Below are 114911 nucleotides of genomic sequence, written 5' to 3'. Positions count from 1 at the left end.
AACGCCGCACCGAGCGCGATGGCGACCGCGACCGCGCCGAGCGCGAGGACGGGTAGACTCTCCTCGGCGAGCAGGCGGTCGAGCGACGGGTCGTCGCCGTCCGTCGACTCGGGTGCCGCGAGCGTCTCGTCGACCGGCAGGTCCGGCTCGGGTTCGTCGACGATGCCGACGGCCACCGACGACCCGGTCGCGCCGTAGCCCGCCGAGATATCGAGCGCGCCGCGGAGCGGCCGTGGGCCGTCCGGGACCTCGACCGCGACGACGCGCGTCGAGTCCGTCTCCACGTAGAGGTTCGACTCGTCGAGGCGAACGCCGCGAGCGAGCGCGTCGTCGGGATGCACGTGGACGTGACTGGCGCGCCCGTGATTGACGAGTTCCAGCTCGAACGTCCCGCCCGTCTCGAAGTCGGCGGTCGCTGGGGCGACCTCGTGGAGTTCCCCGCGACTCAGGTGGACGGTGAGCGTGTCAACCACGAATCTACCTCACGAGCGAGTGCAAAAAAGGTTCAGGCGGGGACGTCGTCGCGCATGTCCGGCGGGAGGAGGTTCGGGATGCCGTCCTCGATGGGGTAGTGCTCCCCGCACTCCGTGCAGACGAGCGTGCCGGCGAGGACCTCCTCGTCGTCCGCGCGCTCGTCGACCTCCAGTTCGAGTTCTGACTTGTCCATCGGGCAGCAGAGAACGTCCATCAGCGACTCCTTCATACCCGGAGCGTCGGGGACGGACAGCAAAAGGCTTCGGGAACGCGGCGACGACAGCGCCGTCCGCCGGGCGGCCGGAGTCGACGCGTGACGCCGGCACCCGAACGTGTTCTTTGACCAGATTCTTCCGAGGGCTGCGAGAACGGTCTCGACGTGACCGAAGACACGCTCTACGAGCGACTTGGCGAACGAGACGCTATCGCAGCCGTCGTCGACGAGTTCTACGACCGCGTGCTCGCGGACGACGCGCTCGAATCGTACTTCGAAGGCTCTGATCCCGCGGATCTCAGGCGACACCAGACGCAGTTCCTCTCGCACGCCACCGGCGGACCAGTGACGTGGGACGGCGACGACATGGCGACCGCGCACGAGCACCTCGGCGTGACGCCGGCGGACTTCGGACGGATCGCGGACCACCTCGACGATGCGCTCCAGGCGTTCGACGTCGCGGACGCGGACCGCGAGGCGGTGCTGGAGGCCGTCGGGTCCTACGAGGAAGCCATCGTCACCGCGGACGACTGACGGCGTTCTCCGCAGGTCGCGTCAGTTCTCGTCGAGTTCCTCGGCCTGCTTCTGGACGTCCGCGATGGCGGCCTCCTGTTCGCCGCGAGTCAGGCCACCGGACTCGGCGTGCCGGCCGGCGTACTGCGACCCCGGAATCGCGTCCCAGACGTCGTCCTCGTCGTCGGTACCGGGCCAGTACGACCGGACGAGCGCACGGAGCCACTGGAGCATACCCGACCCCACGCGCCGAAGACGTAAAAATATCGACCTGTGTCGAGGGTGGTCAGTCGTCGTACGGCGATTCGAGGACGACGGTCTGGTCGCGGTCCGGGCCGACCCCGACCGCGTAGATGTCCGTGTCCAGTTCCTCGCTGACGTACTCGAGGTACGTGCGAGCGTTCGCCGGGAGGTCCTCGTACTCGTCGACGGCGTCCCAGTCGACCTCGGGCCAGCCCTCGAACGTCTCGAAGTTCGCCTCGCACTCCGCCCACTTCTCGGTCGTCGACGGAATCGTCTCGACGACCTCACCGTCCAGCGTGTACGTGTCCCCGACCTTCACCTCGTCGAGGCCAGCGAGGACGTCCACGTGATTCACCGCGAGCCCCGTGAAGCCGTTCACGCGCGTCGAGTGCCGGAGCATCGGGAGGTCGAGCCAGCCGACGCGACGCGGCCGCCCGGTGACCGTCCCGTACTCGCCGCCCTCGTCGCGGATGTACGTCGCAAGCTCCTCCTCGGCGTCGCCCGCGTCCCCGTCGTACCCCGGCGTCTGGCCTTCGACGCCCGCGAGCTCCGTCGGGAGCGGACCACGACCGACGCGCGTGAGGTACGCCTTCACGATACCGACGATCTCGCCCTGGCCGACGACGGTCGGCGCCAGGCCTGACCCCGTCGCCGCACCTCCGGCGGTCGGGTTCGAGGACGTCACGTAGGGGTAGTTCCCGTGGTCGATGTCGATGATCGTCCCCTGCGCCCCCTCGAGCATCACGTTCTCGCCGGCCGCGCGCTTCTCCGCGAGGAACGTCCCGGCGTCGACCGTCATGTCCTCCTCGGCGAGGCGCTCGCCGTACTCGAGCGCGGTCTCGTACACCGCGTCCACGTCGAACGCGTCCGGGTTCTCGAGGTCCTCGACGTCGATGCCGTAGACGTCCTCGAGGAGCGCGCGCTTCTGCGGGACGACGTACTCGACGCGCTCGCGGAGCACGTCCTCGTCGAGCAGGTCGCCGACGCGGACCCCGCGCCGACCGGCCTTGTCCTCGTACGTCGGACCGATGCCGCGACCGGTGGTACCGACCGCGCTGTCGGTCTCGCTCTTGACCTCCTCCTCGATGCCGTCGAGCACGCGGTGGTAGGGAAGGATGACGTGCGCTCGCTCGGCGACGCGAACGTCCGGGTCGAGGCCGCGGTCCCGGAGCCCGTCCATCTCCTCGAAGAGCGTAGCGGGGTTGACGACGCAGCCGTTGCCGAGGACGCCGACCTTCCCGCGGACGGCGCCGCTCGGAACGAGCGAGAGCTTGTACTCGGTTCCGTCCTCGACGACGGTGTGTCCGGCGTTGTCCCCGCCCTGGTAGCGGACGACGACGTCCGCGGGGTCGCCGTAGAGGTCGACGACGCCGCCTTTCCCCTCGTCTCCGAGTTGGGAACCGACGATGGTAACAGTCATTTACACGGGAGATTTCACGAGGCCCCGATAAACAGATTTCGATACCGTCGGTCGTTGGCGAGTCCGCGCGTACCGACGACGTGACTGGGACGAGCTGGCACTGACCGACGGCTCGTCGAACCCACCGACGGGATTCCGGTACCGACCAGAAGACCTATGTGGCGCGCCTGTCAAATTCAGACACTGTTCTGCGAGACCATGCCAATGGGAGAGTAAGGTTTAAAACCCCGAACGACAAGTTAACAAATGCCATGATAGACCGACTTGAGAAGGAAGTCGACATGCTGGAGCGGCATCTGCAGGTCCTGAAGATGGTCATCGAGAACGAACCCATCGGGATCGTCAAGATGTCCAACGAGACGGGCTACCCCCATCACAAGGTTCGCTACTCGCTGCGCGTCCTCGAGGAGGAGAACCTCATCGAGCCCTCGAGCCAGGGCGCCATCACCACCGACCACACCGGCGAGTTCGTCGACGACCTCGACGGCAAGATCGACGAGATCGTCGACAAGATGGACAACATGAAGATCGACAGCGCGGCGGAAGTCGAGAACTAGAGCTCTCGTTCTCCTCTCGCTCGACGCACACCCCCAGCGACGGCTTCGTGCTCGACGACTCCTCATTCAGCCGCGAGTCGAGGGGCCCCGCGTTCGAACCGACTCGCACGGAGACCGCCGCTCACAGGGAGGCCGTCACTCGCACGGAGAACGAACCGGGTTCGACGATTCCAGTGCTCGCTCAGAGTTCCGGGACGTTCACGTGGAACTCGCCGTTCCGCGTCTCCACGAGACACAGGTGGTAGCCGCGCTTCCGGGAGAGCTTCACGTAGGACTTCTTCGAGTCGCGGCTCAGGATGCCGCCGCTGGTCGCCTCGTTCGCTATCTCGAGCGCCTCCGGTGCGAAGAAGCTCGCGGTCACCATGAACGCGCCGGCGAGCGCCTCGCTCGTCCGTTTGACGCGCGTGGCGCGCTCCTGCAGGTCGACCATCATCTTCTCCGTCGCGGGGTCCCGCGAGGCGTTGACGTTCGCGACCGCGAGCGGGTTCCCCATCCGGTCGCGGACGACGACGTCGAACGTCGTCTGCTCGCGGTGCTCCTCGCCGTCCTCCTCGTATCGCAGCGAGACGTCGCCGTAGAGCTCGATGCGGTCGACCTTCGGGAACGCCTCGTAGAGGTCGCCGAGGTCGCTCTCGTTGCCGGTGTCTCGGATCTCGAACACGAGGTCGTACACGAACCACTCGACGAACTGGTACGGCGTGGAGTCGTAGAGGAACTCGTCGTAGGCCTTCCCGTCGACCACGGCGTTCTCGGCGTCGAAGCTCGTGTGGTACTCGAGGCGGAGGTTCGCCTCCAGGTCCGCGATGCCGACGTCGCTGTCGTGAACGTCCTCGAGCGTCGTCGCGCTCTTGGAGCCGTACCGGACGAAGAGGTTCGTCCCTTCGAGCGCCTCGCGAGGGGCGAGTTCGACGACGTCGTCCGCCGGCGTCTCCGCTTCGAGTCGTTCGCGCGCCGACGCGAGCTCGCGTTCGAGCGCCGCGACCTCGTCCTCGAGTTCCGCCACGCGCTCCCGGAGGTCGTCGTTCCGCTCTGCGAGCCGGTCGCGTTCGGCCTCGAGGTCGTCGCGTTCGGTCGCGATTCGGTCGCGGTCCTCGCGCACGCTCTCGAGTTCGTCCGCGAGTTCGGTGACGCGCTCCGGGTCCGCACCGCCACCTGCTGGGGCGTTCGTCGACGCCGTCCGGTTCGCGTCCGCTCGCGACCGACCGGTGGCGTGCTCGTCGGCGGGCGACGCCCGCGAGGTCGACGACGTCCGGCGGGTGTCGCGCTCGGTCGTCGACCGGTTCTCCGAGTTCGTCCCGGCCGTCTCGCTCGTCCCGCCGGCGCCCGACGCGAGCGGGTCCGACTCGTCGTCGTCGGTCGTCCGGTCCGGGTTGATCGAGGGGATGGTCGTGGTCTCGCGCCACGCGACCTCGTCCTCGACCTCGCTCCCCCGTGCCTCGTCCTCGACCTCGGCCATGACCTCGTCGGGGACCTCCGCCATCGCGCTCCCGCTCCCGTCGTCACGCGGCGCTGGCGTCGGCTCGGACCCGGTCGTCGAGTTCGACGGCTCGCCCGTCGTTCGTGTCGACGTGGGCGCCGTCGCGTTCCGACCGCTCGCGGCGTCGGTCTCGGTCCGCGCGCGCCGGCCGGACGTCTCCCGGGCGTGCTCGCGCTCCGTCGACGCGTCACCTCCGGTACTCGCGGCGTCGTCCGTGGGTCGGTCCACTTCCCGTCTGTCGTCGGGGTCGTCGCTCCGCGACGGCGGGTTCGACGTCGGTTCGGCCTCGCCGACGACCGGTTCGTCGCCGACCGCCGGGTCGGCGTCCTCGACCGTCGCTCCCGCTTCGTCGACCGGTGGTGCCGCGACCGCGTCGTCCGCACCATTGCCGGTCGGGTCGCGGCCAGCGGCCTCGTCGTCCACGTCCGACGCGGTCGACGCGGCGACGTCGGTAGCGTCGTCCGGTGTGACGTCCACCTCCGAGTGCGCGGACGTCGCATCGCCCGAACCGGCCCGTCCGCCGTTCGCGCCCGTCGAACCGGCTCGACCACCGTTCGTGCCCGTCGAATCGGCTCGCTCGCCGGTCGCGTCGCTCGAACCGACACCGCCAGCGCCAGCGCTTGCCCCGCCTGCTGCTGCCCCGCCAGTACTCGTCGCGGCGTCGTCGTCCGGGTCCTCGTCCGCCGGAATCTCCTGGACCTCGATGTCGACGTCCCAGACCGTGTAGATACCGACCTCGTCGTCGGCGCGGTCGAACGCCTCGTCGTCCGTTATCAGGTTCTCCTGGTTCCCGACGAACGCGCAACTCATCGAGCGCCCGCCGTAGTAGACCACGTAGTAATCGCCCGACAGGACGTTCTCCGAGAGCTCCACGTAGCCCGTGAACGACCCGGAGGACAACGTCCCGTCGGCCTCCGAGATCGGGGTGTCGTTCGTGTAGTACTTCGCGCGCTCCTCGCCGCCCTGCTCGCGCATCGCGAACAGGAGCGGGAGGCTCGGGTGGGGTGCCTCGTAGATCGTGCCCGACGCGCCGTCGAACGACTCGACGTCGCCGCCGACCACGCCGACGACCTTCCCGTTCAACACGAACGCCGTCGTCGACCCGGTCTCGACCGCCCCCGAGAACGCCGCGTCCGCGAGCTCTCGCAGGTCATCGTAGCCGTCAGAGAACGGACGCGAGTCCCAGTCCTTGACGCGCGCTTCCGTTCGGGAGTCCATGTACTGCCTTTCGCCCCACACGGACCAAATAGGTTCCGCCGTCGTGACTCTCCACGACGTCGCCACTCGGTGACAAGGCGACGACAGGAGCGGTGGCGTTCAGATCTTCGACTCGGCGTCCTCGGCGAGCTCCTTCATGCGTTTGCCGATGCGGCCCGCGCTCGAGAACTCGTCCTCGCTCATCGCGTTCGCGAGCGAGTTCCCGAGGACGAACACCGCGTGCTTGTGCTCGCTCTTCGACTTGTGGACGTCCGAGGGGTCGATGTCGAGTTCGCGGTACGTCGAGAACAGCCCGTCGGGGACCTCGTCCTGGTCGTCGAAGTTCTCCATTATCGTGACCATGTGCTCGTGGAGCTCGAGGAGTTCGTCCTTGTGCATACCCATTCGTATGCGTTAGCCGAGATTTAAGGGTTTGGCCCGGTCGTGCGAACGTTCTCCACGGCGAGGGCTCGGTGTCTTGCGCAACGATTTATATTGGGGACGGGCGTAGCCATCGGTGATGCCCGAGATACGCCTCGAGCTGTCCGCCGAGGACGCCCGGAAGCTCGACACCGAGGTCGACCTCCTGGGGTTCGAGGACCGCGGCGAGTACCTGCGCTGGATAATCGGGAATCGCGCCGCGATCGAGCAGGGCACCGAACGCGACCAGTTGCTCACGGAGTACCAGGCGCGGGTCGACGAGCTGGAGGCCGAGCTCTCGTCGCGCGACGTCGGAGACGACGCTCGGGATGCGACCGCGGACCGAGACACAGCGGCAGACCGGGACGGAGCCGTAGACCGAGAGGCGACCGCGGCGGCGGACGATGGGCGTGCACGAGCGACCGACGGGAGTGGTTCGAGGACGACGCGTTCGACGGCGTCGGCCGCGTTCACGCCCGCGTCGACCGATTCCCGGCCCGCGAGCGACGGGCACGAGAACGACGGCCGCGGCCTGGAGCGTCCGCGCCAGGACGGCGACGACGGGGCGAGCGACCGTGGGGACCCGCTCGACGTCGGCGGGAACTTTGCGCCCGAGCGCGTCGAACGCTTCGAGGACGAGTCCCTCGGGTCGCACGCGAACCAACTGAAGGGCGTGGAGGGCGAGCGTCTCGACGAGTTCGCGCGACGAGCGGTCGCGAAGACCCGCGAACGCCTCGGCCGAGAGCCCTCGACCGGGCTCGACTACCGGTCGGGGACGCGCATCGCGCGCTCCAGTCCGGACGTCCGACCCGGCGAGGACCTCGTCGACCTGGACTCGCTCGACGTCCCCGGTCGCTCCGAGTCGACGTGCGCGCCGCGACGGGAGGCCGTCGGCGCGGCGCTCGCGTACCTCCGCGACGTCGACCGCGCGAAACGCGGGGACTTCGTCGAGGAGCTCTACGCGGAGTACCCCGCGGGGTACGACACCGACTCCGGGTGGTGGCGATGCATCAAACGCGGCCTCAAGGACGCGCCCGTGGTCGACGGCGGCGGCGAAGGGTCGCGCGTCTGGACGTACGTCCGGCCGGGGAGTCGCGAGGGCGAACTCGTCGGCTCCGGCCCGAAACGCGTCGTCGACCCGGAGTGACTACGCGAGCAGTTCCTTGAACCGGTTCGTTCCCGCGTCCGTTCCGGCGACGATGAGGGCGTCGTCCGCGCGGATCTCGGTGTCCGGCCCGAGGTCCGTGTAGAGTTCGCCGTCGCGTTCCAGTGCGACGACGGTACAGCCGGTCCGCGACCGGACGCGAGCGTCCGCGAGCGTCTGCCCCGCCAGTTCGGGGGCGTTCGTTCGCACGACCTCGATCTGCGTGTTCAGCGAGATGATGTCCTCGTCGAGGACCTCGGACGCGACCATGCGTCCGGTGACGGTCGCGAGCGACAGGACGTAGTCCGCGCCGGCGCGGTACATCTTCCTCGTGGATTCGACCTCCTCCGCGCGACAGAGGATCTCCACAGAGTCGCTCAGGTCGCGTGCGACGAGCGTCGCGAACTCGGCGGCGGTGTCGTCGGGGAGCGCGAGGATGAGCGACCGAGCGTCGTGGATGCCGGCGCGTTCGAGCGTCGACGCGTCCGTCGCGTCGCCGACGACGTCGACGCCCTCCTTCTCCTCGACGTCGAGGACGGTGTAGGAGAGGCCAGCGTCGTCGAACGTGGCCGCGATCTGTTGGCCGACCTCGCCGTAGCCCGCGACGATGGTCTCGCCACCCGCGACCCGCCGCGATTCGCTGAGCGTCAGTTCCTTCGCGCGTTCGAGCGCCGTCTCCTCTCCGGAGACGAGGAGGACCGTCCCGGACTCGATCCGTCGGCCGGGGTCCGGTGGGGACTGGAAGTCGCCGTCGAACCACGCGCCGATGACGTTCACGCCCGCTTGCTCGCGGAGGCCACTCTCCGCGAGCGTCCGCCCGACGATCTCGCTGCCGCGATGGATCGGGAACTCGACGATGTCGAACTGATCGCCGATCTCGATAGCGGCGCCGACGTCCGCGGTGAGCGCGGCAGCGACCTTGTTCGCGAGACTCCCGCCGAGTATCGACCGCGGCGACAGCACGACGTCGGCGCCCGCGAGCTCGTGGTAGCGGACGCTCTCGGGCTCCTCGACGATGCTGACGAGCGGGACGTCGTCGGAGATGGCGCGCGCGCCGAGGACGATGCTGGCGTCGACCTTGTCGGAGACGTCCGCGACGAGCGCTCGCGCTTCGGGGAGGTTCGCGCCGCGGAGGCCGCGTTCCGTGTCGGGGCTCTCCTGGATGACGTCGTAGCCGGCGTCGACGAGTTCGGTGGCGCGGTCGCGGTCCGGTTCGATGATGACGTAGGGGACGTCGACGGCGTCGAGTTCGGCGACGAGCGGGTCGACGCGCGTCGTGTACGTGCAGATGACGACGTGGTCGGTGACGTCCTCGGGGAGGGCCGTCGGGACGGTCGTCGAGATGGCTTCCTCGAACAGCGGGAACACGAGGACGGGGAGCGCGAGGAAGATGAGGACGACGCCGGTGAGGTCCATGACGATGACGAGGACGTTCATCTCCGGCGTCTGCCACGGCGAGTCGGACCCGAAGCCGGTCGTGGTGAACGTCTCGACGATGACCTGGAGCGCGTGGAGGAACGTCCGCGGTCGTCCCTCTATCGTGTTCATCCCGTAGTAGTAGAGCCCGGCGTACGCGAGCATCACGGCGGCCAGCCCGACGAGGTAGTACGCGGTTCGTCGACGCCAGGTGTCCATGAGTGACGTACCCGACGGCGTCGCCTAAACGGTTCCGGGACTAGCTGCGTGGCGTCCCCTGAACGATTCCGGGAACGGAAACCGCTCAGTGGTCGTCGTCAGACGTCGCGGAGTTTGCGGGTGGCGAGCCAGATCGCCCAGCCGCCGAGGGCGAGCGCGCCGACGAACTCGGGGACCGCGAAGTACGTCCACGTGTCGCCGTCGCCGGTGAACACGAACGCTTCGAGGATCATCCAGACGACCCACTGGACGGCGTAGACGTTCGCGAGCCACATCGTCAGGACGCCCGCTCGGGCGTCGTCGGCGAGCGCCATCCCGGAGCCGTGGATCCATGGGGCGATGGCGATGGAGAAGAACAGGAGGACGGCGAACAGGAAGTGGAACTGGTCGAACGGCGCGGCGGCGGCGTCGGATTCGAGGAACGCGACGCCGACGCCGGACATGCAGACGAGCGCGAACGCGAACCAGGCGGCGCCGACGCGCTCGAGGCGGTTCCGGGCGTCCATCCAGAGGAGCGCGACGAACGGCAGGCCGAGGATGCCGCCGGCGAACAGGCCGCCGTTGAACAGCAGCCACGCGAGCTGGTTCGAGGAGCCGACCGCGAGCAGTCCGAGCCCGGTCGATTCGCCCATGCTCGAGAGCGAGCGCGTCGCCCACGAGTACTTCGGGTCGACGAGCGTCGCGAGGAACACGAGACCGATAGATGCGGCAGGTGCCGCGAAGCCGAAGTACGCAAGCGTGCGACGAAGACGTGTCATCGACTCCCCGTTGAGACCGGACTGGGAAAAAGTTGATTGCCGGTAGGCGGTGAGATTTACTGTCCGGGAGCGTCGAACGCAGGAATCGAAACGCCGGTCTGCCGACGGTCGGGCATCGATGCTCGCTGGGGCCTCACTGTTTAGGACGGGCGTCGAAGGGCGTCTGCGGGCACGGTCCAGGTGTCATGGACGAAGCACTGGAGGTCGTCGAACTGGTCGCGGACTCGGGACTGGAAGAGGCGTTCGCCTGGGTGTTACGCATCATCGGCATCCTCTGCCTGCTCGCCGGACTCGGTCTCTGGCTCGGCGCCGGCATGAACCTCCTGTGGACGCCCGCACTCCTCATCGCCGTCGGCGCGTTCATGCTCGTCGCACCACAGGTCCTGCTGTTCCTCGCGGAACTCACCGGCTGACACGCCGATAGCGACTCCCGGCAGTCGATTCCGCCCGCTCACTTCCGGCAGTCGATTCCACTCGCGTGCTTCCGGCAGTCGAGTCCCGCAACGCGAAGTCATTTCATCGTGGCGCGTGCACCGCTGGATATGTCCGGAATCGTGTTCTTCAGCTGCGAGGACTACGAGTCGACCGCCGAGTTCTACGTCGAGGAGGTCGGTGCGGAGGTGTGGCTGGAGCAGTCGGCGTGCACCATCTGCAGGTACGACAACCTCCTGTTCGGGTTCTGTGCGAGCGACGAGACGGAGACCGACGGCGTCCTGACGTTCGTGACCGAGGACCGAGCGGGCGTCGACGAGTTCTACGAGCAGTTCGCGGGTCGTGCACGTGGCGAACCCGAGGTGAACGACGAGTTCGGCATCTACCAGTTCTTCGCGACGGACCCGGACGGGCGGACGATGGAGTTCCAGACGTTCCTCCACGACGTCGACCCCGTCTGAGGACCACGCCCAGAGTTTTGGCAAGCCTAAAGTCGGCGCGCTGGCTAGCCGAAGCCATGACAGACACCGACGACGGGTCCGTCGACGGGTCGGCGTTCACGTTCGACGACGTCGCCGTCGTGATGGGGACGTACAACGAGGCGGCCGCTATCGGGACGGTCCTCGACGACATCAACCGCGTGACCGACGGCCGCGCCGAGGTCGTCTGCGTCGACGGCTCGGACGACCACACGCCGGAGATCGCTCGCGAGAAGGGTGCGACGGTCATCGAGCAGGAACCCCAGGGGTACGGGGTCGCGGTCCGCGAGGCCGTCCTCACGCCGGACCGCCCTGTGGTCGTAACGACGGACTGCGACGACACGTACCCGATGGACGCCCTCCCGCGGTTCCTGGCGAAGGTGAACGAGGGGTACGACGTCGTGTCCGGCGACCGTCTCTATCACGGCGCGGACGCGATGCCGGCGTTCAACCGCTTCGGGAACCACGCGTTCGCGGTGCTCGCGAGCGCCCTGATGGGGACGCGCGTCCACGACACCACGACGGGGATGCGCGCCTACCGCCGGGACGTCCTCCAGGAGGTCGTCTGGACGACGAACACCGCGCTCTCCGCCGAACTGCTCATCCGCCCGGCGATGCGCGGGTACGACGTCATCGAGATTCCCATCACGTACGGCGAGCGCGCCGGCGAGACGAAGCTCGACCCCATCCAGGGCGGCTGGGAGATCGGCACCGGCATCCTCGAGGTCTGCCTGGCGGAGCACGCCCGGCGGCTGTTCGACTGACTGACCGCACGGAGAACGAGTGAGCGTTAGACAGTGCGTCGTTCGAGCGACGTGACGGCCGGAAGCCGTCACGATGGTATGGGGGAGCGTCGGAGCGTCCGTCGTAGTGGCATGGGGGAGCGGACGGGGCGTCCGTCCGATGTGCTCTGCGGTTCGGGGCGGTGACGGCAGTCGAGTCGGGCGTCAGCGTTCGAGGATGGTGCCGCCGGCGCCGACCGCGACCGCGGACTCGCCGCCACGCAGCACCACCGCCTTCAGGTTCTCGCCGCTGGGCGTCGCGTCCTGGCTCCACCTGGTGTTCTCGCGGTCGTAGACCTTCCCGCCGCCGCCGACCACGTAGCCGCTGTCCGCGCCCGCGACCTCGATGTCGCGCTGACCCGCGTCGCCCGTGTCCGAGCGGATCCACTCGCTGCCGTTCCAGTGGAAGATGGTGCCGCCGCCACCGCTGACCCAGACGTCGTCGAAGCCGTCCGAGTCGACGCCGTAGAAGTTGTTGTTCGCGTTCGCGATCCCCAGTCGGTCCCACGTCGCCCCGTCCCTGGTGTACAGGACCGTCTGGTTGCCGTCGACGATGTGGCCGCTCTTGACGTCGTGGAAGTCGACCGCGTTGATCGCCGCGCCGCTGGCGGGCGTTGAGTACTCCCAGGTCTGGCTCGCGCCGTTCTCGAAGGAGTAGTACAGCTTCCCGGAGTCCCCAGCGACGTACACGTTCACCTCGCCCGCGTCGCCGGTCACGGAGACGTCGTTGAAGTTGTTCGTCACGTCCATCGGCGCCGAGTGCGAGTCCAGGCTACCGGTCTCGACGTCGTACTCGCCGATCGCGCCGCTCGCGCCGACGAACCACAGGCGCTTCCCGTCGTCGGTGACGTCCGCGCCGTACAGCGAGTTCCCGTTCCCGGTCGGCCCGCCATCAAGCACCTTCACGTAGCCTTTCGCGGTGCGTTCGAGCACGACACCGCCCGCGCCGACCGCGTACACACCGCCAGCGGTCTCCTCCACGTCGTACAGCGTCCGTTCCGTCGGCGATTCTCGCGTCCTCCACCCGGACTCGGCGCTCGCGGTGGTTGCACCGACAGCTGCGAGTGCGGCGACGCTTCCTGCGCGCTTCATGAACGTACGGCGGTTCGTCGTCATCGTTGTCTCACCAATAGTAATTACTGTCCTGAGAACCGTTGGACGTGACGCCGAACAATTCGGTGATTTAAGTACTCAGGTCAGTCGAAGACCTGCCGACCGATCTTCTGCCGGGCCGCACGCACGTGCGCCGAGAGCGTGGACTTCGAGATGCCGAGGTCGTCGGCGATGGCGGCGGCGGTCGGTCCGTCCAGCGAGAAGTAGTCGTTCGCGACGGCGTAGGCGGCGACCTCGCGTTGCCGTTCGGTGAGCTCGTCGAGGTCGACGATGGCGATGGAGCCGTCGCCGGGCAGCGAGTCCGCGTGGAGCGCCCGCAGGGTCACGTCGAACCCGGCCTCCCGGAGTGCGCTCGCGCACTCCCGGACCTCGGCGTCGTCGTTCGCGGCGAGGTGACAGGACAGCTCGCCGTCCCGGAACCGCATGTGGAACGGCTCGACCGGCAGGAACCCGAGGCCCTCCCCGAGGCAGGGGTCGTGCGGGCACTCCGACGGGTCGAGCCGACAGATCGCGTCGGTCTCGACCTCGATGACGGGGTGGACGCCCTCGACGTCGCTCGCGTCCGCGGCGGGGTCGTCGCCGTCCTCGGGCGCGACGACGACCTGCGCCGGCCCGGTCGGCGACCCGGGGACGAACCGGCGGAGGTCGAGGTCCTCGGCGAGCGCGTCGAGCGGACAGGCGTCGGCCGGGTCGACGGCGAGTTCCGCGTGGACGCCGGCGACGTCCATCACCGCTCACCTCCGGGAGGCGGGCTCTCGCGGGCCATACAGGTCCGTTCCTCGATTCCGGCCACGTAAACGTCTTCTGGGTTCAATAGCCATTGGTAATACCACCGCGTTTCGACGTCTGGTCGCGTGATTCAACGGTTCGCGTCGGGTCCAGACCGCGGTTCAGCGCGCGGTCAGTCGATGGGCCACTGGCGCGTGGACGGAGACGCTCGCGACCGTGTCCGAGTCGAGACTCGGCCGCGGAGGGCCGGTAACAGAGATACGGTCGTCGACGTCTGGGGTGGTGGACTCGTTCCCGGTCGCGTTCGCCCAGACGTCGACGGTCACGCTGACGCCGGGGTCGCTCTCGTCGGGGAGGTACGCGGCCCCACCCCGACACGTCGTGAACTCGACGCAGGTCTCGACGTACGGCGTCATCACCGCGCTCGCGTTCGTCCCCGAGCCACCGCGGACCGGCGTCTCGACGCGGTAGGTCAGTCCCGCGGTCCCCTGGCCGCCGAGGAACGCGGTCACCGTGACGGTGTCCGCGCTCGCGACGCGCACGCTCCCGTTCCCGTCTCGCGGGTGGACGTCGCTTCCGTCGAGGCGGGCGCGACCGTCGGCGACGACGAGGCGCGCGTCCACGTCGTCGGTCGTATCGTTCACGTAGTACGCGACGGTGTCGTCGTCGGTCGTCAGTTCGACGGCGCCGCGGACCGTCCACGAGGGCGTCCCCAGCGACAGGTCGACGCCCGCGCGAGCGCCGCGAGCGACGTCGACGGGCTGGACGCGCGGTTCGACGGACTCGCCCTCGAACGGCAGCCAGCGGCCGCGGTACGTGTACCGGTAGTACGACCGGTTCGCGAACGCGTCGACGACCGCGAAGTTCCCCTCATCGCGGTCGAGCGCGTACACGGCGTCCCCGTCGAACCCGGCGTCGTTCCGGTACGCCTGCAGCGGGTGGTTCAGCCAGTCGCCGTATATCTGCGGGAGGAAGACGACGGCGTCGTCGTATTCGCGGTCGACGTCGTAGGCGTCCGCGAGGTGCTGGCCGGTGACGTAGTTCGCGCCGACCGGGTGTGCGAGCGCGCCGACGCCGACCGCGGCGACGACGAACGCGAGCGCGACGGCGACGGCGACGACCGCTCGACCGCGGGTGCCGTCGGTCGCGGCGGCGCGAGCGCGGAGTCGACCAGCGAGGTCGCGCGCACCGACGGCGCCGAAGACGGCGACGGGGACGAGGACGTCGAAGTGATAGTACGGGCCGAGCGTCCACACGAGGCCGTCGCCGAGGACGTCGAGGTCCCCGAGGAGGTTCAGGTTCCCCCAGAACGCGACGTTACCGAGGACGACGACGGGCGCGATGGCGAGCAGGAGCGCGCGCAGCGTCCGGTCGGAGAGCGCGTCGGGCGTCGTGGCTGCCGGGTCGGCGTCGCGGCTCGTGGCGGTCACGTCGGCGTCGGAACCGCCGGCGCTGGCATCGTCGCCGCTGGCGTCGTCGTCGAACGCGCGTCGCGCGCCCCAGACCGCGAGGGCGGTGCCGGCGATACCGAGTGGCACCCAGCGCGCGAGGAGTCTGGCGACGATCTCGGCGTTCGCGCGGACAGCGAGCGCCGGCGTGTACTCCCGCGAGTAGTCGAGAATCTCGCGGGTTCCGAACCCGAGGCCGTCCGCTGGCGCGAACGCCTGGTAGGGGAACGTCAGCGCGTCGCCCGTGACGAGGACGTTGTACGAGAGCGCGAGGGCGACGAACGCGACGCCGAGCGCGCCGGTGACGGCGTTCGCGGCGAGCGCACGTCGGGAGCGCACGACGAGGGTGCGGTAGGCGGCGTGCGCGACGAACGGCGTCGCGAACAGGACCGCGGTGTACGGCCGCGAGAAGAACGCCAGCCCGACCGCGACGCCGGCGACCGCCGCCCACGCGAGCGCGCGGCGACTCGCGTCGAGGCGGTCGCCGGAGTCGCCGGCGGAGGACCCGTCGTCGACCCGGGCGCTCCGGACGTACGCGTAGGCGAACGCGAGGTTGCAGAGCGTCGTCGGTGCGTACGAGAGGAACACCGACGAGGAGACGACGAACAGCGGCGAGACGACCAGGAGCGCGCCGGCGAGCAGCGCCGTCCGCCGGTTGAACGCCGCCTTCGCGAGCGCGACGACGAGCGCGACGTTCCCCGCGGCGACGACGCCGAGTGCGACGCGGTACGACCCCGCGAGCGCCTTCCCCGCGGCGAAGACGGCGGCGGTGACGGGCGTGTACTTCGAGTAGAGCGCGTCGCCGTCGCGAACGAAGAACCACGGGCGGACCGCGTCGGGAACCGGCGGCCGCATGAACACCTGGCCCTCCAGAAGGAGCGCGGCCTGCTGGAGGTACACCGCCTCGTCGTGGTTCGTCGAGTGATACGGGAAGACGACGACGGAGACGACGAACACGACGACGCCCGCGAGTGCGGCGAGCGCGAGCGCCTCGCGGCGGTCGCTCGCCCAGGCGCGGACGGACGCGAGGACGGAGTCGGCGTCGACCACGGAGCTACTGCGTCGGGTACCAGGCGATGGTGTGGTCCGCGACGAGTTCGACGTTCACGCGCTGCCCGAGCTCGAAGTCGGTGACGTGGTTGTGCTGGCAGTGCACGACGTCCCCGGAGTCGAGGCGGACGCGGTAGACGAACGACGGCCCCATGTACTGGCGGTAGATGATCTCGCCGTTCCCGCCCGCGTCGGACTCGACCGGCGTCGCACGCAGGTCGTCCGGGCGGACGAGCAGGTCGACCTCGGCGTTCTCGTACTCCGTCGTCAGCCCCTCGACCATCGACGCCGGGAAGTCACCGAGCGCGGTCTCGACCGCCCCTCGGGCGAAGTGCCCGGTGAGGAACGAGGCCTGCCCGAGGAACGACGCGACGAACCGCGACTCGGGGTGCTGGAACACCTTCTCGGGCGTCCCCGCCTGCTCGACGTCGCCGTCGTGCATCACCGCGACGCGGTCGGATATCGAGAGCGCCTCCTCCTGGTCGTGCGTGACCGACACCGCGGTCACGCCCGCCTCCTTGAGGATGGCGCGCACCTCCTCGCGCATCTGCTCGCGCAGCCGGACGTCGAGGTTCGAGAACGGCTCGTCGAGCAGGAGGACGCTCGGCTCGGGGGCGAGCGACCGTGCGAGCGCGACCCGCTGCTGTTGGCCGCCCGAGAGCTGCGCGGGCTTGGACTCCCGCTGGGCTTCGAGGCCGACGAGGTCCAGGAGCTCGTCGACGCGAGCGGCGGTCGCGGCGTCGTCGCGGTCCTGAAGGCCGAACGCGACGTTCTCCGCGACCGTCAGGTGCGGGAACAGCGCGAAGTTCTGGAAGACGATACCGACGTCGCGGTGCTCGGGCTTCCGGAACCGACCGTCGCCGTCCGCGATGACGCGGTCGTTCAGGCGGACCTCGCCGCCGTCCGGCCGCTCCAGGCCGGCGAGCATCCGGAGGGTCGTCGTCTTCCCGCAGCCGGACGGCCCGAGGAGCGTGAGGAGTTCCCCGTCCCTGACCGACAGCGAGAGCTCGTCGACCGCGCACTCCGGCCCGAACACCTTCGTCACGCCGTCGAGTTCGAGGACGACGTCGTTCGTCGTCGGGTCCGCGTCGTCGCTCGACGCGGCCTGCCCGTACGGGTCCTCGCGTTCCAGGGCTCGCCTGGGTTCGTTACGTGACATCGCTTCCACCGTCTCTGACGTCGCTTACACCTTCCTTACGTGACATCGTTTCCACCTCGCGAGAGCAACACCAGCATCGAGACCGCCGACACGCCGACGAGCACGAGCGCGGGGACGGCAGCGTTCCCGTAGTGGCGAGACTCCTGTACCATCCAGATGTAGGTGACGAGGGTTTCAAAACCTCCCGGTCTCAGCAAGAGCGTCGCCGGGAGTTCCTTCATCGTCGTGAGGAACACGAGTGCGGCGCCGGAGACGATACCGGGGGCGACGAGCGGGAGCGTGACCTTCCGGAACGTCGCACGCGGCGAGTGCCCGAGGGAGCGTGCGGCCTCCGTGAGTCGCCCGTCGACCTGGAGGACGGACGAGCGGACGCTCCCGACCGCCTGCGGGAGGAACCGGACGACGTACGCGAACACGAGCAGCGGAATCTGCCCGTAGAGGAACGGCGCGTACTTCGAGCCGAGGGCGACCAGCGCGACGCCGACGACGATACCGGGAACGGCGTACCCGACGTACGTCCCGCGTTCGAGGAGCCGCGACAGGCGGCCGTCGTCGGTGACGGAGTTGTACGCCACCGGGACCGCGAACAGGATGCTCCCAGCGGCGGCGAGGACGCTCACGGACAGCGAGTTCCAGCCGTACTCCCAGGAGAACGCGTACCCGAACCCGGTGCCGCCGGTGTCGCGGACGAGCCAGAGGACGAGCACGGCGATGGGGACCGCGAGCGCGGCGACGACGACGAGCGAGCAGAGCGCGAGCGCGGGGCCCTTCAGCCAGCCGAGTTCGAGTCGGGTCGCGGCGTCGGGGTTGCTCGACGCGTACCCGGAGGCGTCACCGGACTCGACCGCGGATTCGAGCGCGATGATGACCGCCGTCACCGCGAGCAGCTGCACGGACAGGAGCGCCGCGAGCTGGAAGTCGTAGTAGTTCACGAAGAGGATGCGCGTGAACACGTCGTACCCCATGATGGCGGGCGTCCCGAAGTCGCTGAGCGCGTACAGCGCGACGAGGAGACTGCCGGCGGCGATGCCGGGGAGGACCTGCGGGATGACGACGCGGACGAACGCCGACGTCCGCGAGTGATTCAGCGTTCGCGCCGCTTCGAGGAGCGTCCCGTCGAACGACGCGAGGCTCGCGCGGGTCGACAGGAACACGTACGGGAACGTGAACAGCGTGAGGACGACGGCGGTCCCGACGAGTCCCGTCATCGGCGGCAGCGAGACGGAGACGCCGGCGTCCGCGAGTGCCGCGGTGAGCGCGCCGTTCTCGCCGAACCCGGTGAAGTACGCGAACGCGCCGATGTAGCTCGGGACGACGAGCGGGAGCGAGATGGCGACCGTGAAGAACCGGCGGAACGGGAGGTCCGTCTGGCTCGTCAGGATGGCGAGCGGGACGCCGAGGACGACCGAGGCGCCCGTGACGAGGCCGACGAGCAGGAGGCTGTTCACGAGCACCTGCATCATCCGCGCCCCCGCCAGGAGGTTTACCGCTCGCGTGAGCCCGACGGTGCTGGCTTCGAGGACGATCCACGCGACCGGGGAGAGCACGAGCGCGGCGACCGCGGCGCTCAACAGGGTGAGCGCGAGCGTGCGTTCACCGCGTGCTTCGCGACGGAGCGCGTCGAAGAGACCCTCCTCGGCCGCCATCAGTCGTCCCCCCGTTCGGTCACCATCAGAGGATGCCCACCTCGCGCATCAGTTCCAGGGTCGGTTCGAGGTCGCTGAGCTTCGTGAGGTCGAGCTCCGGCGGGTTCAGCTCGTCGATGGTCGGGAGGTCACCGACCGGTTTGACCCCGGAGATCATCGGGTAGGCGTACGCTCGCGTCGCGAAGAACTCCTGGGCTTCCGCGGTGAGGAGGTGCTCGGCGAACAGTCCCGCGAGGTCGGAGCGCTCCGTTCCCTCGATGACCTCGATGCCGGAGACGTTCACGAGCGCGCCGGCGTCGTTCTCGGTGAACGCGAGGTCGATCGGGGGGTTCTCGCGCGCCGCCTTCACGCGGAGGGCGTAGTAGTGGTTCGCGAACCCGGCCGACACTGCGCCGGTGGCGACGCCGCGGGAGACGAAGTACTCGTCGCGGAACTCCTCGGTGCCCTGGTCGACCATCCCCTGGAGCCACTGCTTCGTGGCCTGGCGGCCGTCCATGATGCGCATCGCGGTGACGAAGGACTTGAAGGCGCCGTAGGTCGGCCCCCAGCCCATGGAGTTCGCGAACCGGTCCTGGTTCGCGAACGCGTCGACCGTGTTCGGGATGTCGCTCGCACTGAAGCGGTTCGTGTTGTAGGGGATGGCGCGGGCACGGCCGGCGACGCCGACCCAGCGGCCGTCCCCGTCCTGCAGTTCGCTCGGGACGGGGTCGGTGACGGCGCTCGGGAGCGACGTCGCGTACCCCTCGTTGGCGACGAGGCCGAGCGAGGACGCGTCGATGCTCCAGAAGACGTCGGCGCGGGACTGGCCGTTCTTGCTCTCCTCGATGATGGTGTTCGCGAGCTGCGTGGAGGGCGCGGACTTCAGGCTCGCGTCGAAGTCGGGGTACTTCTCTTGGAGGAGTTCGATGAGGCCGCGGTAGAGGCCGCCTTCGCCGCCGCCGATGTAGATAGAGAGGGTGCCGGAGAGGTCGTCGAGGTCGTCCATGGAGGTGCCGTCCGGGGCGGCGCGGCCGGAGACGAAGGGGCCGGAGCCGCGGAAGTCGCTGAGACTGACCGGCTGTCCCTCGTCGTCGCCGCCGAAGATGCCGCCGACGCAACCTGCTGTCGCCGTCGCGGTCGTGGCTGCCGTTGCCGCGAGGACCTCGCGGCGTCCGAGACGTCGTCGTGGTCCGTCGTCGTCGCTCATACTTTGATTTAGGCCGGCCTAAAACATATATACTTGCCGGTTCGCGCCTACACCGGTGGTCGGTCCCGGAGACCGAAAACCGCAACGGTTCCCCGACCCCGAGCCCCCGACGAAGGGGCCGTTCGGGACGAGCACGACGCTCCGCGGCGAGATTCGTTCGAGACGGACACGACGCTCTCCGGTGAGAACCGCACGAGAGCGAGAAGACGGTCGGTCAGTCGTCGGCGATGGCGGCGGCGCGAGTCCGCCCCGGGAGGCCGTCGAGCGCCGCGAGCGCGTCCAGCCAGTCGTGCATGTACTCGCCGACGTGGTTCAGGAAGTCCCCGTTCTCCCAGTCGTCGAAGTCGCCGTCCGCGAACGCGGACGCCATCGCGTCCATCACCGCCGCGTACGAGTCCGCGTCCGCACCGACGTCGTCGACGAGCTCCCACACGTGCTCGTTCAGTTCGAGCCCGGGGACCTCGTTCGCGAGGTCGCCGAACGTCGACCGCGCGGCCTTGTTATGTTCGCAGAGCGGGTCGCCGTTGTAGATCCGCTTCCCGAGGACGTCGCAGGCGCGCTTCAGGAAGAGGCCGCTCCAGATGTCGTCGAACCGGCCGACGTCCCACGCGTTGTCGTCCATCGGGCACTGATAGAACGCGGGGACGACCTCGCGGCGGAACGCGAGGTTCATCGAGCACACGGTGAGGTAGTTCTCGCGTGCGGCGACGAAGTCCTCGCCGAAGTCGTCAGTGCTCGTCCGCGTCTGGGCCTGCCCCTGGAGGTCGCCGTCCATGAGGATGCGGACCGCGTCGAGGTCGGGGACGTTCGTCCACAGGCCCTGCGAGGCGACGACGTCCTCGACGTGCGCGGTCCCGGTCTCGCGCTCCTCGTCCATCGCGGAGTAGGGGTAGCCGCGCGGGTAGAGGTCGTGTTCCTCGAAGTTCTGGTAGAGGACGTTCACCCACTGCTCGTCGGAGGCGACCTCGGTGAGCTCGCCCTCGTACTGGAGGTTCGCCATGTGCGTGCCGAAGAAGTCGACGTCCTCGTGGGGGAGGGTGTCGTCGTCGATGAACATGCAGTAGGGATGGTCCTGCGCCCAGAGGTACAGCAGGCCGAAGGACGTCTGTGCGTGGCTCGCCGCGGGCACGAGGTGGGAGTACTCCTCGATGCCGTTGGCCTCGTACCAGGCTTCGCGGTCGCTCTCGTCGAACACCGACCCCGCGACGCCGAGGTCGGAGAGCATCGTCTGCATCTCGTCGGTCGGACAGAAGTCCTCGGTGACGAGGACGAACTCCAGGCGGTCGGTGTCGAAGCCGTGGTCGCGGGCGTTCGCGACGTACGCCTCGACGCAGTCCCACTCGCGTATCGTCGGGACGACGACGCAGATGTCGGGTTCCGTCATCAGTTACACGTAGCCTGTTTAGGCAAACCTAAAAGAGTGTCTATCCGTTTCGGCGGACCTAAAAGCGAGTTGCTGGCGCCTCAGTTCTGCGTCGACGCGACGCCCGAGTCGAACGACGCGGCGTTCACGACGACGAACGCCGCGAGCAGCACCACCGAGAGCGTCGCGAACGAGAGCGCGAGCGTCCGCTGGCGGCCGGGTGTCACCCCGAGGTGCGCACCCGCCCAGTCGGTCGCGACGGCGACAGCGCCGAACCAGCCGCTCGCCGTGGACGAGGACGTCGTATTCATGCTCGTCCAATCGCGTCTTCAGGAGATAACCGCTCCGTGACCGGTGCTGTCCGGCTGCTCGGACGACAGCGTGAATCCGTGTGCCCCGGAGAACGTTCCGTGACGACGAACCTCGCTCAGTTCTCGGGGAGTTCGTCGATGAGGACGACCGCTTCGCCGTCGACGACCGGCTCGTCGGAGGACTCGTCGTGGATGACGGTCGACAGCCGGTACTGGTTGTTCCCGAGGTCCTCGAGGACCTCGACGGTGGCGCTCACGCGGTCACCGATCTGGACGGGCCCCTGGAACTCGAGGTCCTGCCCGAGGTAGATCGTGAGGCCGGGGAGGCGCGCGAGCGCCGCGCTGATGAGTCCGGAGACGAGCGTACCGTGCGCGATGCGTCCACCGAAGCGCGTGTCAGCGGCGAACTCGTCGTCGAGGTGCAGTCGGTTCGTGTCGCCGCTCGCGCGAGCGAACGCGCGAACGTTGTCCTCGTCGATCCCCTTCTCGAAGGAGACCGTGTCACCGACCGTGATGTCGCCCGGCGCGTCCACCGTTCGCTCGAACGTCCAATCCAGTTCCTCGTACGCGAGCGACGGGACCGACGCCTCCCGCACCGCGTCCGGGTCGTCGTCGCCCGGGTCGTACGCGTCGGCGTACCCGTCGACGGTGAACGCGGAGAACGCGGCTCGATTCGCCGCGGTCGCGCCCTTCACTGCGGACTCCGCGAACCGCGTCCACGCCGACGCCATCGCGGTCAACGGCGTCGCAACCTCGCTGTGTCGTTCGCTCATATTAGAGGGGATACGTCGGTCGTCGTTAAGTCTCCTTTGGCTCGTGGTCGGATTCGCCGGATTCTGGCCATAGAACCCGCTTCTACAACGGATTCGTCGACTCGAACCGCACGGAGGCGGTGCATTATGGACCGTCTGACTCCTTTCGATGGTAGCAGAAACCATCTAGTACCATTCAGCGGAACGCTTATCATGGGTGCGGTCGTACTGATTGGTGATGACGGACGATGCGCCGAAGATGCCCTGGTCGCCCGCGATGATGCAGCAGTTCCAAGAACAGATGCAGGAGGCGAGCGAGGAAGCGGTGAGCTCCCAACAGGAGCTCTTCCAGCAGTTCCTCCAGGCCTCCACCGGTAGTTCCGACGCGATGACCGACCTCCGCGGCCTCACGATGGGGTCCGCGATGTTCAAGACGCGCGTCCAATCCGGCGGACGCATCAGCATCCCCGACGCCGAGCGCGAGGCGCTCGACATCGAGGAGGGCGACATCGTCCAGACGATCGTCATCCCCGTCAAACGCAACCGTGATTCCAATGAGTGACACCACCAACCCCATGACCGCAGCTTTCGAGATGCAGCGCCAGATGATCGAGCAGACCCAGGAGATGACCCACGAGGCCATCGACGTCCAGAAGGAGTCCGTCCACCAGTTCGTCGACGCCATGGAGAACGTGGAGAGCATGACCGAGCAGAACAACGACGTCTCCAAGCAGACCTGGCACGCGATGTTCGACGCGATGGAGTCCATGCTCCCCGAGGGGAGCGCTGACTTCAGCGAGTTCGAGCAGATGGTCGACGACGGCTTCGACCAGCTCACCGAGAGCCAGACGCAGGCGTTCGACGCGATGAACGACGCGATGGCCGACGGCGCGAGCGCGTACGACGAGTTCGCGGACGCGTACGTCGACGCCGTCGACTCCTCGTTCGACTCCTTCCTCGACACGCACGAGCAGGTCGAAGCCGACGTCGAGGACGTCACCGAGTCCGTCTCGGCCTGAACCCCGACCCAACCGTTTTGAGTACACCCTTCGCAGAGATTACTATGGCAAACCAACAGACAGTCCCGACAGATTGGAACGAGTTCGTCTCCGACATGAACGAGCAGTTCATGGAGGCGATGGAGCAGAACATGGAAGCGCAGGCGTCGTTCGTCGAGCAGTGGAGCGAGGCCGTCGAATCCCAGCAGATGAACCAGCCCGAGATGGACGAGGGTATCGAGGGCTACAAGGACGCGTACCAGGCGTGGATGGACGCCGCCGACCAGATGGTCGACCGCGTCAACGACTCGATGGAAGGCGAGGAGGTCGACCCGAGCGAGTTCCGCGACATCTGGCTGAACACCGCGAACTCCGCGTTCAAGGACGTCATGGAGACGACCGCGTTCGCGGCGTGGACGGGGTCGACCGTCCAGCAGATGATGGAGACCCAGCAGCAGGCCGACCAGATGGCCGAGGACACGCTCGAACAGCTCGGGTTCGCGACCGACGAGCAGGTCGTCGAGGTCGGCGACCGACTCGTGGAACTGGAGCGGCGCCAGCACGCCGTCGAGCAGAAGCTGGACGCGATCCTCGAGCACCTGGAGGACTAACGTGAAGAACCCCTTCGCCGCCACCATGGAGGCCCAGCGGCGGGCCTGGGAGAACGCGTCAGACCTCATCGAGAAGACGACGGTCGCGCCCGACCGCACGGAGACGTTCCAGGACGTCGACGTCGGCGAGACGCCGAGCGAGGTCGTCTACGAGGAGAACAAGCTCCGACTGCTGCACTACGAGTCCCGGACGGACGAGCAGCACTCGGTGCCCATCCTCGTCGTGTACGCGCTCATCAACCGGCCGTACATCCTCGACCTGCAGCCCGAGCGGTCGGTCATCCGGACGCTCCTGGACAACGGGTTCGACGTGTACATGATCGACTGGGACGAGCCGTCGTCGCTCGACCGGTCGCTGACGCTCGACGACTACGTGAACCGCTACATGGAGAACTGCGTGGACGAGGTCCGGGAGCGCTCCGGGCAGGAGAGCATCAACGTCCTCGGGTACTGCATGGGCGGAACGATGAGCACGATGTACGCCGCGCTGAACCCCGAGAAGGTCCGGAACCTGGCGCTGATGGCCGCCGGGCTCTGTTTCGCTGGGGACAGCGGCGTCCTGGAGCTCTGGGGCGACGACGAGTACTTCGAGCCGCGCGCCGTCACGGAGACGTTCCACAACGTGCCAGCGGAGTTCCTCGACGTCGGGTTCGCGCTCATGGACCCCGTCCAGAACTACGTCACGAAGTACGTGAACCTCTACGAGAACGTGGAGGACGAGGACTTCGTGGAGAACTTCGCGCGGATGGAGGAGTGGCTGGGTGACGGTATCGACGTCGCCGGGCAGACGTTCGTGGAGTTCATCGAGGACATCTACCAGGAGAACAAGCTCATGAACAACGAGCTGTCCCTCGGCGGCGAGCACGTGGACATCGAGAACATCGACATGCCCGTGCTCCAGATCGTCGCGGAGTACGACCACCTCATCCCGCCGGAGGCGTCGAAGCCGTTCAACGACGCGATTCCGAGCGAGGACAAGACGATCCTCGAGTTCCCGACGGGCCACATCGGGATGAGCGTCTCCTCGAAGAGTCACGCGCAGCTCTGGCCGGACGTCTGCGACTGGTTCGAGACGCGGATGCCCGACGAGGCGGACGCGGTCGAGCACGACGTGGACGAGCGCGAGGGCGCGGACGCGGCTCTCGCCGAAGACGCGACGGACGCGTCCGCGGAAGCACCCGAGAACGGCGTCGAGATCGAGGTCGAGGGGACCGATGCGCCGGCGCTCACCGACCTCGACGGTATCGGGCCGGCGTACGCCGAGCGGCTCTCGGACGCGGGCTACGGTTCGGTCGCGGCGCTCGCCGACGCGGACGCCGTCGACGTCGCGAGCGACACCGACCTTCCGGTGTCGCGCGTCGAGGACTGGATCGCGCAAGCGAACCACCACCAGGCCTGACTCGCGGCCTGCTTGTCACGTTCCGCCTCGACCGGATTCGGCGGGGGGAGAGTCACGGTTTCCTGGATCGACCGAACGTCTGGTGAGGGTCATCGGTCGTTTTCGTGCGCGATTCGGGCCACAAGCTATAGTTTCCTTCGGTTAGCAGGTGGGACGAACCGGCTATGTCTCTCGGACGGGATCGGTGGTCGAGGGGGAACGGGAGAGGACGATTGGTCGCGGACGGCGGTCGGCGGCGGGAGGACTTCGAGGAGTGCAGCGGATGCGGGAACCACATCGACGCGGAGAAGACGTACTGTCCGCATTGCGGAACCCACGAGCGTGATCGACGTGGAGACGGAGGTGGCGGTGGCTCGTCGCGCCGGACGGCAACCACCACGCGGCGGGACGGGCCTGACGGTTCCGGACGGGGTGACCGCTCGCGCCGAAGCGACGGTCCGAGTCGAGCCGAGGGGTCGCGTCGAGGAAGCGGTTCGGCTCGCAACGACGATTCGCGTCGCGGTGCCGATCCCCATCGCGACGACGGTTCGCGTCGACGCGACGAACCGGGTCGAGGCGATGGTGCGCAACGGCACTCGCGACGGGATGGGCGCTCGGCCGAGGACCCCGGGTCCTCGCGACGACGGGACGACTCGACGCGCCCGGAGCGTGAACGCGACGGCCGGTCGGGGTCGCCGGACCCGGCGGGCCCCCGCTCTGGCGGTGGCGGTCGTCCGACGCCAGGTCCCGACGAGGAGTTCTGCGTCGCCTGCGGCGAGGTGATAGCCGTCGACGCATCGGTCTGTCCAGCGTGTGGTGACGAGCGCGACCGTGCGGGGTCGTCCTCGTCGACCGGAGCGGCCTCGTCGACCGCGTCGGCGGCCGGAGCGGCCGGTGATGCGGGTTCGGCCGCCGGGGCGGCATCCAACGGCGGCGTCGGTGCGTCGGGCGGTAGCGGGTCGTCGGGGGTCGGCGGCCCCGTCGAATCGACCGGCGGGACGGCAGGGTCGTCGAACTGGAGCGGTGCCGAGACCGGCGGTGGACTGAACCTGGGGTCGAACGTCGGTGGCCTCAGTGGCGATTCCGTCGCGAGACTGGATTCGCTCGCGACGACGCTCGACGACCGCTGGCGGATACCGATCGTTGGTATCGACGTCGGCCTCGACCCGCTCATCGGCCTGATTCCGGGCGTCGGCGACATCATCACGCTCCTGATCTCCTCCTACATCGTCCTGAAGGGCATCCTCCTCGGCGCCCCCAGCACGGTCCTGGCGAAGATGACGGGTGCGCTGGTCGCCGAGGCCCTCGTGGGCTACGTCCCGGTGGTCGGTGACGTCATCGACTTCTTCTGGTGTATCAACGTCAACAACGTCGAGCGCTTGAAGGCGAACCGGAGCCAGCTCACTGGAACGCCGAACTACGGCTTCCTCGTCGTCGGGTTCCTCGCACCGATCGTGGCCGTGATCGCCGTCATCGGGTTCGCGTTCGTGTGGCTCATGTCCCTGTTCGGGGGCATCTGACCGTTCGCGGGGGCGACGGCGACGGGCTCGAACCGGTCGTTCGATCCGTTCCACCGCTTGGTCGTTCGACGTCGACTCCTACGAGGCGGTGAGAGGGTTGGCCACAAGTTATAGAACCGTTCCGTTTGGATTTCCATTGAACTGTTAATGTGTCCGGATGAATCGGCCGAAAGGGGGAGCGGGGAACCGAGACTGATGCCCGACGGGGGACGGCCAGCGTCGGGCAAGGAGGAATGCGGGAGTTGCGGGAAGCTCATCGAGGCCGGGACGACGTACTGTCCGCACTGTGGTACTCACGAGCGCGAGCGCGGGAGCGACGGCGGGAGTGGGTCGAACGTTGGTGGCGGTTCGAGTGGTGGTGGGTCCTCGCGGCGGACCGCAACCGTCACGCGGCGGGACGACGACGACGGCGGTGGTTCGTCCGACGCTGGTGGGAGCCGGTCCGGCCGGAGCACGAGCGACTTCGCGGGCGGGAAGAGCGGACGCAAGGGATACGACGAGCGTCGCGGAAAGCGCGACGCCGGTCGCGGGAACGACAGAAGCGGCCGGAAGCGCGACGAGAACGGGCGCAGCGGTGACAGGAGCGGTGGGAAGCGCGACGAGAACGGCCGCGGCGGTGGCAGAGGCGGTCGGAAGACCGACAGCGGCGGCCGCGGCGGCGACGGCGGTTCCCGCGGCGACGAGAGAGCCGGTCGGAAGGACGGGAGCGGTCGTGACGAGCGCCCTGGCGGCCGGAACGGGCGGTCCGGGCGCGACGAAGGCCGGTCGGACGACCACGCCGGCCGTCGTGGCGACCGGTCGGGGAGAGCGAGCACTTCGAGCGGTCGGTCGGACCACGCTGGTGGTGGCGTCGACCGTGGCGGGCGCGAGCGCTCCGGGAACGAACGGGGCGGCGGTGGTCGTCGGATGCCCGACGACGACGAGGAGTTCTGTGCGGCCTGCGGGGAGATTATCGACGCGACCGCGGCCGTCTGCCCGTCCTGCGGCGACGAGCGCGAGGTCGCGTCCGCGTCGTCGGGCGGAGCGAGCACGGGGCAATCCACCGAACCGTCGCCGTCCGACTCCGGCGGCGGGTCGTCGAGCTCCGGTGCGAGCGGGAGCGGGTCCGCTGGCACCGATTCGAGCGGGAGTGGTTCCGCTGGCTCGGGTTCGAGCGGGAGTGGTTCCGCTGGCTCGGGTTCGAGCGGCGGTGGTCGCGGCGGCGCCGCGAGCGCGGAGGACAGCTCGCCGTCGACGTCGACGTCGCTGAACAACCCGACGGTGAACGGCTGGCGGTGGAAGATCGGCTGGCAGCCGAAGAAGATAATAATCGGATTGACGATAATCGGTGCCATCGTCGGCGCGATGCTCGAGTACATCGGGGAGTTCGCGTTCCTCGGGCTCGTCGTCGGGGTGTTCGTGTGGTTCTGGGGTCGCGGCGAGGTCAACGCGAAGTACCTGTCCCTCATCCAGGACTTCCGCGACCAGACCCGGTCGAAGGTGGAACGCGAGACCGGCGGCATGTCGCTCTCGTCGGCGCACACGTTCATCGGCGGACACGGTAGCTCGCCGCTTTTCATCGAGCCGTCGAAGAAGTACAAGGCGTCGCACCTCCTGTTCGGGGACACCAGCGTCGTCATCAACCGACAGTATCACTACAAGATGCCGCCACGCGACACGACGCAGGGCGGGAAGCAACAGGAGGTGTTCTACGACCAGATAGCGAACGTGCAGTCCGAGGACTTCGCGAACTACGCGGAACTCCAGATATCGCTGTCAAGCGGTCAGACCGAACGTATCAAGGGTCGGGATACGTCCGGCATCGACGCAGTCAAGCGTGACCTCCAGCAGAAGATGCGGGAAGCCCGGCGTTGACCGGGTGATTCGACGTCACTTCACGGTCGTCGACGCTCCCGACGACGCCTGCTCGTGGTGTGGTTGGCCGGAACAATTTAGAACCTGATTGTTATAGTAGCGTCTATGTCACTACTGCCGGTTGACACGGATGCCCTCAAAGACATCTGTCGGGACGTGGCGATGTCGAACTACGGGTTTCTCTACGTCACCGACAAGAAGGGGGAACTGCAGAGTGGATACGAGAGCGCGGACACGGGGACACTGAACGCGAGCGACCTGTCGGACTCCGACCTCCGGGATGCGTTACGGGAGGCGTCGAGCGACGAGTTCACCGACCTGGAACGCATCCGGGACGGCGTCTACTACGTCGACACGTTCAGCGTCGGGAGTTCCGACGCCGTCACGAACGAGTTGACGAGTACCTTCAGTCACAACGTCGTCATCACGTCGGAGACCTTGCGGTCGCGGTTCGACCTCGCGATGGACGACGTCGAGTTCTTCGTCTCCGAGCTCACCGAGCGCGACCTCGTTCAGCGCATCACCGCGGGCGAGCGGGACTACTACACCATCGGGCCGCGGCTCAAGGAGCACGCGGAGAACGTCGGGTTCGACTCTCAGCTCGAGCGGAAGGCGGCGAACGGGAAGATAAGTCACAGCGACCTGGAGGACATCATCAGTATCGCGGCGACGAAGGACATCATCCGGTACCTCGAACAGGAGGGGTACGTCATCGACCTGGACGGCGAGTACCTCGTCGAGAGCGCGCTGGACGAGTTCGGGGGGCACGCCGCGCACAAGATCGAGGACCGTGTCGAGGAGCGGTTCGAGGAGTCGAAGTACCTGCTGCCGACCGCGGAGTTCCCGGGCGTGGTACGGTCCGAGATAGAGGACCAGTTCGACGTGTTGTCGTACGCGCATCGCGTGCAGGACGACATCGTCGACGAGACGAAGGACGCGCTCGAGACGCGACTCGGGTTGGAGACCGAGGACAGCATGGTGGTGATGCGCGATGAGTTCGACGCGTACGTCGAACAGGAGGCGCGACGCATCCTCGGGGACGTGAAGGCCGAGGCGGACGTGCTGCCGGCGTCGCCGCCCGAGTTCGAGGAGGCGGCCGAGGAGCACGTCGAGGTCGTCCAGGTGAGTAACACCGCGGCGGTGAACCGGCACGTCAGGGAGTCCATCGAGGACGAGTTCGCGAACGTGGTGGCCGAAGAGGAGTTCGGGGGCGTGGACGCGTAATCTCACGGGAGTCCCATGACACGAGAGTACACGTTCGAGGAGACGACGGTTGATGACATCGACTACGTTATCGCGAACCCGACGGGGAACGGAGAGATCGTTCGGATGGACGCCGAATGGTTCGAATGCGAGGGCGTCGAGGGGAAGTGGGAGGACGCGGCCCGCGCCGTGCTCGATGCCGCGTTGTTCGGTTCGGGAACGGTCGAGGACGGCGTGGTTCGCGTCGCTCGGTCGACGGCGGTCGACGCGCTCGCCGAGACGCTCGACGGCGTTCGCGGCGAACCGCAGGCCGACGCGCTGGTGGCGTACCTCGCGTCCGTCGACGTCTGGAACCTCGACCGCGACGACGTCGTAGTGCTCCGAGACTCGCGTGAGGGCTCGCTCTCGGGACGCGAGGTGTTGACGTGGGCGGCGGCGGTGGACGTCTGCATCGAACGCATCGACGCGGTCCGCGAAGCACTCGAGCAGTCAGACGTGGACTCACTCGAGCGTTCGAACGCCGATGCCATGCTCGAATCCCTTCGTCAATTCCTCGATTTGATAGGCAAGGACCTCCGAGTTCGAGCACTTCAGCGACGTGACTTCCCGGACGACGCGGTCAACATGGTCGAATCCCTTGGAACGTTGACGTCGGAACTCGCAGACGTCGGGCAAGTTGATGCGACGGCCGAGGACACGTCCGTAGAGGAGTTGGCGCAGATGGTCGAGGACGATATCCCTGAGCTGGACGTGAACGCGGACCTCGAGGGGCACGACGAAGGGGGAAGTCGTGTCGACTGAGCGACGGCGGCGGTGCGGTGGTGTACAGACACGGAATCGACGGTTTACGGCGAACTAGCTACCAATGCAACGCAACTACACGTTCGAGAAGACGACGGTGGATGGAATCGAGTACGTCATCGCGAACCCCACGGGGAACGGGGAGATGGTCCGGATGGAGGCGGAGTGGACCGAGGGCGAGGACGTCGAAGGGAAGTGGGAGGACGCGGTCCGCGCCATCATCGGCGGGGACCTGCTCGGGGACATGAACCTCGACGGCGGGAACGGCCGGATCGACAAGCAGACCGCGGTGGAGACGCTCGCGGCGGCCGAAGAGGACGGCGAACCGGTGGTCGCGAGCGAGCGACAGGCGGACGCGCTCATCGAGTACTTCGCGGAGGAGGACATCCTCCGGTTGGAGGGGAACCAGGTCGTGCTCCTGCAGGACCCGCGGAAGCAGGACATCTCCGGGCGTGCAGCGTTGAACTGGGCGGCCGGTATCGACGCCTGCATCGACAAGATAGACGAGACGCGAGACCGGGTCAAGCGCGCGAAGGAGAAACTCGAACAGAAGATGGCGGATCTCGACACTGGGACGAGTGGAATCGACGAGCGCATCCAGGAGACCGGTCAGAAGCTTCGGAGTCTCGGTGACGGTCCTGGTGTTCCAGACGACCCGTCGACGCTCAGCGAGTCCGAACAGAAGCGCTACAAGCAGCTCCAGAAGGAGTTCATGACGCACAAGAAGATGAAGGAGGTTGAGTCGACGAACCTCCTGGAAACCGTCGAGGAGGGAACGACGAAACTCGCGAACCAGATGAACATGCTGGAGTCGGCGAAGGAGGCGTTGAGTACGAAGGAGGGCGAGATTCGCGTTCGCGCGATCCAGCAGCGGGAGTTCCCGGACGACGCGAAGAACATCGTCGAGAACATGAGCGATATCGCGACGCAGCTCGCGGGCGTCGGGGACGTCGACGAGGCGATCGAGAGCACATCGAATGCGGAGTTCGCGAACATGGTCGAGGACGAGGTGCTGGACCTTGACGTGGGCGAGGACCTCGAAGACCTGACCGACGAGGACGAGGAGACGGAGACGGACGCGACGAACACGAGCTACAACACGTGATCGTCGGATGTCGAGTACCCTCCACGCGGAGACGTTGTTCGGGTCGCTCCGGACCGTCGACGACCGCTTGACGCGGCTGCTGGAGGTCGATTCGTACGTCGACCTGGACGTGTTCACGGTCGCGGACGACGCGACGAGTGCCCTCGCCGGGTTCGGCGACGCACTGTTGGAGGCAGCGCCGTTCCCGTCGTCGAGCGGTTCGGCGGATTCGTCGAGTGTCGACGACGTCGTCGAGGGGATTCTTCGGACGCGGTACATCGCCGGTGGCGACGCGTCCGCTGTCGAGGTGCCGTCGACCGAACGTGTGATCGTCCGGGACGGGATGCCGGGTGTTCCGCTCGCGCGGTCCGGGCCGACGCTTCGGAACTGGCAGCCGACGCTGACGGTACTGCGGTCGTTCGTGGAGGAGTTGTTGTCGCGCGCCGAGACGGTCGTCCGTCGCGTTCGGACGGTGGATGCGGTTCACGCGCGGGTCGCGTGTCGCGCTATCCGGCGGATGTTGGCGTCGATTCGTGACGTCCTCGCGCGGTCGCGCTCCGGGCGACGGTTCGTCGACCGACGTGCGGATACCGACGCGGAGACGCCGATGACGTTCGCCGATTGGGCGGGCGACCGATTGACGGGTGGAAACGATGCGTGAACACGAGGCGGTCGGAACGAGATGCGAACGAGGGCTGGAGAGTGGTATCGGGTGGGACGACCGAGCGAGCGGATGGAGGGAACAATGCTGAACCTGACGCCGATACTCAAAGAGAAACAGCCGACGGCGAGAGTGGAGATAGGTGAATCGAAGTTCGGGACCGTGCCGGAGGTCGTCGCGGTCGAGCACAACGGGCGGCGGGCGTACTTCGAGGTGGAGCCCGTCGACGACGGGCCGCTGTCGACGGACACCATCGGGAACAGCGTTCGCGTCCACGAGAACGTCAAGCAGGTGTTCGGCGGTATCCGGTCCGACCGTGATTTCAAGGTCGATAGGAACGCGACGCGGCACGACGTCGTTGAGTGCCGGTCGGTGAAGATTCATCCGGGCGACAACGACCCGGCGGAGTTGGAGACGTTCCTCCGCGAGTCGGGGTACCTCCTGCATCGGGTCGACAGCGAGATGCTCAAGCGCGACTCCGAGTACACGACGTTCAAACCGCGGGAGATAGCGCCGAGCGACTACAATACCGTGAAGGTGGGCGCGGAGACGGACATCGAGTTCGTCGACGGGGCGGAGCTCCGAGAGCTTTCGGCGGCGCCGTCGGGAACGAGCGCGGATGCCGCAAGCGGCCGTCCGGGGAGCGGGGGTGCTGGCGGCGCGTCTGAAGACGGCGAGGAGGAGGTAGAGGTGAACCTGGAGCCGAAGAAGCCGACGGTGTCGTTCGAGGAGGACGTCGCTGGATTGCCGGAGGTCAAGCGGACGGCGCGGATGTTGCTCGCGTTGTTCGACCCGGAGACGCGGAGCGAGGTCGAGCAGCGGTACGGTGAGGCGTTCGCGTCCCGTGGGAGTTCGATGATGCTGTACGGGCCGCCGGGCTGTGGGAAGACGCTCGTGTCGGAGGCGATAGCGCACGAGGCGATGTACAACACGAGTATCGAGGACGACTACGGCGAGGTGAAGTTCCTCGAGGTGCGTGGGTCAGACGTCCTGTCGAAGTACTCCGGGGAGTCCGAGAAGCGCGTCCGGTCGGTGTTCGAGAAGGCCCACGACATCGCCCAGGAGGGGTTCTGCGTGCTGTTCTTCGACGAGGTGGAGACGCTCATTCCGGACCGCGGGGACGATTCGCTCCAGCGGCACGAGCGGTCGTTGACGAACGCGTTCCTCCAGGAGATGAACGACGTGGAAGACAACCTGCTCGTCATCGGCGCGACGAACATGCCGTTCACGATAGACCCGGCGGCGACGCGGCGCTTCCCCGTGCAGCAGTTCATCCCGCAGCCGGACGAGACCGTGATGGCGCAGGTCTGGGAGAAGCACCTGGATTCGGTGTCGGCGGCTGGTGACATCGATTACGACCGGCTCGGTGAGGCGTCGGTCGGGTACACGCCGGCGGAGGTCGCGGACCGCATCCTCGGGAGCGAGTTCCAGCGCGAGCTCGTCCGGAGCGTCATCGAGGGCGACCCGATAGAGCCCGACACGGAGTACCTGCTGGAGAAGCTGGAGGCGTCGGAGGCGAAGACGGTGAGTCAGTACGTCGCGAGCGTCCGGAACAAGACGGACGACCTGGAGGGGTATCCGGAGATGCGTCGGTACGTGGAGTCGCAGGCGGAGCGTCTCGGTATCGACCTCGGCGACGAACCGTCGGGGCTGGCGTCACTGCTCGGTGGTGACGGCGGTGGAGCGGACTCGAGCGATTCCGTCGACGACGATGGAGCCCCGTCGAGTGATTCGGCCGACGGCGCTGGAACGGACTCGACCGGTTCCGCCGACGGCGCTGGAACGCCGTCGGGTGATTCGGCCGACGATGCTGGCTCGAGCGGCGAGTCGGCGGGCGCTGGGTCGGGGGCTGTGGGTGATGGACCGTGAGCGAGTACGCTGAGGTTGGGTCGTTCGAGCTCTCGGGCGTGGACGCGAGCGCGTCGGGCGAGGACGAGGTCGTGTTGCTCGCGGACGGCGAGGTCGTGCACGTGAAGGGACGGGAGCGGACGACCCTCCAGGTGGAGGGCGAGCCGGTCGACGTGGCGGTCGCGGAGCTCGTGTACGTGCTCACGTCGGAGTCGCTCGTGGCGTTGTCCGTCGACGGACGCGGGTCTCGTGGCTGGTCCGTGGACCTGTCGGGCGAGTCCGTGGCGGCTGTCGCGGCCATCCCGGATTCGGACGTCGTCTGCGTGCTCACGCCGACGTCGCTCATCGGCGTCGACCGGGAGCGAGGGTCGCGGCGGTGGTCGACGGACCGGCCGTACGCGGACATCGAGGACGAGGACGACCTCGCGGCGGGCGACGAGCACGTCCTCTACGGGACGTGGACGTTCGTCACCGGGTTCGACGCGAGCGGTGAGCAGGCGCTCGACGGGACGCTCGACAGTGCCGTGGTCGACGTCGGGTGGACCGACGGTGTCGTCGTCGCGGCGCTGAAGACCGGGAAGCTCGTCGGCCTGGACGTCGAGGACGGTCGTGTCCGCTGGGAGACGGAGATCAGTGCGCGAGCGGTGGCGTCCGGTGGGACGACCGAGGCGTTCGTACAGACCGACGACGGCGTCCTCCGCGTGTCGGGCGACGGGAGCTACGAGCCGGTGGACGACCTGACGCCGGGGACGGTGTATCCGGCGCGAAGCGGGGCGCTCGCGTGCGTCTTTCGGGACGAGATGCTGTCGGTGTACCGGCGGCGGATCGACCCGGACGCGGTCGAGGCGGTCCTCGAGACGTCGACGGTCGAACCGGGGACGGACGTCGAGGTGCGCGTGCGGAGTGCCCTGGAGCGCGCCGCGACGGTGCGCGTCGACGCGTCCGTCGAGGACGGAACCGTCGACGGGTCGGGGACTGCCGTCGACGTGCCGGCGGGCGGCGAGAGCCTGGTCGCGTTCCGCGTCGAGGACGTCGACCGGGTCGACGAGACGACGGTGCACGTCGCGGTCAACGACGTCGAGGTCGTCGAGGAGTCCGTCGCCGTCGACCGACCGACGCCGGACGCGGACGCGATCTCGTGCTCGGTCGACCTCGGCCGGGTGGACGGAGCGTCCGTCGACGGGACGGTCGTGGTGGAGAACGACGGGGAGACGTCGCCCCGGCTCCGCGTCGTCGAGGACGACGCGGACCTCGGTATCGTCGCCCCGGGCGAGACGGCGACCGCGTCCGTGAGTGCGCCGTTCGTCCCCGGGGAACCGGTCGAACGAACGATAGCGAGCGAGACCGGCGAGCGCGTCGCGACCGGGAGTGCGACGCTCGGTGACGGGCGAACGACGGTGGCCCTCGAGCAGACGGTCGACGACGAGTTCCTGTTCGTCGACGTCACGGTCTCGAACGGAACGGACGCGACCGCGACGGACGAACTGGTCGTGTTCGGACTCGGCGCGCTCGACCCGGTCGAGCGGGACGTCACGTGCGTCGCCGGGTCGACGTGGACGCTCTCGCTCGCGGTCCCGGGTCGCGTCGCGACGTCGCTCGACGGGAACACGGTTCGCGCGCAACTCGACGGGTCCGCGGCGAACGACTCCCTCGAGCTCGCCCTCGACGACGCGTTCGCGGACGCCGACGCTGGCGTCGATGCCGGGAGTGAACCGGCGGCGTCGACGGGCGTCTCCGCGACCGTGGAACGGTCCTTGAGCGCTGAGACCGTCGCCGCGACCGAACGCTTCCAGGAGTACGTCGCGATCGAACCCGACCGCGACGTCCACGACCTGACGCTGCTCGTCGACGGCGAGGAGCACGCGGTCGGGTCCGCGTCCGCCGGTATCGAGCGGCGGCTGGAGCGCAAGCACGCCGTCGCGGTCGACGGCCGGCATCGGCTCGGCGACGGGCGCGTGGTCGCCGACGGGGACGACGCGGGCGAGTTCGACGGCGCGACCGCATCTGTCGTCGACGGCGAGATCGCCGCCAGGACGACCGTCGAGTGCGGTGATTCGCGCATCCACGTCGAGGGCGAGATAGAGAACCGGACCGGGGACTACCTCGACGTCGTCGGGGTTCGCGTCGACCGGCTCGGGACGTGGGACCTCCGGCTCGGGGACGCGCTCGCGCCGGGCGAGGTCGTCGTGTGGGCCGGTGACGTGGCGCCGACGGAGACGGACGTGACGGCGGCCGAGGCCGCGGTCGGCGTGACCGTCGAGTTCGGCGACCCGGAAGCGCCTGTGGAGTTCCAGTCGCTCGCATCCGTCGAACGGGCGAGCACGGACGAACTACTCGATCGACTGGAGGTGACCGTCGGCGAGGGGACGCGCGTCAGGGACGAGTACAGTAACGTCGCGCTGGAACTGACGAACGTCGGCGACAGCGTCGAGTACGACCTCGAGCTAGCGGCGGTCGGTGACGTCGTCAACGACGTCGTGTACGTCCCCGAGCGGATCGACGAGCTCGCGCCCGGCGAGACCGCCGTGCATCCCATCGACGTGAAGCCGGCCGGCGAGTCGCTGTCGCTCGACGTCGAGGTGGAGAGCGGCGAGCAGTCCGCGCGCATCGAACTCGAAGGGCCGGTCGCGCCGCGCGACGGCGAGTGGGACGCGAGCCATCACGACGCGTGGGGCGCGCGCTGGCTCGGTGGCCGGTCCGACGACGAGATAGCGTACCCCCAGCACGTCGCGACCGAGTACGAGCGAACGCGCTGACCGAATCGAGCGGCCGGCACGCCGCGAGCAGCGCGCTGTCAGAGTACGAGCGAACGCGCGGTCTGAGCGATCAGAGATCGGCGTCGTCGACCGGTGAGGAACGAAGGACGGTCGAGAGTCGAACCGGAAGGGCGGCGAGCCCGCCCGGGTCCCGGTGGCGTCAGACCAGGAACTCGCCGGTCGCGGTCTCCTTGGCGTCGGAGATGTACGCGATGACACCCCTGAGGAGGTGCACGACCAGCGCGAGGAACGCGACGAGGTACCCGGCCGACGCGACGTACAACGCGGTCTCGGCGGTCTGGTAGTCGCTCGCGGTCGCCTCGCGTTCGTCCGCGACCTCGGCCGCGGTCTCGCTCTCGCCCGCCGCCTCGAACCGTTCACGGGCGGTCACGTAGCTCGACAGCACGGCGTCGGACTTCGACTGGAACGCGCCGAGGTCCGCCGGGTTCAACAGGAGTGGCTGCCCCTCGACGACGGTGAACGCGGCCGCGGTCAGGTTGCCGTCGGTCGACCGCGCCGACTGGAGGCTCTCCTGGCCGGCGCTCACGTTCTCCGCGTACTGCTCGAACGCCCGGTCGGCCGCCGACTGCAGGGTGTTCGCCCGACTCTCCTCGCCCTGGAGGACCGCGATGCGCGCGAGTTCGCGCTTCACGATCGCGGCGTCGAGCAGCGACGTGTCGTCGCTCGACAGCTGCTGTTGGTAGTGCGCACGCTGAGTCTCGATGAGGTCGTTCAGCGCGGTGTTCCCGTCGTCGAGCGCGTCGTCGCCGAGCCGGGAGAGCTCGTCGTCGGAGAGCTCGGCGACGTACAGCGAGACGGTGTTGTACGTCGAGGACGCTCGCGTCAGGTCCTCCTGGGCGGCATCGTGCTCTCCGGCCTCCAGGTGCGCTCGCGTCTGCTCGGTCGCGTTGATGAACGTCACGTACGTCTGTGCGGCCGTGAACGCTCGCGAGATGTCGGTCCCGGACTCGAGGTCGCCGCCCTCGATCTTCGACTCCAGGCGCGTCAGCATCTCCGTCATCGTGGTCGCGCCGCTTCCGACGGTCCCGCTCTCGCCGGCGTACGCCGACAGGCGGTCCTTGGTCTCCTGCGCGTCGATGAGCCCGGGTTCGGCGGTTATCGTCACCGTCTGCGCGTCGACGTTCGACCCGTCGACCCTGAACGTCCACTCGTACTCGGTGAGGACCTCCGCCTCCGTGTTGAACTGGAGTCCGAAGACCACGTCACTGGACTCACCGGCGGTGAGCGTGCTCGGGACGCCTCGTTCGACGGTCACCCAGCCCTCGTCCGGACCGTCGACGCGTTCGAGCGTCAGGTTCCGGACGTCGTTGTACCCGAGGGCCTCGCTGACGGACACCGTTCGCGTGTCCGCCCTCGTAATCTCGAGCCGGCCGAACGACAGCGCGGATTCGCCGAGGCTCACGCGCGTCTCGTGATCGATCTCCATCTCGGTCTGCACGGTCTCCGTTCCGGCGGACGCGTTCGAGGAGCCGTACTCGACGACGAGCGTGTGCGTGCCTTCCGGTGCGCGACTGTCGACGGTGACGTCGAGGATGTAGTCCCGGCTGCTGGTTCCCGGCACGCGTTCGGGGCCGCGGGTCACCTCGGCGCTCACGTACGAGTCGTCGAAGTCGGGTGACCGGACGCTGATGGAGTCGACGGAGAGCGGCAGGTCGCCCGTGTTCTCGACGTTCGTCTCGACCTGCCTCGTGTACTCGGAGGCGCCGCGTTCCTCGTCGAACGTGTACGAGACCGAGGACGCGGACGTCCCCCCGAACGCCGCCGGGTAGAACGTCCGCGCGTCGACCTGGAACGTCGTCGCTTCCGCGTCCGAGTCGGTCGTCGGCTCCAGTCGGACGAGCCACGAGAGCTCCTCGTGCTGCGGGGACCGTTCGTTCACCGACACCCGCAGGCGGCCGCTCTCGCTCCCGCCGGCCGGAACGTCACCGTCCAGCCCGGAGATGCGGAGGGACGCGTTCGGCCCGGCGCCGATCGCTCGCACGATGTCGACGTTCGCGTCGTCGTAGCCGGTCTGCTCGACGAGTTCGACGGGGACCTCGACGCTCTCCCCGCGGAGGACACCACCGACGTTGTACGTGTCCTCGTCCGCCGTGACGCGGGTCGCCTTCCGGACGTTCACGTCGAACCGGATGGTCTCGCGGTTCCCGAGGTTGTCCTCGACGACGACGCTGACGTCCTTCGGGCCTTCGTTGGCGGACTCGTCGACGGTGACCACGACGCTCATCGAACCGCTCTGTCCGGCGTCGACTCGCGACGGCGTCTCACGGACGGACGCGGAGACGTCCGAGTCCGCGGACACCGTGACGTCCTGGACGTTCATGTCGCCCTGGCCGTCGTTCCAGAACTCGACGTCGACGCGCGTCTCCCGCTCGGACTGCCCTTCGAACAGGACCTTCCCGTCGGGTGCGTCGGTCCGCCCGAAGCTCGGCGAGACGTAGTCCACGTCCGCGCTCAGGGTGCCGCTACCGACGTTCGAGACGGTCACGTCCACCGACCGCGTCGTATCGAACCCCTGCTCACCGCGGGATTCGCCGACGGCGTCGTAGTAGACCGTGTACGTCTCGCCGGCCTCGACCTCGAACGTGGAACTCGACCCACTGCTACCGCCACCGGTCCACCCGGTGTACGTGAACGTCACCTCGCCGTCGGAGTCCTGCCGCTCCGCCTCCACGGTCTTGTTCTCCGACGGGGTGAACCGGAGGGAGACGCGACTGCTGTCCGTCGACCCCTCGAACGCTTCCTGCAGTTCGAGGTCCGTGGTCGCAGTCATCGACGCCCTCGTGGCGGCCGTGTCGTTCGACGACTCTAGCTCGGCAGTGGAATCGATCGATTCCGTCATTCCGGAAGCGGTATCGGTCGATTCCGGGACCGCCGAACCACTACGAGTCGGTTCCGACGCAGTCCCGACGTCCGCGCCGGCGACGGTCACCGGAGCGAACGCCGCGACGACCACGAGCGACAGCACCGCGAGCACGAGCGCGGTAGCGTTACGCATCGTTCACCTCCTCGATCATGACTATCTCTCCGACCTGTGACGCCTGCACGGCCTCGCTCCAGGTGACGAGACGATGCCCGACGAGCATCGCGACCACTGCGAGCACCAGTCCGTACACGAGGAGGACGCCGACGCTCGCGAGCGCGAGCGTCGAGCGAGCCGTCGACACGTCCTCGCGGAGGCTCGCGACCGACGACGCGCGATCCGAGAGCCCGTGCTTCGACGCGAGCGACTCCGCGTCACGGAGCCGGGTTATCTTCGACCCCGTCTGCAGGTAGTACTCGAACGTCTGCAGGCCGTTCGACGCGAGCGCACCCTGGACGTCGCTACACGACGAGCACGACGCCAGGAACGACGACGCGGTCGACGCCGACGCGTTCATCGTCTCGACGTTCCGCTGGTACTCCGAGCGAACGCTCTGGTAGCGCAAGCTCACCTGCGAGAACTTCTTGCTCGCGCCGGCACGCCGGAACGCGACCGACGCGAGCTCCAACTGCTCGATCTGCTCGGGCGTCCGCGACGCGTTCGCGGCCGCCTGCAGGAACTCGTCGCCGCGGTCCTCGTAGAACCGAGAGATGGCGATGTCGGCCAGTGGCGCGTACGTCAACCCCTGCTCGTTCAGCGATTCGGCCGACGAGAGCGTCCGGTTCGCGGCTTCGAGGCTCCCCGACGTCGACCCGTTCTGGGCCGCCTGGTAGGCGTCGCGGAACGACCGGAGGAGCCGGAGCGTCGACTCCATCTCGCGCTCGGTCGCGTCGTCGAACTCGGTCACCTGTAGCTTCGACACCGCGAGCGACCTGATGGTCTCGAACTGCGTGTATCGGTCGAACGCCGGTACCCCCTCCATCGACTGGAACGCCGATAGGTACTCGTCGGCGGTCTCCGGCGGCCCAGAGTCCGCGACGGTCGTCGCCGTAGGCGACCCCGTTGCAGCCCCCGGTTGCACCGCGACGACAGACCCCACGACGAGCAATCCGATCAGTATGCGTACCCCTCTCATATCAGAACACCGTCTGTTGCATCCGTTCGCGTAACTGGTCGTGCTCGAACGCCTCCTCGACCGCGTCGAGTAACGCAGCGACGAGCAGCGTCTTCGCGGCCCGTTCGACGTCGTCGGATTCCCGACGCGCCTCCTGGAAGAGCTCCCTGGAGAGCTCCCAGACCTCCGTCACCGGTTCGACCTCGGTCAACGTATCGCGCTCCCGGTCGAGACGGCTCTTGGTCTCCTCGATGCGTCGCGTCAGGTTCCTGTCGCTCGCGTCCGCCGCGTGTTCGAGGAACGCGTCGAACGACGCGACGTCCCCCTGGAACGTGACGGCCGCGTCCGGGAGGTCCGCGCACGCGGCGAACACGTCCACGTTCCGCTTCGTCGTCATCGCCGTGTTCACGCGCGACACCGCCTCTTCGGCGACGTCCAGGAGCGCGTCCGCGACCGCCTCCGGGTGCGTGTCAACGTCCACGAACCGATGCCCCTGCTCGGGGAGCGATTCCACGACGTCGAGGAGCGACTCGACGACCGACCCGTAGTACCGCGGGAACGCGACGTCCCGGCCCGCGCGGTCGGAGAGCCCGGCGACGTCCGCTCGGACGTCCGACAGGCGCGTCCGTACCGCCGGTGGAAGCGTCCACTCGAAGGACGCCCGGACGGCGACCTTCGCGCTCGCACCCCGGTCGATGCTCGCGGTCGTGGTGTCCGTCCGGAACTCCGCCGACGCGGCGGCGGGGAGGTCCAGGTCGACGACGTAGTCGCCGACGAGCACGTCCACGGTCGCGGTCCCGTTCCGGTCCGTCTGTAGCGTCTGCCGGCGTTCCCGGGCGCGGAACTCGTCGTCGTCCGCGGGCGCGATGGCGACCGGGAGGTTCCCGGTGGCGACGCCGTCGACCTCCGCGGTCACGGACAGCGACCCGGTCTTCCGTTCCAGGCCGACGTCGAACGCCTGCTTCCGGTCGTCGAGCGAGATCTCTCGGGTCGCACCGACGTACTTCGGGTGCGACACCGACAGCGTCGCCGCCGTGGCGGTGAACGGGAGGACGGCGGCGGCCTCGCCGCTGCGGTTCGTCGTCTCCTCGATGCCCTCGCCGTCGTCGGGTTCGACGCGGACGGTCGCGTCCGGGAGCGCCTCGCCGTCCGTGCTGTCGGAGAGCCGTACCGCGACCTGCGGGCGCTGGCAGACGATGCGCGCCTCCTTGCCGCGGCTGTGACCACTCCCGATCTCGACCGTCGTCTCGAACTGCTGGTCGGCGAGCGCGGCCGTGACCGTCCACGTCCCGGGCTTGAGTTTGAGTTTCGCTCGCCCGGTGTCGGTCGTCGTCGACGGGTCGTCGCGGCGCGCGGTCGACCGCGCGGTCACGTTCACCGACCGCTGGACGCGGCGGTTGTCGTCCGTCACTATCTGCACCGTCACCGGGACCGGCGTCTCCGTCCGCGACGTCGACCGGCGCTTCGCGGACGTGCTCCCCCAGAGGCCGGCGCTCGCCATCCCGTACGCCGCCGGCCAGGACCCGAGCATGCTGAACAGACCACCGATCATCGTACCGGGGAGCATCCCGAGCATCCCGACGTCACTCGTGGCCACCCAGATGACCGCCAGCCCCGCGAAGAGGCCCGGGACGAGCCCGAAGCCGAGGACGATGAGTGCCCCGTGTGCGTCCGTCGGTCTGACCCCCTCGACGCTCGCGTCTATCCCCGACCGGTAGAGACCGAGCGCGACCGAGACGAGCGCGCCGACGAGCACCGCGACGAACACGACGCCGCCCGTGTTGATCGCCGTGTAGCCGGCGGGAAGGCCGAGGAAGCCGCTCGCGGTACCGTTCCCGGTCTCGTTCGTGGCCGTGGTAGGCGTCGTCGCGTTCGGCGTCCCGTTTCCGGCCGGTTCGGGCGTGTCGAACGTGCCGAGGGACGAGTCGCCGCTGTAGACCGCATCTGCGCCGACGACGACGACCTTGGCGCCCGCCTGTACGTCGACGCCGTCCTCAAGGGCGTACGTCTTCGCGTACCCGCTCTCGTTCGTCAGGGTCGCGCGCCGCACGCCGTCCTCGGCCTCGAACAGGACGCTCTCCGCGGCGACGTCCGGCGTCATCCGGACGTAGCTCCCGTTCACCGCGACCGACACCGTCGTCTCCGCGTACGTCCCGTTCCAGCCGTCCAGCACCAGCCGGTTGCTCCCGTCCGCGAGAGCGAGCGTCGCTCTCACGTCCGCGCCGATGGCGTCACTCGGGAGCGGGACGCGGTCGCCGTTCGCGGACACCGAACCGACGTACCGTCCGTCCGGCTCGACCGTCGTCGCGTCCAGCGTGTACCGGTTCGCGCCGAGGACGTCGACGAGCGGGTTCTCGACGTACAGCGACTCGCCCGCGACGACCAGTCGCGACGCGTCGGTCGCCGCGCCGTGGACGTTCACCGACGTCGCCGACGCCGTGACGTTCACCGGCGCCGCCGACGCGTCGACCGCGACGCGAGCGTTCCCGAACAGCACTTCGCGGGAGAGCCCCGAGAGCTCGCCGCGTTCGACCACGAGCGCCTCCGTCTCGCCAGCCTCGTACGTCGCGTTGACGCGCTCGTCGCCGACGGCGAGTTCGACGGTCGACTCCGGCCGGAACCCGCGCAGCGAGACGTCCGATATCCGGAGTGGCCCACCGGCGAACGCCGCGGTTGCGTCCGGGAGGTCCGCGTACTGGAGGTTCACCGAATCCGAGTCGAGCACCGACCCGTTCAACTCGACCTCGACCGTCGCCGACGACAGGTCGTCGGTGGTCTTCGGTCCCGACAACGCCGTCACCGGCATCCGATTGACGTACGTCGACCCGTTGCGCTTCGACTGGAACGTGACGTTCTTCGTGTTCGCAGGGCCCGTATCGGTCACGTTCACCAGGAACTTCGTCTTCGTCTGGTTCCGCGTCGCGTTCGCGAACGTCACGTTCATCGACACCCTATTCGTGCCGACGCGCTCCACGGCGACCGTGGCGTTCGGCGCCGCCGCCTCCCGTGTCTCCGCCGACGATACGTCACCGAACCCGGACGCCCCCGCGACGACCCCACCGAGAACCACGGCAGCGAGTGCCAGCACCGCGACGAGGACCGTGACGCGTGTTCCCCCCCGCATACTATCCCTCGTTGTGGTCGCGGTACTCCTCGAGGTTCTCCATGACCTGCTGTAACTCGCGCTCGCTCAACCCCTCCCCGCCCGGCGCCGCGCCGCGAGCGAGGTTCTCCTGGACCTGCTGGTGCTGGTCCATCGAGTGATCGAGCAACGGCGTCAGGTCGAACCCCCCGAGCAGCAGGAGGACGTCGACGTCGGACCCCCGGCCGCGTTTCGGCGTGAGGCTCGCCTGCCCGGCAATACTGAGGTCGTGCTTGTTCTGCCACTCGTTGAACGTCCGGTACACCTCCGGCTCCGTGATCTCGCCGTTCTCGATCATGCTCTCGGGCGCCCGCACCACCGGGAACACGATCTGGGAGGTCGCGACGTCCATCGGCACGAACGGGTTCTCCGCCGCCTTGTCGAACATGTACTCCAGTTCGTAGATGTTCCCGTCCATCCCGGTCGCGACCGCGGGCGTGAAGTGATACGACCCGTACCGGGACGGGATGGTGACGTAGTCCTCGATGTCGATGACGCCGTGGGTCTCTCGGCCCGCACCGATCATCAGGTCGATTGCCTCGATGATCATCTCGTTGACGCCGTCGTAGTCCTGCCGGCTCCCGCCGTCGTCGAGCTGGGAGTTCGCCGCGAGGATGACCATGTCCGCGTTCTGGCCGCCGTCGAGTACCTTCAGGAGCCGCGACAGCCCGCAGACCGCGTTGAAGTGACGCTGGTCGGGCTCCCAGTAGAACGGCCACACCGCCATCGCGACGTGGATGACGCTGTCCATCCACGGCTCGCTCTCACCGACGCTCAACCCGTTCTTGAACTGGTCGATGACGTACGGAATCGAGCCGTTCCCCGTCCCGCCACCGAGCGTCGCGACGTGCAGGAACGCGTCCGCCGTCCCGAACACGCGCTTGACGCGGTTCGTGATGCGGTCCAGGTCCTGCTCCGCGGCCTCGCGACCGTCGTCGTAGGAGTTCCCAGCGCCCTGCTTCTCGCCGAACTCGAGCGCGTGCGTGCTCTCGATGTCCGCGTCATCCGTGATCGCCGCGTCGATGCGGTCGACCGTGTTCCGGATGTCGTTCCGGTTCGTGTTCATCACGAGGATGCGGTCCTCGATACCGGGGTTCTCCGCCCGACTGAAGAACTGCGAGGCGATACGACCACCGCCCTCGCCGGACGCGATGACCGCCCACCGCGTGAACTGGCCCTGCGACATCACGCATCACCCCCGGCGTGCTTCCGCAGTTCCTCGTCCGTCGCCTCCACCGGCAGTCCCGACTCCGCAGCGAGCGACGCGATCACCTCGTCCGGGACGGGCGTCGACAGGAAGTTCGACCGCACGCGTTCGTAAGAGATGCTCTCGCCCTCGTCGATATTGTACTGGATGACGTTCATTATTTCCTGAGAGATCTGGTCGTCGTCGTAGACGTAGACGACGCCGTCGGCACGCGAGATCGCGTACCCTTCGACGTCCGCCCACGCGGCCAACAGACCGGGGACGTACTCGTCGGTTATCGGGAAGTCCATCGCCGTGCTGAGGTAGCCCGTCTCCGCGAACCGGTCCTCGAGCCGCGGCCCGAACTCCTCGACCTGCGACCGGATCGTCGCCTCTCGATCACCGACGAGTTGATCGTACAGCGACACCGCCTCGACGTCGACCGTCGTCTCGACGTCGTCGTTCACCTGGAGCGTCCGTTCGACGGCCGCGTAGTCGTCCTCGCGCGGGTCGACCGACAGGACGTACTCGCCGAACGGGACGTCCGCGAACCGCACCGACCCGACGAGGTGCGTCTCGACGACCGCTCGCTCGTCGAACCCGTCGTCCGCCAGTTCGACGACCGCCGTCCGCTTCTCCTCGCTCCCCTCGTCGTACGCGACCGTCACCTCGACGGTGTACGTCTCGACCGTCCCCCGGGAGAGCGCGGGCGCGTCCGGGTCGAACTCGACGTCCGGGTTCCGTCGGAAGTACAATCCGAAGAACTGCTCCGCGTGCCGGACGGGCAGGTCTCCCGCGGTCACCGTCCCCTCCGTCCGCAACCGCTCCTCGATGGTCTCGGAGACGTCGGGGTACGCCTCGACGACCGTCGCCTTCGTGTCGAGCGAATCGACCGCCTCGACGAGCGGTTCGATGGACGCCCGCCACTCGGACTCCAGCGCCGAGACGTCGTCGGTCCGTCTGAACGTCCCCGCGTGGTCCTCGTCGGCCACGTCCGGGCGAGTGTAGTACCCCGCGGGCAGCGACTCGGATTCGAGCGTCCGAACCGCCGCCTGTAGTTCCGACTCCAGCGCCTCCACTATCTCGCGGGTCGCGGACCGCATCGCGTCCCGATGCCGCGTCAACGCCTCCACGTCGAGCGCGGAATCCAACTCCTCCAGTTCCCGCCGGACCTCGTCAACCCGGTCGAACGGGTCGATCGAGACGAACCGGTCGGCGTCCGACGCGAGCACCACGTCCGCGAGCGAGAGCAACGCGTCGCGGTCCGCGTCGAACGACCCGCTCAGTTCGCTCTCAAGTTCCGAGCGCGCCGCGAGCACGTCCTCGACCGCCGTCTCGTACTCGCCGTCCCTGCGCGCGTTCGCCGCCGAGTCGAGCCGCGATTCGACCGCCTGCTCGTCGATGGGACCAGTCGCACTCCGACGGATGTCCCGGACTCGCTCGATGGCGTCCCCGACCGTCTCGTCGGCCACGTCCCGGTACGCGGTCAGCGGGTCGCCGACGACGTCCCGGTAGTCGACGCCGCTCGGCGCGCCCTCGGCGGGCGTCGGCGGCTCCTCGTACGCCGGCGGTTCCGCGGTCAGGCCCGCGTCCGCGAGCGTCGCGAGGCTCGACTCGACGCTCGCGAGTCGCGTCGTCACGAACTCGTAGAGCGCGTCGTCGCGGTCCGCCGCGAGCGTCGTCAACTCCCCGTCGATCCGCTCCAGTTCCTGGAGTTCCGCGCTCGCCGCGTTCGAACCGACGGTGAACGACCCCGACTCGCGGTCGAACTCGCCGGCCTCCGCCTCGTAGTCCGCCGCGAGCGAGTCCGTTCTCGCCCGGAGGTTCCCGACGTCGAACCGCGGGAACTGCGTCTCGATCGCGTCGAGCGACCGCCACACGTCCCTGAGAGACGACCCGACCTGCTTCGCTCGCTGCTCGACGTACTGTCCCGTGTTCCCTTCGCCGCCGACGACGCCGCGAACGTACATCACGGCGCTCCCGACGAGAACGACCGGGACGCCACCGACGACGACGTACACGCCGATCTCCGTGTTCCCCAGGACGAACAGGCCCGCGCCGACCGCTGCGATTGCCACTGTCAATACCCCGATTCCCAGTACCGCGCGAGTTCGAGTCTTCATAGTATCACTCCGAACAGGGAGAGTCCTGCAGTCAACGCCACGACCACGAGGGTCGCGGCCACGAGCGCGATGCCGCCCCCGACCGGCACCCACAGCGCGTACCTGTTGTAGTCAGTCGTCGAGTCGATGCGTTTCCGGCCGATCGTCCGGTTCGCGACGAGGTACGGCAGTGCACCACCGCCGAGGACGCCGAGGACGAGCCCGAGTCCGGTTGCGAGCAGGAGGTTGTTCCGTATCTTCGACGTCAGCGAGCGTTCGCGGGCGTCCAGCGCCGCGTCGTACGCGGCGACCGCGTCGGTCGCCCGCTCGCGCCGCGTCGTCTCGCTCGACTCGACGGCGTCGAGCGTATCCACCGCCACGCCCGGCGTCGGCGACTCACCGGTGACGCCGAACAGGAACGTCCGGAACGAGGACGCGCTCGCGTTCAGCTCGTCGACGGACTCGTCGAGTCGGTCGAGCGTCCGGTTCGCGGTGGTCGCGTTGAACGACCCGGAACCGCTCCCGTTGAGCGCCGCCGCCGTCTCAGCCAGACGCTCCGTCGCGGCCGACGTCCGGTTCGACGCGTCCACGAACGCCCGCTCGCGCGACAGGTACTCGTCGACCGACCCCGCCGACGGGAGGTACAGGCGCTCGTCGACCCCGATAGCGGGGTCGACCGCGTTCGCGGCCGGTTCGGTGACCGTCAGTCCGCTGTCGACCTGCTTCATCCGGACCTTCGACGGGAACTCGACCGACCCGTACCCCGGTTCCAGTCGAACCCGTGGCCCGCGGTCGGTCTCGTTGACGACCTCGAACCCGGCGTCGTCCTGGAGTTTCCAGGCGTCACCGTACGGCGTCACGAGCCCCTCCGACGAGCACAACCGCAGGTCGAGAGTCACGTTCGCGTACAGCTGCGCGGACCCGGTGACGCGCTCCCCCGTACTCGAGAGCGTCGCGACGACGACGTTCCCGGACCCGCTCACGCCATCGCAGACTGCAGTCGCCTCACCAGCGGGCGTCGCCGACGAGTCAAGACCCGAGTCGTCGACCGCCCCGACGGCGGCCGGCATCGTTCCGGCGAGCACCGCGACCGCGAGGACGACAGCGAGGTATCGTCGCACGGTCATTCGAACGTATCCTCGATGCGTCGCGACTGGTGTTCGTACATCACGATACCGCCGAGACAGAGTCCGACGCCCGCCCCGAGACCGATGCCGGCGAGATACTGGACGACCGTCCCGTCGGCGAGCCCCGCGAGCGACGACACCCGGTCGTTCTGCGCCTGTGCCGCGTCGACGCTCGACGAGACGTTCGACGTCGTCGTCTCCTCGGACTGGACGCCGGCCGCAACCACGCCGCTGCCGGCGAGGACGAGACAGACGACGACCACCGCAGCGACGACCATCCCCATTCCCCCGAGATAGCCGTCCGTCGACCGGCGTGTCACTGTATCATCGCCTCCGTTTGCTCCTCGTAGGCTTCCGCCTTCTCCTCTATCTCGCGAAGCCGGTCGATGTCCTCGCGCTCGTAGGTCAGGAGCGTCGTCACCGTCGCGAGCCGACGGTCGTGTAGCGCCACGCCGAGGTTGACCTCCTGGAGCGAGCACTGCGCTTGCAGGTACTCGCGGATCGTCGACGTCTCCACGCGCCGACCGCTCCCCGACAGGTAACTCGACGGCGCCCGCACCAGCCCGATGGCCTTCTGCGCATCCGACGGGTCCAGGTCCGCGACCGACTGCTTGCTCGTCGCGAGCCGCACCAGCGCCGCGCTGTCGACGTCCTTCTTCCCGACGAACGGCAGCAGGTAGCCGGGAAGCGACCGCGTCATCGTCGTCGACCGACCGAGAGCCGCGTACCCCGCCTTCGAATCGGACGTCCCGACACCGAAGTTCAGCGACGTGACCAGGTCCTGAACGTCGATGTCTGGCGTGTCGATGTCGTCGTAATCGCTGGGGTCGACGCCGGAGAGCACCGGCCCCGCGACGAGGTCGTAGACGCCGGCGGCCACGTACTCGTTGTACTCCGAGAACTGGCTCTCCGCCGCCGCCTGATACGAGATGCGTTGGTTGTCGACGAGGACGATACCGTCCGCGCGGTCCTCCAGTCGGTTCAGGCCGTAGCGGGCGTTCCACGCCTGCCGGCCCGCCCCGACCGTCTCACCGCCGTCCTCGTCGTTGACCTGTCCCATCGTGTTCGGGAGGACGGCGAGCGCGACCACGTCCGCGCGGTCGTTCGTGTACTCGTGGATCGCGTCCACGATACTGGGCGCGATACCACACCCCGTCCCGCCGCCGAGACCGAGACAGACGAACGCGAACTGGATCTCCTCCTGATTGGTGGCGTCGGTCGACCCCGCGGAGACGCCCGCCGTCTCCTCGGCGGTGTCCCCGTCGTCGTCGGTCGCGGTCCACTCGTCGTCCGTCTCCGACCACTCCGCGTCACCGCCGTCCGTGAACGCCGCGGTGGACGCCCCGAACCGGTCCTCGAGCCGCGTCACGAGCTCGTCGTAATGGTCCGTCATCACCTCGTCCGCCTTCACCGGGTCGCGACCGAACCCCCCAGTCACCTGTTCCTCGAACCCGGCCGTGTTCCCGTCGACGAGGCCGCGTTGCTCCGCGATGCCGAACTGTGCGTCAGCGTCGACGTTCCGGAGGTTCTGGAGGTCCCGGATTGTCGAGTTGAACACGAGTGGTTCGGCCAGCGCGGTGATGTCGTCCTCGCCGAAGAGACCGAGCGTCGAATCCGACGTGTAATCGAACACGGCGTCGACTATCGCGCTTCCGGCCTGTCCTGCCCCTACGAAGAGATACGTCATTAGATGTCTCTGACACGTGTCTATACGTACCGGTGATTTAGTATTTCTGGCAGAACGAACCGTCTCCTCTCCCTGGATGACCGACTCGGGCGGGGTCACCAACCCGGTCGACCCAGCGGACGACCGCCCCGGTCGTCACCCAGGCGGTCGTCACAGCGGAGGACCGACCCGGACGAGGTCACCCGCGGAGCCGTCGGAGCATAATCGAGTACTGGTTCCGCTCGTAGAGGTCCTCGACGTGCTCGAGGAGCGCGTCGGCCGCCGTCAGGAGTCCGCGAGCGCGGTCTGGGTCCGTGCTCGCGTAGCTCCGACCGTCCTCGTGGAGCGACCGGGCGAGGGACACGAAGTGCCGCGGTATCGTATGGTTGTGGTCGTCCCGACGCTCGTAGTACCCCTCGACCTCGTCGATGCGGTCCGCCACCGACGCCACCAGGTCACTCGGCTGTGCGTCGTCGGTCGACTCCGCGCGGCTCGATTCGAGCGTCGGAACGAGCGTGTCCCGGTAGAACACGAGTTCGTGGTACGCGCCGTACCACTCGACGCGCTCGTCGGTCCGCTCGGCGTCGTCGACGAGGTCGGCGACGCGCTCCAGGACCGCCGCCTCGACGCGCTGGTCGGGGTCGAGGTCGCGCTTCACCTCGTTCGCGACCGCGACGACCTCGTCCGCGTCGACGCGCTCGAGCGCGTCCCTCGTTCGCGCGTGCTCGTCGAGCGCGCCGACGGCGGTCGTGAGCGCACCCTCCACTCGCCCCTGTGGGGTCGAACTCGGGTCGCCGAGGGCGTCGAGGAGTCCGGTCGCCGCCGCGCTCTGCGGGGTCGTCCGCGCCTCCAACGCCGACACCGCGTCCGCGACCACGCGCTCCTCGGACCCGGTATCCGCCGGTGCGCCGGTCCCGGAGCGCGACCGCTCGCTCTCGGCCGCCATCGACGCGACGTCCGCCGCGATCGGTTCGAGCGTCCGGGCGAGCGACCCGTCGACGTCCCGTAGCCGCTCCGCGAACGCGTCCCCCTCCGCTCCGACCGTCACGTCTCCCGTCCGCTCGACGGCCTGCATCACGCCGTGAGCCGCCTCCAGTCCGTCGACCGCGTCCTCGACGGCGTCGCGCGCCAGCCGCTCGTCGACCCGCCCGTCACCGAGCGCGTCGAGCAACGTCTGCGCCGTCGGCGACCGCGGAGACCGGTTCGCCTGCACCGACGCCGCGGCCGCCGACACCGCACCGCCGTCCGACCCGCCAGCGGACGCCCCAGCCGGCCCGCTGGCCGACCGGCCCCGTCCGTCGCTCTCGACGAGGTCGACGCGACCGCGAGCGACGGCCGACGCGAACGACTCCAGCGCCTCCGTCCGACCCTGCGACGTCTCCACGACGCCCTGGTCCGCAGCCGCCCGAAGCAGGTCGTCCGTCGCGCTCGTCAGGTCCGTGACGCCGTCGTGGACCGCACGCCCCTCCGGCTGCACCGAAAGCGTGTCCGCGACCCGACGCACCGCCGGGTCCTGGCCGTCGTCACCGACGAACCGATATCCGACCGCACCAAGCGCCACGCCCACGACCAACGCGACCACGCCGACCACCAGACTCCCCGTCCCACCGCCACCGGTCGTCTGCAGGACAACGTCTCGCACGGTCGGACGCAGCAGCGCGTAGAGGTTCGATGGCATCATGCACGGTCACCTCAAGGCATCTTCTCCCGTCCGAGACAGTCGAACAACGCCTCGACGTGCTCCCACTCGTCGCGGATGCCCGCGGCCAGCCGAGTGTTCCCGTCCTGCTTCATCGTCAGCGCGTGCTCGTACATCTCCGAGAGCGATTGCATCTCCGGGTTCCACAGCGTCCCCCAGAGGTAGACGTCGTCGAGGTACGGCGTCACGAGCCGGTGCGTGTTGATGTCCACCGTCTCCACCCCCGACGTCGACTCGCGGTCGAGGAAGTCCGGGCCGCCGAGCACGTCCCGGAGGACGCCGTCGTCGAGCAGCGGCGCGAGCGACGCCATCTTCTCCTCGGGGCCGTACACGAGGAACGTCCCACCCCACGCCGTCGTCGGGTCGAAGTCCGCGAGCTTGTTCTGGAACAGCGCCTTCCGCGCGAGCATCTGGACCTTCGACCGGTCGAACGACGACGCGTGGATCTTCCCCAGGACCGGCGCGAGAACCACCGCCGGGTCGACCTCGCGCTCCGGGTCGAACGGGTACTTGTCCTGCACCGGCCGGAAGCTGTCCGCCGGGTCGAACACCTCACCGCGGATCGAGAGGTCCACGTCCTGGTTGAGGACCTGCGGGATTGACGACATCGTGAACGCCTCCAGGAACGACACCAGCGGCTTGTTGAGGTCCGTGTACTCCGGCGGATTGTACCGCTCGATGTCGTGGATGCGCGGCTGGATGTCCTGTGTCGCGTCCCGGAGTTTCCGGTTGTCGAACGGGATGATGGCGTCGACGCTCTCCGCCATCCGCGCCATCCCCAGCACGCCGTTGACCTTCGCACGCCCGGACTGGGACGCGTACTCGCTCGGGATGACGACCGACGAGAATATCGGCTTCCCGACGACCATGTCGTCCTCGAGCACGCGGTCACGGAGCTTGTCCGCGATCACGGGCGTCGACCCACAGCCCGTGCCCTTCGTGACGCTATGGATGAACATAATCGCCTGCGAGTCGCGGAGGTCGACCGGGCTGCTATCCCAGCGCTCGTTGAACGGGTTCCCCTCGTCCTCGAAGTCCGCGAGCGCGAAGTCCCGGCCGTGGTCCCATCGATGCCCCGCACCGGCGTAGTTGTGCGCGCCCTGCCCGATGATGCAGTTCGCGACGATGTCGTGACGGTTGTATCCCTTCTCCGCCTGGGCGTAGTACGTCTCCTCGATCTCCGCGACGTTCGTGTTCAGGATGCTCGCGTCGGCGAGGCCCGCGTCCCAGATGTGGACGCGGTCCTCGTTCTCCTCCGAGAGGGTGTTCCGCCGCAGGAGCACCGCGTCGACGATGTGATTCCCTGCGCCACCGACGCCGAGCATGAACCACTTCTTCCCGACCGCGGACCCCGACAGGTCGTCGGTTCCCGTCGACCGCTGGTCCGTCGACCCCGTCGTCGGCGGTTCGTCCTCCGCCTCGTCGTCCTCGTCCGACCAGTACCGCTCCTCCACGAAGATCGGCTCGTAGAGGTCGGGGTACACCTGCTCGACGGACTTCGGCTCGTCTCTGTGCTCGTGCGCGATGTGTGCTTCCAGCGTGTCCCGCTCCCACCCGTCACGCGCCGTCACGCATATCTTACATGTTCCCGTCATGGAGGGTTCTGAGTACGTAGAACCCGTACCGGCGGCGGTATGAAGCTACTGGCCTCGCCCCCTACGTGTACTCGCGCTTGAACCGCTCCTGGAGCGACTCGAGCGCTGCATCACCCGTCGTCTCCTCCGCGAACCGAACGTCGACGATGCCCGGGAGCGTCGACGGCACGTCCACGGACTCGACGAGGTCGCTCTGCCGGTTCGCGAACTGTTCCAGTGCCGCAATCGACTCCGCCGTCGCGACGAACGACGGGAGACTGTCGGTGTTCACGTGCACCGTCCGGTCCCCGGCGTCGACCGCGTCCCTGAACTCGTCGAGCAGCAACAGGACCTCGTCGACGACGGACTCCATGTCGACGTGCTTCGTCGGCGAGGGCTCCTGAGGCTCTGGGTCCGGCGTCGTCGACGCGCGATTCGACTCCGTCGTCGCCGTCGCGTCGACACCGTCGCGAGACCGCAGGACGATCGCGTCGTCACGCACGACGTACTCGACCGGATACTCGCGCTCGAACGCCGGTTTCAGCGCCGACGCCATCGAGCGCGACACCTCCGGCGGGAGCGACAACCGTTCCTGTCCGTGCCCGAGCGCGCCGGCGACGCTCCCGAAGAACTGCACGGACGTCAGCAGTCCCGCGGCGGTCTCCCGCGCCACCGTCACCTGCTCATCGGCCGCGTCGAACCGGCACGCGTGCAGCGCGGACCGAGCGTCGCGGAGCTTGCGTTCGACCGCGTGCACGCTCTCGACCGACTCGTCCTGCCCGTCGACAGCCAGCTCCGTCACGCGATTCCGGACCGCGCCCTCGAGTCGCTGTAGTTCCTCCCGCGTGCGCTCCACGTCCGTCTCCGCCGACGAGAGCGACTCGTGGAACGACGCCTCAGCCTCCTCGACGTGCCGCTGGATGCGCTCCCGGTGCACCTCGACGCGCTCCAGCGCCGACACGACCGTCGCGAGGTCGTCGCCCTCGCCGTCCAGCATCGACCGGAGCGCGTGGTCGACGTCGCCGACGTGCGTCGACCGGCCGTCCGGCGACAGCTCGAACTCGCGGAACGTCGTCGGGAGGTTCACGAGGTCGTACTCCTTGCCGTACCGCGACCGCACCGTGATGTCGACGTCCCCGCGCTCGACGACGTCCAGGACCGCTTCGGCCAGTCGCGACTCGATACGGGCCGCGGCGGCCGCGGGGTCCCGGGACTCGACGCGCTCCCGGAGCTCTATCGCGCGCTCGCGCCGGACCGACGCGTCCGCGCTCCCCGTCCGGATAGACTCCAGTTCCGCTTCGACGTCCGCGTACCCCTCGCGTTCCTCCTCGATCGCCGACCGCGCGTCCGCGACCGCGTTCGGCGCGTGCTCCGCGAGCGTCTCCATGGACGCCTCGTCGAGCTTCCGAGAGACGGCGTCGTCGAGCGCAGCTCGCTTCGACGCCAGCGAGTCCTCGGCGTTCGACAGCGCCGTCGCCGTCTCCACCTCTAGGTCCGCGTCCCAGTCGCGCGTCCACGCCCCACCGAGGGCGCCGACGCTCGCAACGAACGGCGTCGCCACGAACAGCACCAGGCCGACGCCGCCGACGTCCGCGGAGAACAACGGCGCGTACACCCCGAAGAACAACACGAGGAACAGCACCGACACCAGCCCCGCGAACGCGAACGTCGCGTCTCGGTTCCGCCACGCCCCCATCGCGATCCCCTGTCCGACCCACGCCAGTGCGATCAGCGCGAACAACCCGAGGACCAGCGTCGTGCTCGACTTGAACTGTACCGCGGCCTCTCGGAACACCGGCATCGAGATGATCGCCTCGACGATACCACCGACCACGGGAACCGACCGTCCCTGTACGCCAGCGAGCGCGAACACCGCCTGGAGGAACGTGCCGACGACGGGGACGCCAGCGACCCCCCACCCGACGAACGGCACCAGCTCTCTCACGTTCATATCCACCCCTCATCAGGCTGGCAAGAAAACGTTTACCGCCGTCAACCAATCGACGCAGCTCGCCGTTACCCAATCGACCCGGGTTCTCGTCGCACGACTGTCTCGGACCGCGGCCGCGGGCCGCGGTCGCTGACCGTGACGCGCACGATTGACGACCGGTGCCGGGCAGTCGAGCGGACCGGGTGCCGGCCGAACCATTAAGATGCAGTTGGGCGATTGTCCAGATACTGTCGAGTCGCCACCGGTGGCTCGCATCTCAACGCATGTCTATGGAAGGACGCACCTGTGTCATCACGGGTTCAGGGCGTGGCATCGGTCGCGGCATCGCCGAACACCTCGGAGCGCGAGGGGCGAACGTCGTCGTGAACTATCGGTCGAGCGACCAGGCCGCACGGGAGACCGTCGAGGGCATCCGCGAGAAAGGCGGTGAAGCCATCACCGCGAAAGCGGACGTCTGCGACAGGGACGAGGTCGAAGCGATGCGCGACCTCGCCCACGACGAGTTCGGGCAGGTCGACGTCCTCGTGAACAACGCCGGTATCACGCAGGACACGCGGTTCGTGAACATGACCCGCGACGAGTGGGACCAGGTGATGGACGTGAACCTCGGCGGGATGTTCAACTGCACGCAGACGTTCTACGACGACCTCTGGGACGCCCACGAGGGCCGACTCATCAACATCTCCAGCATCGTCGGGAAGCAGGGGAACTTCGGGCAGGCGAACTACGCCGCGGCGAAGGCCGGCATGTTCGGGTTCACGCGGACCATCGCCATCGAACTCGCGTCCGGCGGGTCGACCGCGAACTGCGTCGCCCCCGGGTTCACGCGCACCGACATGCTCGCGGAGGTCCCCGAGGACGTCCAGGAACGCATCGTCGCACAGATACCCCTGGAGCGGTTCGCGGAGATCGACGACATCGCGAGCACCGTCCGGTTCCTCGCCAGCGAGGACTCGAGCTACATCACGGGCGAGGTCATCGACGTCAACGGCGGCATGGACCTCTAGACGCACCCTCGAACCGGCCTCCGTCCGTAATCGAGTTCTTCCGAAGCGGCCTCGTTCCCGGGTCGGTTCGTTCCCGGAGCGACCTCGTTCTCGCGGCGCCCCGACGTGGAAGCGAGCGCGGTCGAGCATCGCCACTGATTCACGTGCAATGGTGGTGGGTGTGACGACCGCGAGGCGGATCGCTGCGGGAGCGCACCAGTCGCGTTCAGGAAGGGCGGCGTCGTCGCGTCACTCGCCGTGCTCGCCGAGCGCGGCCTGCGTGGTGCGTTCCAACCCGTCGTCGATGCCGAGTTCGTCCTCCAGCGCCCGACGCGCGGATTCGAGCGGGACGTCGAGCTCGTAACTGTAGAAGTTCCCGCGCGACCCCGACCGGTTCTCGCGCGCCGTGAGGATACCCAGCATCCGGAGGTCCGAGAGGTGATTGTGGACGGAGCGCTGCGCGAGACTGTCGATACCCATCGCGTCGCAGACGTCGAGGTAGCGGTCGTAGATGTTCCGAGATCGCTCGGGCGTGCTGCCAGCCCGAGCGAGCGAGACGACGGCGAGCAACGCCAGATGGCCGTGCTGGGTGAGCTGCCGGATGCCCTCCTCGACGCGCTCGCGCTCCAGTTCGTGTTGCGCCTGCTCGACGTGCCGTTCCTCGAGGAAGTCGTCGCCGTTGTTCTGCGCCTGTTCACCCGCGAGCAAGAGCAGGTCGAGCGCCTGCCGCGCGCTCCCGCGGTCCTTCGCCGCGAGCGCCGCACAGAGCCGCACCACCGCGTCGTCGTACACGTCCTCGCGGAGTGCGATCTCCGCGCGCGAGGAGAGGATGTTCGCGAGCTCCTGTGCGTTGTACGGCGGGAACTGGAGTTCGCGCTCGCACAAGGTGTCCTGCACGCGCGGGTCGAGCTGGTCGCGGAACTTGAAGTCGTTCGAGATACCGACGATGCCGACCTTCGCGTTCTCCAGGTCCCCCTTCGATCGAGCGCGCGGCAGCTCGTACAGCAGCTCGTCCTTCTCGCCGATGGAGTCGATCTCGTCGAGCACGAGGAGGACGGTCCCGCCGACGGCGTCGATCTCCTCGTAGAGCTTGTTGAACACGGTCTGCTGGGGGTAGCCGGTCGTCGATATCTCGCCGCCGTCCGGACGGAGTTCGTTCACGAGCTCGACCGCGACCTGGTACGACGAGGAGAGCGGCTTGCAGTTCAGGGTGAGGACGGAGAGGTCGATGTCGTCGTACCCGCGCGCGTCCTCGCGAAGCCGCTCGAGGAGGTATTCGGTGACCGCGGTCTTCCCGACGCCGGTGTTCCCGTAGAGGAAGATGTTGTTGGGCTCCCAGCCGTCGATGACGGGCTGTAACGCGTCCATGTACGCGTCGATCTCCTCGTCGCGCTCCTGGATGCGGTCGGGCTGATAGCTCTCTCTGAGCGCGTCCTTGTTGGCGAATATCGTCCGCTTGCGCTCGAAACGACGCATGCGTTCGACCGTAGCACTCACCCTATTTAACGACCGCCTTTTCACGTGATTCGAGTGTTTCGAGTGAACGACGCGAACGACGACCTCGAACCGACGACACACCGGCCGAGGCTCACGGAGACTGCGATCTACGGAACCACGAGTCTGGAGTCATCACGACAAGCAGCACAGCTCCAATCTCTCGAAGCGCCTCCCACCATCGTATTCGGTATCTTCGCCTCTTCACCTTCTTGGCCTTCTTCATCTGCTTCTTCTTTTCTTTCTAGCATAGCTAGTCTAGCTAGTCTAGGTGGTCTAGCTAGAGTAGTGTGGAGTGGAATGGAAGGAAGTGAGTACCATGGCTGTGACTGTCGGAGGGATAGCAACGCTTCGTCGGGTGATTCTCGCAGTTTCAGTGTGTGTATCGGGTCTGGTGTGGGTGGGTTGGAGTGAGAGACACCACTGTTTCGTGTGAAGCGTGGGTTGGGCTAGGGGGTCGTGTGCGAGCACACCAGTGTTTCGAGTGAAGCGCTGACAGGTTGCTGTCGCGATATCGGTGCTATGGAGACCACGGGAACGACTGACTGGCGCTCTCGAGACCTCTATCACCTAAATTCGGCGTCCACCCCCACCACCGTTGCAGGTGAAGAACTCGCGTCGTTGATGGAACCGCGCCCCACCCCGCCACACACCCCCCACCCACACCCCGAACCGCTTCACTCGCAACAGTGGTGTCTCTCTCCCACCACAACTCCCACACCGACCCCCAACAACAGCCTCCACACCGACACCCCAACAGCGGCCTCCATATCGACCCCACACCAACCGTTTCTACGAGGTCCGCCACGGCCCGAGCTACAACGCTCACGTGCACCCTCACCACGACTCGCGCCACAACCTCATCAGGACACCCACCGAACCGACGAGCACGGGCGAACCATCACGGTCTTTCACTTGCACCGATGGTGGGTGGCGGTCGGCAGTCGTCGAGGCTGTCCTCGGAGCCCCGCCTCGCCAGGGTCGCATTTCACTCGCAACCACGGTGGGGGTCCCCTGAGAGGGCAGACGAAGGGCTGGCCTGCTTCGACTCGAACCGACCGACCGCGCTTCGCGCGTCTCGACCCGAAGCGACCGCCAGCCCACCGGACCCATCCGCGGGCTATGACTCGACCGAATCCCGCACCAACACGGACATATAAGACGCACCCGGGCGACGGCTCACGCATGCGAGATGTCGCGATAATCGGCGCGTCCATGACACAGTTCGGGCAGCGGGACGCGTGGATACGAGAGCTGCTCGCCGAGGCGGGCGACGCCTGTCTCGACGACGCCGGCGTCGAACCGTCCGCGCTCGATCACCTCTACGTCTCGAACATGGCGAGCGGCGAGTTCGAGGGCATGACGGGCGTCCCGAACGCGCTCGCGCACGACCTCGGCGCGCTCGGCGCGTACACCCAGCGCGTCGACCAGACCTCCAGTTCGGGCGGCGCCGGCATCTACGCCGCCTGGCAGTCCATCGCCAGCGGCGCGAGCGACGCGACGCTCCTCGTCGGCGGCGAGAAGATGACGCACAAGACGACCGCGGAATCGACGGACGTCATCGCCTCCCTCACGCATCCCGCGGAGTACAAGCACGGCGTCACCCTCCCGAGCTTCGCCGGCCTGACCGCGCGCCACTACCTGGAGCGGTTCGACGCACCGCGCGAGAGCCTCGCGAAGGTCGCGGTGAAGAACCACGAGAACGGGACGCGGAACCCGCACGCGCAGTTCCAGAAGGAAGTGAGCCTCGAGACCGTACTCGACTCGCCCATCGTCGCTGACCCGCTCCGACTCTACGACTTCTGCCCTATCACGGACGGTTCCGCGGCGCTCATGCTCGTCCCCGCGGACGACGCGGAGTCGTACGTCGACGGCGCGGACGACTACGCGGTCATCTCCGGCGTCGCCGGTGCGACGGACACGCACGTCGTCCACGAGCGCGACGACCCGACCGTCATGGGCGGGGTCGTCGAGAGCGGCGAGCGCGCGTTCGACATGGCCGGCCTCGAACCCGACGACGTCGACGTTGCGGAACTCCACGACATGTTCACGATTCTCGAGTTCCTCCAGATGGAGGGCCTCGGGTTCGCTGAGCACGGCGAGGCGTGGGAGCGCGTCGAGGACGGTGACACGACGATGGACGGCGATATCCCCATCAACACGTCCGGCGGACTGAAGTCGAAGGGGCATCCGCTCGGCGCGAGCGGTGTCGCGCAGGGCGTCGAGATATACGAGCAGATCGTCGGCGAGGCCGGGCCGCGACAGGTGGAGGCGGACGTCGCGCTCGCGTGCAACGTCGGCGGGTTCGGGAACTGCGTCATCACCACCATCCTGGAGGCAGCGCGATGAGCGACCACGACCATACCGACCATACAGACGACGACGGGAGTATCGATGACGGGAACCAGCCACGCGTTCGCGAGGGGCATCTGTCGGGGGACGACCTGACGGCGTTCGTGTGCACGAACGGCCACGCGACGTTCCCCGGCCACCAGCGGTGCCCGGAGTGCGGCGAGTCACAGGACGTGGCACTCGACCTCTCGGAGACCCGAGCCGAGGTGGTGACGTGGACGACGAGCACGGCGACGCCGCCGGGCGTCCGCGAACCGAATCATCTCGCTATCGTCGAGTTCGACCTCGACGCCGCGCTGGAGGCGTCACAGGACTTCACCGCCGGGACCGTCCGCGGGCCGGTGCGGACGCTCGCGCAACTCACCACTGGCGACGTCGAGTCCGGTGACGTCGTCGAACCGACGTACGTCGAGGAGCTCCGCGAGCCGGGTGCCGGTATCCGCGAGCCGGACAGCCAGTCGTGGGACGGCTACCGGTTCGAGCCCGTGGACTCGTAGGCGTCCGTCACCGCCCTGTCGTCTCGTAGGCGTCCGTCACTGTCTTATCGTCCCGGACGTCCGTCACTGACCTGTCGTCTACCGCTTCGACTGGGCGAGTGCGACGACGTACTGGCCGCCGAAGGTTCCCGCGTCCGGCGGGCGGACGCCCGCTCTCTCGTAGACGCCGGCGGGGATACCGATGTCGCCGAGGAGGAGGTCTCCGGAGACGGCGTCGAGTCCGGTCTTCGGGAGTGCGAGCGTGAGCGTGGCGTCCGGATGGACGGCGCGTCCGGGCGCGTCGCCGGTGGTGGCGTCGAACCCGCTCGGGACGTCGAGCGAGAGCGAGCGTTTCGCGCCCTGGTCGACGACCTGCGCGAGGTCACCGGCGGTTCCGGCGAGGTCGTCGGTGAGTCCGTATCCGACGAGGGCGTCGATCGCGACGTCGACGTCGAGGACGGCGTCGACGGCGTCGTGGACCGCTCCCTCGCCGTGGACGACCGTCGCGTCGGTCCCGTCGAGCGCGGCCGCTTGTCCGGCCGGGGCGCCCTCGAGAGCGTCGCGGTCGCGGTCGAGGACGACGGTGACGTCAGTTCCGTGGTTCGAGAGGTGCCTGGCGGCTGCGAGCCCGCCGCCGCCGTTCCCGCCCCCGCCGGCGACGACGACCGCGTCCTGCGGGAGTCCGCCGACGACCGCGCGACTCGCCTTCGCGAGGTTCCGCCCGGCGTTCTCCATCATCGACGCAACCGGGAGGCCGACCCCGTCGACGGCGACGCGGTCGACCGCCCGCATCTCGGCCGCGGTCACGGACGGAACTCGAACGCCGTGACTCGTCTCGAACGCCGGCCGGGAGGCGTCGACCGAGCCCTCGCTGCCATCTACGGTCCCCGACTCCTCCGCTGTCATGCGTCCGCGTCGCCTCGCCCACCGTCGCCGTGACCGTCGGAATCGTCGCTCCCCGCGTCCTCGGCACCGCCGCGACCCGCATCGTCGCTCCCCGCATCGTCGCTGGCGGCATCGTCGTCTCCGGTATCGTCTCCCGGCTCGCCGGCGCTGGCATCGCCGTCGGTTCCCGCGTTGGACTCCTCGCCCTTCCCGTACCGGTCCTTGAGCGTCTCGATCTCGGCGTCGACGTCCACCTTCACGCCGCCATCGCCGGTGCCAGACCTCTGCGTTGCGGCGCTCTCGCTCCGTTCGCCCGGGTCGTCCTCGCGAGCGGCGTCCGCGCGACGCGCGTCGTCGGCGCGGTTCGCGCGTTCCTCGAAGTCGTCGAGCGTGTGGTCGCGTTCCCGTGCCTCCCGGAGGCGGGACTGGACGTCGTCGCGGAGGCCTCGCGCTTCAGAGAGGAGCTCTCCGGCCGCGCCTTCGTCGGGGAGGTCACCGTCGTCGAGCGCGCTCTGGAGGTCCGAGAGCGACCCTTCGAGGCGCCTGAGCGTCTTGTCGCTGACGTCGGCGAGCCGTTCGGCCGACCCCGAGGCGCGGTCGCGGGCGTCGTCGGCGCGTTCCCTGGCGCGGTTCCCGGTGTCGACGATACGGATCGCGCGCTGCACGGTCTCGAGGAGCTTGATGTTCACCTCGAGGACGGCGATGGTTCCCGGTATCGCGACCTCGTCGGCGAACCGGACGACCTCGCTCGGCGACGGCGGTCGCGGTAACCCGAACGGGCCGCGCGGCGGGTCGCGTCGCAGTTCGTCCCGGAGCTCCTGAAGGACCGTCGACAGCTCCTCCGCGCTGGCCGCGAAGTCGGCGTCGTCGTCCCGGCGGTCGGTCATGGCCGTCCCTTCTCGCCAGGCGGACAAAAGTCTGGCCCGCATCGTCTCGCCGACGCCGAATCCACGTCGTCACGCCATCGCATCCATCGCGTATCCCAGCCCCTCACGTCCTCGAACTCATCGCGTCTCCACGCCCTCACATTTTCGTCTGCTCAGGTCCGCGGTCCCCCGTGTCGTCGATTCCGCCGGTGAACCCGCTTCAGGCGTTATTGTTCGACGGAACCCGCCACAATGTTTATTGTATGCTGTATCCGTAGTTCCGCAAGAATGCGGACCGATCACGGCGGGGGCGTGCCAGACAGTACTGCGTTCGCGCAGACGCTGGCGAGCCTGAAGCAGGAGGGCAGCAACATCCTGCTCGTCGGGCAGACGAGCGGGGCAGCACACCACGCCGCCTGCGAGCGGTTGCTCGGCGACGGCGAGGACCCTCGCCGTCGGGTGTACGTCTACACCGCCGGGAACGAGTCCTGTGGGTTCACCGCGACGGCACCGGACGCGAGGGATTCGGCGTGCATCGTCACGCAAGCGACGGACGGCGAAACCGGCGCGCACGACGGCGTTCCGGAGTCCGTCGAGCAGACGGTCGTCGGGAACCAGCTGTTGGCGTCCCTGGGCGCGGAGATAATCGACGCGGTCGCGGCGTACGACGCCGAGTTCGATCTCGAGCCGGCGGAACTCCGGCTCTGTTTCGACTCCGTGACGCCGCTGTTACGCGACCACAAGTCCGAGAACGTGTTCCGGTTACTGCATATGGTGACGTCGCGCGTCCGCGAGGTCGACGGGATGGGGCACTTCCATCTGCCGCTCGAGCGGGACAGCGACTACGTCCATCTTCTGGAACCGCTGTTCGACGCTATCGTCGAGGTCCGGGACGCGGAGGACGGGCTCGAACAGCGCTGGGACCTCCAGGACCGCGGCACGGACACGGGCTGGATACCGCTCTGACCGTCGCAGACAGCGGTTCGATTCCTCGCGGTCGAGAGGTACGGTCGGGGAACGCCGTCTCTCGAAGTCGGTCGTCGTGGTCAGGCGTGTTGGGCGACGAGCGCTTCGAGGCTCGCTTTGTCCTTGGCGCCGACAACGCGCTCGACCGATGTTCCGTCGACGTAGAGCAGCATCGTGGGGACGCCGCGAACGTTCTGGCGTTGTGCGAGCGCCTGGTGCTCGTCGATGTCGACCTTCGCGACGACGGCGGTGCCGTCGTCGTGGAGGGCTTCGACGACGGGCTCGACCATCTTGCAGGGTCCACACCAGTCCGCGTAGAAGTCGACGAGGACGACCTCGTGGGCGTCGGTGACCTCACTGAGGTGGTCGGCGCCCTCGACGTGGACCGGTGCGTCCGGACGCGCCTCCTCGGGGGAGGTCTCGGCGACCTCTCCGCCGTCACCCAGCTTCTCCTGAAGTTCTCGTCGCTTCTGCTCTCGGATTGTCTCGCGTTCGTCTGTCTCTGTCATCGATACTCCCTACCAGTTCAACGCACCTAAACCCACCACAGATGTGCCAGAGGAATGCACAACCGCGGGGGTGAGGCACGTATCGAATATCAGTATCGGACGACTTCGACACCGAACGGTGTCGTACGACCGGTAATCATGACCGCTGAGGTCGCCGTTCCCCTCGCAGCCGCCGCGGAATCGCCCGTCCCGCTCTAGGTGGAAATCAGCGCGCAGTTCCTCGCCGGCGTCGCCGGGACGAGACTCCTCACGTTGTGCTCCCGATGGTCGCCCTCTGGGACGTAATCGACCGCACGCTCCACCTCTCTAAGGACGACGACTTTCCGCGGTCGGACGCGGAGCACTACTGACCGTCGTCGGACGCGGAGCGCGCCGCTAGCCGGGGAGTGGAGCTGGCCGAGACCGAAAGACGGAGGGTCCTCCTCGGCGGACGACGTGACATGACCGACGACGTGTACGCGGTGGACGTGCCGGTTCGGTATCAGGACGTGGACGCGCTCGGACACGTGAACAACGCTATCTATGCGACGTACCTGGAGGAGGCGCGCGTCCAGTACCTCCCGGACGTCCTCGGTGACACCGGCGCCATCGAGGCGGTGCTCGCGAACCTCGAGATCGACTATCGTCGGCCCGTGACGCTCGAGGACGGGTTCGTGACCGTCGAGATCGAGGTCGTGGACGTCGGGACGAAGAGCATGACGTTCGAGTACGACGTGTACGCGAGCGGCGAGCTGGCGGCGGACGCGTCGACCGTCCAGGTGGCGTACGACGGGGAGACGACGGAGTCCGTCGAGATACCGGAGGCGTGGCGGCAGACGCTCCGCGAGTTCGAGGGCCTGGACTGACTGCGAGGACGCTGTCGAGGTGGGGACTAGCTACGAGGGCGCTGGCGACGAGTGGACTGGCTGCGTGGACGCTGGGTGAGGGTGTCGTGGCGTGCGCGAAGCGAGAGGTTTAGGCGTCGCCCGACGAAGCGTGTGGCGTGCGACTGGAGAACAGTTTCATCGGCGTGCGGGGCGTGGGCGAGAAGTCGGAACGGAACCTCTGGCGGTCGGGTATCACGCACTGGGACGACTTCGACCGTGACGCGGTCGGGTCGACGTCCGGTATCGGGTCGACGACCGCGGACCGTATCGAGGAGTTCCTCGCTCGCGCCCGCGAGCGCCTGGACGACGGGGATTCGCGGTTCTTCGGGGATGCGTTCCCGAGCGGGGAACGCTGGCGGTTGTACGAGAACTTCCGCGACGAGACGCTGTTCTTCGACATCGAGACGACCGGGCTCGACGAGCACCGGAACGACGTGACGACCGTCTCGTTCCACAAGGGCGGTGAGACGACGACGCTCGTCCGCGGGCAGGACCTCACCGCCGAGCGCGTTCGCGAGCAGTTCCAGGACGCCGCGTTGGTCTCGTCGTTCAACGGTGCGCGCTTCGACGTCCCGTTCCTCGAGACGGAACTCGGCGTGACGCCGGACGTCCCGCACCTCGACCTCATGTATCCCTGCAAGCGCATCGGGCTGTCGGGCGGACTGAAGCGCATCGAGCAGGACATCGGGCTCGACCGCGACCAGCCGGACATCTCCGGGCAGGACGCGGTCCGGCTGTGGTACGAGTACCAGGACGGCGACGAGCACGCGCTCGAGATGCTCGTCGAGTACAATCGCGACGACACGCGGAACCTCCAGACGCTCGCGGACGAGGTCGTCCGTCGCCTCGACGACCACGTCGTGCCCGCGGACGCGGCGAGGTTCGACCCCGCGACACGCTAACGGGACCGAGCGAAGGTACTCGAACCGGCTGGTTCCGCGACCACCCTCCGCTCGTTCATAAGTGCGCTAGTCATCTGGACGGAATCGACTTGGTGGTCGCTGGGGGAGATTGCGGTATGAGCACGCCGACTGGGGCTGACGCGGACGTCGATGGACGCGAGTCGAGGGGCGCGTCGACGGGCGTGGCCGAGGGAGTGCGCGGACAGCGGTCGGCGGACGCTGCCGCGGCCGCCTCGATGGCGGATGGGACCGGGGCGCGTGGCCGTCGACCGCCGCGAGCGGACGAGGCGCCGGTCGTGGGGAAACTCCTCCAGTTGATGCGCGACCCGGACGGCTACTACGAGGACGTGGGGTACGGGTACGACGCCGACGCGGTCGCGTACAGCGTGAACCGCACCGAGGCCGTGATGCTCACGCACCCGTCGTACGTCCAGTCCGTACTCGTCGAGGAGGCGGCGGCGTTCCGGAAGGGCGAGGTGCTGTCGCGGGCGTTCGACGGGCTCGCGCCGAACGGGCTGGTGGCGAGCGAGGGCGAGGAGTGGGCGCGAGACCGTGCACTCGTCCAGCCGGCGTTCTACCGGGAACGCGTCGAGTCCTACGCGGACGAGATGGTGGGCGCGGCGACCCGGACCGCGGACGCGTGGGCGGACGCCCACGTCGTGCGCGTGGACGAAGACGCGAAGGACCTGACGCTCGAAATCATCGCGCGGACGATGTTCGGGACCGACCTCTCGGGCGACGGCGAGGTCATCGGGGAGGCGGCCGACGCGATACTGTCGCGGACGTCACCGATGAACCTCAGCTCGTACCTCCCGGTGTGGGTGCCGACGCCGTCGAACCGACGGTTCGTGCGGGTCATGCGTGATCTCAGGGAGACGATGACGGCGCTCGTCGCGGAACGCCGCGCCAGCGACGGCGACGTCGGCGACGACCTGCTGTCGATACTCGCGGACGCGGAGTACGCCGACGGGACGTCCATGGACCGCGAGCGCCTCCAGGACCACCTCGTGACGTTCGTGTTCGCGGGCCACGAGACGACAGCGCTCCTCCTGACGTGGACGCTCTGGGAGCTCGCTCTGAACCCGGACGTGCAGTCGAAACTGCACGCCGAACTCGACGACGTCCTCGACGGCGGGACGCCGACCGCGGACGCGGTCCGGGACGTCGAGTACCTCCGTGCGGTCGTGGACGAGAGCACGCGCCTGCATCCGCCGGCGTACAACGTGTTCCGGGAGGCGAAGCGCGACGTCACCGTCGGTCCCTGGGAGATATCGGAGGGGACGACGGTGACGACGCCGCAGTTGGTCGTGCATCGCGACGAGCGCTGGTACGACGACCCGCTGTCGTTCGACCCGGACCGGTGGACGGCCGCGATGCGGGACGCGCTCCCCGAGTACGCGCACTATCCGTTCGGTGGCGGGCCGCGGTCCTGTATCGGGAACCGGTTCGCGACCCTGGAGGCGAACCTGATACTCGCGACGATCCTGTCGCGGTTCGAGGTCGACGCCGTCACCGACGAGGTCGGGTACTCGTTCTCGGCGACGCTCCAGCCGGACCGCCCCGTGAAACTCCGGTTCCGCGAGCGCTCGAACCGCGAGCACTGAGCGGCCGCGAGCGTTCGGGGCGTGAACGTAGAGCGGCCGCGAGCGTTCGGACCGCGACCGCTACTCGCCGAGCGCGTCGGCGACGTACGAGACGGCGTCGGCTGGCGAGTCCGCGGCGTACGCGCCGTCGACGTCGTGCGTGCCGAGTCGGGCGACCGGGCGGTCGTAGATGCCCGCGTACCCCAGTTCGCTGAGCGTCCCGTGGCCGCCCGCGATGGCGACGACGGCGTCGCCGTTCAGCGGGACGAGCGCGTTCCGCGCGTGTCCGAATCCGGTGGCGACGGCGACCTCGACGTGCTCGTTCGCGGCGTCGCGGTCCTCGCCCGGCAGGATACCGATGGTGGTCGCACCCGTCTCCGTCGCTCCGGCGCACGCGGCGGCCATGACGCCGCCGCGCCCGCCGCAGACGATGTCGAACCCGCGCTCGCCCAGCAACCGGCCGACCGCGTGCGCTCGGTCCAGGTCGCCCTCGTCCGCGTCGCCACCGCCGATGACGCTCACTCGCATACCAGCGTCGGCGGTCGCTAACGCAACGAAACTACCGGTCGTCGGTGCGTCTCACCGCCGGAATCGTTTTGTCACGCGGCTGTGGAGTCTCGCACGTGGTCCGCGTCGAGAACCTGCTCCCCGGTCTCGTCGAACGACGCGTTCCCGAGCGCCCCGAGTGGGTCGCATCGAACCAGCGCGACCCGCGGACCGCCGCCGAGGTGTACGGGACGTTCGCGCTCGCGTTCTCGACGCTGTTCTTCGTGCTGTTCGCGGTCGGCCTCTTCAACGCGGCCGTGCTCCTGTTCATCCCGCTCGTGACCGCGAACGCGTACGGATGGACGTGGGTCCTCTGGCAGGTCCGCATCCCCGAGGAGGAGGAGGCCGTCTCCCGTCGCCGCGCACTCACCACGGGACTCGCCGTCGGGACGTGCTCGTGGCTCACCGTCGGCCCCCTGATGATCGCGGTGACAGTCGGCTACGGGCTCCTCACCGGGAACGAGTTCCAGACGATTCACCCGCTCGCAACCGTCCTTGGCATCGGTCTCTTCTCCTCCGTAGTCGGGTTCGTCCTCACGCTCGGCGTCCCGACCATCGCGAGCATCGGGCTGGCGCTCTGGACGCTCGACTACGAGGAACGCAGCGGTCGCGAGAAACGGAAAGCGAACTTCGATTTCCGGTGACGCCGAACGCGAAGCGCGGTCAGCCCGCGGTTACTTCCCTTCGAATTCGGGGTCGTCGTCGCCGAAGAACGCGTTGATGCCCTCGTGGACGTCCTCGCTGCCGACGACGTGCCCGAAGCCCATCGACTCGATCTCGAGGCCGGCGTCGCTGTCGTCCCAGCCCTTCGCCATCGCGCGCTTCGTGAACCGCTGTGCGAGCGGCGGGCCGCCCGCGAGCTTCTCGGCGTACGCGACCGCCTCGTCCTCGAAGGACTCGGCGTCGTAGACCTCGTTCACGAACCCGTACGCTTCCATCTCCTCGGCGTCGAACTGCTCGGCGGTGAAGATGATCTCCTTCGCGCGCCCCATGCCGACGATGCGCTGGAGGCGCTGCGTGCCACCCCAGCCCGGGAGGAGGCCGAGGTCGAACTCGGGCTGGCCGAACTCGCTACGCGTGGAGGCGACGCGGATGTCCGCGCACGTCGCGAGCTCCATGCCACCACCGAGGCAGTACCCGTCGATCGCCGCGACCACGGGCATCTCGATCTCCTCGAGCCGCCCGAACGTCTCCTGGCCGTACTTCGACAGCTCCACGGCGTTGAACGGGTCCGCGCCACCGCCGGCGATACTCATGAAGTCCGCGCCCGCGGAGAACGCCTTCGAGCCCGCGCCCGTCAACAGGAGCGCGCGGACGCCGTCGTCCTCGTCGACGAGGTCGATAGCCGCGTCGAGCTCCTCGATGAGCTCCAGACTGATGGAGTTCATCTGCTGGGGGCGCGAGAGCTCGATCTGGGCGACCTTCTCGCCGGGGTACGTGACCTCGAGCGTCTCGAAGTCGACAGCGTCGTCGTCGCCCTCGCCGTCGTCGTCGTAGAACCCGCCGTCCTCGACGACGGTCGCGAGGTGGTCGAACGCCTCGTAGCGCGGATGCCCGGATTCCTCGTGGGCCTCGTCGAGCGCCTCGGCGAGCCGCTCGACGCCGTACTCGTCGACGAACTTCGCGGGCCCCTTCGGCCAGCGCCCCCCGAGCTTGACCGCGGTGTCGATCTCCTCGGGGCTGGCGACGTCGTCACCCACGAGGTACGCGACCTCGTTCGCGAGCGCCGCGAGCAGGCGCTCCTTGACGGTCTCGTTGAACAGGTCGTCGTCCATCGAGACGTCCGCGCCGTCGCCGTCCTCGTAGTCGTAGAAGCCCTTCCCGGACTTCTGGCCGAACTCCTCGTTCTCGACCTTCTCGACCATCATCGGCGCCGGCTCGTAGCGGTCGCCAGCGACCTCGTGCATGTAGTCCAGGACGTGGTAGCCGACGTCGATGCCGACGTAGTCGGAGAGCTCGAAGCTCCCCATCGGCAGGCCGATGTCGAACTTCGTCGTCGCGTCGACCTCCTCGATGGTGGCGACGCCCTCGTCGACGAGCCACGCGGCCTCGTTCATGAGGGGGACGAGGACGCGGTTCACGATGAACCCGGGGACGTCCTTGCGGACGCGAACGGGCGTCTTCCCGAAGTCCTCGGCGAGGTCCTCGACGAGGTCGAGCGTCGAGTCGTCGGTGTGCCCGCCGGAGATGACCTCGACGAGGTCCATCCGGATCGGCGGGTTGAAGAAGTGCATCCCGCAGAAGCGCTCGGGGCGCTCGGTGAACTCGGAGAGGTCCGTGATCGAGAGCGAGGACGTGTTCGTCGTGAACACGGTGTGGTCGGGCGCGTACGCCTCGACGTCCGTCCACGTGTCCTCCTTGACGTCCATGCGCTCGGGTACGGCCTCGATGACGACGTCCGCGTCCGAGACGGTCTCCTCGAGGTCGACGAGCGGTGTGACGCGGTCGAGTGCGTCGTCGGCGTCCGCCTCCGTGATCTGTTCGCTGTCGGCGAGCTTGCCGAGCGACCACTCGATCTTCTCGTAGCCGCCCTGGACGAACTCCTCCTTGATGTCCCGCATGTTGACGTCGTAGCCGGCGAGGGCCGCGACCTCCGCGATACCGTGGCCCATGTTACCAGCGCCGAGAACTGCGACGGTGTTGACTTCTTCCAACTCCATGGACGAGAAGTCAACTGGCAATCGTTTCAAGGTTTCCCTTAGCGAGCCCACCAACTCCTCTCTAGTTTACCGTCGGGTACATACCTTTTTAACGAACAATGCGTTAATGGTTTACTATGGACTTCGCGCTCTCAGACGAGCAGAAACAGATCAAGGAAGAGGTCGCTCGATTCGCCGAGAACGAGATCGAACCGGTCGCCCAAGAGTACGACGTCGAGGAGAAGTATCCCTGGGACATCATCGACAAGGCGGCCGACGCCGGCCTGCTCGGCGCGCACATCCCCTTCGAGTACGGCGGCGCCGACTACGGGAACCTCGAGTCCGCGCTCATCACCGAGGAGCTCTTCGCGGTCGACCCCGGTATCGGCCTCTCGCTGACGTCCACGAGCTTCGGTGCGGACGCCATCATGGAGTTCGGGACGGAGGACCAGAAGGAGCGGTTCCTCGAACCCATCCCGACCGGCGACGCCATCATGGGCGCCGCCATCAGCGAACCCGACACCGGCTCCGACGTCTCCTCGGTCTCCACACAGGCCGAGAAGGACGGCGACGAGTGGGTGGTCAACGGGAACAAGATGTGGATCACGAACGGGTCCATCGGCGACTACTACGTCGTCCTCTGTGAGACCGACCCGGACGCGGAAGGACGCTACAACGGCTTCAGTCAGATCGTCGTCGAGTCCGACCGTGACGGGTTCGAGGCGGACAAGATCACGGGCAAGCTCGGGATTCGCGCGAGCGACACCGCGGAACTCATGCTGAACGACGTGCGCGTCCCCGAGGAGAACCTCATCGGGAACCGCGGCATGGGCTTCCTGCAGCAGATGCAGTTCTTCGACGAGACCCGGACCGCGGTCGCCGCCCAGGGCGTCGGTATCGCGAAGGGCGCGAGTGAGGCTGCGCTCGACTACGCGCAGGAGCGCGAGCAGTTCGACCGCCCCATCAGTGACTTCCAGGCGATCCAGCACAAGCTCTCGGACATGCACACGCGCACCGAGGCGGCGCGGATGCTGACCTACAAGGCGGCGTGGAACGTCGACCAGGGCAACGACGTGACGAAGCTCGCGTCGATGGCGAAGGAGTTCGGGTCGCGCGTCGCCGTCGACGTCGCGAACGAGGCCGTCCAGATCCACGGCGGTGCCGGGTTCGTGAACGACTTCGCCGTCGAGCGGTTCTACCGCGACTCGAAGATCACGCAGATCTACGAGGGTACGACCGAGATCCAGAAGAACATCATCGCGCGCGAACTCCTCGGCAAGGGCTACTGACGGTGCGCTGAGACGGCCCGCTCGCGCGGGCCGGCCGCGATCCGTTCTCCCTGTCGTTCGAACTCGCTAGCGCGGCAACCGGAGCCGGGCGAGATGGCCGTAAGACGTTTTCCCGCGTCCGGCGAACCGTCCGTCCTAGCCTGGTCTCTCGATGTTCAAAGCCCCGCTCTGGTACCTGGTCCTGCTCGGTGGGACGTCGGTGGTTACCGTGGTGACGATGTGGCGGTTCCACCGAGAGGAACCCACGGACCTGACGCGGTTCGTCCAGTTGCTGCACGTGGGCGTCCTCGTGTGGGCGACGATGGCGTTCTTCGAGAACCTCGGCGTCTCTCCGATGGTGTCGCACACGTTCACGAAGCTCACCTATCTCGCGATTCCGCTGGTGCCGACGGCGTGACTGCTGTTGGCGCTCGAGTACAGCGACCGTGGGGAGTTCGTGGACCGGCAGCTGCTAGCGGCGCTGGCGGTGGAGCCGGTGCTGGTGAACGTGGTCGTGTGGACGAACGACGTCCACGAGCTGTTCTGGAAGCTCGACTGGTCGCGGGCGCAGACGCCGATAACGGACACGCACGGCGTCCTGTTCTTCGTTCACGTGGCGTACATGTACGTCCTCGTGATGACGGGCGTGCTCGTGATGTCGGACGTCATCGCGCGACGGGAGCGACTGTTCCGCGTGCAGAGCGTCGCGCTCGGGTTCGCGGCGGTGGTGCCGCTCGTCGCGAACGTCCTGTTCGTCACCGAGACGGTGGGGTTCGACCCGACGCCGCCGGCGTTCCTCGTCAGCGGCGTGACGTTCTACTGGGCCGTCGTCGGGACCGACCTCGCGTACGTCACCACGCCCGACGCCACCGCGCTCTTCGGGTGCTACGACCCGCGCCACGAGGCGACGCGGGACCTGATAGGGTTCCGCGCCGACCCGGCGAATCGCGGCGCGGCCCGCATCGTCCAGTACGAGTACGACGACGAACTCGGCGAGCCGTGGCTGTTCAGGTTGTTCACGCCCGACGAGGTGCGCGATGCCGTCGTCGGAACCGGCTGGCGGGTGGCCGACGTCGAGACCGGGCCAGAGGGGTGGGAGCACACGTACAGCGTCACGCTCGCGAAGCGGTAGCCTGCGAGGAGAGCGGCCCGCGGTCTCGGGGCCGTCAGGCGAGTGCGTCCTCGCCGCGGTAGACGAGGAGGGACGCGGTGGCGAGCGAGAGCGACCACGCGACGAACATCGGGAGCGGGTCGCGCGGGGCGGCCCACAGGTCGAGGACGAGGACGAGCGACGAGACGACGAGCACCCAGCCGACGGCGGCGGCGAACGCGGCGACGACGAAGTGCCCGAGGCGGTCGAACGAGTACTCGCCGAGTTCGAACGCCACGGTCCCGGCGACGCCGACGGCGAGGACGAGCGGGACGACCAGGGTGCCGAGTGGCTCGCCGAAGGCGTCGTCGCCGAGCGCGAGCAGCGGGAGCGACGCGAGGACGAACGCGAAGAACGTGTACACGACCTCGACGGCGAAGCCGAACCACGCCTGGACTCGCTGTTCGAGGTCGGTCATGGTCTGGTCGTCGTCGCTGTCCCTCGTGAGCGTTTCGGTCCGAGGTGGGCGATGTCAGCGGAACAGTTGTCTCTGCTGCCAGTAGACGACGGCGTACGCGGTGGCGAGGGCGAGCGTCCACGTCGTCGCGAGGGACGCGGGGTCGTCGGGAGCGGTCGCGAGGTCGAGCGCGAGGACGACGCCGGCGACGACCGCGCCCCACGCGAGCACGCCGGCGACGGCGACGAAGAGGAACTCGCCGAGGCGGCCGAGCGACCAGTCGCCGGCGACGTAGGGGTAGCTCGCGCCGAACGCGAGGACGAACGCGGCGAGCGCGGCGAGGTCGCGCAGGACGGGTGAGCCGACGAGGGCGGCGAGGAGGTAGAGGGTGGGGTACGCGACGGCGGCGACGCCGAGGAACGCGAACGCGAAGTCGGCGGTGGCGAGCAGCCACGACCGGATCTCGTCGACGATGGTCTCCATACCCGGGCTTCTCCGCTCGGATACCTGATGCTATCGGTGTGCTCGCGGAGGCGAGTTCGTAGCCCGACGCCGGACAGGGCGCTCGGTCGCGGCCTCGTTCGGTTGGGCGTCGTCGCGCGTCAGGACGTCCCGAAGGAGGACGCGCTCCCGCTCTCGTAGTCGACGTCGACGGCGTCGCTGTAGACGCCGACGTACGCGGTCGCGAGCGCGAGCAGGCCGGCGTAGAGGAACGGTTCCCGGTCGCCTGCGGGGATGGCGACGCCCATGAGGCTCATGACGGCGGCGACCGCGACGAGCCAGCCGAAGCTACTCCCGAACGCCACCCCGACGAACTTCGCGAGGCGGCCGAGCGACGGCTCGCGAGCGGCGAACGCGACCGCGGCGAGGACGCCGGCGGCACCGGCGACGAGCCAGACGCGCGCGCCGAGCGGCGAGCCGAGGACCGCGTCCGCGAGCGCGGCGATCGGGAAGACGATGGCGACGACACCCAGGCATCCGAGTACCGCGTCGACGGCCGTGGTCACGGACGTCCGAACGTCGAGTTCGGTTCGTTCCATGTCCACAAGACCCGTCGCGACGCGGCTATGGATGGAGCCAAACCGTCTAGCCCGCCATCGCGGCCCGACGCCGCCGCCGTGGCGTCCGTGAACGCTAACCGCCGGGAGGTACTACGACCGGTCGTGTCAGACGACGCCGACGCTCCGGCGACGGACCCGCACGCCGTCCTCCGCGACGACGAGATACTCGGCGCCGTGGTCGCCGAGCACGGCGACCTCCACGTCGAGACCGCGGACGACCTCTTCGAGCGCCTCGTCACGTCGGTCCTCCGCCAGCAGGTGTCGATGGCGAGCGCCGCCGCGACCCGCGACCGCCTCTTCGACGCGGTCGACGTCACGCCCGCCGGCATCCAGGCCGCGGACGACGACGTGCTCCGGGACGCCGGACTCTCCCGGCAGAAGACGCGGTACGTGAACGCGATCGCGGACGCCTTCGACGAACACGACCACTCCGTCGAGTCCTTCGCCGACGAGAGCGACGACGCGGTCCGCGAAGCGCTCACCGGCATCACGGGCGTCGGCGAGTGGACCGCGAACATGCAGCTCCTGTTCGCGCTCGGCCGCGAGGACGTCTTCCCCGTCGGCGACCTCGGCATCAGAAAGGGCATGCAGCGCGTGTTCCCGGACGGCGACGACCTCACGCGCGCCGAGATGGTCGAGCGCGCCGACCGCTGGCGGCCGTACCGGAGCTACGCGAGCCTGTACCTCTGGCGCGTCGACGAGGACCTCGCCGAGAGCGTCGACGAGGTCGTCGAGGACTGACCGACGTCAGCGCTCGACCAGTCCCTTCTCGAGGTAGGAGCGGACCTTCGGCCACGAATCCGCGTCCGCGGTCGCATATCCCTCAGGGGTGCCGCCGAACGCCAGCGGTGGCATCCCGTCCGGGTCTGCTCCCGCTCGGTTCGTGGTCGGCCGGAAGGGTCGGGATATCGCGTGCCCTGCCGCTTCGTAACTTGCGTGTTCGAAATCGTACTCGAAGTCGTGCTCTCTGAGCCGAGCCATGGCGATCTCCGAGAGCCGCGTAGAGGGCCAGATCTGGTCGTCGCCGCCGGATATCGCGAGAACTGGACAGTCGCCGTTCTCGACGGCGAAGGTGGCTTCTTCGAGGGTCGATGCGTCGACCGCGTCCAATCCAGCCTCGAATGTCGGGGTAGTACGGCGATACTCACCGTCCTCGGTCAGCCGCCAACTACCCTCCACCTGGAGGAACGGGACGGGCTCACCGTCGTCCTCCCACGCCGGGGCGGTGGTATCCCTGGCTGCACCCCAGCCGACGCCACTCCCGACGTACGAGACGGCGGCCCCCACCCAATCGAACCGAGCGCCGAGGAGGAGCGCGAGCTCGCCGCCCCGAGACGCTCCAATCACGCCAACTGGTGCGTCCTGGACGAACTCGCGGTCGCGCAACCAGCGTTGCGCTCGGTCGAAGTACGAGAGGGGGACGCGGGAGAGCGCATCCGGAACCGGGTCGCCGTCGCCGAAGTACCGTACTCCCAGCGCGGCGTACCCGTGGGACGCGAGTAGTTGCATGAGACGTCGTGGAACCGCAGGGACCGAGCCGTGGAGGACGAGGACGGCCGGGTGTGGTCCGTCGCCGGCAGGTTCGGCGATGCCGCCGACGAAGTCGTCGCTCTGGATCGGGGAGTCGCTGATTCCCGGGTCGTTCAGTTCGAGCGTGACGTCGGTCTCGACCCGTCCGACGTCGGTCGCTGCGGTCAACGAGACGGCCTTCTCGTCCGCACTGACGCTGTGAGAGAACGACTCCTCCTTCGACTCGGGCGTCATCGACCACAGCCACCCCATGGTCGACGTGTCCTCGTACGCACCGCTCACCGGCTCGCTGTCGGCGACCGCCACGCGGCCGTCGTCGTCGGCTTCCCACGTCGTCTTCGACGACCATGGATCGCTGTCGGAGTCGACCATCGTCGCCTCCAGCGTGACCGTCGCTCCGGGCGGAGCGCCTTCGACGACGAGGTCGAACGCCTCGTCCCGCGGCGTCCTCGACGGGGCAGAGAGCGAGAGCTCCGGAGTAGCCGTGGTCGAGGTCTCGGTGGGCTGGCCGTCCCGTTCACTGCATCCTGCGAGAGCGACGCCGGTGCTGCCGGCGACCATCGCGAGCATGCGTCGTCTCGACCACGAACCCTGCGGAATATGTAAACATAATAACTAGTAGTATAATAAACCGGGGATATCGGTCGGAACAAACGGCCGAACGATTCCGGGCGCCGGATGCCTCGCCACGCCGGCGGTGTGGCGTCGACTGCCCCGACCCAAAGACCGATTTGCGGTGGCGTCGTCGCCTTCTGTCATGACCGAGACGCGAGCGTCTCCCCGGGTGATGGCGCCGTGAGCGCGCGCGGCGACGCGCTCGACGGCGTGCGAGCTATCAGCCCGTTCCTCCTGGGTGTCGTCCCGTTCGGACTCGTGTACGGCGTCACCGCGGTCGACCGCGGCCTCCCGCCGACCGTGGCCGCCGCGATGTCCGCGGTCGTGTTCGCGGGTGCCGCCCAGCTGGCCGCGGTCGAACTCCTCGCGAAGGGGTCGCCCGCCGCGGTCGTCCTGGCGACCATCCTCGTCGTGAACCTCCGGTACCCGATGTACGCCGCGAGCATCGCCCCGTACTTCCGGGCGTTCTCGACCCGCTGGCGGGCGCTGCTCGCGTACCTCATGACCGACCAGGCGTACGCGGTCGCACTCGTCGACTACCGGGACGGCGAGACGACGCCCGACCGACGGAAGTGGTACTACGTCGGCGCCGCTGGGACGCTCTGGGTGTCGTGGCAGCTCTCGACGGTGACGGGCGTGCTCGTCGGCGCGCAGGTCCCGAGCGGCCTCTCGCTCGAGTTCGCCATCCCCCTCACGTTCCTCGCGCTCCTCGTCCCGAACCTGGAGGGCGCGCCGAGCGCGCTCGCCGCGGTCGTCGGCGGCGTCGGCACCGTCGCCGGCACCAACCTCCCCTACGACGTCTCGCTCGTCGCCGCCGCGCTCCTCGGCGTCCTCGCCGCGACCGCACTCGATGCGACCCGAGACGACGACGCCGCGCCAGCGGGTGACGGCGCGTGACCGCGCGCGACGACGCGGGTGAGCGCTCGTGGTAGCCAGCGACGCGACGCTCTGGCTCGTCGTCCTCGCCGGCGGCATCGGGACGTTCGCGCTCAAGGCGTCGTTCGTCGTCGTCGTCGGTCGCGTCGACGAGATACCGCCGCGGGTCGAGCGCGCGCTCGAGTTCGTCCCCGCGGCCGTCCTCGCCGCCCTCGTCGTCCCCGCCGTCGTCGCCGTCGAACCGACCGCGACGGTCCTCCCGGCGGTCGCGTACTCGCCGAAGCTCCCCGCCGCGGCGCTCGCGGCGCTCGTCGCGTGGAAGACCGAGAACGTGCCCGCGACGATAGCGGCCGGGATGGCCGCTCTCTGGACGCTCCAGGCGCTCTGAGCGTCGAGGCGCGTTACTCCTCGAGACTCTCCTCTTCCTCCTCGTCGGTGTCGTCGCTCGCGTCCACGCGCTTCGAGACGTCGACCTGGTAGTTCCCGAGGATGTCCCGGCCGAGCAGGAGCGGGTAGTCCATGTGACTCCGGTCCTCGACGCTCGCCGTGACCGTGTGCTGGCGGCCGCCGACGCCCACCACGAGGTCGACTACCGGCCGGGACTTCCCGGACTTGAGACTCCCGGACTTCACCTTCATCACGGACTTGATCGGGCCCGCACCGATCTCCGCGGCGAGGCTCGTGTCGATGCTCGTCCGCGTCGCGCCCGTGTCCGACTTCGCGACGATCGTCTTCGACCCCTGGGTCCCGTGCACGACGACCTCCTCGGTGTAACCGACGATCACGGGCTCGTCCGAGTCCGACGTCGGCAGCCGCGGCTTACACGCCGGGACGGAGTCGTCGAGCGTCGCGGAGAGCTCGCGAACGCGCTCCTCGTCGACCGACCCGCCCGCGCGCTCGATCGCGAGCTTCGCGATGTACGGCGCCGGACTCCGACCCGTCGCCTCGTAGAGCCCCTTGAAGCCCGCGGTCGGGTTCACCTCGAGCACGAACCAGCCGTCGTTCCCCTCGACGATGTCGACGCCCGCGTAATCCAGGCCGACGACCTCGGAGGCCTTCGTCGCGATGTCGACGACCTCCTCGGGGAGGTCGTCGGTCGCGTCCTCGACGCTCCCGCCGAGCGCGACGTTCGTCCGCCAGTCGTTGTCCGGCGCGTACCGGTACATCGCGCCGACGACCTCGTCGCCGACGACGTACACGCGGATGTCGCGGTGCTTCTGGCCGTCGCGCTCGATGAGGCTCTGGAGGAACGCGTACCGGTTCCCGACCTTCGGGTTCACGTGCTCGTCCCGCCCGACCTTCCACGTCCCGCCGCCGTGAGTGCCGATCGCGGTCTTGTACACCGCTTCGTCGCCGAAGTCGTCGCGCGCGGCGTTCAGCGCCATCGAGTCGAGCGCCATCAGCGCGTCCGGCACCTGGATGTCAGCCTCCGCGAGCGCACCGGCGGTCGCGAACTTGTGGGACGCACGCAGCGTCGCGTTCGGCGTGTTCAGCATCGGTCGCAGGCTCTGGATGGTGTTCGCGATACCGAGTTCCTCGCAGGGCTGCTCGGTGTTCGAGAGCAGCATCCGGTTCGCGACCACGTCGACGTCCGGTGTCAGTTCCACGTCGTCGCCGCGGACGCGGATCGTCGTGTTCTCCTCGCGCAGCCACTCCGGCTCGTGACCGAGGTCCTCGACCGCGTTACAGATGGCTTTGGATTCCTTGCTGTTGTGGAAGCTGAGAACGCCGACGCGTACACCGGAAGAACCGTTCATGTACGTACCCACTCACGGGGGTTCCAAAAGCGTTCCCTGATAGACCCGTAGCAAGCGTGTGAGGGTCTCAACCAATGGTTCCCGGTCGACGGCGTGTCGTCCAGCGATGTCGGCGTTTGAGCGTCTCGACGGGACCGGACGCCCGAGCGCTCAGAGATACGATGCGTCCCAGCGGGTCGCCTTCCGGCGGTTCTCGCAGTCGTTGCACTCGACGACGCCCATCGAGTTCATCGACACGTCGAACGAGTGGCACGCACCACAGAAGTACCCGTACTTCCGCTCGCGGTCCGGGTCGCTATAGGCCGTGTACAGCGGTCCCCTCGACCCGCGGTCGGCCTCGCTGTAGCTGACGTACACCGACCGGCCGTCGACGTCGTACTCGTCGAGGCTCTCCCACTCACTCGCGCCGGACTCGCCCTGCACGTAAATCGCTTCCGCGTACGACTCGTCGCCGACCTCGACCCTGCGGTCGCCGGCGCGCGTGAACCCGTGCCCCTCGTAGAACGCCGTCCCGAGCTCGTTCCCCTCCAGCACGACGCCCGTGATGCGTTCCGCGCCGTCGTCAACGAGCGCCTCCTGCGCGCGAACGAACAACCGCGACCCGACGCCGTCACCGCGCGCGTCCGGATGCACGTGCAACCAGAGCACGCGCCCCTCCACGGGGTCCTTCGAGACGACCTCGCCCTGCACGAACCCGACGACGTCGCCGTCCTCGACCGCGACGTACAGGAGCGCGCCGTCCGCGGCGACCTGCGCCGCGAGCGTATCGGCACCGTACCACTCGTCCAGCGCCGCGTCGATGGTCTCCGGGTCGAGGAACGAGTCGTACGACTCGTGCATCGACGCCGCAGCGGTCCTCCGCATCGCTTCGAAGTCGTCAGCGGTTGCGTCACGTACCTCCATGACAACAAGTACGACACCATGTGTAATAACGGTCGGTCCCGATTCCTCGCTCCGGACCTGCAGGCATTTACGTGCCGACGACCGAAGGCGAGGCATGAGCGACGACGCGGCGGACGCGTTCACGTACAACGGGGGACGCGTCGACCCCGGCGAGACCGCGAACATACGCTACGGAATCAGCGAGACGTACCTCGGTGACCCCGTCCGCATCCCAGTGACTATCATCAACGGCGAACGCCCCGGTCCGACCGTGTTCCTCTCCGCGGCCGCGCACGGCGACGAACTGAACGGCATCGAGGTCGTCCGCGAGGTCGCCCACGAGTGGGACCTCGCCGACCTCCGCGGGACGCTCGTCTGCATGCCCGTCCTGAACGTCCCCGGGTTCCTCGCGCAGCAACGCTACCTCCCCATCTACGACCGCGACCTGAACCGGTCGTTCCCCGGACGCGAGGACTCGACGAGCGCGAAACGCATGGCCCACCGCATCTTCACGAACTTCGTGGAGCCGTGCGACCTCGGCATCGACCTCCACACGTCCACGCGCGGCCGGACGAACATGCTGCACGTCCGCGCCGACATGGCGAACGACGACATCGCTCGGCTCGCGAACGCGTTCTCCTCGAACGTCATCATCTCCAGCGACGGACCCAGCGGCACGCTCCGTCGCGAAGCGAGCGACGCGGGCGTCCCCACCATCACCATCGAGATGGGGGAAGCCCATCGATTCCAGCGCGCGCTCATCGACCGCGCGCTCGACGGCGTCCGCAGCGTCCTCGCCGAGTACGGCCTCCTCGCCGCCGAAGCTGTCAGCTGGCCGGGGTGGCGGACCGTCGTCGAGGACAACGACGAGAAGACGTGGCTGCGCGCCGACGCCGGCGGGATGGTCGACATGCACTTCGAGTGCGGGTCGCTCGTCCACGAGGGCGACCGCATCTGCACGATCACCAGCCCGTTCAAGGACGACAACACGGCCGTCGACGCGCCGTTCACCGGCGTGCTCGTCGGCATCCTCGAGAACCCCGTCGTCTACCCCGGGAACCCGCTCTGTCACCTCGTCGAACTCGACGAGCCGACGCGGCGCGCGCTCGAACGCGAGCAGACGCCGACCGCCGTCGACGCGCCCGCGGACGCCTGAGAGCCGTCGCGCGACCGAACCGGTTCGGCTCGCACCCGGAGAACCGTCGTCCGACCCCCCAACCACTCCCCTCCCCGACACGTCACGGCGGGCGAGAACCCCGTTCGCGGCGCCCTCGAACCGCCATCTGGGACTCCGAGGTAGTAACTTCTATACCGGTACGGTCCAAGCGTCCCGCATAGAGCATGAGCCAGTCTTACAACCGCGGTCTCGTCGAGGACTTCGGCCGCTGGAAGGAGTTTTCAGCGGGCATGTGGGCGTGGATCTTCCACAAGTTCACCGGATGGATCCTCGTCGGCTACCTCTTCACGCATATCGCAGTCCTCAGCACAGCAATCCAAGGCCCGGAATCGTACACGACGACGCTGCAGAGTCTCGAGAGCATCTTCGTCGTCCGCATCCTCGAGATTGGCCTGCTGTCGACCGCCGTCTTCCACATCCTGAACGGCACGCGACTGCTGCTCGTCGACCTGGGCATCGGTCTCGGTAGTCAGGACAAGAGCTTCTACGCGTCGCTCGTCCTGACGGGCGCGATCGTCGCCGCGAGCGTTCCCACGTTCCTCGCCGGACTCGGAGGTGGGGCGTGATGTCCGCGGACACCGCGGGCGCGCCGACGAGCTTCGACCGCGGCGGCTGGGGCTGGCTCTTCCAGCGCATCACCGCAGCGTTCCTCATCGTGGTTCTCGCGTTCCACTTCTTCCTGCTGCACTTCTACCACCACGCGTACGAGGTGACCTTCGCCGGGACGTCCGCGCGGATGTCCGACATCGGGTACTTCGCGACGATGTGGCTGTTCCTCGTCACGGCGACGTTCCACGGCGTCAACGGCATCTACAACGCGATGGTGAACCAGGGCATCGAGGGCACGCAGAAGCGCGCGGCGCAGGGCATCCTCGGACTCGCGGGACTGCTGCTCGTGGTGCAGGGCACGCGCGTCGCACTTCACATGAACGGGTTCCTCTAACAATGAGTACGCAAGTTCCAGAACAGGAGGCAGAGGCGGAGTCGAGCGCCGAGGCGGAGGCTGACGCGTCGGCAGAATCACCCCAGGAGAAGCGGATGGCTGAGAAGGCCGAGGCCGCGAGCTACCGGGACGCTCAGAAGAAGGCCGAGGAGGAGATCCGCGCGGCGGACCGGTCGGTCCAGCTGAAGGTCTTCCGGTACGACCCCGAAGTGGAGGGCAAGCAGGAACCGCGGTTCGACGAGTTCCACGTGCCGTTCACGAAGGGGATGACGGTCTTGGACGCGCTCATGTACGCGCGCGACCACTACGACCCGTCGTTGACGTTCCGGCACTCGTGCCGGCAGGCGGTCTGCGGGTCGGACGCGATGTTCGTGAACGGACAGCAGCGGTTGTGCTGTAAGACCCAGATGAGCGACCTGGAGTGGCCGGTTCGCGTCGAACCGCTCCCCCATCAGGACGTCGTGAAGGACCTGGTCGTGGACATGCAGCACTTCTACGACCAGATGCACTCCGTGGAGCCGTACTTCCAGGGCGACGACACCGCACCCAGCGGCGAGGAGCAGAAGCAGACGCGGGAGAACCGCGAGAAGATCAAGATGAGCACGCGCTGCATCTGGTGTGGCGCGTGCATGTCCTCGTGTAACATCGCGGCGGGCGACAACGAGTACCTCGGGCCGGCGGCGATCAACAAGGCCTACCGGTTCTACATGGACGAGCGCGAGGACGAGCAGGAACTGGAGGAGCACCGGCTCCGCATCCTCGAACAGGAACACGGCGTCTGGCGGTGCCAGACGCAGTTCTCCTGTACCGAGGTCTGTCCGAAGGACATCCCGCTCACCGAGCACATCCAGGAACTGAAGCGCGAAGCGGTGAAGAACAACCTCAAGTTCTGGTAGACAACTTCAAGTCAACGAATCCTAAGCATTCAACATGTACGAACACGACGTCATCGTGGTCGGCGGCGGCGGCGCGGGACTCCGCGCGGCGATCGCTGCTCACGAGGAAGGCGCGGACGTGGCTATCGTCACGAAACTCCATCCGGTGCGCTCGCACACGGGCGCGGCGGAGGGCGGCATCAACGCGGCGCTCCGAGAGGGCGACGACTGGGAGCTGCACGCGTACGACACCATGAAGGGGTCGGACTACCTCGGGGACGCGCCCGCGGTGGAGACCCTGGCGCAGGACGCTCCGGAGGAGGTCATCCAGATCGAGCACTGGGGGATGCCGTTCTCCCGCGAGGACGACGGCACCGTCAGCCAGCGACCGTTCGGTGGGTTGTCGTTCCCGCGGACGACGTACGCCGGCGCGGAGACCGGGCATCACCTCCTGCACACGATGTACGAGCAGGTGGTCAAGCGAGGTATCGAGGTGTACGACGAGTGGTACGTGCAGGACGTCGCGGTCACGGACGAGGACGACCCGAGCGAGCGGACGTGCCACGGTGCCGTCGCGATGGACATCAAGACCGGCGAGATAGCCGGATTCAAGGCGAGCGACGGCGTCATCCTCGCGACCGGCGGCCCCGGGCAGGCGTTCGACCACACGACGAACGCGGTCGCGAACACGGGAGACGGGTACGCCATCGCGTACCGCGCGGGCGTCCCGCTGGAGGACATGGAGTTCGTCCAGTTCCACCCGACGACGCTCCCGAGCACGGGCGTCCTCATCTCCGAGGGCGTCCGCGGGGAAGGCGGTATCCTCTACAACGCCGACGGGGAGCGCTTCATGTTCGAGCACGGGTACGCGAACAACGAGGGCGAGCTCGCGTCCCGCGACGTCGTCTCCCGCGCCGAGCTGACGGAGGTCAACGAGGGTCGCGGGTTCGAGGACGAGTACGTGATGCTCGACATGCGGCACCTCGGCGAGGAACGCATCATGGACCGCCTAGAGAACATCCTCCACCTCGCGGAGGACTTCGAGGGCGTGGACGGGCTCGTCGAGCCGATGCCGGTCAAGCCCGGGCAGCACTACCAGATGGGCGGCGTCGAGACCGACGAGAACGGCCACACGTGCATCGACGGGCTGTACGCCGCCGGCGAGACCGCGTGCGTGAGCGTGCACGGCGCGAACCGCCTCGGCGGGAACGCGCTCCCGGAACTCATCGTGTTCGGCGCGCGCGCTGGCAAGCATGCGGCGGGCGCCGACATGGGCGACCCGGAGATCGAGACGGGAGAGCGCGGCGACATCGAGTACGACGACACCGAGATGCCCGTCCAACCGGGCGAGGGCGGTATCAGCGGTGCCGGTGGCGAGACCGCGGCCGCGGACGGCGGCGCGGTCACGCAGGACCCGACCGCGGTCGTCGAACGCGAGGTCGAGGCCGAACGCGAGCGCGTCGAGGAGATGCTGTCGAAGGAGGAGGGCGTGAAGCACAGCCAGATCCGCGAGCGCCTCCAGAAGACGATGACCCAGAACGTGAACGTCTTCCGCGAGGAGGAGGGCGTGAAAGAGGCGCTGCGCGACATCCGCGACATCCGCGAGGCCTACGAGGACGTGTACGTCGAGGACCCGAGCCGGACGTTCAACACGGACCTCCAGCACACGATCGAGACGCGGAACCTCATCGACATCGCGGAGACGATCGCGATGGGTGCGCTCGTCCGCGACGAGTTCCGTGGCGCGCACTGGCGCAAGGAGCACCAGGAACGCAAGGACGAGGATTGGCTGAAGCACACGCTCATCGGGTGGAACGACGGCGAACCCGAGGTTTTCTTCCGTCCGGTCATCCTCGAGGGCGAGAACAAGACGTACGAGCCCAAGGAACGCTCGTACTGACCGTTCGGCCCGTCGCGGCCCGTCGCGGCTAGTCGACGACCCACCGATGCGTCGGCGGTTCCGCGTTCTGCATCTGTCGGGTCCGCGTTCTGCATCTACCGTTCCGGAATCGTCGTCCGCGAGCATCGCGTCACGAAAACGCGGGCTTACTCGGGTCGGGCGGGCGTTCGTCGCGCCCGGCGTCCGGGTTCGAAACGTGAGGCTGCACGCTCGATATGGGCAGTATTACATTACGCTCGTCTCGCCTTCGTGTTCCGTACGATGGCTACGGAGACGAGCCGGTCACCGCCGGAGACCGCGGACCCGTTCGGTGGTGATTGGCGATTGGGGCTGGCAAGTGGTATCTTGGGTGGGGTCGCGTTCGGCGTGGTGGTGTCGGTCGTCGACCCGTCGGTGCTCCGTGAGACGATTCCCGCGCTGTACGGCGTCACCCCTCCGGGTGATGCGGTCCTCGGGTGGGTGCTGCACGTGCTGCACGCGAGCGTCCTCGGTGTCGTGTTCGCCGCCGTCATCGGACTGACCGACCGCTCGGGGGCGAGTGCGCGCGACCAGGTCGGTGCGGGTATCTTGTTCGCACTCGTCGTCTGGGTCGCGCTGTCGGTAGTGGTACTGCCGCTCTGGCTCGCGGTCGTCTCACCGGTATCGGTCCCGTTCCCGTACGTCTCGAGTGCGATGCTCGCCGGACACGCCGTCTTCGGCGTCGTCATGGGAACGATCTATTACGCGTTCGACGCACCGGACGAGGACACGTCGAACTCGACGATCTCCGGCGACTGACGCGCCCGTGCTCAGAGCGGGATCGCGTCCGCGACCGCGCCGACCAGCTCGAAGTGCTCGACGAGTTTGAACCCGACGTAGATGCCGACGATGCCCATGACGCCCGCGAGGGCGGGCGGTGCCGGTATCGGTGCGTCGACGAGTGCGAACACCGCACCGGCGATCAGCCCAGTCAGCGTCGCGAAGACGATCTCTGCAATACTCATGACGACCACCTGCTTGCGTGCAAGCGCGGTTAAGCCGTTCGTTTCGATTCGCCGACCAACGCGCCTATCAGCCGGCATCTCGAACCGCCGGACGTGGAAGGGTAGCTCAGTGGGAGAGCAGTCCACGAGCGTGATTCGTGGAGAGGCTTCGCGTGGTTCGACTCCCGCCCCTTCCGTTCGCTCACCGCGTTCGCTCGCGGAAGTGGCGTAGTCCTCCTCACTCACTGCTCACGGCTTCGCCGTTCGCTTGCGCGGGACTCGCTTCGCTCGCCCCGCGTACCCTCGCGGGACTCCCACCTCTTCCGTCGTCCACACGTACGCCGCTGAGCGACGTCTACGTGAACGCGCCCGCGAGAGTCAGTCCCTCTCAGTGTGTCGTGGCGAGTGGTTTTCAACGTGGCGTGGCGAGTGCCGGTCTGGAGAAGGTGAACCTGGGTTCGGCGTTCGAGTCGTTCGACGAGCGGTGGTCGCCGCGAGTGGCCGCGGAGTTGAACGGGCAGGCGGTGAAGCTCGCGAAGGTCGAGGGCGAGTTCGTCTGGCACAGTCACGAGGACGCCGATGAGCTGTTCCTCGTGCGGTCGGGCGAGTTACGGATCGAGTTCCGAGAACGGGACCCGGTGACGTTGGCTTCGGGAGAGCTCTTGGTGGTCCCGCGTGGCGTCGAGCACCGGCCGGTGGCGGACGAGTCGGCCGAGATTCTGCTGTTCGAACCGTCCGGGACGACGAACACGGGCGACGCGGACTCGGAGTTGACGCAGACGGGCACGGAGCGCGTGGAGTAGGGCCCGCTGTCAGGCGAGCGAGTCCAGGAGGTCGGTGCGTGAGTGGGTTCGTCGTCAGTCGTACCACCCGCAAACGTTGCCAGTCCGCGCTCACGTGGGTGCGCCGGCGCGTCTGGCGGGTGCGGCGTCGCGTCGACGCCGGCGAGTGGTCGCGGTGCCGGCAACCCCTGTCGAGAGTTCGACGCCTGTCGACACCGAGATTTATGTTCGTCGAAGCTGTGGCCTGGTGATACCATGAGCACCACGACGCGACCGAGGAACGCGACACCGACGACCGTTCCGTCCACCATCGAGTCCGCGCAGGCGAAGCTCGTCTACGTCTACCTCGCACACGAAGGCGAGACCACGGTCGACGCCCTCGCCGACGCCCTCGGCGTCCCAAAACTTGGGCTGCTCGACGTCCTCGCGACGCTCGAAGCCGACGGGCACGTCGACCGCGACGACACACGAACCGTCACGTTCGCGCGGTGACGACCGCTCGGTCGCACGCGCCAGCCGAAGCCATCTCACGATATCCTCGGACGAGCATCGTCACGCGGTCGTCACCGCGGAGACAGCGTCAGGGGGACACGGCCGCGAGGACATCACGACGCCTCGTCGCCGTCGTCGAGAACGTGGTCGTAGACCAGGTCGCCGAAGAATCCACCGACGAGCAGCGGCAGGACCACGTACCCCATGAGCTGGAGGAGGACGAGCGTGACCCACCGCGAGAGCGACTCGTGGGGCGGCCAGAGCATCGCGACGACCTCGCCGACGTAGTTCCAAGAGAGCGCGACGAACGCGAGGAAGACGACGGCCGAACACGCGAGGCGAACGCGGAGCCGACCGGTATCGCGGTCGCTCTCCAGCGGCGGGTCGGGCCACTCGCGGTCCTCCTCGGGCACGACCGACGGTCGGGGCCACGACGACAGAAACCTTGCGTTCGCGGTAGCGCCCTACAGCTCGATCCGCTCGACGAGTTCGTCGCCGTTGCTCGTCGACTGGATGGCGACGATGCGGATGTCGTCCTCGAGCATCGAATCCAGGAGCTTCGCCTTCAGGAGGTTGTCCACCTGGTACACGCCCGCCGCCGAGTTCATCTCGATCTCGACGAGCACCGGATGGTCCTCGCCCGCGGAGAGCGCCACGCTCTCGATCGCCTGACTCGAAATGGTATTGATACCGCGCCCACCGCGCTCGTAGGGCATCCGCGACCGACCGCTCTCCATGTCGAGCGCGTCCGCGACGCGCACGACGCCCGCCTCCTTCGTGAGCGGAATCTCCTCGGTGTGGTGACAGAGGATGGCGTGCAGGACTTCACCCTTGACGCGCACCGCTTCGACCTTCGAGTAGAACTCCGGGAGGATGCGGTCGAGTTCGTCCGACGCGAGCGGAATCGAGTAGTACGAGTGGTTGTCGCGGTGCACGACGTGCCCGATGTCGTGGAGCGTCGCGGCGAGCGCAACGATGACCGCCTCGTCCTCCTCGTCCAGCCCCTGTTGTTTCGCGCCGTTGAACTCGACGCCCGCCCGCTTCAGGAGGTCGTACAGGCAGAGCGCGCGATGACGGACGATATTGATGTGCTTCGCGCCGTGGTCGTTGTACCCCTTCCGGTCGACCGCGTTCACGTTCTGCGCTTCGAGATACGTCTGTATCTCCGGGTCGTTCTCGACGAACTCGAGGACCGCGTTCAGCTTCTCGTCCGGGAACGAGTGCTCGCCCTGCGGCGAGTACACGCGACCGTTCCCCGCGTCGGTATCGCTCATACCGCGTCGTCGCCCTCCGGCCAGAAGAATCCTCCGTCGGCCCGTCAGTCCGCGGCTTCGGCGGCGGCGGCAACCGCGTCGTAGTCCGGTTCGACGCCGGGGTCGTCGCTCACCCACGCGTACGTGACCGTCCGGTCGGTGTCGACGACGAAGACCGCGCGCTTCGCGAGCCCGTGGACGTCGAGGTGGTCGAAGCTCGTGCGAACGTCGTACGCGTCGATGATCTCCTTCTCGTGGTCGCTGACGAGGCCGAACGAGAGGTCGTTCTGCTCGCGGAACTCGTTCAGTGCGAACGGCGAGTCGGTGCTGACGCCGTACACGGTCGCGTCGACGTCCTCGAACGCGCTCAATCGGTCCCGGAACGAGCACATCTCGGCGGTGCAGACGCTCGTGAACGCTCCCGGGAAGAACGCGAGGACGACAGGGCCGTCCTCGATGGCGTCCGAGAGCGTGAACGATTCGACGTCGCCGGTCGCGACCGGTGCAGTGAAGTCGGGTGAAGTGTCGTCAACGTCGACCATCGTCGACACCTTTGTGGAGGCGTCGGGATACCGGTTGCGTTCGCGGAGACTGGACGTGTTGCGTTCGCGGAGGCTGGACGCGTAGCGCTAGCGGTGGATAGGGGTGTGTTGACACGGGGTTTCGATTTCTCGGTCGTGGGCACGGTTCGTGTTGATTCCCGAACTCGACTGGTTCGTTCGCGCCGGTCGAACGAGCAAAAAGCCTATATTTGGCGTCGGGTAAGCGTGAGGTAGAGATGGCACTCGAAACGATTCCGACATTCATTGGGGGCCTCGGTGCACCGGAGATGGTCATCGTGTTCCTCATCGCAGTCCTGCTCTTCGGAGCGAACAAGATTCCCAAGCTCGCGCGATCGACCGGTGAAGCGATGGGCGAGTTCCAGAAGGGACGCGAGGAAGTGGAGGACGAGCTCCAGGACATGCGAGAGGGGCCCAGCACCAGCGACGACAGCGCGTTCGACGACACGACGACCACCGCCGACACGTCCACCGAGACGACCACGGACACGTCGACGGAGACCAACTGATTCTCCACCGCGCCCCTCGCGGGCGTGTGGCCTAGCGGATAGGGCGGGAGGTTCCTAACCCCCCGATCGCGGGTTCGAATCCCGTCACGCCCGCTTCACTGACTTCGTTCGTTCAGCGAGCGTTCCTGAGCCCCGCTCGCTACACTCGCGGAACCCCCGCCACGCCCGCGGCGCGACGAGCGAATTTGAAGAGGGTCAGTGGCAAGCGGGGTTCGAAGTCAGTGAGTCACAACAGCCGAGCGGAGTGACTGACCGTCTCACTTCGGTTCGAATTTCGTCGTGCGGTCGGTCCATGTATTCTTGACGAACGGACGTGAGGAGCGTTCACGGCAGCCAGCCTGGAATCAGAGAGGAAGAAACGACGAATCGCGTTTCGTTGGCGGCGGGAGCTACTGTGACGCTTCGGGTCCGTCCGGGTCGGAGTCGATGTCGTCGGAAACGTCGGCAGTGGACGTCGCCGTTTGCTCGTCGTAGACGTAGCAGCGTTGGTCGTCGAGAACTGCGTACCGTCCCTGTGTGGCGTCGTAGAGGACGCGATTGTTGCTATCAGCCGCGACGTCTACCAAGTCCATCAGCGAGTGCAGTTGGACACGTTTCGAATCTGGGTAGTCCAGCGGTTCGGGCACGTTCCCATGAGAGATCCACTCCTCGTACCGCCCGCGAGTCAACTGGTTTCGCTCGGTCTGGTCGAGCGAGAGCAGGTCGAGTCGCCGCGACCATACGAGCAGGCCCGCACAACCGAAGCCGACGATTAGCAAGGTCGGGACCGAGAGTTTCCAGATGGTCGAATACTCCTTCTGGCGCTGGACGGTTCGAGTCTGACTGAACGAGTCGCGGACGGATCCGGGGTCGTCGACCAGGAACGCGTCGCCGTCAGGCGTCAGGACGATGCTACTGGTGAACGTCCGATCGACGGGCCGGCCGTTCACTGCGCCCGTCACTCGCGTGGTGGCCTGCACCACGACCTCCGGGTCGCCGATTGTCTCCCCAAACGTATCGTCGATTCGTTCGATGGTCGCCCGACTCCGATTCAGGTTGAACCTGTACGGCGTCCGGAGCGTCTCCCCGGGACGCAGGTCGCTCTCGTTGCTGGTGCCCAGTTGGTTCGTCGACCGCCAGTAGGTCTCCTCGCCGTCCGTCGAGCGAATGATCAATCGGAGGGTCGTCTCGGCGTCGACCGACGCGTTCTCACTTGCAGTGTAGTCGAATTCGTGTTGGCCACTGAGGAACGGCGCGATCAGCGGGAAATACGCCTGCCGTGCTCGCAACCGCGTCCCCACGTCGTAGACGGGATTGGGTTTTCTGACCTCCGCACCGTGCGTGAAGCGCGAGGTCTTCGACCACGTCGACGCGGTCTGCTCTTCGGAGACGGTCGACGGGGAAAGGAACGCCGTGTACCCCATCCAGAGGCCGACGCTCCCGGCGACCAGCAGCACGACGAGGATGACGGCGTAGTTCTCCACGACGAACTGTCGATACCGCAGGGAGTCCGCCGACGTCGCGGAATCTGTCGGTGACGTGGAGTCAGGCGGCGATTCGGGGGCGGGCGGCGACGTGGCGTCGGTCGACGGTGTAGGGTCGCTCGCCGTTCCAGCGTCGTTCGACCTCGAATCGTCGGTTGAGTCACTCATTGGTAGAGACGGGTAGCGATTGGAGAGGCGGCCGTGGGGTGCTTCGGCGATTGCCGTGGACCCCCCGGTGACAGCGTCGTTCTGGTGGCTGTCCGGTCGTGGCGATCGACCGGGTCCGATGGATTCGTTGCGACTGTGAGGCGCGCTCGCGATACGCTCGCGCTCGGAGCTTCGCGTCCGCCCGAATCACGACCGCACATCCCCGAGATACCTCGTCGTTGATGCGTTCGTCACATTAAGGTGTTGTTACTGGGTCACGTCCCAGGGTGTGCGCGCGAATAATCGCCGGCGTGATTTCCGTCCCCGGCGGAAATTTTCGGGTACGCTGGAACCGGAATCGGCGGCCGTCCCCTCATACACTTGTTCAAGATTCGACACGAACCTGCCCAGATGCTTTATAATAAAAGGCTCTATCGATTATATCTTTTGGAAATTCGTTCAAAATGGCGAAAGGCCATTAACTATAACAAGGTAACAATCCCCTAACGCCTATAGATTGATGGAAGATTTGAAACACCAGAAGGGAAACCGCTGGGGGCCGGTAAGCCGAACACGCACAGGTGGGGCGAAGCAGCCGACACGACGCAAACCGAAGTGACGTGGGGATGGAAGGGGGACGCATCATGGGGGCCGGTGAGAGCCAGCTCACGGAAGAGACGGTGTTCGCTATGCTCAGCAACCAGCGGCGGCGGTTCGTCCTGCACGCGCTGGAGCATCGACCAGCCGGCGCCGAAGTCCCGCTCGGGGCGCTCGCGGAGAAGGTCACGGCCTGGGAGAACGGCATCGAGGAAGTGGAGGTGGACTCCAAGGCACGCAAGTCCGTGTACACGTCCCTCCAGCAACTCCACCTCCCGAAGATGGACGACGCGGGCATCCTCGACTTCGACGACCGCGCGGGCACCGTCACCGTGACTCCGGAGACCGAGGACCTCACCATCTATCTGGAGGTAGTGAACGGGAACGAGGTGCCGTGGCACGGGTACTACCTCGGGCTGGGCGCGATCGGGCTCTCGCTGCTCGTCGCGCTCGCGCTCGACGCCGGGCCGTTCACGGCGCTCCCGGACCTCGCGTGGGTCGCGTTCCTCGTCGTCGCACTCCTCGTGTTCGCGAGCGCGCACACCCTCACGGCCCGCGGGCGACGACTCGGAGACTACGACCGACCACCGGGGGTGGAGTGATGAATCACGGCCGAATCGTCCTCGCAATGTTCGTGATTGCCGCGCTCATCGTCGGCACCGCCGGCTACGACAGCATCCAAGGCGACCGGTCCGCCGACGTCGAAGTCGCCAACGACGCCGACGCCTACCTCGCACTCGAGGAGACGGGCGCGACCATCGAGAACGGATCCACCGGGGAGGTTCTCCGCCTCACGAACCAGTTCGGAACGACCGTCGACCTCGTGATAACCGACGTGGAGACCAGTAGCGGAGTCACAAACGAGGGACTGAACAGAAGCACCCGCGACCCAGGCAAGACCGCCACACTAAACGTCACGTGCACGAGCGCCAGCACCGGCATCATCACCGTCGACATCGAAGCCACCGGCGACGGCATCTCGTTCCAAACGACCAGAACCATCACGGTCGCCTGTCAAAGTTCGATGACCACGTCCGGATAGGCGCGCGAGGACAATCGGTCTACCCTCTTGCGTTCTGTGCTTGAAGTCTCGTTCGATAACGTGAGAATGCCTCAGTCCATACCATCGATATCTCGCGGAGGGCCATGCCGTCGTGGGAGAGATCATAGTTCTACACCGTGCTCTCTGCCGCAACGCGGCATCCTTCGACGGCTGGGAGGAAGTGGAGGGACTACATACTGAAACGTCGGGAGTCCAGGCTAGATCAGCCTCGTGGCTATGCACCCCAACCGCGTTCTCTTCGAGGGCACTACTCCATACCCTGGTCTCAAAAAAAACCGTCAACGGTGGTCGGCGCGTTGTCGCTCTCTTCGTGCCCTGATGGGGATTAGAGCGACGACCCTGCGTCGCTGTTCGCGCTTTTGCTGAAGTTCTTGACGTCGACCCTCCTCTCGCTTTGCGAGTCCGCGCCAACCGTCGCCACAGGTGCGCCAGTATCACCAGGGAGACTGCCGTTAACGTCTTTTCCAGTTGGTCCGTCGGCGTCCCCGTAGTAGTTTCCGTCAACTACGAGTGTGTCAGTGTCACCCTTCTCAACCCCCGCAGGAACCCCATTCTTTGTCTTCGTTTCAGCAAGATTGTATCGCCCAATACCAACCGTGAGATCGGTGTCAAGGACGTTGTTGTTCTCGACACCCTTGTAGTCGGACTGTCCGGAACTGTAGTTGCTGATGGTAGAATCGAGCTCCTCGTAGTTGCCTACCGCGATTCCCCACGAGTTGCCCGAGACTCCAGTCACGTTATCGATTTCGTTTTTCTTGACCTCGAAATTGACAGGGCCTATCCATTCATTAAAGGAGTCACCGTCAGGGTCTGGCGTTGGGGCGGCTGACTTGTTCTGGTTGATGGTGATCGCTTTCAGAGCAGCCGCATTGCTGTCTCCCTTGAGGTAGTTGATGGTGTTTCCGATCACCTTCGCACCGTCGTAGTCTCCGTTGACCGAGATACCCTTGTTCCGGCCGGAGCCAGCGACATTTCTTATCAGATTGTTCTGGATGCTTGCCCCCTTTGCTGCGGTGTCGTCAGTGAACGACTTGAGACTGATGCCGGCGGCATTCACGCCGCTGCCGCCAGTCGTATCGACTTCCTGGATAAGGTTATCTTCCACAGCAACCCGGTTGTCGTGGTTCCCTCTAACGTACACACCAGCCACACCACCAGCCACTGGACTGGGGCTGCTGAAGTTGGTGACATTAGTGGATACCTTCTCTATCGTGTTGCCTACCACTTCGTTCTGATCGATATCCTGACTTCCGGAACCAGATCCGACGTAGATACCATAGTATCCATCAGGGTTCCGGATGGTGAGCCCTTCGATGCGGGTTTTGACGGTAGAGGGCTTAATCTGGATGGCCGCATGTGGGCTGCTGCCTGAGCTTGTTCCTTCTCCCTTGATGACCGGGTTATCAATACCTTTGACCATCAGACCGTTCGTCGAGACCGAGATAGACTCGGTATACGATCCAGATTCGACGAGAGTGACACCGCCGCTACTGGCGCCGTCTACGGCTGTCTGAACCGAATTGAAATTAGATAGTTGTGAGGTGACTTTTGTCCCGACGGTCCCGTTCACTCGAGCAGAGTAAATCGTGTTGTCGACCAGCAACGCCTCGAGTTGGGCTTGCGTGGCGGTCTCGCTGTTGATCGTTGCCGGCGGCGTGTCGAACTTGATCTCTGAGGACCCGCTACCACCCGTATCGTGATTTGTGACAATGTTTCTCTTCGCTTCGACGTCGAGGTTGGAATCGTTACCGAAGCCGAAGATTCCCTCAGTTTTGACGGTGTCGACCGAATTGCCGATCAACTTCAACTTGCCACTGGCACCGCTCGCTGCGATCGGGCCGTTGCTGACGTCACAATTTTTGATCGTGGTATCCGCGCCGTTCGTCTGGATATGTGGACCACCCGTTACCGAACCCGAGGTGACGGTCAGGCCATCCGCTGTCGCGTTCGACCCTGCAAGGTCGATCGTCCGACCAGCGGTCCCCGGCTCTGTGATTTTCAGGTTTCGGAGCGTGATTCCGTCAGCAACTGCCTTGAGCGTCTGCCTCGTGCCCAAGTCGATTTGCGCCGTTCCAGAGCCGAAGCCAGTGATCGTAACATCGGCTGTTTCGATGTCAATCCGGTCCTGACTGCTCCCGGCAGAGTTGACGTTCTCTCCGGATTCATCGATTTTCTGTCCACCTTCGATACCAACGACTGAACCCTGCTCGATTGCGCCACTTCTCAGTGCATCCGACAGCGTCGCGAAGGTATTGGGTTCGCTCCCCCTGCCGTCGACGATGTACTGCGGCTGCGGGACGTTCTGGTTGGGTGCCGACGCGGTCGCGTCCGCGACGACGGTGACGGTGTCGAGCAGGCTCCCGCTGACGTCGTTGTTGAGGGTGTCAATGGTCAGGCCGATGACGACCTGTTCGCCCACACCGAGCTCCACGGAGTTGTCCGCGTCCTCGAGGGACTGGCCGTTCGAGCCGTTCGTGCTCGTGTCCGTCGAGCGCGTCACGCGGAACGTGACGGCGTCGCTGTCGTCCTCGAAGTACACGCTCGTCGACTGCGTGCCCTGGTTGACGATCTTGAACAGGTCCTCGACCTGCGTGATCGCGTCCTGGTTCACGCCGCTACCGCCAGCGTTCCCGTCGCCGTCGAGATTGATCGCGAGCGTGTCGTCGCTCTCTGTCGTGACGTAGTCTCCCGCGTTGTCGCTGTCGAGCGCCTGGAACGCGAGGTAGGCGCTGGAGTCGCCAGCGACGGATACGTCGACGGAGCGTTCGGCTTCGATACTGGTGAACGCCTCGGTGCCGAAGGCGGCCGCGCCGCCTGCCCCGAGTGCGCCGATACTGATTAGCAGTTTGCGTCTCTCCATACAAGAGCACCAACAACATACATAGTCATTGTATTCAGCATCTTGAACCGAACAGGCACCTATTTGAGCAAACAAAATTCAGTTCAAAACCTTGTATATGTGGGGAATAGACCGATTACGGCCTCATTCGAGGCTTTAATTCCCAGCCGCTGTACCCTGAGCGGGGGCTCCCACTCGTGGACGCGAGACGCTTCGACGAGTCCGACTGCAGACCGGTTTCGCGCAATCGGACACCCTTGACGGGATTCCCCGTCTTCATGCCGGTTTTGCGTCCGTTCAAGACGACTAATACAATAGTCTTATAGCTGCAAGTGTAGGCAATGCGAGTGCGCACGTCGTCTGTCGTGTCTGACTTCCGACTCGGTGACCCTGGATTCGAGAATCAGCGAGTCGAATCTGGTCGGGGCCGAGTCCGACAGGCGACAGCTGAACAATTGCGTTTTGATATGTTCGATACATGAGAAGCGGGGTGTTGGTTGCGGTCGTGCTGGTGGTGGTAGCCATCTCGGTTACTGCGACGTTCTTCGGCGGAACGCAGGCCGGGTCCGTCGGGAGCGGAATCCGTGTCGAGGCGGCTGACGCGCCGAACGAGAAGTACGTGACGACCGATCCCGAAACCGGGAACGTCAGCATCGACCTCAAGAGCATCAGTTCGGGGGGAGCCGGCGTGAACGAGGACGCACTGACGCGGTTCGACGAAGTGCTCCGGATCACCAACACCAACGGTCAGGAAGCGGACGTGTGGGTGACCGACCCGAGTAACCGCGTCACGTTCTACGAGACGGAAGACGGTAACAGAGAGCCGATTGAGGGCCCACAGAACCAGGTGGGTCTCGACCCGGGCGAAGATATGCTCGTCGGACTCAGCGTCGACACCAAGGGTGGGACGGTGGACTTCGACGGCACGCTGACCATCCACGCCAATATCGCGGAGGACGACGACCCTGGAACCACGACGACCCCCACGACAATCCGGACGACCACAGCGCCCACAACGACTGGAACGACGACGACCGAACCGACCACGACGGAATCGACCACCATGACCGACGACGGCGGTGGTGGCGGCGGTGGTAGCGGCGGCGGTGGTAGCGGCGGCGGTGGTAGCGGCGGCGGTGGTAGCGGCGGCGGTGGTGGCGAGGACCCGAAGGTCCGCCTCACGGAGGTCGAGCTCAGCGGGGACGAGTTCGAGGTTGGCGACACGCTGGTCGTGTCGGCGAAGTTCGTCAACGAGTACAGTGAGACGCGGACGGTGACGGTCGAGCTGTTCGTCTCCGGGCGGCAGGTCGAGGAGCGGACGGTGACGATCAGCACGCTCTCGAACCGGACGGTGCAGTTGTCGCACGTTCTCGAAGAGCCCGGCACGTTCAGGGTGCGGCTCAACGGCCGCTCCGCTGGGTTCATCACGGTCAGCGGCGATGGCGGTGGAGGCGGTGGCACGACGAGGCCGACGACCACGTCGGGCGGTGGTCCCACCACCACTCCCGCCCCGGGGAGTACCAGCGAATCCACGACGGAGTCGACGGTCGAGCCCACGCCGCCCTCGCCAACGACCGGAACCGACGTGCCGCCGACGACCGCCCAGCCGCCCGGTGACTCGGACGGCATCGACCCGCTGACCGCTCTCGTCGTCGCACTTCTGGTGTTGGCGGCCGCTGCCGCCCTGGCGGCACGGTACCTGGACTTCAACCCCCGTTTCTGACGGGAAACAGGCTTTTGCCCACGAGGCAGAGATGACAAGGTACATGCCCTCGGTCACTGGGAGGTTGTCCACTGCGGTCGTCGTCGTGGCGGTGATCCTCCTCGTCGCGAGCAGCGTCGGACAGCCGCTGCTCTTGAGTTACGTACGGAGTGGGAGCATGGCGCCGACGCTCGACAGCGGCGACGGGTTCGTCGCCGTGCCGACGGCTATCGCTGGGCCGCCCGAGGAGGGAGACGTGATCATCTACCGGGCGCAGGAGCTCAACGGCGGCGGGCTAACCACGCACCGCGTCGTTCGGGAGAACGACCATGGGTACGTCACACAGGGGGACGCGAACCCGTTCACCGACCAGTCCGCGGGCGAACCGCCCGTTCGTCGCCAGCAGGTCGTCGCCATCGGACTCGAGGTCGGCGGCAGCGTGCTCGCGATTCCCGCTCTCGGCACTGGCGTGACGGCGGTCCGGGAGTCGACGAGTGACCTGATAGGACGACTCGGGTTCTCGAGTCTCGACGGGTCGAGACTGTGGCTGGGAGCGGCAGCTGCCGGGGTGGTTTTGCTGTTGTTCGGCGGTCGCGGGAACGCGCGTGGTCGGCGACCGGAAAATCGTGACCGGGACCTCGACCGAAGGGTGCTGCTGTCGGTCCGAAACGTCGCGCTCCTCGCCGCTGCCGTCGTCGTCGTCGCGGCGACTGCGAGCATGGTCCTGCCACTCGGCCCGGTGCAGTACGACGTCGTGAGCGCGGAGAGCGACCTGCCGGGGCCGCGAGTCATCCCCGCTGGCGAGTCCGAAACGACGACGTACCGCGTCCCAGGGGGACGATTGTTCCCGACCCGGTACTACGTGGAGCCGGGAAGTGACGCGGTCGCCGTTGGGACGGCGAGCGGCGTCGTCAGGCCGGGAGAAAATGAGAACGTGTCGGTGACGCTCTCGGCGCCGCCAGAGCTCGGGTACTATCGCCGGTACGTCGACGTCCGTCGGTACCCGATGGTCGTGCCGCCTGCGACTATCGACGCGTTGTATCGAGTGCACCCGCTCATGCCGGTCTTCGTGCTCGACGCGGGGGCCGCGGCTCCCTTCCTGCTGGTGGCGTTGGTCGCCAGTCCGCGACGGAAGCCCAGCGGGTCGGCTGGGACATCGGGGACGCGGGTGCGTGGCTCCGGCCGATGACGAGGGTGCTTTCTGGTCTGAGTCGCTAACGTCGTCGTACTCGCGTGAGCGCCGGCGGCGGTCGTCAGTCGTTTAGGTAACTCGATGTTACCGCCGCGAGTCCTCATTCGGATAGTGGGTGGAATTTACTACCACGGTCGCCAACATAAACGAGCGTTCATATCACTTAGATACTGTCGGAATAAGACCAATGCGTTCAGTTTCCGTCTTCGAGAAAACAGCGGGACGGCGAGAGGATAATCGCCTTATTAGACAGTAGATTGACGAGACTAGCGTGTCGATATCACGCCTGATAATCGGTGGAAGGTTTTTTGCTCGCACGCGTAAAGGGGTAGGCAATGGCTATTAACGACGCCGACCAGACGGGGCAAGACGGGCTCGATGGGGGCGATTCTGGGGCGTCGGACGAGGCGGCGTCCGATGGCCCGACCGACGGTTCCTCGGTTCGGGTTGGCGAGTACACCTGGCGGGAGTTCATGCGAGACTACGGGTACGGCGACGACGTATCCGCACTCTACCGGAACGTCGAGGACACGACCACAGAGGACTCGAGTCGGATGGGGCTGGGTACGCAGGAGGGCACGGTCCAGACGGTCCCCGAAGGCGGCGACTGGGACCGCGTCGACTTCGACCCCGAACCGTACCTCGGCGTCCACCCCGACGACCTCGCCGACCACATCACCGAGAACGCCGCACCGGGCGCGAAGTGGCTCTGGAACGAGTTCAAGGACGCAGTCGACCCCGAGACCACGCCCGTCGTCAAGGACACCTGGACGTGGGAGAACTTCAAGTGGCAGTACTACTACGAGGACGACGGGTCGTGCCCGACCGACGGCGACGGTGAGAAGGTCCAGTTCGACGAGACCGACCACCTGAGCTTCGAGGACGACGAGGTCGAGGGCGTGCTCAGTCAGGGCGACGACTTCGCGCAGGAGCTCGCGGACGTCGTCGAGGAACGGACGGTGAACGTCCAGGAGGAGATGGAGGAGGACGAGTTCTTCTCGGACCCCGGCGGCAACACGACCGTGGTGAACCGGTACGACCTGGAGAAGTCCGTGCCGATGGAGAAGAAGACGCACTTCCGCGAGGAGGAGCGCTACTGGGTGAACAAGCCGTACGCGTTCGTCATTATCTTCCTCTCCGAGAAGGAGAACGAGCGGAAGTACTACGTCGTCCAGCCGTACATGAACGAGCTCGAGGACGACCTCGAGGAGTTCATGACGGGGAAGCTCCGCACCGCGATCAAGTACAGCGACGAGGACGTCGCCGTCGAGGGCGACGAGGACGCTCGACGGGACGTCATCGACCGGGAGACCAAGCGACTGTTGAAGCGATACGACCTCTTCGAGGGGACGCCGGCGTCGTCCGATTCGGCGGGTGCGGCGTCGGGCACGCAGTCCATCACGGAGAGCATCCGACGGTTCTTCGGGACGGCGGACGTGGACGGCGCCGCCGTCCCGGACGGACAGGACGAGGACGCGGAAGGGTACGGGCGCGAACTCGACGGTATCAGGGCTCGCCCGGAGCCGGTCATCCTCGAGGAGGACCAGGAGACGCTCAACGAGTACCAGGTCGAGAAGCTCCTCTACTTCCTGAAACGGGACTTCATCGGGTACGAACGCATCGACCCGATAAAGCACGACATCAACGTCGAGGACATCTCGTGTGACGGGCACAACTCGCCGATCTTCGTCTATCACGGCGAGTACGAGCAGATCATCTCGAACATCTACCACGGCGAACGCGAGCTCGACGACTTCGTGGTGAAGCTCGCACAGCGCTCCGGGAAGGGTATCTCGAAGCGGCGGCCGCAGGTCGACGCGACGCTCCCGGACGGGTCGCGTGCGCAGTTGACGCTCGGGAAAGAGGTGAGCGACCACGGGACGAACTACACCATCCGTCAGTTCAAGGACGTCCCGTTCACGCCCGTGGACCTCATCAACTGGAACACGTTCAGTCTCGACGAGATGGCGTTCCTCTGGCTCTGTATCGAGAACCACAAGAGCCTCATCTTCGCCGGTGGGACGGCGTCCGGGAAGACGACGAGCCTGAACGCTATCTCGCTGTTCATTCCCTCGAACACGAAGATCGTGTCCATCGAGGACACGCGCGAGGTCGAACTCCCCCAGCGGAACTGGGTGGCGAGCGTCACGCGACCGTCGTTCAGCGAGGACTCGCAGGGTGACGTCGACGAGTTCGACCTGCTGCGTGCGGCACTCCGGCAACGGCCGGACTACATCGTGATGGGCGAGATCCGTGGCGAGGAAGGACGGGTCCTGTTCCAGGTCATGTCGACGGGGCACACGACGTACACGACGTTCCACGCGGACTCCGTCGGCGAGGTCCTGAAGCGGTTCACGACCGACCCGATCAACGTCTCGAAGACGATGTTCACCGCGCTCGACCTCGTGAGCATCCAGACGCAGACGCGCGTGAACGGCCGGAAGGTGCGTCGGAACCGGAACATCACGGAGATCAATCACTACGACGCGGAGAACGACGAGATCAACGTTCAGGACGTCTACCAGTGGCAGGCGGAGACGGACGAGTTCCTGAAGATGGGGGATTCGAACACGGTCGAGGAGATCAAGTTCGACCGTGGGTGGGGGCAGGAGAAGCTCGACGAGGAGCTGTTCAAGCGTCGGGTCATCCTGGCGTACATCGTCAAGACGGGGTTGAACGAGTACGCGCAGGTCGCCGCGATCGTGCAGGCGTTCATCAACGACCCCGAGACGATCTTGACGCTCATCGCGAACGGGCAACTGGAGGAGAGCCTCACCGACCTCCGGGAGATGGAGTCCGTCCTCATCGACGTCGACCCGGAGGACGAGGAGCTCGTTCCGCGGCCGGACCCGGACGACGAGACGTACAATCTCGCGCAGGACATCCTCGAGCGTGCGGAGGAGTCGATGTTCGAGGAGTACCGTGGGAAGATTCCCAGTGGTCTCGCGAGCGCGCTCAGTGGCGTGAGTACCGAGGAGGACGTGGACGCGTCGGAGGCGGTGGAGTCGGAGGACGACGACTTCGACTTCGGGAGTTCGCTTGACGACGTCGGTGGTGGCGATGGCTTCATGCTCGGTGGGGACGACGAGGACGACGACTTCTCGTTCGGTGATAGCGGGGAGGCGGACGGGCCGTCGTGGTTGAGTGACGACGGTGGCGGGTTCTCGTTCGGCGAGGACGACGACGCGAATCCGTTCGGCGAGGGGTCTGGCGGATCGACGGGCGGTGCAGAAGCGGGTTCCGCGGGGGCGTCGGCGCCAGCTGATGCGCCGGAACTTGAGCCCGGAAGTGCTGCGCAGGAGGACGAGAGTGCTGCGGCCGCGAGCGAAGCGCAGGAGGCTCCGAGTGAGGTGCAGGAAGCCCCGAGTGAGGGACGGGAGGCTGGGAACGACGGGGACGCGGTCGGTGCTGGGGCTGACGACGGGTCTGTGTTCGAGGAGGATGGGGCTGCGTTCGACGCCGACGAGCCCGACGAGCAGGGCGCGGTGTTCGGCGAGGACGACGGAGCGTTGGAGGACGACGCGGGCGATATCGACTCCGAGTTCCCGGCGCTGACCGACGAGGACCGCGAGTCGTCGGCGGACGACGAACCGGCGCGCGAGGCGGTGAACGCGGGCGATTCGGCGGCGTCGACGGATGCGTCGTCCACCGAGGACGTCGACGACGGCGCCGAGGAGGACTCAGCCGCCAGCGGCGGTGAGGACGATGGCGCGATATTCGGCGACGAGGACCAGACGACCGCTGACGACACCCCGGACGGCGACGAGGACGCGTTCTTCGGCGACGACGACGAGCCGTTCTTCGACGAGGACGACGACTCCATCTTCGGGGAGAACGACGGCGCCGTCTTCGACGAGGACGACGACACGGGCGACGGCGACGACAGCGTCTTCGGTGACGACGACGGTGCGGACGCCGAGCCGCCGGACGACGACGATTCCGTGTTCGGCGGCGGTGACGACGGTGGGGTGTTCGACGAGGAGGACGACGGGGGCGACGAGGACGACGGGTCCGTGTTCTCGAGCGGCGGTGACGAGGAATGAGTCTGCAAACGACCGATCAAGACGGCGGGTTCGACGCCGGGTCGGACAGCCTCGGCGACATGTTCTACCCGCTGTACACGCGGTTGTTCGCCGACGACTCGAACTTCGTCGCCGACGTGGAGACGAAGCTCGCGCAGTCCCGGATGACGGACACCGTCGAGATGTACCTGTCGCGTGCGCTCGGAATCGGCGTGATCGCGGGCGGTATCCTCTGGCTGATGGGGATGCTCATCGGGTACCTCGTGTTCACGTTCCTCCTCCCGAGCACGGAGAGCCTGACTGGAATCGGTATCACGAACCCGGCGCTCATCGACTTCATCAACCTCATCAAGGTCCCGGCGCTCATCCTCGCGACCGGGTTGTTCCTCGGGACGATCGGGTTCGCGATGGGGTTCGGTGCGCTCGTCGCGGTGCCGTACTCGCGAGCGTCCAGCCGGAACCGCGAGATCAACATGCTCCTGACGGACGCGGTGTCGTTCATGTACGCGCTCTCCGTCGGCGGGTTGAATCAACTCGAGATTCTGGAGGCGATGGCGGCCGCGGAGGACACGTACGGCGAGGTCGCGAAGGAGTTCCAGTCCATCGTTCAGGAGACGGAGTACTTCGACACGGACTACCGGACCGCGATCCGGAACCAGGCGATGGAGACGCCGAGCGACGAACTCGCGCAGTTCCTGACGGACATGCTCTCAATCGTGAACTCCGGCGGTGACATGGAGGGGTTCCTGTACGACAAGAAGGAGAAGCACATGCGGACGGCGAAACAGCAACAGGAACTCACGCTGGAGACGCTGGAACTGTTCGGCGAGATGTACATGACGCTGTCGCTGTTCCCGCTCCTGCTCATCATCATCCTCGTCATCATGCAGATGCTCGGCGAGGCACAGGTGACGATGCTGTACGGGACCGTGTACGGTCTCATCCCCTTGACCGGCCTCGGGTTCCTGGTGTTGGTGTCGACGGTGAAGGAGGACGAGGTGGGAGACGGGTACCTGTTACCGAGTGACGCGGACGAGAGGTTGCTGCAACAGCAGGACTCGGGCCTCCTGAATCTCGGGCTCGTCGAGCAGTACGCTGACCGTGGGTCGATGTTCAAGCGCATCAAGAACAAGGAGGGGACGCACGAGACCATCCGCGTCCTGAAGGCCCCGCACCTGTTCTTCCGCGAGAACCCGGCGTACACGGCCGCGATAACCGTGCCGCTCGCGATCGCCATCGTCGTCGTCGCGGCACTGACCGGGTCGGTGCCGACGAGCTGGGAGGGCATGCAGAACGCGCCCGTCTGGGGGACGTTCGTGTACGTCTACGTCCCGGCGTACCTGATCTTCCTGCCGTTCGCGGTGTTCCGCGAGTGGAACGTGCGCTCGCGGAAGGCCATCGTGTCGAACATCTCGGACAACCTCCGGAAGCTGTCGTCGGCGAACGACACCGGGTTGACGCTCCTGGAGTCGTTCAAGACGGTGTCGGAGACGACGAGCGGGAAGATGGCGACGGAGTTCGACACGATGCACGCGAAGGTGAACTACGGGATGAGCCTGAAGGACGCGCTCGTGGAGTTCAACAACAAGTACCACATGCCGCGGATGGCGCGGACGGTGAAACTCATCTCGAAGGCCCAGGAGGCGTCCAGCCAGATCACGGACGTGCTGTCGACGGCGGCGCAGGCGTCGGAGAACCAGGACGACATCGAGCGCGAGCGGAAGTCGCGGACGCGGATGCAGGTCGTCATCATCATCATGACGTACCTGACGTTGCTGGCGGTGATGGCGATCCTGAAGACGCAGTTCCTGGACACGCTCCAGGGTGTCACGGGGAACTCGTCCGGCGGTGGCGGTGCCGCGGCAGGTGGTGGGGCGGCGGGCCTCGGGAGCAGCATCAACGTGTCGTTGCTGTCGATGCTGTTCTTCCACGCGGTCACGATGCAGGCCATCCTGTCGGGCGTCATCGCGGGCTACATCCGTGATGCTGACATCACGAGTGGCTTGAAGTTCGTGCTGGTACTGCTGACGATTGCGCTCGTGGTCTGGGCTGCGGTGGGCGCAGGATGATGTCGGGGCGAGACCTCACGGGCCTGCGGGGTCGTGACCGCGGGCAGACGACGCAGGACTTCGCGATCGGTATCAGCGTGTTCCTGTTGACGGTGACGTTCACGTTTGCGTTCGTGCCGTCGACGGTGACGCCGTTCGGGTCGCCGGTGACCGACGCGATTCCGGCGAAGTCCGACCGCGTCGCGTCGACGGTCGTCGATACGACCACGGTCGACGATCGATCGCGGACGCTCGAGAACTCGTCGTTAGATGCCATCGTAGACATGAACGGGGACGAACTTCGGGAGGAGTTCGGGTTGCGTTCGACTGCGCAGGTGAACGTGACGGTCCAGAGCCGGTCCGGCGCAATCGTCGAAGCGGACCTCGGGAGTGGTTCCAAACCACTCGTCGCTGGCGACGACTATCCGCGGAATCAGGCGGCGGCGTCGACGACGAGGGTGATCAGAATTGAAGGTGTTCCGGGTTGCAAGACGGGGTGTCTGCTCGTCGTGAGGGTGTGGTGAACATGTTCGACGACAATCGGGGTCAGGCGTACACGCTCGAGGGGTTCATCGGGTCGATACTCATCTTGACGGCGGTCCTGTTCGCGCTCCAGTCGGTCGTCATCACGCCGACGACGGGCGGGACGGTCGACCGCGACGCGAGAGACCAGGTGCGTCTGGAAGCCCAGGACATGCTCGTGTTGAGCGCGGAGTCCGGGAACCTCTCGAAGATGATCCGATATTGGGACCACTCCAAGAATCCCGGTCAGTTCAACGGGTCTGATGGCCGGAGCCTCGGATATAGTACCGAGCTTCCGCCGAGTAGCGCGCCGAGAGGCTTCCTCGTACTGCTTAACGATAGCTTCATGGACAAGAACGGATACAACGTTATCCTGTCGTATCAGGACGCGAGCGGAAATCCGGGGGGCGATAATCTGGTGATGGTCCGGAACGGATTCACGACGCAGAGTGGCGTAATCGCGACCTACACCGTGACGCTATTCGACGATCAACGACTGACCGCCGACGACACTAGGACGTTGAAAGCATGCAAAGAAGCCCCGGATTGTGACTACCCGATTCCGGACGTGTACCCGAAAAGTCCGGTGTACAACGTGGTGACGGTGAAGGTGATCGTATGGTAGGGTTCGCGTTCGACGACCGATCGGAGCGCGCGCAACTCATCCTCGTCGGCGCCGTCGCCATCGCGTTCATCGTGCTCGGGCTCGCGGTCGTGTTCAACACGGTCCTGTACACGGAGAACGTCGCGTCCACGGGAGCGGCGAGCGAGCCACGGGATGCGCAGCTATTGAACAAGGAAATCGAGATTGGCGTCAAGAGATTGACCGAGCGCGTGAACGCCAAGGGGAGGTTTGTCTCGAATTCAACGGCGTACACAGCCTTGACGCAGAATGTGTCCTGGTACAGTACTAATATGACCGAAGTCATCGGTGCAGCCTCTCCAAAAGTAGTGTCCTTCGGGGTTAAATCGACGAGTGCAGACGTTACGTACGGGGCGCGCATTCGAGACGACGACGACTCGAACTTTGAGGGTCCTGGAGCGACCGACACGAAGAACTGGTCCTTGATGACGTCCTCCAGCGGCGATGCGATCGTCCGTGACTTTGACATGACCGTGAACCGGTTGAGCCTCGCATCCGCTAACCAGAAAGAGGCATTCCATATCGTGTGGCGGGACCCGGATACGAATGACAACCACGTCGTGTGGGTGTACCGGAATTCGAATGATAACGTCGCTCTCCGAACGGTGAACAACACTGCAAATCCCACGACTGACTTCTCTAGCCCGGAGTGTGAACTGGTCGGGTCCGAATCCGAGGAAAAAGTGGTGTTCAATTTCTCCGACGGCAGCGTCCAGGGGTACGACGACTGCGACTCCCAACTCGGGCCTTGGGCGAGGATTGGGAACGAAACGCCGAGGCAAGTTGAGTTCTACAGGGCCGACAACGTCACTGGCAACTATTCGCTCGCGATGAACAGTCCTGGGAATCTGAACGCGGATTTATCAGACCCGGATATCGCGTCCAGCGATCCGTACGTAACCGCTGACGTCTGGGAGTTCGAGGTCGCGGTCCGGTACGAGTCCGGGGAGACGTCGTTCACTGAGAAGTACTACGTGGAGGTGTACAATCGCTCGCGATGATTCGAGATAGCTTCTTCGAGGACAACCGGGGGGTGTCTATCGCGGTGACGCACGTGTTGACCATCGGTATCACGACCATCCTCATCACGGGGTTGCTCGTCGGCGGGAGCGGGCTGCTCCGGGACGAGAAGCAGCGGGCGACGCAGACGGAGTTGCGGACCATCGGGAACCGGATGGCGGCGGAGATTTCGTCGGCGTACTATAGCGCGGAGGACGCCGGTGGGGGAACGATGACCGTTCGCGTCTCGCATCCGGAGTACGTCGCCGGGGACAACTACAACGTGAAGTTACGGGAGGGAGACACAAACTGTGACGCGCCGGGAGACCTGGCGCCGCCATCCTTAGATCCACAGTGTCTGGTTCTATCAACCCCTGGTGGTGATGAGAGCGAGGTCGTCGTTCCGATTGATCCAGCAATTGAACTTACGACGCCGCTGCCGACCGTGAACGGAGGGTCGTTCTACATCGTCGTGGAGGAATCGGGTGGCACGATGGAACTGACGCTCCAGAACGACCCGCCGTCGCCATCTCTCGCGCCCATACCGGAGGTGACTCGATGATGGACCTGTTCGGCGACGAGCGCGCGGTGAGCGACGTACTGGCGTTCATCATCGTGTTCTCGATGATCATCACGTCGGTCGCGCTCGTGTACGGGACGGGGTTCTCGTCGATCCGGGACGTGCGTGACGGCGAGCAGAAGGCCAACGCCGAGCGCGCGCTGGAGGCGGTGGCGTTGAGCATGGACGACATCGTGAAGGGACAGGCGACGCGGCGTGGCGGGTCGCTGAACCTCGGCGGCGGGCAGTTGCGCGTGGACGATTCGACCGACGTAACGGTGAACGTCGACGGTGGGACGTTCAGTACGACGGAGTCGATCAGGTCGTTCGAGTACTACATGGACGATACCGCCGTGGCGTACGAGTCCGGTGGGGTGTTCCGCCGAGACGGCTCGGCGTCGGTGGCGGTGCTGCGGCCGACGATGAAGTGTACGGACGGGAGCGCGGTGGTGTCGCTCGTTCGGGTCAAAATGGATGATAAGCAGTCGGCCCGTGCTATCGGTTCGACCGATAACGTCGAGGTGAGTATGGTCGAGGAGTCGACCGAACTCCTGCACTCGCAGACGGAATCGTCGTCATTCGAAGTCGTGGTTGACGTGGACGGTACGGATTACGGCCCAGCGTGGGAGCGAACGCTCGACGAGCAGGACTGGACGACCACGGACTGGAACGGTGACGGAGACACGAGTGAAGGGAAGTGTACGACGAAGCGCGTTGTCGTGCGCTTGGTCGTCATCGAGCTGACCTACGGGTCGCCGTGACCGTCTCTTCGACCCAATCTACGTAGGTCGACCCTACGTAGTTAGGTGAGTCTGTTTTGAGATGGCCGTTTGAATACGTGCGCAATGAGTACTGACGCGACCGAGGACGTGCCATCTCGCGAGGACGCCCCGGTCGTCCTCGTGGTCGACGACGACGAGGACCTGGCGGAGACCTGCGAGTACTGGCTGGACGCCGGACAGTACGTGCCTCGCGTCGCGAACAGCGGCGAGGAGGCTCTGGAGGCGATGAGCGAGGACGTGGACGCGGTCCTTCTGGACCGACGGATGCCGACGCTGTCGGGCGACGAGGTCCTCGAGGAGTTGCGCGAGCGCGGGTTCGACGTGCCGGTGGCGATGATGACGGCGGTGGCGCCTGACACGGACATCGTCGACATGCCGTTCGACGACTACCTCGTGAAACCGGTGTCCCAGGACGACATCTTGGAGGCGGTCGACGAGATGCTCGCGCGGTCGTCGTTCGACGAGGACGTCCGCGAGTACTTCGCGATGAGTTCCACGGAGGAGGCGCTCTCGGCGCGCGAGACCGAGGAGCTCCGGGACGCCGACGAGCTGGCCGACCTCCGCGACGAGATAACCCAGCAGTACGAGGAGTACGAGCCGGTCATCGAACGCCGGGAGCGCGAACTGGAGCGGTTGACGCACATCAACACGGTCATCAGGCAGGTCGACCGCGTGCTCGTGGAGGCGGAGAGCCGCGAGGAGATCGAGTCGGAGGTGTGTGCGTCGCTCGCGGAATCGGGTGCGTACTCGGTCGCGTGGATAACGGGGTACAACGAGCGCACGGAGCGGTTCGATCCGCGGGTCGCGGCGGGCGCGGACATTGAGCGCGTGGAGTCCGAGACCGTGGACGTGAGCGAGGTGGCGACGCGCGTGAGCGAGGCGGTGACGACCGGTGAGGTGTGCGCGATCGATTCGGTGTCGCGGGCGCATCGGGAGGCGGTGTTCGGGGACGACGGGTCGTCCGCGGAGACGTCCGCGGTGGTCGCGCCGCTCTCGTACCGCGAGAAGACCTACGGTGCGGTGCTCGTGTACGCGGAGCGCGCTGACGCGTTCGGCGAGCAGGAGCTGGAGGTGTTCGGGGAGCTCGGGGAGCGGATCGGGAGCGGTATCAACTCGGTCGAGCAGCGGCAGCTCCTGCTCGCGGACACGATCGTGGAGTTGGAGTTCCGGCATACGGACCGCGCGGACCCGTTCGTGGACCTGTCGGCGTCGACGGGAGCGACGGCGAACCTGAAGGGGGTGGCGTCGACGAGCGACTCGTCGCTGACGTGCTATCTGGAGGCCGACGGGGTGTCGGGGGAGACGTTCCTGGAGGCGGCGACGACGCACGACCTCGTCGAGGACGTACGCTTGGTGACGGACGGCGACCCGTCGCTGTTCGAGATCACGGTGTCGTCGTCGGCCGTGCACACGCTCTCGTCGGCTGGGGCGACGGTGAAGACGTTCCGCGTCGAGCAAGGCGAGGGACGGCTGGTGGCGGAGGTCGCGCCGGACGCGGACCTGAAGGCGTTGGCGCGCGCGGTGGAGTCCGCGTACGAGGAGACGTCCGTGCTCTCGAAGCGGCGCGTGGAGCGGTCGGTGCAGTCCGGCGAGTCGTTCCGGAAGGACCTCGAGGACCGGTTGACGGAGCGCCAGCAGACGGCGATGGAGACGGCGTTCTCGGCCGGGTACTACGAGTGGCCGCGGGAGTCGACGGCGGAGGAGGTCGCGGAGGCGATGGATATCTCGTCGCCGACGCTCCACGAGCATCTGCGCGCTGGCGAACGCAAGCTCCTGCAGTCGTTCATGTCCGAGGTCGACGACGACGAGTACTGACTCGCGGCCGGCCCCTGCGGTCTGGTGCGGTAGGTGGCATGTCTGGGGGTGACGGGCTGTGCCGGGACGGGCGGTACGGGGCCCGATTACGGAGTCTCGTCAATCCAGATTACGGCGTCTGGTCGGTGCCGGGGTCGAGGTCGAGTTCGTCGTTGACGAGGTCGGTCGCTTTCTGGAGTTCGCCGACTCCGGAGAGGTAGCCGGCGCCGACGGTGGCTTTGAGGGCGACGGCGGCGCGGCCGGTGATGACGGTCGGGCCGACCTGTGCGACGGCGCCGTTCCCGATGGAGACGAGCCAGCCGGGAGAGTCGAACTCGAAGCGGTCCATGCGCGGTTCGAACGACCCGGCCTCGTCCGTGCGGCGGTGGTCGACGACCTTCGCGACGTTCGCGGCGGCGACGCGGGCTTCGCGGATGGCTGATTGGGCGCTCGCGGGGACGGCGTCGCCGTCTGCGTCGACGACGCGACCGGCGTCGCCGACGACGAACGTGTCGCCGTCGACGCGGAGGTCCGCGCGGGCGTCGACGCGGTCGCCGTCGGTGGCGGCGGGGCCGGCGATGCCGCCGGTCCAGACGAACGTGTCGTACTCGATGCGCGTGCCGTCGTCGAGGACGACGGCGTCGGCGGTGGCTTCCGCGACGGCGGCGTTCGTTCGGACGTCGACGCCGGCGTCGACGAGCGCGTCGTGGACGGCGGCTTGGAAGTTCTCCGGGAATCCGGGTGCGACTGCGGGCCGCATCTCGAGGACGGTCACGTCGAGGTCACCGGCCGCGGATTGATCCGTCGTGGGTTCCTCCGGGGTGGCTCCGTCGGTCGCGGGGTCGTCGCCTTCGGCGTGCTCGGTGGCGTCGCCGACGCTGACCTCGACGGGGTCGGTGTCGTCGGTCGTCGACGGGTCGGCGTGTTCGTCGCGGAGCGCGGCGAGTTCGCCGGCGACCTGGACGCCCGAGAGGCCGGCGCCGCCGACGATCGCGCGACCGCCGGTGTCGATAGCGTCGTGGACGGACTCGCGGATGCGTTCGGCGTGCCCGACGCGCTTGCAGGGGATGGCGTGCTCGCGGACGCCGGGGAGGTCGTAGTACGCGGTCTCGCTCCCGAGGCAGACCGCGCCGACGTCGTACGCGAGGACGGTGTCGTCGTCGAGCGTCACCTCGTTCGCGTCGGTGTCCACGTCGACGACGGTGCCTTCCCGGACCTCGGCGCGGTCGAAGAGCTCGTCGAGGCCGAGCGTGATGTGGTCGGCGACCGTCGGTTTCCGGATGACGCGATGGACCTCGTGCTGGACCACGTGCGTTCCGGTGTCGTCGACGACGACGATGTCGACGTCGTCGTCGAGCGTGCGTTCGAGCTTCCGTGTCAGCGCGACGCCGGCGTAGCCGGCGCCGAGGACGAGGACTCGCATACGGAGCGGTTGGGGCCGAACCGGCATATGCTGGGGGGTGCCGGCACGGACCCGTAGACTCGACGGGGCGGCGCGCTGTCGTCCGATACCGGGACGCATTAGCGCGTCGACGCCGAAGCGTCTCGCGATGACTGATGCGCTCGTCGCGACTGACGTCCGGAAGGCCTACGGGGACGTCCAGGCGGTCGGTGGGGTGTCGCTGTCGGTGGCCGCGGGCGAGGTGTTCGCGCTCGTCGGCCCGAACGGGGCGGGGAAGACGACGCTCGTTCGGACGCTCACGGGGACGGCGACGCCCGACGCGGGCGGCGTCGAACTGCTCGGTGCGCCGCCGGCGGCGGCTGACCGGGAGCGCCTGGGCGTGCTCCCGCAGTCGTTCGCGCCCCCGGAGCGCCTGACCGGTCGGGAGGTCGTCGCGTACTACGCGGGTCTCTACGAGGACGCGCGCGCCGTCGACGACGTCCTCGATGCGGTCGGCGTGACGGACGCCGCAGACACGCACTACGGCGATATGAGCGGCGGCGAGCAGCGTCGCGTGTGCCTCGGGAGTACGCTCGTGAACGACCCGGACGTGCTCTTCCTCGACGAGCCGACGACGGGAATCGACCCCGCGGGCCGCCGGACGGTCTGGGGTCGCATCGATGAGCAGGTCGCGGGCGGGACGACGGTGATCTTGACGACGCACGACATGCGGGAGGCTCAGCGGCTCGCGGACCGCGTCGGCCTGCTCGCGGACGGTGAACTCGTCGCCGTCGGCGCGCCCGACGAGCTCGTCGCTGAGCACGCCGGCGAACCGAGCGTCGTCGTGGACGTGGACGCGACCGACGACGGGGACGTTCGCGACGACGACGGCGAGGGGTCGTCGAGCGGCGACGGACCGATGGTGGCGGCTGCGCGCGTGCTCGCCCATGCGGGACTGGACGCGACGACGCACGGGACCGAGGTCCGGGTCCGGGGCGTGGCCGCGCGGGACGTCGCCGTGGTCGCGGACGCGCTCGACGACGCGGGCATCCCCTACTCCGGGCTGTCGTGGCGCGAACCCACGCTCGAGGACGTCTACCTCGAACTCGCGGGGGAGACCTACGAGGCGGGCGTCGGCGGCCGGCAGGAGCGCGGTCGGACGGGCGGTCGCGGGACGCGGCCCGCGGCGGCGAGCGCGGACGGAGGTGGGTCGTCGTGAGCCGCCTCGGTCGCGTCCGGTCGGCCTCGGTCGCGGCGTCGCGGTCGTTCCTCCGGCGGCGCGTCGCGGTGTTCTTCACGTTCTTCTTCCCGGCGATACTCGTCGGCATCTTCGGCGTGCTCGTGCAGACGGACGCGGCGGGCGCGGGGCTGTTCACGAAGCCGGCGTCGTACTACGTCCCGGGGTACGTCGCGGTCGTCGTGCTGTTCACGCCGCTGTCGCGCGTCGGGAGCGAGGTCGCGCGTCACCGCGAGCACAACCGGTTCGAGAAGCTCGCGACGACGCCGCTGACGCGCGGCGAGTGGCTGCTCGCGCAGACGCTCGTGAACGTCGGCATCATCGGCGTCGCGACCGTCCTCGTGCTCGCGCTCACCACGGCGCTCACGGGGGCGAGCATCGTGCTCTCGCCGCTCCTGCTCGTGTACGTCCCCGTGGGCGTCGCGTGCTTCTGCGGGGTCGGTGCGCTCCTCGGCGCGTTCGCTGACAGTCAGGACGGCGCGGTCACCGCGAGCAACGCCATCGGCCTCCCGCTCCTGTTCCTCTCGCAGACGTTCGTCCAGCCGGCGCTGCTCCCCGAGTGGTTCCACCCGATCGTCGCGCTCAGCCCGCTCACGTACTTCGCGCAGGGGCTCCGCCAGGTCGTCGCGCCCGCGTCCACGGACGCCGGAACGGTCGTGCTCGACCTCGGCCCGCTCGCCGCGCTCGGCGTGCTCGCCGCGGCCGCAGTCGCCTTCCTCGTCGCCGGCGCGCTCGCCATCCCGCGGACCGACTGACCGACTCCCGAGGGCCGACTGACAGACGGCCGACCGCGACCCGCAGCGCGCGCCCTCAGAGCCCGAGAAGGCTACCGAGCCGTTCGCTCTCAGAGCCCGAGTGACCCACCGATTCCGGCGACGTCGAAGACGACGAGCAGGTAGTACGCGGACACCGCGATCATCACGACGCCCGTGACGCGGTTGACGAGGGACGCGTTCCGGGCGAGCGCGCGCGTCACGACCCGTCCACGGGCTTCGGAGACGGCGGCGAACGCGAGCAGCGGCGCGCCCATCCCCAGTCCGAACGTCAGAAAGCCCGCGAACCCCGCGAGCGGCGAGTCGAACAGGATCGGCGTCCGAGCGAAGAACAGCGCGATGAACCCCGGATTACAGGGGAGGACGATACCGCCGAAGAACAGGCCGTAGGCGAACGCCGACCCGTACGCGCTCCCGGTCTCGGGCGGGTCGAGGCCGGGGAGTCGGTCGACGGCGTCGTGGTCGAGCGCGAGCGCGACGCCGAGGACGAACAGGACCGCGAACGCGACCGGGGAAACGACCTCGACGACGGCCGTCAACGACGCTTCCAGCAGGTACGCGAACACGAGCCCGACCGTGCCCATGAGCGCGACGACGCCCGCGACCACGGCGACGCCGAGACCGAACGAGGACCGGCCCGCATCGGAGTCGGTGCCAGTATCGGCGGCGGTCGCCGTCGTCGACGACGCGGTCGCTCCGCTCGCCGAACCGGCGTCGGTGCGGTCGCTCCGCGCGAGATACGAGAGGAATCCGGGGTAGAGCGGGAGGGCGCACGCGGCCGTCAGCGGCGTGAGCGCACCGACGACGAACGCCTCGACGTACGCCGAGAGCATCAGCACTCGCTCGCGGCCGATTCGAGGAACGCGACGGACTTCTGGCCGTCCTTCAGGCGCGTGACGTCGTCGGGCCCGCAGGCGCGGAGCATCGGGACCGACGGCGCGTTCGCCATCGACGTCCCGAACTCGCTCGTGACGGACCGCGTCCACTCCGGCGGCGCGACCGCGTACCGCCAGTCGAACCCGTGCTCGTTCGCGTGGTCGCGGACCTTCTTCGCGTCCTCGTTCTGGTCGATGTCCACGGCGACGGTCGTCACGTCCGGGTTCGCCTCGTGGAAGTCGATCATCGTCTTCTGCTGGCGGAGACAGTTCGAGCACCAGACCGCGAACGTCTCCACGAACACGACGCCACCGTCGGCGAGGTCGGCTATCGTGAACGACTCGTCGCCGCGGACCGTCGACAGCGAGACGTCGCGCCAGTCCACCTGTCCGGCGTCGTCGTTCTCGTCGGGGCCGTTCCCGTCACCGTCGTTCCCGCCGCCCGTACCGAGGCATCCCGCAAGGCTGGCGACCGCGCTGGCGCCGACCGAGGAGAGCACCGCTCGTCGCGTCGGACCGTTCATGTCGGTACAGGAGCGCGCCGTGCGCTAATGCC

General features: G+C 67.3%; 104 protein-coding genes and 2 tRNA genes (1 of these 106 cut by a window edge). 57 read left to right on the top strand and 49 right to left on the bottom strand.

The window, feature by feature from the left end; genetic code table 11:
- Window positions 1-473: the 5' portion of a DUF7524 family protein gene (locus SM754_RS13765; protein ID WP_323676815.1), read on the bottom strand. It extends 88 nt beyond the left edge of the window; the window shows 473 of its 561 coding nt (coding positions 1-473); the start codon lies at window positions 471-473; the stop codon falls past the left edge of the window.
- A 32-nt stretch (window positions 474-505) separates the two neighbouring features.
- Window positions 506-703 (bottom strand): methytransferase partner Trm112, encoded by a 198-nt coding sequence (locus SM754_RS13760; protein ID WP_323676814.1) that lies wholly within the window; start codon window positions 701-703, stop codon window positions 506-508.
- Window positions 704-853: 150 nt separating this feature from the next.
- On the opposite strand from SM754_RS13760, the gene SM754_RS13755 reads away from it, so the two are divergent.
- Window positions 854-1222, top strand: coding sequence for a group I truncated hemoglobin (locus SM754_RS13755; RefSeq protein ID WP_323676813.1), 369 nt, complete (start codon window positions 854-856; stop codon window positions 1220-1222).
- A gap of 21 nt (window positions 1223-1243) precedes the next feature.
- Here the strand turns inward: SM754_RS13755 and SM754_RS13750 are convergent, their stop codons facing one another.
- Complete coding sequence (locus SM754_RS13750) at window positions 1244-1435, bottom strand: hypothetical protein (protein ID WP_323676812.1); 192 nt, start codon at window positions 1433-1435, stop codon at window positions 1244-1246.
- A gap of 52 nt (window positions 1436-1487) precedes the next feature.
- The gene (locus tag SM754_RS13745) at window positions 1488-2864 is read right to left on the bottom strand and encodes an adenylosuccinate synthase (protein ID WP_323676811.1); all 1377 of its coding nucleotides are present in this window, start codon (window positions 2862-2864) and stop codon (window positions 1488-1490) included.
- Between the two features lie 251 nt (window positions 2865-3115).
- Between SM754_RS13745 and SM754_RS13740 the strand changes: the two genes are divergently transcribed.
- Window positions 3116-3421, top strand: a complete 306-nt coding sequence (locus SM754_RS13740; RefSeq protein WP_323676810.1) for a hypothetical protein — start codon at window positions 3116-3118, stop codon at window positions 3419-3421.
- 181 nt (window positions 3422-3602) lie between these two features.
- On the opposite strand, the gene SM754_RS13735 is transcribed toward SM754_RS13740, so the two are convergent.
- Both SM754_RS13735 and SM754_RS13730 read right to left on the bottom strand, forming a co-directional pair.
- Window positions 3603-6116 carry a DUF7527 domain-containing protein gene (locus SM754_RS13735; protein ID WP_323676809.1) on the bottom strand — a complete coding sequence of 838 codons (2514 nt, stop codon included), beginning with the start codon at window positions 6114-6116 and terminating at the stop codon, window positions 3603-3605.
- Window positions 6117-6215: 99 nt separating this feature from the next.
- Complete coding sequence (locus SM754_RS13730; protein WP_323676808.1) at window positions 6216-6494, bottom strand: UPF0058 family protein; 279 nt, start codon at window positions 6492-6494, stop codon at window positions 6216-6218.
- A gap of 121 nt (window positions 6495-6615) precedes the next feature.
- Here SM754_RS13730 and SM754_RS13725 point away from each other — a divergent pair, with 121 nt between their 5' ends.
- On the top strand, window positions 6616-7662 hold the full coding sequence (locus tag SM754_RS13725; RefSeq protein WP_323676807.1) for a hypothetical protein: 1047 nt from the start codon (window positions 6616-6618) through the stop codon (window positions 7660-7662).
- Here the strand turns inward: SM754_RS13725 and SM754_RS13720 are convergent, their stop codons facing one another.
- Window positions 7663-9294, bottom strand: a complete 1632-nt coding sequence (locus SM754_RS13720; protein ID WP_323676806.1) for a potassium channel family protein — start codon at window positions 9292-9294, stop codon at window positions 7663-7665. It lies immediately after the preceding gene.
- Between the two features lie 98 nt (window positions 9295-9392).
- Window positions 9393-10052 (bottom strand): DUF998 domain-containing protein, encoded by a 660-nt coding sequence (locus SM754_RS13715; RefSeq protein ID WP_323676805.1) that lies wholly within the window; start codon window positions 10050-10052, stop codon window positions 9393-9395.
- 185 nt (window positions 10053-10237) lie between these two features.
- On the opposite strand from SM754_RS13715, the gene SM754_RS13710 reads away from it, so the two are divergent.
- The 3 genes from SM754_RS13710 to SM754_RS13700 all read left to right on the top strand — a co-directional run bounded on the left by SM754_RS13710 (window position 10238) and on the right by SM754_RS13700 (window position 11727).
- Window positions 10238-10465 (top strand): hypothetical protein, encoded by a 228-nt coding sequence (locus SM754_RS13710; RefSeq protein WP_323676804.1) that lies wholly within the window; start codon window positions 10238-10240, stop codon window positions 10463-10465.
- 129 nt (window positions 10466-10594) lie between these two features.
- A complete protein-coding gene (locus SM754_RS13705) occupies window positions 10595-10945 on the top strand; it encodes a VOC family protein (RefSeq protein ID WP_323676803.1) in 351 nt (116 codons plus the stop codon).
- A gap of 56 nt (window positions 10946-11001) precedes the next feature.
- Complete coding sequence (locus SM754_RS13700) at window positions 11002-11727, top strand: dolichyl-phosphate hexose transferase (protein WP_323676802.1); 726 nt, start codon at window positions 11002-11004, stop codon at window positions 11725-11727.
- A gap of 183 nt (window positions 11728-11910) precedes the next feature.
- Here SM754_RS13700 and SM754_RS13695 read toward each other — a convergent pair whose 3' ends face one another.
- The 9 genes from SM754_RS13695 to SM754_RS13655 form a co-directional block, all read right to left on the bottom strand.
- The gene (locus tag SM754_RS13695; protein ID WP_323676801.1) at window positions 11911-12837 is read right to left on the bottom strand and encodes a WD40/YVTN/BNR-like repeat-containing protein; all 927 of its coding nucleotides are present in this window, start codon (window positions 12835-12837) and stop codon (window positions 11911-11913) included.
- A 104-nt stretch (window positions 12838-12941) separates the two neighbouring features.
- A complete protein-coding gene (locus tag SM754_RS13690) occupies window positions 12942-13586 on the bottom strand; it encodes a helix-turn-helix domain-containing protein (RefSeq protein ID WP_323676800.1) in 645 nt (214 codons plus the stop codon).
- A gap of 162 nt (window positions 13587-13748) precedes the next feature.
- Window positions 13749-16085, bottom strand: coding sequence for a DUF7846 domain-containing protein (locus tag SM754_RS13685; protein WP_323676799.1), 2337 nt, complete (start codon window positions 16083-16085; stop codon window positions 13749-13751).
- Between the two features lie 4 nt (window positions 16086-16089).
- Window positions 16090-17244, bottom strand: coding sequence for an ABC transporter ATP-binding protein (locus tag SM754_RS13680; RefSeq protein ID WP_323676798.1), 1155 nt, complete (start codon window positions 17242-17244; stop codon window positions 16090-16092).
- Window positions 17245-17279: 35 nt separating this feature from the next.
- Window positions 17280-18890 carry an ABC transporter permease gene (locus tag SM754_RS13675; protein ID WP_323676797.1) on the bottom strand — a complete coding sequence of 537 codons (1611 nt, stop codon included), beginning with the start codon at window positions 18888-18890 and terminating at the stop codon, window positions 17280-17282.
- 25 nt (window positions 18891-18915) lie between these two features.
- On the bottom strand, window positions 18916-20076 hold the full coding sequence (locus SM754_RS13670; protein WP_323676796.1) for an extracellular solute-binding protein: 1161 nt from the start codon (window positions 20074-20076) through the stop codon (window positions 18916-18918).
- A gap of 214 nt (window positions 20077-20290) precedes the next feature.
- Window positions 20291-21460: an alpha-1 4-glucan-protein synthase gene (locus tag SM754_RS13665; RefSeq protein WP_323676795.1), complete on the bottom strand. Its 1170-nt coding sequence runs from the start codon at window positions 21458-21460 to the stop codon at window positions 20291-20293.
- A gap of 80 nt (window positions 21461-21540) precedes the next feature.
- Window positions 21541-21750: a hypothetical protein gene (locus SM754_RS13660; protein ID WP_323676794.1), complete on the bottom strand. Its 210-nt coding sequence runs from the start codon at window positions 21748-21750 to the stop codon at window positions 21541-21543.
- 116 nt (window positions 21751-21866) lie between these two features.
- Window positions 21867-22523 (bottom strand): MaoC family dehydratase, encoded by a 657-nt coding sequence (locus SM754_RS13655; protein ID WP_323676793.1) that lies wholly within the window; start codon window positions 22521-22523, stop codon window positions 21867-21869.
- 217 nt (window positions 22524-22740) lie between these two features.
- On the opposite strand from SM754_RS13655, the gene SM754_RS13650 reads away from it, so the two are divergent.
- From SM754_RS13650 to SM754_RS13595, 12 genes are all read left to right on the top strand, one after another.
- On the top strand, window positions 22741-23064 hold the full coding sequence (locus SM754_RS13650; protein WP_323676792.1) for an AbrB/MazE/SpoVT family DNA-binding domain-containing protein: 324 nt from the start codon (window positions 22741-22743) through the stop codon (window positions 23062-23064).
- Between the two features lie 13 nt (window positions 23065-23077).
- On the top strand, window positions 23078-23521 hold the full coding sequence (locus SM754_RS13645; protein ID WP_323676791.1) for a hypothetical protein: 444 nt from the start codon (window positions 23078-23080) through the stop codon (window positions 23519-23521).
- Window positions 23522-23565: 44 nt separating this feature from the next.
- Window positions 23566-24111 (top strand): poly(R)-hydroxyalkanoic acid synthase subunit PhaE, encoded by a 546-nt coding sequence (locus SM754_RS13640; protein WP_323676790.1) that lies wholly within the window; start codon window positions 23566-23568, stop codon window positions 24109-24111.
- Between the two features lies 1 nt (window position 24112).
- Window positions 24113-25510: a class III poly(R)-hydroxyalkanoic acid synthase subunit PhaC gene (gene phaC, locus SM754_RS13635; RefSeq protein WP_501993792.1), complete on the top strand. Its 1398-nt coding sequence runs from the start codon at window positions 24113-24115 to the stop codon at window positions 25508-25510.
- A gap of 758 nt (window positions 25511-26268) precedes the next feature.
- Window positions 26269-27009, top strand: a complete 741-nt coding sequence (locus SM754_RS13630) for a DUF4112 domain-containing protein (RefSeq protein ID WP_323676789.1) — start codon at window positions 26269-26271, stop codon at window positions 27007-27009.
- 195 nt (window positions 27010-27204) lie between these two features.
- Window positions 27205-28863 carry a hypothetical protein gene (locus SM754_RS13625; RefSeq protein ID WP_323676788.1) on the top strand — a complete coding sequence of 553 codons (1659 nt, stop codon included), beginning with the start codon at window positions 27205-27207 and terminating at the stop codon, window positions 28861-28863.
- 105 nt (window positions 28864-28968) lie between these two features.
- Window positions 28969-30087: a hypothetical protein gene (locus SM754_RS13620; RefSeq protein WP_323676787.1), complete on the top strand. Its 1119-nt coding sequence runs from the start codon at window positions 28969-28971 to the stop codon at window positions 30085-30087.
- Between the two features lie 15 nt (window positions 30088-30102).
- Entirely contained in the window at window positions 30103-30867 is a 765-nt protein-coding gene (locus SM754_RS13615; protein WP_323676786.1) for a hypothetical protein, read from the top strand.
- Window positions 30868-30931: 64 nt separating this feature from the next.
- A complete protein-coding gene (locus SM754_RS13610; RefSeq protein WP_323676785.1) occupies window positions 30932-31972 on the top strand; it encodes a hypothetical protein in 1041 nt (346 codons plus the stop codon).
- 7 nt (window positions 31973-31979) lie between these two features.
- On the top strand, window positions 31980-32612 hold the full coding sequence (locus SM754_RS13605) for a hypothetical protein (RefSeq protein WP_323676784.1): 633 nt from the start codon (window positions 31980-31982) through the stop codon (window positions 32610-32612).
- A gap of 72 nt (window positions 32613-32684) precedes the next feature.
- Window positions 32685-34481, top strand: coding sequence for an ATP-binding protein (locus SM754_RS13600; RefSeq protein WP_323676783.1), 1797 nt, complete (start codon window positions 32685-32687; stop codon window positions 34479-34481).
- Window positions 34478-37216 (top strand): outer membrane protein assembly factor BamB family protein, encoded by a 2739-nt coding sequence (locus SM754_RS13595; RefSeq protein ID WP_323676782.1) that lies wholly within the window; start codon window positions 34478-34480, stop codon window positions 37214-37216. The genes SM754_RS13600 and SM754_RS13595 overlap by 4 nt, the downstream gene beginning before the upstream one ends.
- A 160-nt stretch (window positions 37217-37376) precedes the next feature.
- On the opposite strand, the gene SM754_RS13590 is transcribed toward SM754_RS13595, so the two are convergent.
- The 11 genes from SM754_RS13590 to SM754_RS13540 all read right to left on the bottom strand — a co-directional run bounded on the left by SM754_RS13590 (window position 37377) and on the right by SM754_RS13540 (window position 55658).
- Window positions 37377-40232 carry a COG1361 family protein gene (locus SM754_RS13590; RefSeq protein ID WP_323676781.1) on the bottom strand — a complete coding sequence of 952 codons (2856 nt, stop codon included), beginning with the start codon at window positions 40230-40232 and terminating at the stop codon, window positions 37377-37379.
- The gene (locus SM754_RS13585; protein WP_323676780.1) at window positions 40225-41232 is read right to left on the bottom strand and encodes a hypothetical protein; all 1008 of its coding nucleotides are present in this window, start codon (window positions 41230-41232) and stop codon (window positions 40225-40227) included. Before SM754_RS13585 ends, SM754_RS13590 begins: the two co-directional genes overlap by 8 nt.
- Window position 41233: 1 nt before the next feature.
- Entirely contained in the window at window positions 41234-44335 is a 3102-nt protein-coding gene (locus tag SM754_RS13580) for a hypothetical protein (protein WP_323676779.1), read from the bottom strand.
- Window position 44336: 1 nt separating this feature from the next.
- Window positions 44337-45539: an FtsZ/tubulin family protein gene (locus SM754_RS13575; protein WP_323676778.1), complete on the bottom strand. Its 1203-nt coding sequence runs from the start codon at window positions 45537-45539 to the stop codon at window positions 44337-44339.
- Window positions 45539-47617 carry a hypothetical protein gene (locus tag SM754_RS13570; RefSeq protein ID WP_323676777.1) on the bottom strand — a complete coding sequence of 693 codons (2079 nt, stop codon included), beginning with the start codon at window positions 47615-47617 and terminating at the stop codon, window positions 45539-45541. Before SM754_RS13570 ends, SM754_RS13575 begins: the two co-directional genes overlap by 1 nt.
- Window positions 47618-47658: 41 nt before the next feature.
- Window positions 47659-48768 (bottom strand): hypothetical protein, encoded by a 1110-nt coding sequence (locus tag SM754_RS13565; protein WP_323676776.1) that lies wholly within the window; start codon window positions 48766-48768, stop codon window positions 47659-47661.
- Window positions 48765-49088, bottom strand: coding sequence for a hypothetical protein (locus SM754_RS13560; RefSeq protein ID WP_323676775.1), 324 nt, complete (start codon window positions 49086-49088; stop codon window positions 48765-48767). The genes SM754_RS13565 and SM754_RS13560 overlap by 4 nt, the downstream gene beginning before the upstream one ends.
- Complete coding sequence (locus tag SM754_RS13555) at window positions 49085-50455, bottom strand: FtsZ/tubulin family protein (RefSeq protein WP_323676774.1); 1371 nt, start codon at window positions 50453-50455, stop codon at window positions 49085-49087. Before SM754_RS13555 ends, SM754_RS13560 begins: the two co-directional genes overlap by 4 nt.
- A gap of 178 nt (window positions 50456-50633) precedes the next feature.
- Window positions 50634-52115, bottom strand: a complete 1482-nt coding sequence (locus SM754_RS13550; protein WP_323676773.1) for a hypothetical protein — start codon at window positions 52113-52115, stop codon at window positions 50634-50636.
- Window positions 52116-52126: 11 nt separating this feature from the next.
- A complete protein-coding gene (locus tag SM754_RS13545) occupies window positions 52127-53704 on the bottom strand; it encodes a cell division protein FtsZ (protein WP_323676772.1) in 1578 nt (525 codons plus the stop codon).
- Between the two features lie 85 nt (window positions 53705-53789).
- Entirely contained in the window at window positions 53790-55658 is a 1869-nt protein-coding gene (locus SM754_RS13540; protein ID WP_323676771.1) for a hypothetical protein, read from the bottom strand.
- A 263-nt stretch (window positions 55659-55921) separates the two neighbouring features.
- Here SM754_RS13540 and fabG point away from each other — a divergent pair, with 263 nt between their 5' ends.
- Complete coding sequence (gene fabG / locus SM754_RS13535; protein WP_323676770.1) at window positions 55922-56665, top strand: 3-oxoacyl-[acyl-carrier-protein] reductase; 744 nt, start codon at window positions 55922-55924, stop codon at window positions 56663-56665.
- 228 nt (window positions 56666-56893) lie between these two features.
- Here the strand turns inward: fabG and SM754_RS13530 are convergent, their stop codons facing one another.
- Window positions 56894-58120, bottom strand: a complete 1227-nt coding sequence (locus SM754_RS13530) for an orc1/cdc6 family replication initiation protein (RefSeq protein ID WP_323676769.1) — start codon at window positions 58118-58120, stop codon at window positions 56894-56896.
- A 1203-nt stretch (window positions 58121-59323) separates the two neighbouring features.
- Here SM754_RS13530 and SM754_RS13525 point away from each other — a divergent pair.
- The gene (locus tag SM754_RS13525; RefSeq protein ID WP_323676768.1) at window positions 59324-60487 is read left to right on the top strand and encodes a thiolase family protein; all 1164 of its coding nucleotides are present in this window, start codon (window positions 59324-59326) and stop codon (window positions 60485-60487) included.
- Window positions 60484-60987, top strand: a complete 504-nt coding sequence (locus SM754_RS13520; RefSeq protein WP_323676767.1) for a PhlB family protein — start codon at window positions 60484-60486, stop codon at window positions 60985-60987. The genes SM754_RS13525 and SM754_RS13520 overlap by 4 nt, the downstream gene beginning before the upstream one ends.
- Window positions 60988-61065: 78 nt before the next feature.
- Here the strand turns inward: SM754_RS13520 and SM754_RS13515 are convergent, their stop codons facing one another.
- Both SM754_RS13515 and SM754_RS13510 read right to left on the bottom strand, forming a co-directional pair.
- Window positions 61066-61872 carry an NAD(P)H-hydrate epimerase gene (locus SM754_RS13515; RefSeq protein WP_323676766.1) on the bottom strand — a complete coding sequence of 269 codons (807 nt, stop codon included), beginning with the start codon at window positions 61870-61872 and terminating at the stop codon, window positions 61066-61068.
- On the bottom strand, window positions 61869-62738 hold the full coding sequence (locus SM754_RS13510) for a DUF7547 family protein (protein ID WP_323676765.1): 870 nt from the start codon (window positions 62736-62738) through the stop codon (window positions 61869-61871). The genes SM754_RS13515 and SM754_RS13510 overlap by 4 nt, the downstream gene beginning before the upstream one ends.
- A 267-nt stretch (window positions 62739-63005) precedes the next feature.
- On the opposite strand from SM754_RS13510, the gene SM754_RS13505 reads away from it, so the two are divergent.
- Window positions 63006-63683, top strand: coding sequence for a DUF7504 family protein (locus SM754_RS13505; RefSeq protein ID WP_323676764.1), 678 nt, complete (start codon window positions 63006-63008; stop codon window positions 63681-63683).
- A gap of 80 nt (window positions 63684-63763) precedes the next feature.
- Here the strand turns inward: SM754_RS13505 and trxA are convergent, their stop codons facing one another.
- Entirely contained in the window at window positions 63764-64192 is a 429-nt protein-coding gene (gene trxA / locus SM754_RS13500) for a thioredoxin (protein ID WP_323676763.1), read from the bottom strand.
- Between the two features lie 440 nt (window positions 64193-64632).
- On the opposite strand from trxA, the gene SM754_RS13495 reads away from it, so the two are divergent.
- The 3 genes from SM754_RS13495 to SM754_RS13485 all read left to right on the top strand — a co-directional run bounded on the left by SM754_RS13495 (window position 64633) and on the right by SM754_RS13485 (window position 67564).
- Window positions 64633-65037 (top strand): acyl-CoA thioesterase, encoded by a 405-nt coding sequence (locus SM754_RS13495; protein WP_323676762.1) that lies wholly within the window; start codon window positions 64633-64635, stop codon window positions 65035-65037.
- A gap of 137 nt (window positions 65038-65174) precedes the next feature.
- Window positions 65175-65960, top strand: coding sequence for a ribonuclease H-like domain-containing protein (locus tag SM754_RS13490; protein WP_323676761.1), 786 nt, complete (start codon window positions 65175-65177; stop codon window positions 65958-65960).
- 116 nt (window positions 65961-66076) lie between these two features.
- Window positions 66077-67564 carry a cytochrome P450 gene (locus SM754_RS13485; protein ID WP_323676760.1) on the top strand — a complete coding sequence of 496 codons (1488 nt, stop codon included), beginning with the start codon at window positions 66077-66079 and terminating at the stop codon, window positions 67562-67564.
- A gap of 60 nt (window positions 67565-67624) precedes the next feature.
- Here the strand turns inward: SM754_RS13485 and SM754_RS13480 are convergent, their stop codons facing one another.
- Window positions 67625-68071 (bottom strand): SLOG cluster 4 domain-containing protein, encoded by a 447-nt coding sequence (locus tag SM754_RS13480; RefSeq protein WP_323676759.1) that lies wholly within the window; start codon window positions 68069-68071, stop codon window positions 67625-67627.
- Between the two features lie 95 nt (window positions 68072-68166).
- On the opposite strand from SM754_RS13480, the gene SM754_RS13475 reads away from it, so the two are divergent.
- A complete protein-coding gene (locus tag SM754_RS13475) occupies window positions 68167-68733 on the top strand; it encodes a hypothetical protein (RefSeq protein ID WP_323676758.1) in 567 nt (188 codons plus the stop codon).
- A 30-nt stretch (window positions 68734-68763) separates the two neighbouring features.
- On the opposite strand, the gene SM754_RS13470 is transcribed toward SM754_RS13475, so the two are convergent.
- Window positions 68764-70749 carry a 3-hydroxyacyl-CoA dehydrogenase/enoyl-CoA hydratase family protein gene (locus tag SM754_RS13470; RefSeq protein WP_323676757.1) on the bottom strand — a complete coding sequence of 662 codons (1986 nt, stop codon included), beginning with the start codon at window positions 70747-70749 and terminating at the stop codon, window positions 68764-68766.
- A gap of 116 nt (window positions 70750-70865) precedes the next feature.
- On the opposite strand from SM754_RS13470, the gene SM754_RS13465 reads away from it, so the two are divergent.
- The 3 genes from SM754_RS13465 (at window position 70866) to SM754_RS13455 (ending at window position 73128) form a co-directional block, all read left to right on the top strand.
- Entirely contained in the window at window positions 70866-72017 is a 1152-nt protein-coding gene (locus tag SM754_RS13465) for an acyl-CoA dehydrogenase family protein (RefSeq protein ID WP_323676756.1), read from the top strand.
- A 151-nt stretch (window positions 72018-72168) separates the two neighbouring features.
- A complete protein-coding gene (locus SM754_RS13460) occupies window positions 72169-72414 on the top strand; it encodes a hypothetical protein (RefSeq protein WP_323676755.1) in 246 nt (81 codons plus the stop codon).
- Between the two features lie 6 nt (window positions 72415-72420).
- Window positions 72421-73128: a histidine kinase N-terminal 7TM domain-containing protein gene (locus SM754_RS13455; protein WP_323676754.1), complete on the top strand. Its 708-nt coding sequence runs from the start codon at window positions 72421-72423 to the stop codon at window positions 73126-73128.
- Between the two features lie 34 nt (window positions 73129-73162).
- Here the strand turns inward: SM754_RS13455 and SM754_RS13450 are convergent, their stop codons facing one another.
- The 3 genes from SM754_RS13450 to SM754_RS13440 form a co-directional block, all read right to left on the bottom strand.
- Window positions 73163-73564 (bottom strand): hypothetical protein, encoded by a 402-nt coding sequence (locus SM754_RS13450; protein WP_323676753.1) that lies wholly within the window; start codon window positions 73562-73564, stop codon window positions 73163-73165.
- Window positions 73565-73618: 54 nt separating this feature from the next.
- On the bottom strand, window positions 73619-74026 hold the full coding sequence (locus tag SM754_RS13445; protein ID WP_323676752.1) for a hypothetical protein: 408 nt from the start codon (window positions 74024-74026) through the stop codon (window positions 73619-73621).
- 119 nt (window positions 74027-74145) lie between these two features.
- A complete protein-coding gene (locus SM754_RS13440) occupies window positions 74146-74583 on the bottom strand; it encodes a hypothetical protein (protein ID WP_323676751.1) in 438 nt (145 codons plus the stop codon).
- A gap of 123 nt (window positions 74584-74706) precedes the next feature.
- On the opposite strand from SM754_RS13440, the gene SM754_RS13435 reads away from it, so the two are divergent.
- Window positions 74707-75345, top strand: a complete 639-nt coding sequence (locus SM754_RS13435) for a DNA-3-methyladenine glycosylase family protein (RefSeq protein ID WP_323676750.1) — start codon at window positions 74707-74709, stop codon at window positions 75343-75345.
- A 6-nt stretch (window positions 75346-75351) separates the two neighbouring features.
- Here SM754_RS13435 and SM754_RS13430 read toward each other — a convergent pair whose 3' ends face one another.
- Complete coding sequence (locus tag SM754_RS13430) at window positions 75352-76704, bottom strand: acyl-CoA thioester hydrolase/BAAT C-terminal domain-containing protein (protein ID WP_323676749.1); 1353 nt, start codon at window positions 76702-76704, stop codon at window positions 75352-75354.
- A 225-nt stretch (window positions 76705-76929) separates the two neighbouring features.
- On the opposite strand from SM754_RS13430, the gene SM754_RS13425 reads away from it, so the two are divergent.
- Window positions 76930-77646 carry an AzlC family ABC transporter permease gene (locus SM754_RS13425; RefSeq protein WP_323676748.1) on the top strand — a complete coding sequence of 239 codons (717 nt, stop codon included), beginning with the start codon at window positions 76930-76932 and terminating at the stop codon, window positions 77644-77646.
- Between the two features lie 28 nt (window positions 77647-77674).
- Complete coding sequence (locus SM754_RS13420; RefSeq protein WP_323676747.1) at window positions 77675-78013, top strand: AzlD domain-containing protein; 339 nt, start codon at window positions 77675-77677, stop codon at window positions 78011-78013.
- Window positions 78014-78026: 13 nt separating this feature from the next.
- On the opposite strand, the gene SM754_RS13415 is transcribed toward SM754_RS13420, so the two are convergent.
- Together SM754_RS13415 and SM754_RS13410 are read right to left on the bottom strand one after the other, a co-directional pair.
- On the bottom strand, window positions 78027-79382 hold the full coding sequence (locus SM754_RS13415; protein ID WP_323676746.1) for a RimK family alpha-L-glutamate ligase: 1356 nt from the start codon (window positions 79380-79382) through the stop codon (window positions 78027-78029).
- 150 nt (window positions 79383-79532) lie between these two features.
- Complete coding sequence (locus SM754_RS13410) at window positions 79533-80285, bottom strand: GNAT family N-acetyltransferase (RefSeq protein ID WP_323676745.1); 753 nt, start codon at window positions 80283-80285, stop codon at window positions 79533-79535.
- Between the two features lie 94 nt (window positions 80286-80379).
- Here SM754_RS13410 and SM754_RS13405 point away from each other — a divergent pair, with 94 nt between their 5' ends.
- The 6 genes from SM754_RS13405 (at window position 80380) to SM754_RS13380 (ending at window position 85936) form a co-directional block, all read left to right on the top strand.
- Window positions 80380-81420, top strand: a complete 1041-nt coding sequence (locus SM754_RS13405; RefSeq protein WP_323676744.1) for a succinylglutamate desuccinylase/aspartoacylase family protein — start codon at window positions 80380-80382, stop codon at window positions 81418-81420.
- Between the two features lie 185 nt (window positions 81421-81605).
- The gene (gene sdhC, locus SM754_RS13400; protein WP_323676743.1) at window positions 81606-82007 is read left to right on the top strand and encodes a succinate dehydrogenase, cytochrome b556 subunit; all 402 of its coding nucleotides are present in this window, start codon (window positions 81606-81608) and stop codon (window positions 82005-82007) included.
- Window positions 82007-82384 (top strand): succinate dehydrogenase hydrophobic membrane anchor subunit, encoded by a 378-nt coding sequence (locus tag SM754_RS13395; protein ID WP_323676742.1) that lies wholly within the window; start codon window positions 82007-82009, stop codon window positions 82382-82384. Before sdhC ends, SM754_RS13395 begins: the two co-directional genes overlap by 1 nt.
- Window positions 82385-82386: 2 nt before the next feature.
- Window positions 82387-83280 carry a succinate dehydrogenase/fumarate reductase iron-sulfur subunit gene (locus SM754_RS13390; protein ID WP_323676741.1) on the top strand — a complete coding sequence of 298 codons (894 nt, stop codon included), beginning with the start codon at window positions 82387-82389 and terminating at the stop codon, window positions 83278-83280.
- Between the two features lie 34 nt (window positions 83281-83314).
- Window positions 83315-85159 carry an FAD-binding protein gene (locus SM754_RS13385; protein WP_323676740.1) on the top strand — a complete coding sequence of 615 codons (1845 nt, stop codon included), beginning with the start codon at window positions 83315-83317 and terminating at the stop codon, window positions 85157-85159.
- A 261-nt stretch (window positions 85160-85420) separates the two neighbouring features.
- A complete protein-coding gene (locus tag SM754_RS13380; protein WP_323676739.1) occupies window positions 85421-85936 on the top strand; it encodes a histidine kinase in 516 nt (171 codons plus the stop codon).
- A gap of 11 nt (window positions 85937-85947) precedes the next feature.
- Here the strand turns inward: SM754_RS13380 and SM754_RS13375 are convergent, their stop codons facing one another.
- Complete coding sequence (locus tag SM754_RS13375) at window positions 85948-86142, bottom strand: XapX domain-containing protein (RefSeq protein WP_323676738.1); 195 nt, start codon at window positions 86140-86142, stop codon at window positions 85948-85950.
- A 95-nt stretch (window positions 86143-86237) separates the two neighbouring features.
- Here SM754_RS13375 and SM754_RS13370 point away from each other — a divergent pair.
- The 3 genes from SM754_RS13370 (at window position 86238) to SM754_RS13360 (ending at window position 87395) form a co-directional block, all read left to right on the top strand.
- Window positions 86238-86318, top strand: a tRNA-Ala gene (locus SM754_RS13370).
- A gap of 240 nt (window positions 86319-86558) precedes the next feature.
- A complete protein-coding gene (locus tag SM754_RS13365) occupies window positions 86559-86924 on the top strand; it encodes a cupin domain-containing protein (protein ID WP_342674267.1) in 366 nt (121 codons plus the stop codon).
- Window positions 86925-87158: 234 nt separating this feature from the next.
- The gene (locus SM754_RS13360; protein WP_323676736.1) at window positions 87159-87395 is read left to right on the top strand and encodes a helix-turn-helix domain-containing protein; all 237 of its coding nucleotides are present in this window, start codon (window positions 87159-87161) and stop codon (window positions 87393-87395) included.
- Between the two features lie 113 nt (window positions 87396-87508).
- On the opposite strand, the gene SM754_RS13355 is transcribed toward SM754_RS13360, so the two are convergent.
- The 3 genes from SM754_RS13355 to SM754_RS13345 are packed head-to-tail and all read right to left on the bottom strand — an operon-like array spanning window position 87509 to window position 89190.
- Entirely contained in the window at window positions 87509-87808 is a 300-nt protein-coding gene (locus SM754_RS13355) for a hypothetical protein (protein ID WP_323676735.1), read from the bottom strand.
- 51 nt (window positions 87809-87859) lie between these two features.
- Window positions 87860-88669, bottom strand: a complete 810-nt coding sequence (locus SM754_RS13350; RefSeq protein ID WP_323676734.1) for an HD domain-containing protein — start codon at window positions 88667-88669, stop codon at window positions 87860-87862.
- A gap of 44 nt (window positions 88670-88713) precedes the next feature.
- Window positions 88714-89190 (bottom strand): redoxin domain-containing protein, encoded by a 477-nt coding sequence (locus SM754_RS13345; protein WP_323676733.1) that lies wholly within the window; start codon window positions 89188-89190, stop codon window positions 88714-88716.
- A gap of 236 nt (window positions 89191-89426) precedes the next feature.
- Here SM754_RS13345 and SM754_RS13340 point away from each other — a divergent pair, with 236 nt between their 5' ends.
- Window positions 89427-89717 carry a twin-arginine translocase TatA/TatE family subunit gene (locus SM754_RS13340; protein ID WP_323676732.1) on the top strand — a complete coding sequence of 97 codons (291 nt, stop codon included), beginning with the start codon at window positions 89427-89429 and terminating at the stop codon, window positions 89715-89717.
- A 20-nt stretch (window positions 89718-89737) separates the two neighbouring features.
- Window positions 89738-89810: transfer RNA gene (locus SM754_RS13335), tRNA-Arg, on the top strand.
- A 296-nt stretch (window positions 89811-90106) separates the two neighbouring features.
- On the opposite strand, the gene SM754_RS13330 is transcribed toward SM754_RS13335, so the two are convergent.
- A complete protein-coding gene (locus SM754_RS13330) occupies window positions 90107-91348 on the bottom strand; it encodes a DUF5305 domain-containing protein (RefSeq protein WP_323676731.1) in 1242 nt (413 codons plus the stop codon).
- A gap of 605 nt (window positions 91349-91953) precedes the next feature.
- Between SM754_RS13330 and SM754_RS13325 the strand changes: the two genes are divergently transcribed.
- Both SM754_RS13325 and SM754_RS13320 read left to right on the top strand, forming a co-directional pair.
- Entirely contained in the window at window positions 91954-92526 is a 573-nt protein-coding gene (locus tag SM754_RS13325; RefSeq protein ID WP_323676730.1) for a DUF7344 domain-containing protein, read from the top strand.
- On the top strand, window positions 92526-92966 hold the full coding sequence (locus SM754_RS13320) for a hypothetical protein (protein WP_323676729.1): 441 nt from the start codon (window positions 92526-92528) through the stop codon (window positions 92964-92966). The genes SM754_RS13325 and SM754_RS13320 overlap by 1 nt, the downstream gene beginning before the upstream one ends.
- Window positions 92967-93312: 346 nt before the next feature.
- Here the strand turns inward: SM754_RS13320 and SM754_RS13315 are convergent, their stop codons facing one another.
- Entirely contained in the window at window positions 93313-95847 is a 2535-nt protein-coding gene (locus SM754_RS13315; RefSeq protein WP_323676728.1) for a hypothetical protein, read from the bottom strand.
- Window positions 95848-96304: 457 nt separating this feature from the next.
- On the opposite strand from SM754_RS13315, the gene SM754_RS13310 reads away from it, so the two are divergent.
- From SM754_RS13310 to SM754_RS13265, 10 genes are all read left to right on the top strand, one after another.
- Window positions 96305-97549 (top strand): hypothetical protein, encoded by a 1245-nt coding sequence (locus SM754_RS13310; RefSeq protein ID WP_323676727.1) that lies wholly within the window; start codon window positions 96305-96307, stop codon window positions 97547-97549.
- Between the two features lie 43 nt (window positions 97550-97592).
- A complete protein-coding gene (locus tag SM754_RS13305) occupies window positions 97593-98717 on the top strand; it encodes a signal peptidase I (RefSeq protein ID WP_323676726.1) in 1125 nt (374 codons plus the stop codon).
- 338 nt (window positions 98718-99055) lie between these two features.
- The gene (locus tag SM754_RS13300; protein WP_501993791.1) at window positions 99056-102763 is read left to right on the top strand and encodes a type II/IV secretion system ATPase subunit; all 3708 of its coding nucleotides are present in this window, start codon (window positions 99056-99058) and stop codon (window positions 102761-102763) included.
- A complete protein-coding gene (locus tag SM754_RS13295; RefSeq protein ID WP_323676725.1) occupies window positions 102760-104811 on the top strand; it encodes a type II secretion system F family protein in 2052 nt (683 codons plus the stop codon). Before SM754_RS13300 ends, SM754_RS13295 begins: the two co-directional genes overlap by 4 nt.
- Window positions 104808-105314, top strand: a complete 507-nt coding sequence (locus SM754_RS13290) for a DUF7287 family protein (protein WP_323676724.1) — start codon at window positions 104808-104810, stop codon at window positions 105312-105314. Before SM754_RS13295 ends, SM754_RS13290 begins: the two co-directional genes overlap by 4 nt.
- 2 nt (window positions 105315-105316) lie before the next feature.
- Window positions 105317-105937 (top strand): DUF7288 family protein, encoded by a 621-nt coding sequence (locus tag SM754_RS13285; protein ID WP_323676723.1) that lies wholly within the window; start codon window positions 105317-105319, stop codon window positions 105935-105937.
- Window positions 105931-106956 carry a DUF7261 family protein gene (locus tag SM754_RS13280; protein ID WP_323676722.1) on the top strand — a complete coding sequence of 342 codons (1026 nt, stop codon included), beginning with the start codon at window positions 105931-105933 and terminating at the stop codon, window positions 106954-106956. The genes SM754_RS13285 and SM754_RS13280 overlap by 7 nt, the downstream gene beginning before the upstream one ends.
- Window positions 106953-107516 carry a DUF7266 family protein gene (locus SM754_RS13275; RefSeq protein WP_323676721.1) on the top strand — a complete coding sequence of 188 codons (564 nt, stop codon included), beginning with the start codon at window positions 106953-106955 and terminating at the stop codon, window positions 107514-107516. Before SM754_RS13280 ends, SM754_RS13275 begins: the two co-directional genes overlap by 4 nt.
- Entirely contained in the window at window positions 107513-108274 is a 762-nt protein-coding gene (locus tag SM754_RS13270; RefSeq protein WP_323676720.1) for a DUF7289 family protein, read from the top strand. The genes SM754_RS13275 and SM754_RS13270 overlap by 4 nt, the downstream gene beginning before the upstream one ends.
- A gap of 84 nt (window positions 108275-108358) precedes the next feature.
- Window positions 108359-110110: a bacterio-opsin activator domain-containing protein gene (locus tag SM754_RS13265; protein ID WP_323676719.1), complete on the top strand. Its 1752-nt coding sequence runs from the start codon at window positions 108359-108361 to the stop codon at window positions 110108-110110.
- 109 nt (window positions 110111-110219) lie between these two features.
- On the opposite strand, the gene SM754_RS13260 is transcribed toward SM754_RS13265, so the two are convergent.
- A complete protein-coding gene (locus SM754_RS13260; protein ID WP_323676718.1) occupies window positions 110220-111512 on the bottom strand; it encodes an NAD(P)/FAD-dependent oxidoreductase in 1293 nt (430 codons plus the stop codon).
- 127 nt (window positions 111513-111639) lie between these two features.
- Here SM754_RS13260 and SM754_RS13255 point away from each other — a divergent pair, with 127 nt between their 5' ends.
- Window positions 111640-112689 carry an ABC transporter ATP-binding protein gene (locus SM754_RS13255; RefSeq protein WP_323676717.1) on the top strand — a complete coding sequence of 350 codons (1050 nt, stop codon included), beginning with the start codon at window positions 111640-111642 and terminating at the stop codon, window positions 112687-112689.
- Entirely contained in the window at window positions 112686-113462 is a 777-nt protein-coding gene (locus SM754_RS13250) for an ABC transporter permease (RefSeq protein WP_323676716.1), read from the top strand. The genes SM754_RS13255 and SM754_RS13250 overlap by 4 nt, the downstream gene beginning before the upstream one ends.
- A gap of 89 nt (window positions 113463-113551) precedes the next feature.
- Here SM754_RS13250 and SM754_RS13245 read toward each other — a convergent pair whose 3' ends face one another.
- On the bottom strand, window positions 113552-114313 hold the full coding sequence (locus SM754_RS13245; protein ID WP_323676715.1) for a cytochrome C biogenesis protein: 762 nt from the start codon (window positions 114311-114313) through the stop codon (window positions 113552-113554).
- Entirely contained in the window at window positions 114313-114879 is a 567-nt protein-coding gene (locus SM754_RS13240; protein WP_323676714.1) for a TlpA family protein disulfide reductase, read from the bottom strand. The genes SM754_RS13245 and SM754_RS13240 overlap by 1 nt, the downstream gene beginning before the upstream one ends.
- Window positions 114880-114911 lie beyond the last annotated feature (32 nt).

This window comes from Halorubellus amylolyticus, from assembly GCF_034808145.1.
GTDB lineage: Archaea > Halobacteriota > Halobacteria > Halobacteriales > Natrialbaceae > Halorubellus.
The sequence above is the reverse complement of the archived record's forward strand: the minus strand, read 5'-3'. Positions and strand labels throughout refer to the sequence as shown.

Bases quoted from the DNA above. Each gene is read 5' to 3' on its own strand.
- SM754_RS13760 (WP_323676814.1), bottom strand. From the start codon at position 703: ATGAAGGAGTCGCTGATGGACGTTCTCTGCTGCCCGATGGACAAGTCA.
- SM754_RS13750 (WP_323676812.1), bottom strand. From the start codon at position 1,435: ATGCTCCAGTGGCTCCGTGCGCTCGTCCGGTCGTACTGGCCCGGTACC.
- SM754_RS13745 (WP_323676811.1), bottom strand. From the start codon at position 2,864: ATGACTGTTACCATCGTCGGTTCCCAACTCGGAGACGAGGGGAAAGGC.
- SM754_RS13740 (WP_323676810.1), top strand. From the start codon at position 3,116: ATGATAGACCGACTTGAGAAGGAAGTCGACATGCTGGAGCGGCATCTG.
- SM754_RS13735 (WP_323676809.1), bottom strand. From the start codon at position 6,116: ATGGACTCCCGAACGGAAGCGCGCGTCAAGGACTGGGACTCGCGTCCG.
- SM754_RS13730 (WP_323676808.1), bottom strand. From the start codon at position 6,494: ATGCACAAGGACGAACTCCTCGAGCTCCACGAGCACATGGTCACGATA.
- SM754_RS13725 (WP_323676807.1), top strand. From the start codon at position 6,616: ATGCCCGAGATACGCCTCGAGCTGTCCGCCGAGGACGCCCGGAAGCTC.
- SM754_RS13720 (WP_323676806.1), bottom strand. From the start codon at position 9,294: ATGGACACCTGGCGTCGACGAACCGCGTACTACCTCGTCGGGCTGGCC.
- SM754_RS13715 (WP_323676805.1), bottom strand. From the start codon at position 10,052: ATGACACGTCTTCGTCGCACGCTTGCGTACTTCGGCTTCGCGGCACCT.
- SM754_RS13710 (WP_323676804.1), top strand. From the start codon at position 10,238: ATGGACGAAGCACTGGAGGTCGTCGAACTGGTCGCGGACTCGGGACTG.
- SM754_RS13705 (WP_323676803.1), top strand. From the start codon at position 10,595: ATGTCCGGAATCGTGTTCTTCAGCTGCGAGGACTACGAGTCGACCGCC.
- SM754_RS13700 (WP_323676802.1), top strand. From the start codon at position 11,002: ATGACAGACACCGACGACGGGTCCGTCGACGGGTCGGCGTTCACGTTC.
- SM754_RS13695 (WP_323676801.1), bottom strand. From the start codon at position 12,837: ATGAAGCGCGCAGGAAGCGTCGCCGCACTCGCAGCTGTCGGTGCAACC.
- SM754_RS13690 (WP_323676800.1), bottom strand. From the start codon at position 13,586: ATGGACGTCGCCGGCGTCCACGCGGAACTCGCCGTCGACCCGGCCGAC.
- SM754_RS13680 (WP_323676798.1), bottom strand. From the start codon at position 17,244: ATGTCACGTAACGAACCCAGGCGAGCCCTGGAACGCGAGGACCCGTAC.
- SM754_RS13675 (WP_323676797.1), bottom strand. From the start codon at position 18,890: ATGGCGGCCGAGGAGGGTCTCTTCGACGCGCTCCGTCGCGAAGCACGC.
- SM754_RS13670 (WP_323676796.1), bottom strand. From the start codon at position 20,076: ATGAGCGACGACGACGGACCACGACGACGTCTCGGACGCCGCGAGGTC.
- SM754_RS13665 (WP_323676795.1), bottom strand. From the start codon at position 21,460: ATGACGGAACCCGACATCTGCGTCGTCGTCCCGACGATACGCGAGTGG.
- SM754_RS13660 (WP_323676794.1), bottom strand. From the start codon at position 21,750: ATGAATACGACGTCCTCGTCCACGGCGAGCGGCTGGTTCGGCGCTGTC.
- SM754_RS13655 (WP_323676793.1), bottom strand. From the start codon at position 22,523: ATGAGCGAACGACACAGCGAGGTTGCGACGCCGTTGACCGCGATGGCG.
- SM754_RS13650 (WP_323676792.1), top strand. From the start codon at position 22,741: ATGACGGACGATGCGCCGAAGATGCCCTGGTCGCCCGCGATGATGCAG.
- SM754_RS13645 (WP_323676791.1), top strand. From the start codon at position 23,078: ATGACCGCAGCTTTCGAGATGCAGCGCCAGATGATCGAGCAGACCCAG.
- SM754_RS13640 (WP_323676790.1), top strand. From the start codon at position 23,566: ATGGCAAACCAACAGACAGTCCCGACAGATTGGAACGAGTTCGTCTCC.
- SM754_RS13625 (WP_323676788.1), top strand. From the start codon at position 27,205: ATGCCCGACGGGGGACGGCCAGCGTCGGGCAAGGAGGAATGCGGGAGT.
- SM754_RS13620 (WP_323676787.1), top strand. From the start codon at position 28,969: ATGTCACTACTGCCGGTTGACACGGATGCCCTCAAAGACATCTGTCGG.
- SM754_RS13615 (WP_323676786.1), top strand. From the start codon at position 30,103: ATGACACGAGAGTACACGTTCGAGGAGACGACGGTTGATGACATCGAC.
- SM754_RS13610 (WP_323676785.1), top strand. From the start codon at position 30,932: ATGCAACGCAACTACACGTTCGAGAAGACGACGGTGGATGGAATCGAG.
- SM754_RS13605 (WP_323676784.1), top strand. From the start codon at position 31,980: ATGTCGAGTACCCTCCACGCGGAGACGTTGTTCGGGTCGCTCCGGACC.
- SM754_RS13600 (WP_323676783.1), top strand. From the start codon at position 32,685: ATGGAGGGAACAATGCTGAACCTGACGCCGATACTCAAAGAGAAACAG.
- SM754_RS13590 (WP_323676781.1), bottom strand. From the start codon at position 40,232: ATGCGTAACGCTACCGCGCTCGTGCTCGCGGTGCTGTCGCTCGTGGTC.
- SM754_RS13585 (WP_323676780.1), bottom strand. From the start codon at position 41,232: ATGAGAGGGGTACGCATACTGATCGGATTGCTCGTCGTGGGGTCTGTC.
- SM754_RS13580 (WP_323676779.1), bottom strand. From the start codon at position 44,335: ATGCGGGGGGGAACACGCGTCACGGTCCTCGTCGCGGTGCTGGCACTC.
- SM754_RS13575 (WP_323676778.1), bottom strand. From the start codon at position 45,539: ATGTCGCAGGGCCAGTTCACGCGGTGGGCGGTCATCGCGTCCGGCGAG.
- SM754_RS13565 (WP_323676776.1), bottom strand. From the start codon at position 48,768: ATGACCGTGCGACGATACCTCGCTGTCGTCCTCGCGGTCGCGGTGCTC.
- SM754_RS13555 (WP_323676774.1), bottom strand. From the start codon at position 50,455: ATGACGTATCTCTTCGTAGGGGCAGGACAGGCCGGAAGCGCGATAGTC.
- SM754_RS13550 (WP_323676773.1), bottom strand. From the start codon at position 52,115: ATGATGCCATCGAACCTCTACGCGCTGCTGCGTCCGACCGTGCGAGAC.
- SM754_RS13540 (WP_323676771.1), bottom strand. From the start codon at position 55,658: ATGAACGTGAGAGAGCTGGTGCCGTTCGTCGGGTGGGGGGTCGCTGGC.
- fabG (WP_323676770.1), top strand. From the start codon at position 55,922: ATGTCTATGGAAGGACGCACCTGTGTCATCACGGGTTCAGGGCGTGGC.
- SM754_RS13530 (WP_323676769.1), bottom strand. From the start codon at position 58,120: ATGCGTCGTTTCGAGCGCAAGCGGACGATATTCGCCAACAAGGACGCG.
- SM754_RS13525 (WP_323676768.1), top strand. From the start codon at position 59,324: ATGCGAGATGTCGCGATAATCGGCGCGTCCATGACACAGTTCGGGCAG.
- SM754_RS13520 (WP_323676767.1), top strand. From the start codon at position 60,484: ATGAGCGACCACGACCATACCGACCATACAGACGACGACGGGAGTATC.
- SM754_RS13515 (WP_323676766.1), bottom strand. From the start codon at position 61,872: ATGACAGCGGAGGAGTCGGGGACCGTAGATGGCAGCGAGGGCTCGGTC.
- SM754_RS13510 (WP_323676765.1), bottom strand. From the start codon at position 62,738: ATGACCGACCGCCGGGACGACGACGCCGACTTCGCGGCCAGCGCGGAG.
- SM754_RS13505 (WP_323676764.1), top strand. From the start codon at position 63,006: ATGCGGACCGATCACGGCGGGGGCGTGCCAGACAGTACTGCGTTCGCG.
- trxA (WP_323676763.1), bottom strand. From the start codon at position 64,192: ATGACAGAGACAGACGAACGCGAGACAATCCGAGAGCAGAAGCGACGA.
- SM754_RS13495 (WP_323676762.1), top strand. From the start codon at position 64,633: ATGACCGACGACGTGTACGCGGTGGACGTGCCGGTTCGGTATCAGGAC.
- SM754_RS13485 (WP_323676760.1), top strand. From the start codon at position 66,077: ATGAGCACGCCGACTGGGGCTGACGCGGACGTCGATGGACGCGAGTCG.
- SM754_RS13480 (WP_323676759.1), bottom strand. From the start codon at position 68,071: ATGCGAGTGAGCGTCATCGGCGGTGGCGACGCGGACGAGGGCGACCTG.
- SM754_RS13470 (WP_323676757.1), bottom strand. From the start codon at position 70,749: ATGGAGTTGGAAGAAGTCAACACCGTCGCAGTTCTCGGCGCTGGTAAC.
- SM754_RS13465 (WP_323676756.1), top strand. From the start codon at position 70,866: ATGGACTTCGCGCTCTCAGACGAGCAGAAACAGATCAAGGAAGAGGTC.
- SM754_RS13460 (WP_323676755.1), top strand. From the start codon at position 72,169: ATGTTCAAAGCCCCGCTCTGGTACCTGGTCCTGCTCGGTGGGACGTCG.
- SM754_RS13450 (WP_323676753.1), bottom strand. From the start codon at position 73,564: ATGACCGACCTCGAACAGCGAGTCCAGGCGTGGTTCGGCTTCGCCGTC.
- SM754_RS13445 (WP_323676752.1), bottom strand. From the start codon at position 74,026: ATGGAGACCATCGTCGACGAGATCCGGTCGTGGCTGCTCGCCACCGCC.
- SM754_RS13440 (WP_323676751.1), bottom strand. From the start codon at position 74,583: ATGGAACGAACCGAACTCGACGTTCGGACGTCCGTGACCACGGCCGTC.
- SM754_RS13430 (WP_323676749.1), bottom strand. From the start codon at position 76,704: ATGCTCGCGATGGTCGCCGGCAGCACCGGCGTCGCTCTCGCAGGATGC.
- SM754_RS13415 (WP_323676746.1), bottom strand. From the start codon at position 79,382: ATGAACGGTTCTTCCGGTGTACGCGTCGGCGTTCTCAGCTTCCACAAC.
- SM754_RS13410 (WP_323676745.1), bottom strand. From the start codon at position 80,285: ATGGAGGTACGTGACGCAACCGCTGACGACTTCGAAGCGATGCGGAGG.
- SM754_RS13405 (WP_323676744.1), top strand. From the start codon at position 80,380: ATGAGCGACGACGCGGCGGACGCGTTCACGTACAACGGGGGACGCGTC.
- sdhC (WP_323676743.1), top strand. From the start codon at position 81,606: ATGAGCCAGTCTTACAACCGCGGTCTCGTCGAGGACTTCGGCCGCTGG.
- SM754_RS13395 (WP_323676742.1), top strand. From the start codon at position 82,007: ATGTCCGCGGACACCGCGGGCGCGCCGACGAGCTTCGACCGCGGCGGC.
- SM754_RS13390 (WP_323676741.1), top strand. From the start codon at position 82,387: ATGAGTACGCAAGTTCCAGAACAGGAGGCAGAGGCGGAGTCGAGCGCC.
- SM754_RS13385 (WP_323676740.1), top strand. From the start codon at position 83,315: ATGTACGAACACGACGTCATCGTGGTCGGCGGCGGCGGCGCGGGACTC.
- SM754_RS13380 (WP_323676739.1), top strand. From the start codon at position 85,421: ATGGCTACGGAGACGAGCCGGTCACCGCCGGAGACCGCGGACCCGTTC.
- SM754_RS13375 (WP_323676738.1), bottom strand. From the start codon at position 86,142: ATGAGTATTGCAGAGATCGTCTTCGCGACGCTGACTGGGCTGATCGCC.
- SM754_RS13360 (WP_323676736.1), top strand. From the start codon at position 87,159: ATGAGCACCACGACGCGACCGAGGAACGCGACACCGACGACCGTTCCG.
- SM754_RS13350 (WP_323676734.1), bottom strand. From the start codon at position 88,669: ATGAGCGATACCGACGCGGGGAACGGTCGCGTGTACTCGCCGCAGGGC.
- SM754_RS13345 (WP_323676733.1), bottom strand. From the start codon at position 89,190: ATGGTCGACGTTGACGACACTTCACCCGACTTCACTGCACCGGTCGCG.
- SM754_RS13340 (WP_323676732.1), top strand. From the start codon at position 89,427: ATGGCACTCGAAACGATTCCGACATTCATTGGGGGCCTCGGTGCACCG.
- SM754_RS13330 (WP_323676731.1), bottom strand. From the start codon at position 91,348: ATGAGTGACTCAACCGACGATTCGAGGTCGAACGACGCTGGAACGGCG.
- SM754_RS13325 (WP_323676730.1), top strand. From the start codon at position 91,954: ATGGAAGGGGGACGCATCATGGGGGCCGGTGAGAGCCAGCTCACGGAA.
- SM754_RS13320 (WP_323676729.1), top strand. From the start codon at position 92,526: ATGAATCACGGCCGAATCGTCCTCGCAATGTTCGTGATTGCCGCGCTC.
- SM754_RS13315 (WP_323676728.1), bottom strand. From the start codon at position 95,847: ATGGAGAGACGCAAACTGCTAATCAGTATCGGCGCACTCGGGGCAGGC.
- SM754_RS13310 (WP_323676727.1), top strand. From the start codon at position 96,305: ATGAGAAGCGGGGTGTTGGTTGCGGTCGTGCTGGTGGTGGTAGCCATC.
- SM754_RS13305 (WP_323676726.1), top strand. From the start codon at position 97,593: ATGCCCTCGGTCACTGGGAGGTTGTCCACTGCGGTCGTCGTCGTGGCG.
- SM754_RS13300 (WP_501993791.1), top strand. From the start codon at position 99,056: ATGGCTATTAACGACGCCGACCAGACGGGGCAAGACGGGCTCGATGGG.
- SM754_RS13295 (WP_323676725.1), top strand. From the start codon at position 102,760: ATGAGTCTGCAAACGACCGATCAAGACGGCGGGTTCGACGCCGGGTCG.
- SM754_RS13290 (WP_323676724.1), top strand. From the start codon at position 104,808: ATGATGTCGGGGCGAGACCTCACGGGCCTGCGGGGTCGTGACCGCGGG.
- SM754_RS13285 (WP_323676723.1), top strand. From the start codon at position 105,317: ATGTTCGACGACAATCGGGGTCAGGCGTACACGCTCGAGGGGTTCATC.
- SM754_RS13280 (WP_323676722.1), top strand. From the start codon at position 105,931: ATGGTAGGGTTCGCGTTCGACGACCGATCGGAGCGCGCGCAACTCATC.
- SM754_RS13275 (WP_323676721.1), top strand. From the start codon at position 106,953: ATGATTCGAGATAGCTTCTTCGAGGACAACCGGGGGGTGTCTATCGCG.
- SM754_RS13270 (WP_323676720.1), top strand. From the start codon at position 107,513: ATGATGGACCTGTTCGGCGACGAGCGCGCGGTGAGCGACGTACTGGCG.
- SM754_RS13265 (WP_323676719.1), top strand. From the start codon at position 108,359: ATGAGTACTGACGCGACCGAGGACGTGCCATCTCGCGAGGACGCCCCG.
- SM754_RS13260 (WP_323676718.1), bottom strand. From the start codon at position 111,512: ATGCGAGTCCTCGTCCTCGGCGCCGGCTACGCCGGCGTCGCGCTGACA.
- SM754_RS13255 (WP_323676717.1), top strand. From the start codon at position 111,640: ATGACTGATGCGCTCGTCGCGACTGACGTCCGGAAGGCCTACGGGGAC.
- SM754_RS13245 (WP_323676715.1), bottom strand. From the start codon at position 114,313: ATGCTCTCGGCGTACGTCGAGGCGTTCGTCGTCGGTGCGCTCACGCCG.
- SM754_RS13240 (WP_323676714.1), bottom strand. From the start codon at position 114,879: ATGAACGGTCCGACGCGACGAGCGGTGCTCTCCTCGGTCGGCGCCAGC.